92 protein-coding genes and 2 riboswitches are annotated in these 114,686 nt (G+C 40.8%); of the genes, 42 read left to right on the top strand and 50 right to left on the bottom strand.

What is annotated here, in order from left to right:
• Positions 1-90: 90 nt before the first annotated feature.
• Positions 91-1,419: an IS4 family transposase gene (locus PASHI_RS03330; RefSeq protein WP_062564240.1), complete on the top strand. Its 1,329-nt coding sequence runs from the start codon at positions 91-93 to the stop codon at positions 1,417-1,419.
• A 54-nt stretch (positions 1,420-1,473) separates the two neighbouring features.
• On the opposite strand, the gene PASHI_RS03325 is transcribed toward PASHI_RS03330, so the two are convergent.
• The 5 genes from PASHI_RS03325 to PASHI_RS03305 form a co-directional block, all read right to left on the bottom strand.
• Entirely contained in the window at positions 1,474-2,355 is an 882-nt protein-coding gene (locus PASHI_RS03325; RefSeq protein ID WP_062564580.1) for a universal stress protein, read from the bottom strand.
• A gap of 6 nt (positions 2,356-2,361) precedes the next feature.
• Entirely contained in the window at positions 2,362-3,876 is a 1,515-nt protein-coding gene (locus PASHI_RS03320; RefSeq protein WP_062564579.1) for a SpoVR family protein, read from the bottom strand.
• Between the two features lie 20 nt (positions 3,877-3,896).
• On the bottom strand, positions 3,897-5,183 hold the full coding sequence (locus PASHI_RS03315) for a YeaH/YhbH family protein (protein WP_062564578.1): 1,287 nt from the start codon (positions 5,181-5,183) through the stop codon (positions 3,897-3,899).
• Positions 5,184-5,209: 26 nt separating this feature from the next.
• A complete protein-coding gene (locus tag PASHI_RS03310; protein WP_054551538.1) occupies positions 5,210-7,132 on the bottom strand; it encodes a PrkA family serine protein kinase in 1,923 nt (640 codons plus the stop codon).
• 239 nt (positions 7,133-7,371) lie between these two features.
• Complete coding sequence (locus PASHI_RS03305; RefSeq protein WP_062564577.1) at positions 7,372-7,953, bottom strand: superoxide dismutase; 582 nt, start codon at positions 7,951-7,953, stop codon at positions 7,372-7,374.
• A 264-nt stretch (positions 7,954-8,217) separates the two neighbouring features.
• Here PASHI_RS03305 and PASHI_RS03300 point away from each other — a divergent pair, with 264 nt between their 5' ends.
• From PASHI_RS03300 to PASHI_RS03290, 3 genes are all read left to right on the top strand, one after another.
• Positions 8,218-8,556 (top strand): Grx4 family monothiol glutaredoxin, encoded by a 339-nt coding sequence (locus PASHI_RS03300; protein ID WP_054551536.1) that lies wholly within the window; start codon positions 8,218-8,220, stop codon positions 8,554-8,556.
• 116 nt (positions 8,557-8,672) lie between these two features.
• On the top strand, positions 8,673-9,209 hold the full coding sequence (locus PASHI_RS03295; RefSeq protein WP_062564576.1) for a hypothetical protein: 537 nt from the start codon (positions 8,673-8,675) through the stop codon (positions 9,207-9,209).
• On the top strand, positions 9,193-9,567 hold the full coding sequence (locus tag PASHI_RS03290) for a hypothetical protein (protein ID WP_062564575.1): 375 nt from the start codon (positions 9,193-9,195) through the stop codon (positions 9,565-9,567). The genes PASHI_RS03295 and PASHI_RS03290 overlap by 17 nt, the downstream gene beginning before the upstream one ends.
• Positions 9,568-9,624: 57 nt before the next feature.
• Here PASHI_RS03290 and nfi read toward each other — a convergent pair whose 3' ends face one another.
• A complete protein-coding gene (nfi, locus tag PASHI_RS03285) occupies positions 9,625-10,251 on the bottom strand; it encodes a deoxyribonuclease V (RefSeq protein WP_062564574.1) in 627 nt (208 codons plus the stop codon).
• A gap of 103 nt (positions 10,252-10,354) precedes the next feature.
• Between nfi and PASHI_RS03280 the strand changes: the two genes are divergently transcribed.
• The gene (locus PASHI_RS03280; RefSeq protein WP_062564573.1) at positions 10,355-11,284 is read left to right on the top strand and encodes a hypothetical protein; all 930 of its coding nucleotides are present in this window, start codon (positions 10,355-10,357) and stop codon (positions 11,282-11,284) included.
• 115 nt (positions 11,285-11,399) lie between these two features.
• On the opposite strand, the gene PASHI_RS03275 is transcribed toward PASHI_RS03280, so the two are convergent.
• The 6 genes from PASHI_RS03275 to PASHI_RS03250 form a co-directional block, all read right to left on the bottom strand.
• On the bottom strand, positions 11,400-12,689 hold the full coding sequence (locus tag PASHI_RS03275) for a sensor histidine kinase (RefSeq protein ID WP_062564572.1): 1,290 nt from the start codon (positions 12,687-12,689) through the stop codon (positions 11,400-11,402).
• The gene (locus PASHI_RS03270) at positions 12,689-14,017 is read right to left on the bottom strand and encodes a sigma-54-dependent transcriptional regulator (protein WP_062564571.1); all 1,329 of its coding nucleotides are present in this window, start codon (positions 14,015-14,017) and stop codon (positions 12,689-12,691) included. The genes PASHI_RS03275 and PASHI_RS03270 overlap by 1 nt, the downstream gene beginning before the upstream one ends.
• An 81-nt stretch (positions 14,018-14,098) precedes the next feature.
• Positions 14,099-15,304 carry an ABC transporter permease gene (locus PASHI_RS03265; RefSeq protein WP_062564570.1) on the bottom strand — a complete coding sequence of 402 codons (1,206 nt, stop codon included), beginning with the start codon at positions 15,302-15,304 and terminating at the stop codon, positions 14,099-14,101.
• 10 nt (positions 15,305-15,314) lie between these two features.
• The gene (locus PASHI_RS03260; protein WP_062564569.1) at positions 15,315-16,628 is read right to left on the bottom strand and encodes an ABC transporter permease; all 1,314 of its coding nucleotides are present in this window, start codon (positions 16,626-16,628) and stop codon (positions 15,315-15,317) included.
• A 2-nt stretch (positions 16,629-16,630) separates the two neighbouring features.
• Positions 16,631-17,338, bottom strand: a complete 708-nt coding sequence (locus tag PASHI_RS03255; protein ID WP_054551528.1) for an ABC transporter ATP-binding protein — start codon at positions 17,336-17,338, stop codon at positions 16,631-16,633.
• A gap of 21 nt (positions 17,339-17,359) precedes the next feature.
• Positions 17,360-18,613 carry an efflux RND transporter periplasmic adaptor subunit gene (locus PASHI_RS03250; protein ID WP_062564568.1) on the bottom strand — a complete coding sequence of 418 codons (1,254 nt, stop codon included), beginning with the start codon at positions 18,611-18,613 and terminating at the stop codon, positions 17,360-17,362.
• 696 nt (positions 18,614-19,309) lie between these two features.
• Between PASHI_RS03250 and gltB the strand changes: the two genes are divergently transcribed.
• From gltB to PASHI_RS03230, 4 genes are all read left to right on the top strand, one after another.
• Complete coding sequence (gltB, locus tag PASHI_RS03245) at positions 19,310-23,767, top strand: glutamate synthase large subunit (protein WP_062564567.1); 4,458 nt, start codon at positions 19,310-19,312, stop codon at positions 23,765-23,767.
• A gap of 9 nt (positions 23,768-23,776) precedes the next feature.
• Positions 23,777-25,192 carry an FAD-dependent oxidoreductase gene (locus PASHI_RS03240; protein ID WP_062564566.1) on the top strand — a complete coding sequence of 472 codons (1,416 nt, stop codon included), beginning with the start codon at positions 23,777-23,779 and terminating at the stop codon, positions 25,190-25,192.
• A gap of 262 nt (positions 25,193-25,454) precedes the next feature.
• Positions 25,455-25,667 (top strand): hypothetical protein, encoded by a 213-nt coding sequence (locus PASHI_RS03235; RefSeq protein WP_235575464.1) that lies wholly within the window; start codon positions 25,455-25,457, stop codon positions 25,665-25,667.
• 13 nt (positions 25,668-25,680) lie between these two features.
• Positions 25,681-26,373 (top strand): response regulator, encoded by a 693-nt coding sequence (locus PASHI_RS03230; protein ID WP_062564565.1) that lies wholly within the window; start codon positions 25,681-25,683, stop codon positions 26,371-26,373.
• A gap of 22 nt (positions 26,374-26,395) precedes the next feature.
• On the opposite strand, the gene PASHI_RS03225 is transcribed toward PASHI_RS03230, so the two are convergent.
• The 6 genes from PASHI_RS03225 to nadK form a co-directional block, all read right to left on the bottom strand.
• Positions 26,396-26,857, bottom strand: coding sequence for a hypothetical protein (locus tag PASHI_RS03225; protein WP_062564564.1), 462 nt, complete (start codon positions 26,855-26,857; stop codon positions 26,396-26,398).
• Between the two features lie 66 nt (positions 26,858-26,923).
• Entirely contained in the window at positions 26,924-28,966 is a 2,043-nt protein-coding gene (locus tag PASHI_RS03220) for an ATP-binding protein (RefSeq protein ID WP_062564563.1), read from the bottom strand.
• Between the two features lie 66 nt (positions 28,967-29,032).
• A complete protein-coding gene (locus tag PASHI_RS03215; protein WP_062564562.1) occupies positions 29,033-29,431 on the bottom strand; it encodes a hypothetical protein in 399 nt (132 codons plus the stop codon).
• 53 nt (positions 29,432-29,484) lie between these two features.
• The gene (recN, locus tag PASHI_RS03210; protein WP_062564561.1) at positions 29,485-31,158 is read right to left on the bottom strand and encodes a DNA repair protein RecN; all 1,674 of its coding nucleotides are present in this window, start codon (positions 31,156-31,158) and stop codon (positions 29,485-29,487) included.
• A 68-nt stretch (positions 31,159-31,226) separates the two neighbouring features.
• Positions 31,227-31,790 (bottom strand): hypothetical protein, encoded by a 564-nt coding sequence (locus PASHI_RS03205; RefSeq protein ID WP_063527477.1) that lies wholly within the window; start codon positions 31,788-31,790, stop codon positions 31,227-31,229.
• Positions 31,791-31,884: 94 nt separating this feature from the next.
• A complete protein-coding gene (nadK, locus tag PASHI_RS03200) occupies positions 31,885-32,769 on the bottom strand; it encodes an NAD(+) kinase (RefSeq protein WP_062564560.1) in 885 nt (294 codons plus the stop codon).
• Between the two features lie 120 nt (positions 32,770-32,889).
• Here nadK and PASHI_RS03195 point away from each other — a divergent pair, with 120 nt between their 5' ends.
• Both PASHI_RS03195 and grpE read left to right on the top strand, forming a co-directional pair.
• Complete coding sequence (locus tag PASHI_RS03195; RefSeq protein WP_062564559.1) at positions 32,890-33,834, top strand: HrcA family transcriptional regulator; 945 nt, start codon at positions 32,890-32,892, stop codon at positions 33,832-33,834.
• Between the two features lie 58 nt (positions 33,835-33,892).
• On the top strand, positions 33,893-34,501 hold the full coding sequence (grpE, locus tag PASHI_RS03190) for a nucleotide exchange factor GrpE (RefSeq protein WP_054551515.1): 609 nt from the start codon (positions 33,893-33,895) through the stop codon (positions 34,499-34,501).
• A gap of 67 nt (positions 34,502-34,568) precedes the next feature.
• Here grpE and PASHI_RS03185 read toward each other — a convergent pair whose 3' ends face one another.
• A complete protein-coding gene (locus PASHI_RS03185; RefSeq protein WP_055022171.1) occupies positions 34,569-35,759 on the bottom strand; it encodes a Bcr/CflA family efflux MFS transporter in 1,191 nt (396 codons plus the stop codon).
• Positions 35,760-35,951: 192 nt separating this feature from the next.
• Between PASHI_RS03185 and PASHI_RS03180 the strand changes: the two genes are divergently transcribed.
• The gene (locus PASHI_RS03180; RefSeq protein WP_054561706.1) at positions 35,952-36,749 is read left to right on the top strand and encodes a M48 family metallopeptidase; all 798 of its coding nucleotides are present in this window, start codon (positions 35,952-35,954) and stop codon (positions 36,747-36,749) included.
• Positions 36,750-36,859: 110 nt separating this feature from the next.
• Here the strand turns inward: PASHI_RS03180 and PASHI_RS03175 are convergent, their stop codons facing one another.
• Positions 36,860-37,642: a nucleoside-binding protein gene (locus tag PASHI_RS03175; protein ID WP_058585218.1), complete on the bottom strand. Its 783-nt coding sequence runs from the start codon at positions 37,640-37,642 to the stop codon at positions 36,860-36,862.
• A 92-nt stretch (positions 37,643-37,734) separates the two neighbouring features.
• Positions 37,735-39,048, bottom strand: a complete 1,314-nt coding sequence (locus PASHI_RS03170) for a Na+/H+ antiporter NhaC family protein (RefSeq protein ID WP_054561704.1) — start codon at positions 39,046-39,048, stop codon at positions 37,735-37,737.
• 280 nt (positions 39,049-39,328) lie between these two features.
• Here PASHI_RS03170 and dapB point away from each other — a divergent pair, with 280 nt between their 5' ends.
• From dapB to PASHI_RS03145, 5 genes are all read left to right on the top strand, one after another.
• Positions 39,329-40,126: a 4-hydroxy-tetrahydrodipicolinate reductase gene (dapB, locus tag PASHI_RS03165; RefSeq protein ID WP_062564558.1), complete on the top strand. Its 798-nt coding sequence runs from the start codon at positions 39,329-39,331 to the stop codon at positions 40,124-40,126.
• Positions 40,127-40,333: 207 nt separating this feature from the next.
• The gene (carA, locus tag PASHI_RS03160; RefSeq protein ID WP_062564557.1) at positions 40,334-41,470 is read left to right on the top strand and encodes a glutamine-hydrolyzing carbamoyl-phosphate synthase small subunit; all 1,137 of its coding nucleotides are present in this window, start codon (positions 40,334-40,336) and stop codon (positions 41,468-41,470) included.
• Between the two features lie 16 nt (positions 41,471-41,486).
• Positions 41,487-44,705, top strand: a complete 3,219-nt coding sequence (carB, locus tag PASHI_RS03155) for a carbamoyl-phosphate synthase large subunit (RefSeq protein ID WP_054561701.1) — start codon at positions 41,487-41,489, stop codon at positions 44,703-44,705.
• 51 nt (positions 44,706-44,756) lie between these two features.
• A complete protein-coding gene (greA, locus tag PASHI_RS03150; protein ID WP_054551507.1) occupies positions 44,757-45,233 on the top strand; it encodes a transcription elongation factor GreA in 477 nt (158 codons plus the stop codon).
• A gap of 118 nt (positions 45,234-45,351) precedes the next feature.
• Positions 45,352-46,395, top strand: a complete 1,044-nt coding sequence (locus PASHI_RS03145) for a S66 family peptidase (protein WP_062564556.1) — start codon at positions 45,352-45,354, stop codon at positions 46,393-46,395.
• A 36-nt stretch (positions 46,396-46,431) separates the two neighbouring features.
• Here the strand turns inward: PASHI_RS03145 and PASHI_RS03140 are convergent, their stop codons facing one another.
• Entirely contained in the window at positions 46,432-47,088 is a 657-nt protein-coding gene (locus PASHI_RS03140; RefSeq protein ID WP_054562008.1) for a nitroreductase family protein, read from the bottom strand.
• Between the two features lie 102 nt (positions 47,089-47,190).
• Between PASHI_RS03140 and PASHI_RS03135 the strand changes: the two genes are divergently transcribed.
• Positions 47,191-48,129: a LysR family transcriptional regulator gene (locus PASHI_RS03135; protein ID WP_062564555.1), complete on the top strand. Its 939-nt coding sequence runs from the start codon at positions 47,191-47,193 to the stop codon at positions 48,127-48,129.
• 47 nt (positions 48,130-48,176) lie between these two features.
• A riboswitch (FMN riboswitch) is annotated at positions 48,177-48,324 on the top strand.
• 106 nt (positions 48,325-48,430) lie between these two features.
• Positions 48,431-49,084 carry a 3,4-dihydroxy-2-butanone-4-phosphate synthase gene (gene ribB / locus PASHI_RS03130; protein ID WP_105180530.1) on the top strand — a complete coding sequence of 218 codons (654 nt, stop codon included), beginning with the start codon at positions 48,431-48,433 and terminating at the stop codon, positions 49,082-49,084.
• Positions 49,085-49,197: 113 nt separating this feature from the next.
• On the opposite strand, the gene PASHI_RS03125 is transcribed toward ribB, so the two are convergent.
• The 4 genes from PASHI_RS03125 to PASHI_RS03110 all read right to left on the bottom strand — a co-directional run bounded on the left by PASHI_RS03125 (position 49,198) and on the right by PASHI_RS03110 (position 56,172).
• Entirely contained in the window at positions 49,198-50,061 is an 864-nt protein-coding gene (locus PASHI_RS03125; protein ID WP_062564554.1) for a D-Ala-D-Ala carboxypeptidase family metallohydrolase, read from the bottom strand.
• An 8-nt stretch (positions 50,062-50,069) separates the two neighbouring features.
• Positions 50,070-51,686, bottom strand: coding sequence for a L,D-transpeptidase family protein (locus PASHI_RS03120; protein ID WP_062564553.1), 1,617 nt, complete (start codon positions 51,684-51,686; stop codon positions 50,070-50,072).
• A gap of 157 nt (positions 51,687-51,843) precedes the next feature.
• Complete coding sequence (locus PASHI_RS03115; RefSeq protein WP_062564552.1) at positions 51,844-54,996, bottom strand: efflux RND transporter permease subunit; 3,153 nt, start codon at positions 54,994-54,996, stop codon at positions 51,844-51,846.
• 3 nt (positions 54,997-54,999) lie between these two features.
• The gene (locus tag PASHI_RS03110) at positions 55,000-56,172 is read right to left on the bottom strand and encodes an efflux RND transporter periplasmic adaptor subunit (protein WP_062564551.1); all 1,173 of its coding nucleotides are present in this window, start codon (positions 56,170-56,172) and stop codon (positions 55,000-55,002) included.
• Between the two features lie 158 nt (positions 56,173-56,330).
• On the opposite strand from PASHI_RS03110, the gene PASHI_RS03105 reads away from it, so the two are divergent.
• Together PASHI_RS03105 and PASHI_RS03100 are read left to right on the top strand one after the other, a co-directional pair.
• Positions 56,331-56,579 (top strand): YkgJ family cysteine cluster protein, encoded by a 249-nt coding sequence (locus PASHI_RS03105; RefSeq protein ID WP_054551936.1) that lies wholly within the window; start codon positions 56,331-56,333, stop codon positions 56,577-56,579.
• Positions 56,580-56,632: 53 nt separating this feature from the next.
• Positions 56,633-57,316, top strand: a complete 684-nt coding sequence (locus tag PASHI_RS03100; protein ID WP_156426449.1) for an ankyrin repeat domain-containing protein — start codon at positions 56,633-56,635, stop codon at positions 57,314-57,316.
• A gap of 55 nt (positions 57,317-57,371) precedes the next feature.
• Here PASHI_RS03100 and PASHI_RS03095 read toward each other — a convergent pair whose 3' ends face one another.
• From PASHI_RS03095 to PASHI_RS03075, 5 genes are all read right to left on the bottom strand, one after another.
• Positions 57,372-59,210, bottom strand: coding sequence for a TonB-dependent receptor plug domain-containing protein (locus PASHI_RS03095; protein ID WP_062564549.1), 1,839 nt, complete (start codon positions 59,208-59,210; stop codon positions 57,372-57,374).
• A gap of 162 nt (positions 59,211-59,372) precedes the next feature.
• Entirely contained in the window at positions 59,373-59,927 is a 555-nt protein-coding gene (locus tag PASHI_RS03090; protein WP_058585205.1) for a DUF4136 domain-containing protein, read from the bottom strand.
• A gap of 163 nt (positions 59,928-60,090) precedes the next feature.
• Entirely contained in the window at positions 60,091-62,877 is a 2,787-nt protein-coding gene (locus PASHI_RS03085; RefSeq protein ID WP_062564548.1) for an AAA family ATPase, read from the bottom strand.
• A complete protein-coding gene (locus PASHI_RS03080; protein ID WP_062564547.1) occupies positions 62,877-63,422 on the bottom strand; it encodes a condensin complex protein MksE in 546 nt (181 codons plus the stop codon). The genes PASHI_RS03085 and PASHI_RS03080 overlap by 1 nt, the downstream gene beginning before the upstream one ends.
• A 2-nt stretch (positions 63,423-63,424) precedes the next feature.
• Positions 63,425-64,699, bottom strand: a complete 1,275-nt coding sequence (locus PASHI_RS03075) for a hypothetical protein (protein WP_062564546.1) — start codon at positions 64,697-64,699, stop codon at positions 63,425-63,427.
• A gap of 148 nt (positions 64,700-64,847) precedes the next feature.
• Between PASHI_RS03075 and nhaD the strand changes: the two genes are divergently transcribed.
• A complete protein-coding gene (gene nhaD, locus PASHI_RS03070; protein WP_062564545.1) occupies positions 64,848-66,098 on the top strand; it encodes a sodium:proton antiporter NhaD in 1,251 nt (416 codons plus the stop codon).
• Between the two features lie 88 nt (positions 66,099-66,186).
• Positions 66,187-66,359: riboswitch (Lysine riboswitch) on the top strand.
• Between the two features lie 81 nt (positions 66,360-66,440).
• Positions 66,441-67,820: a lysine-sensitive aspartokinase 3 gene (gene lysC, locus PASHI_RS03065; protein ID WP_055020817.1), complete on the top strand. Its 1,380-nt coding sequence runs from the start codon at positions 66,441-66,443 to the stop codon at positions 67,818-67,820.
• Here lysC and PASHI_RS03060 read toward each other — a convergent pair.
• Positions 67,797-68,534: a 4'-phosphopantetheinyl transferase family protein gene (locus PASHI_RS03060; protein ID WP_062564544.1), complete on the bottom strand. Its 738-nt coding sequence runs from the start codon at positions 68,532-68,534 to the stop codon at positions 67,797-67,799. The genes lysC and PASHI_RS03060 overlap by 24 nt on opposite strands.
• 148 nt (positions 68,535-68,682) lie before the next feature.
• On the opposite strand from PASHI_RS03060, the gene PASHI_RS03055 reads away from it, so the two are divergent.
• Positions 68,683-70,008: a sodium-dependent transporter gene (locus PASHI_RS03055; RefSeq protein WP_062564543.1), complete on the top strand. Its 1,326-nt coding sequence runs from the start codon at positions 68,683-68,685 to the stop codon at positions 70,006-70,008.
• 111 nt (positions 70,009-70,119) lie between these two features.
• On the opposite strand, the gene PASHI_RS03050 is transcribed toward PASHI_RS03055, so the two are convergent.
• Positions 70,120-71,103 carry a 2-hydroxyacid dehydrogenase gene (locus tag PASHI_RS03050; protein ID WP_062564592.1) on the bottom strand — a complete coding sequence of 328 codons (984 nt, stop codon included), beginning with the start codon at positions 71,101-71,103 and terminating at the stop codon, positions 70,120-70,122.
• Complete coding sequence (locus PASHI_RS03045) at positions 71,069-71,584, bottom strand: glutathione peroxidase (RefSeq protein ID WP_062564542.1); 516 nt, start codon at positions 71,582-71,584, stop codon at positions 71,069-71,071. Before PASHI_RS03045 ends, PASHI_RS03050 begins: the two co-directional genes overlap by 35 nt.
• 114 nt (positions 71,585-71,698) lie before the next feature.
• Between PASHI_RS03045 and PASHI_RS03040 the strand changes: the two genes are divergently transcribed.
• Positions 71,699-72,580, top strand: coding sequence for an NAD(P)-dependent oxidoreductase (locus PASHI_RS03040; RefSeq protein WP_062564541.1), 882 nt, complete (start codon positions 71,699-71,701; stop codon positions 72,578-72,580).
• A 39-nt stretch (positions 72,581-72,619) separates the two neighbouring features.
• Here PASHI_RS03040 and sbcB read toward each other — a convergent pair whose 3' ends face one another.
• The gene (gene sbcB / locus PASHI_RS03035) at positions 72,620-74,065 is read right to left on the bottom strand and encodes an exodeoxyribonuclease I (protein WP_062564540.1); all 1,446 of its coding nucleotides are present in this window, start codon (positions 74,063-74,065) and stop codon (positions 72,620-72,622) included.
• 265 nt (positions 74,066-74,330) lie between these two features.
• Between sbcB and PASHI_RS03030 the strand changes: the two genes are divergently transcribed.
• The 3 genes from PASHI_RS03030 (at position 74,331) to PASHI_RS03020 (ending at position 75,675) form a co-directional block, all read left to right on the top strand.
• On the top strand, positions 74,331-74,513 hold the full coding sequence (locus PASHI_RS03030; protein WP_062564539.1) for a hypothetical protein: 183 nt from the start codon (positions 74,331-74,333) through the stop codon (positions 74,511-74,513).
• An 83-nt stretch (positions 74,514-74,596) separates the two neighbouring features.
• Positions 74,597-75,181 carry a hypothetical protein gene (locus PASHI_RS03025; protein ID WP_062564538.1) on the top strand — a complete coding sequence of 195 codons (585 nt, stop codon included), beginning with the start codon at positions 74,597-74,599 and terminating at the stop codon, positions 75,179-75,181.
• 113 nt (positions 75,182-75,294) lie between these two features.
• Positions 75,295-75,675 carry a hypothetical protein gene (locus PASHI_RS03020; protein WP_062564537.1) on the top strand — a complete coding sequence of 127 codons (381 nt, stop codon included), beginning with the start codon at positions 75,295-75,297 and terminating at the stop codon, positions 75,673-75,675.
• A gap of 13 nt (positions 75,676-75,688) precedes the next feature.
• Here PASHI_RS03020 and PASHI_RS03015 read toward each other — a convergent pair whose 3' ends face one another.
• Positions 75,689-76,108, bottom strand: a complete 420-nt coding sequence (locus PASHI_RS03015) for a hypothetical protein (protein ID WP_062564536.1) — start codon at positions 76,106-76,108, stop codon at positions 75,689-75,691.
• 83 nt (positions 76,109-76,191) lie between these two features.
• A complete protein-coding gene (locus tag PASHI_RS03010; protein WP_062564535.1) occupies positions 76,192-77,133 on the bottom strand; it encodes a sodium-dependent bicarbonate transport family permease in 942 nt (313 codons plus the stop codon).
• Between the two features lie 109 nt (positions 77,134-77,242).
• Between PASHI_RS03010 and PASHI_RS03005 the strand changes: the two genes are divergently transcribed.
• A complete protein-coding gene (locus PASHI_RS03005) occupies positions 77,243-78,193 on the top strand; it encodes a LysR family transcriptional regulator (RefSeq protein ID WP_054561674.1) in 951 nt (316 codons plus the stop codon).
• A 17-nt stretch (positions 78,194-78,210) separates the two neighbouring features.
• Here PASHI_RS03005 and PASHI_RS03000 read toward each other — a convergent pair whose 3' ends face one another.
• The 3 genes from PASHI_RS03000 to PASHI_RS02990 all read right to left on the bottom strand — a co-directional run bounded on the left by PASHI_RS03000 (position 78,211) and on the right by PASHI_RS02990 (position 81,716).
• Complete coding sequence (locus PASHI_RS03000) at positions 78,211-79,059, bottom strand: GGDEF domain-containing protein (RefSeq protein WP_167542013.1); 849 nt, start codon at positions 79,057-79,059, stop codon at positions 78,211-78,213.
• A gap of 375 nt (positions 79,060-79,434) precedes the next feature.
• Complete coding sequence (locus PASHI_RS02995; protein WP_062564533.1) at positions 79,435-80,328, bottom strand: TIGR01777 family oxidoreductase; 894 nt, start codon at positions 80,326-80,328, stop codon at positions 79,435-79,437.
• An 89-nt stretch (positions 80,329-80,417) separates the two neighbouring features.
• Positions 80,418-81,716 (bottom strand): diguanylate cyclase domain-containing protein, encoded by a 1,299-nt coding sequence (locus PASHI_RS02990; RefSeq protein WP_062564532.1) that lies wholly within the window; start codon positions 81,714-81,716, stop codon positions 80,418-80,420.
• Positions 81,717-81,932: 216 nt separating this feature from the next.
• Between PASHI_RS02990 and PASHI_RS02985 the strand changes: the two genes are divergently transcribed.
• From PASHI_RS02985 to PASHI_RS02975, 3 genes are all read left to right on the top strand, one after another.
• Complete coding sequence (locus PASHI_RS02985) at positions 81,933-83,951, top strand: hybrid sensor histidine kinase/response regulator (protein WP_062564531.1); 2,019 nt, start codon at positions 81,933-81,935, stop codon at positions 83,949-83,951.
• A gap of 122 nt (positions 83,952-84,073) precedes the next feature.
• Positions 84,074-85,342, top strand: a complete 1,269-nt coding sequence (locus tag PASHI_RS02980) for an ABC transporter substrate-binding protein (protein WP_062564530.1) — start codon at positions 84,074-84,076, stop codon at positions 85,340-85,342.
• A gap of 9 nt (positions 85,343-85,351) precedes the next feature.
• The gene (locus PASHI_RS02975; protein ID WP_062564529.1) at positions 85,352-87,625 is read left to right on the top strand and encodes an ATP-binding protein; all 2,274 of its coding nucleotides are present in this window, start codon (positions 85,352-85,354) and stop codon (positions 87,623-87,625) included.
• Positions 87,626-87,901: 276 nt separating this feature from the next.
• On the opposite strand, the gene PASHI_RS02970 is transcribed toward PASHI_RS02975, so the two are convergent.
• Positions 87,902-90,124, bottom strand: coding sequence for an NADP-dependent isocitrate dehydrogenase (locus tag PASHI_RS02970; protein WP_062564528.1), 2,223 nt, complete (start codon positions 90,122-90,124; stop codon positions 87,902-87,904).
• A gap of 432 nt (positions 90,125-90,556) precedes the next feature.
• Positions 90,557-90,772, bottom strand: a complete 216-nt coding sequence (gene cspD / locus PASHI_RS02965; protein WP_036968098.1) for a cold shock domain-containing protein CspD — start codon at positions 90,770-90,772, stop codon at positions 90,557-90,559.
• 209 nt (positions 90,773-90,981) lie between these two features.
• Here cspD and clpS point away from each other — a divergent pair, with 209 nt between their 5' ends.
• Positions 90,982-91,290, top strand: a complete 309-nt coding sequence (gene clpS, locus PASHI_RS02960) for an ATP-dependent Clp protease adapter ClpS (protein ID WP_161804337.1) — start codon at positions 90,982-90,984, stop codon at positions 91,288-91,290.
• Positions 91,291-91,361: 71 nt separating this feature from the next.
• Positions 91,362-93,626: an ATP-dependent Clp protease ATP-binding subunit ClpA gene (gene clpA / locus PASHI_RS02955; protein WP_054561665.1), complete on the top strand. Its 2,265-nt coding sequence runs from the start codon at positions 91,362-91,364 to the stop codon at positions 93,624-93,626.
• Positions 93,627-93,800: 174 nt separating this feature from the next.
• Here clpA and infA read toward each other — a convergent pair whose 3' ends face one another.
• From infA to trxB, 4 genes are all read right to left on the bottom strand, one after another.
• Entirely contained in the window at positions 93,801-94,019 is a 219-nt protein-coding gene (gene infA, locus PASHI_RS02950) for a translation initiation factor IF-1 (RefSeq protein ID WP_002962494.1), read from the bottom strand.
• 90 nt (positions 94,020-94,109) lie between these two features.
• Complete coding sequence (locus PASHI_RS02945; protein ID WP_054551468.1) at positions 94,110-94,814, bottom strand: arginyltransferase; 705 nt, start codon at positions 94,812-94,814, stop codon at positions 94,110-94,112.
• The gene (gene aat, locus PASHI_RS02940; protein WP_062564527.1) at positions 94,807-95,523 is read right to left on the bottom strand and encodes a leucyl/phenylalanyl-tRNA--protein transferase; all 717 of its coding nucleotides are present in this window, start codon (positions 95,521-95,523) and stop codon (positions 94,807-94,809) included. The genes PASHI_RS02945 and aat overlap by 8 nt, the downstream gene beginning before the upstream one ends.
• Before the next feature lie 105 nt (positions 95,524-95,628).
• Positions 95,629-96,579 carry a thioredoxin-disulfide reductase gene (gene trxB, locus PASHI_RS02935; protein ID WP_054551466.1) on the bottom strand — a complete coding sequence of 317 codons (951 nt, stop codon included), beginning with the start codon at positions 96,577-96,579 and terminating at the stop codon, positions 95,629-95,631.
• Positions 96,580-96,867: 288 nt separating this feature from the next.
• On the opposite strand from trxB, the gene pssA reads away from it, so the two are divergent.
• The gene (gene pssA, locus PASHI_RS02930; protein WP_054561662.1) at positions 96,868-98,193 is read left to right on the top strand and encodes a CDP-diacylglycerol--serine O-phosphatidyltransferase; all 1,326 of its coding nucleotides are present in this window, start codon (positions 96,868-96,870) and stop codon (positions 98,191-98,193) included.
• Between the two features lie 59 nt (positions 98,194-98,252).
• On the opposite strand, the gene PASHI_RS02925 is transcribed toward pssA, so the two are convergent.
• Positions 98,253-98,996 carry a YciK family oxidoreductase gene (locus tag PASHI_RS02925; RefSeq protein WP_062564591.1) on the bottom strand — a complete coding sequence of 248 codons (744 nt, stop codon included), beginning with the start codon at positions 98,994-98,996 and terminating at the stop codon, positions 98,253-98,255.
• A gap of 228 nt (positions 98,997-99,224) precedes the next feature.
• Here PASHI_RS02925 and PASHI_RS02920 point away from each other — a divergent pair, with 228 nt between their 5' ends.
• Both PASHI_RS02920 and sohB read left to right on the top strand, forming a co-directional pair.
• Positions 99,225-101,657 carry a VolA/Pla-1 family phospholipase gene (locus PASHI_RS02920; protein ID WP_062564526.1) on the top strand — a complete coding sequence of 811 codons (2,433 nt, stop codon included), beginning with the start codon at positions 99,225-99,227 and terminating at the stop codon, positions 101,655-101,657.
• 115 nt (positions 101,658-101,772) lie between these two features.
• Positions 101,773-102,789, top strand: coding sequence for a protease SohB (gene sohB, locus PASHI_RS02915; protein WP_062564525.1), 1,017 nt, complete (start codon positions 101,773-101,775; stop codon positions 102,787-102,789).
• Between the two features lie 63 nt (positions 102,790-102,852).
• Here the strand turns inward: sohB and PASHI_RS02910 are convergent, their stop codons facing one another.
• Entirely contained in the window at positions 102,853-104,184 is a 1,332-nt protein-coding gene (locus tag PASHI_RS02910; RefSeq protein ID WP_062564524.1) for a dicarboxylate/amino acid:cation symporter, read from the bottom strand.
• Positions 104,185-104,376: 192 nt separating this feature from the next.
• Here PASHI_RS02910 and PASHI_RS02905 point away from each other — a divergent pair, with 192 nt between their 5' ends.
• The 4 genes from PASHI_RS02905 (at position 104,377) to PASHI_RS22315 (ending at position 111,517) form a co-directional block, all read left to right on the top strand.
• Entirely contained in the window at positions 104,377-107,802 is a 3,426-nt protein-coding gene (locus PASHI_RS02905) for a hypothetical protein (protein WP_062564523.1), read from the top strand.
• A 309-nt stretch (positions 107,803-108,111) separates the two neighbouring features.
• A complete protein-coding gene (gene topA / locus PASHI_RS02900; protein ID WP_062564522.1) occupies positions 108,112-110,772 on the top strand; it encodes a type I DNA topoisomerase in 2,661 nt (886 codons plus the stop codon).
• A 145-nt stretch (positions 110,773-110,917) separates the two neighbouring features.
• A complete protein-coding gene (locus PASHI_RS02895; protein ID WP_062564521.1) occupies positions 110,918-111,373 on the top strand; it encodes a carboxymuconolactone decarboxylase family protein in 456 nt (151 codons plus the stop codon).
• Positions 111,374-111,382: 9 nt separating this feature from the next.
• Complete coding sequence (locus PASHI_RS22315) at positions 111,383-111,517, top strand: hypothetical protein (protein WP_276319708.1); 135 nt, start codon at positions 111,383-111,385, stop codon at positions 111,515-111,517.
• Between the two features lie 117 nt (positions 111,518-111,634).
• Here the strand turns inward: PASHI_RS22315 and PASHI_RS02890 are convergent, their stop codons facing one another.
• Positions 111,635-111,877: a hypothetical protein gene (locus tag PASHI_RS02890; RefSeq protein WP_054561654.1), complete on the bottom strand. Its 243-nt coding sequence runs from the start codon at positions 111,875-111,877 to the stop codon at positions 111,635-111,637.
• A gap of 239 nt (positions 111,878-112,116) precedes the next feature.
• On the opposite strand from PASHI_RS02890, the gene PASHI_RS02885 reads away from it, so the two are divergent.
• Positions 112,117-112,665, top strand: a complete 549-nt coding sequence (locus tag PASHI_RS02885) for a TIGR00645 family protein (protein WP_062564520.1) — start codon at positions 112,117-112,119, stop codon at positions 112,663-112,665.
• Positions 112,666-112,727: 62 nt separating this feature from the next.
• On the opposite strand, the gene PASHI_RS02880 is transcribed toward PASHI_RS02885, so the two are convergent.
• Positions 112,728-114,353 carry an alpha-glucosidase family protein gene (locus PASHI_RS02880; RefSeq protein WP_062564519.1) on the bottom strand — a complete coding sequence of 542 codons (1,626 nt, stop codon included), beginning with the start codon at positions 114,351-114,353 and terminating at the stop codon, positions 112,728-112,730.
• Positions 114,354-114,686: the final 333 nt, after the last annotated feature.

Genomic DNA, 114,686 nt, shown 5'->3' with positions numbered 1-114,686 from the left:
CTAATGCTGATCAGTTAAGAAGTTGATCAGTTGACCGATCAGAATGATCATGCACAATCCGTAGTTAGGCAACTAACTACGGATTTTTTTGTGAATATAGAACAAGCTCTTCATTCTGCTTTCGAAGAAAGCACTCGTTATCACACGTTTGAAAAATTATCTGAAATTTTATCTTCTGACCTGATTGAACAAGGCTTTCAACAAGCTGGAGTAGCCACAGTTAGAAAGCGCAGGTTGCCTTTAGAAGCTGTGCTTTGGTCTGTTATTGGCATGGCATTATTTCGTAAAGAATCTGTCTGGAATATTGCGAATAAACTAGACATTATGCTGCCTGGCAAAAATCAGTTAGTCGCCCCGAGTGCCATGGTTCAAGCTCGCCAGCGATTAGGTGATGACCCCGTTAAGCAAGTCTTTAATAAAGCTGCTGATAATATGTACCATACAGAAGAGTTTGACACGTGGGCTGGGTTAAATTTATTAGCGGTTGATGGTGTTGTTTGGCGTACGGCCGATTCAGATGAGAATCGTGAAGCATTCTCATCGGCTAGCAACCAATATGGTGATACAGGATTCCCACAAATTCGCATGGTTTGTCATATGGAACTCACCAGCCACCAACTGATAAGCAGTGAGTTTGATAACTATAAGACGAATGAAATGAAGCTTGCTGAACGACTGATTGAGCGTACACCTAACCACTCGTTGACCATGTTTGATAAAGGGTACTATTCACTGGGCTTGTTAAATCGATGGCACAGCACTGGAGAAGAAAGGCATTGGCTAATACCTGCAAGACCTGATTTACAATACGAAGTCGTTTCTAAGGTTGGTAACAATGACCTGATAATTGAGCTCAAAACCACTAAGCATGCGCAAAAGAATTTCCCCGATGTTCCCGAAGTTATTAAAGCAAGACTGGTTAGTAAAACCATAAAAGGTAAAAATTACCGAATATTAACCTCGATGGTAGATAGACTTCGTTTTCCAAGTAGCGAAATAGTTGATTTATACAGCCATCGCTGGGAAATAGAATTAGGGTATCGAGAAATAAAGCAAACAATGCTAGATAGCACATACCACCTTCGGAGTAAGCGCCCTGATATGGTTAGACAGGAGCTATGGGGGATCCTCCTCGCATACAATTTAATTCGAAGGTTGATGACCCTAGCAGCAAAAGCTGAAGGAATATGGCCTAACCAACTCAGTTTCTCAAGCTGCTCGATGGCAGTTATTCAATACTTTTCATCAATATCAATTATGAGCCCCGGTAATATTCCAATTCACTGGGAGCATCTGTTAGGTACGCTGAGACTATTTAAACTGCCACCTAGAAGAGAAGATAGGCGATACCCAAGAGCGATAAAGCCTAAGCCATCAAAGTACCCACATAAAAAAAGAAATGCCAGTCAGCTTAACTGACTGGCATTGGGCTAATAAGCCCCTTTTTTATAACAATCCGATTAAGTTTGCGGGTTAAACCCCGAGTGGCGGTAGAACAAGAATATCTGTTTTAAGTAGCTTCATGACTTTTTCGGCAGTATTACCAATTAAATGACCTTTAATACCTGTATTACCCACCGACCCCATAATCACTAAGTCTGCATTTAATTTAGCTGCAACACTTGGGATCACTTGCTCAACGACACCGGCTTTGATTTTAAGCTTGTCTTTTAAGTCGTGGGCTTCGATTAAGGTACGCTGTGCTACGGGTAGCTTTTCAAAGGCGTTAATCACTTGCTCATCTGAAAATACAATGCCTAAATCACGTAAAAACGGCGATACATGTACGGTATAACAAGCGTAAAACTCGCTGTCGTAGTCTTTAGCATAGGCTAAGCCTGCTTTGATAATTGCTTCGTTTAAACAGTATTTAGTCGCCTTTTCGCTGCCTAAATCAAGGGCTGCCAGTACATTGGTATTGTTACGCCACTTGTTATCGGCGGCCAAATAAAGCGGTAGTGGACTAAAGCGAATAAGCTGCCAGTCTAGCTCTGTAAATTGCGTTTCTTCGTCGATGTGGCGAGTTTTAATCACCATTTCATAGTCTGACGTATCAAGCTCATTGGCTAGCCACTGTACTGGGCTTTCATGCCACAGGGTTTGCAAAGTATAGCTACCATCATCTAAATGCTCACTGATAAGTGGAGCAAGTGCTGCACGGACTTTAGCGAGCTCTTTGTCTTGAATAGCGAGCGCTTCATCAGGTGGAATAGAGAATAAAATGTTATTGGTGTCTTCGTAGCTAAAAGCAACAATATCAATATGCTTCACGCCTTTGGCTTTTTGCTTTGCATGTAATATAGACGTTTTAGCATCGGCTGTAGAGTCGATGATCACCAGTATTTTTTTATTCATTTTTGGCTACTCTGTTGTGTGTCGGGTATCACTGCTTGGGCATTCACCCAATAATGAAACTTCACCTGTTGCGGTTTCTTGTTCCAGTTTTACCTTAAAGCCCCATAGCCTGTAAAGGTGTTTTAACACTTCATCTTTTGATTTAGCTAACGGAATATTGTTATGCGGTACATAACGCAGAGTAAGTGAACGATCTCCTCTAATATCAACATTATAGACTTGAATATTTGGTTCGTGATTACTTAGATTGTATTGTGCCGATAAGGTTTCACGAACCTGGTGATAGCCCATTTCATCATGGATGGCACCGACATTGAGGGTCGGCTCTTTTTCATGATCAATAATGGTAAACAACTTAAAATCACGAATAATTTTTGGCGATAAAAACTGGCTAATAAAGCTCTCGTCTTTAAAGTTTTGCATTGCAAAATGCAGGGTATCTAACCAATCGCTGCCGGCATACTCCGGAAACCATTTTTTGTCTTCTTCTGTTGGGTTTTCACAAATACGGCGAATATCAACCATCATGTTAAAGCCAAGAGCATAGGGGTTGATCCCTGAATAATAATTGCTGTTGTAGGGCGGTTGATACACCACATTGGTGTGACTTTGTAAAAACTCGAGCATAAAGGCATCGGTGAGCTTACCTTCATCGTACAGGTGGTTCAAAATGGTGTAATGCCAAAACGTAGCCCAGCCCTCATTCATCACTTGAGTTTGTTTTTGTGGGTAAAAATATTGCGAAATTTTACGCACAATTCGAATTATTTCTCGTTGCCATGACTCTAGCAGCGGCGCATTTTTTTCGATGAAGTACAAAATGTTTTCTTGTGGCTCCTCTGGAAAACGGCGCTCACGCTTTTTCGACTCTTGCTGCGAAGTAGGGATTGTGCGCCACAACTCGTTGACTTGTGATTGTAAGTAGTCTTCACGTTCTTGTTGGCGTTTTTGTTCTTCAAAAAGTGAAATACGTTGCGGGCGTTTGTAGCGGTCAACACCATAATTCATTAACGCATGGCATGAATCAATCAGGTTTTCGACCTCGGTAATACCGTATTTCTCTTCGCACTTGGCAATGTAATTTTTGGCAAATAATAAGTAATCGATAATTGAGCTGGCATCAGTCCAGGTTTTAAATAAGTAATTGCCTTTAAAAAATGAGTTGTGACCATAGCAGGCGTGGGCCATTACCAAGGCTTGCATTGGCAGTGTGTTTTCTTCCATTAAATAAGCAATACACGGGTCTGAGTTAATAACAATTTCATAAGCGAGGCCCATTTGCCCTCGCTTATAGTTTTGCTCTGTTTGAATGAATTTTTTACCATACGACCAGTGGCTGTAGCCAATTGGCATTCCCACACTCGAATAGGCATCCATCATTTGTTCAGCAGTGATCACCTCTATTTGATTCGGGTAGGTATCGAGTTTATAAATTTTCGCTACCCGTTCAATTTCAGTTTGATACTCTGCTAATAGATCAAATGTCCAATCAGGACCGTCGCTAATACGTTTATCGGCCATACTTTACCTCACTGGCAAGGCTATGCGGCGCCTTGCTGCTGACGATTCTTTTTAAATAATTCACGGAAAATAGGGTAAATGTCCTCAACGCCACGAATGTGTTGCATGGCAAAATTGTCGTGGGTTTGCACTATTGATTGATACTCTCGCCATAAACTTTGATGAGCACGGGCAGTAATTTCGATATAGGCGTAATAGCGCACCGCCTTTAACAGTTTATTACGTAAAATTTCGCCACAGTTTGGCGAATCATCAGCCCAGTTATCGCCATCAGAGGCTTGCGCTGCGTAAATATTCCACTCTTCTGGGTTATAGCGCTCGGCGATGATTTCGTTCATCAGTTTTAATGCACTTGATACTATGGTGCCACCCGTTTCTTGAGAATAGAAAAACTCTTGCTCATCGACTTCTTTCGCTTGGGTATGATGGCGAATATAAACAACCTCTATATTTTTGTAGCTACGAGTTAAAAATTGATAAAGCAGAATATAAAAGCGTTTTGCCATGTCTTTCGTTGCTTGATCCATCGAGCCAGACACATCCATTAAACAAAACATCACAGCTTTGCTTGTTGGGTGTGGTTGCTTTTCATAATTACGAAAACGTAAGTCGTAATTATCAATAAATGGCACTGCTTTAATGCGGTTTTGCAGCTTCTCAATTTGTCGTTCAAGTAAAGCAATTGCCGCCTTGTCTGGCTGCTCTTCAGCTTGTAGCAGAGCGAGCTGACCCTCAAGCTCTGCAAGGTGACGTTTTTTGCCTGCAGTCATCGCCACTCTTCGAGCAAGCGAGCCTTGTAGTGAGCGAACAATATCAATATTGCTTGGCATGCCGTCGTTACAAAAACCAGCGCGATGGGTTTTCATCTGCACCAGTTTATCGAGCTGGTTTTGCTGCAGGTTAGGCAGTTCAAGATCTTCGAACAGTAAATCTAAGTATTCATCTTTTGAAATAGAAAATACAAAGTCGTCTTGTCCTTCACCAGAGTCACTGGCTTCACCTTCGCCGCTACCACCACCTTGACCGCCTCCTTGCGGGCGCTTGATTTTATCGCCCGTAGAGAATTGGTCATTGCCTGGGTGGATCTGTTCACGGTCGCCACCACGTCCTTGATGAAAAATAGGCTCACTGATATCACGCTGCGGAATAGAGATACTCTCGCCGCTGGTGGTATCGGTTACGCTGCGCTTATTAATGGCATCAGATACCGCTTCTTTAATCTGTTTTTTATAACGCCTGATGAACCGTTGACGATTCAAGGTACTTTTGTTTTTTCCATTCAGGCGTCGGTCAATAAAATGCGCCATAACAACCCCCTTAAAACAAACGTTTTTTACTGCGATTTTCTAACGCGTAAATACCATTCAGAAAGTAAACGTACTTGTTTTTGGGTATAGCCTTTCTCAACCATACGATTGACAAAGTCTTCGTGTTTTTTCTGATCTTCAGCCGAGGTTTTCGCATTGAAGGAAATAACCGGCAGCAGATCTTCGGTATTTGAGAACATTTTCTTCTCAATAACTGTGCGAAGTTTTTCGTAGCTGGTCCAAAGCGGATTCTTGCCTTGGTTGTGGGCACGCGCCCGCAGTACGAAATTAACTATCTCATTACGGAAATCTTTAGGGTTTGAAATACCCGCAGGTTTTTCAATCTTCTCAAGTTCTGCGTTAAGAGCTGCACGGTCAAATAACTGGCCGGTATCTGGGTCACGGTATTCTTGATCTTGGATCCAGAAATCTGCATAAGTAACGTAGCGGTCAAAGATGTTTTGCCCATATTCTGAGTACGATTCTAAATAGGCTGTTTGTAACTCTTTCCCGATAAACTCTACATACTGAGGAATGAGGTATCCTTTTAAGTGGCTTAAGTAACGCTCTTCAACATCGGCGGTAAATTGCTCTCGCTCAATTTGCTGTTCAAGAACATAGAATAAGTGCACTGGGTTGGCTGCCACTTCAGTGGTATCGAAGTTAAATACCCGCGATAGGATCTTGAACGCAAAGCGAGTAGAAAGCCCTGTCATGCCCTCATCAACACCTGCGTAATCGCGGTATTCTTGATACGACTTCGCCTTCGGATCGGTGTCTTTTAAGCTTTCGCCGTCATAGACCCGCATTTTTGAATAGATACTTGAGTTTTCTGGCTCTTTAATACGCGAAAGGGTGGTAAATTGAGCCAGTGTTTTTAATGTGCCCGGTGCGCAAGGGGCATCATGTAATTCACTGTTTTCGAGTAGTTTGTTGTAAATTTTAACTTCTTCAGATACACGTAAACAATAAGGCACTTTGACGATGTAAACACGGTCTAAAAATGCTTCATTGTTTTTGTTGTTCTTAAATGTTTGCCATTCAGATTCATTTGAGTGAGCTAAAATCATGCCATTGAACGGCAGGGCACTAATGCCTTCTGTGCCGTTGTAATTGCCTTCTTGCGTGGCTGTAAGCAGTGGGTGTAGCACCTTGATTGGCGCTTTAAACATTTCCACAAATTCCATTAAGCCTTGGTTTGCTAAACAAAGTGCACCTGAGTAGGCATACGCATCAGGGTCGTTCTGTGCAAAGTGCTCAAGCTGGCGAATATCTACCTTACCAACTAACGCTGAAATGTCTTGATTGTTTTCATCGCCGGGCTCGGTTTTCGCAATCGCGACTTGATTTAAAATAGATGGGAAGCGCTTAACCACTCTAAATTGGCTAATATCACCATTAAATTCACTTAAGCGTTTTGCAGCCCATGGTGACATCACGGTTTTTAAATAACGCGGTTTAATGCCGTATTCTTTTTCTAAAAGCTCTGCGTCTTCATTTGGGTCAAATAACGCTAAAGGGTGGTCGTTAACAGGCGAGCCTTTGATTGAGTAAATAGGTACCTGCTGCATTAAGTATTTTAGCTTTTCAGCAATAGATGATTTACCGCCACCTACTGGGCCAAGTAAATACAGTACTTGCTTACATTCTTCTAAGCCTTGCGCAGCATGTTTTAAATAAGAGACAATTTGTTCAATGGCATCTTCCATACCATAAAAATCGTGAAATGCAGGGTAGCGTGCAACTACGCGATTAGAAAACAGCCTGCTTAAGCGCGCATCGGTTGATGTGTCGATAATCTCCGGCTCACCAATGGCCATCAGTAGCCGTTCAGGTGCGCTGGCATAAGCTGATTTATCCTTCTTACAGATCTCGAGAAATTCCTCAATACTGTATTCTTCTTCTTGCGCTGCTTCGTATCGTGATTGGTAATGCTCAAAAATACTCATAGAGACCTCCGAAAACCCGCTAAAATGACGTGTAATTAGATTAAGAGAAAAGCAAAGGCTAATTAAAGCTTAGTCACGATTTTGAATTTTTGCGCAAGAAAATTAAGAATTTAATTGAAAAAAGCTCATCTTGATTACGCTTTTTGGCTGAGGGCTTGGCTGCGACTTAGAAGGGGCGTGCACTGGCAATAAAAAAGACGCCGAAGCGTCTTTTTTTGATTACTGTGTGTAACAGAAGATTAAGCGAAGTTAGCGTTCGCGAAGTCCCAGTTAACTAAAGCCCAGAAACCTTTTAGGTAATCTGGACGAACGTTACGGTAATCGATGTAGTAAGCGTGTTCCCAAAGATCCACAGTTAGGATTGGAGTAACACCTTCATCAGTTAAAGGCGTTGCAGCATTTGATGTGTTAACGATATCAAGTGTGCCGTCAGCTAGTTTAACTAACCAAGTCCAGCTTGAACCGAAGTTGTTTACTGCTTTGTCGTTTAACGCTTCTTTGAATGCCTCGAAAGAACCCCATTTAGCGTTGATCGCGTCAGCGATTGCGCCTGTAGGCTCGCCACCGCCGTTTGGAGATAGGCTGTTCCAGTAGAACGTGTGGTTCCAGATTTGTGCAGCATTGTTAAATACGCCACCTTCTGAAGAACATACGATTTCTTCTAGAGATTTGTTTTCGAATTCTGTGCCTGGGATCAGACCGTTTAATTTCACAACGTAAGTGTTGTGGTGTTTACCGTGGTGAAACTCTAGAGTCTCTTTTGAAATATGTGGCTCTAATGCATCGATTGCGTATGGTAGTGACGGTAGTTCAAATGCCATTTTTTATCTCCATCTTCTTGGTTGATAGTCCACTCAGTTATAGGTAATAGCAAGGTAAACCGCGTACTTCCCTATACCAAGTGGTATTATAGTGTTACTATAATTGTTGAGTATTTTACTCAAGTTTTAGCAAACAGCAATGCTATTGCTAAAGACTATTTAAAATTGTGGCTACGAATGCCGATTTTAAGTTATATATCTGAGGCCACAGTGAAACTTTTTCAAGGCCAATGTAGTAAGCCAATGTCTTTTTTGAGGTTGTAAATGGAAACCATCGATAAAATTAAACAGCAAATTTCTGAAAATCCTATCCTTCTTTACATGAAAGGATCACCAAAGTTACCTAACTGTGGTTTTTCTTCACAAGCATCACAAGCACTTATGGCGTGTGGTGAGCAGTTTGCTTACGTTGACATTCTACTTAACCCAGATATCCGTGCAGAGTTACCTGCATACGCAAACTGGCCAACTTTCCCACAACTATGGGTAGAAGGCGAGCTTATCGGTGGTTGTGACATTATCATCGAAATGTTTCAACGTGGTGAATTACAGCCACTAATCACTGAAACAGCTGCAAAGTACAAAGAAAAAGACGCTGAATAATTATATTTAGTGTAGAAAGAAGCCGCTGATTGCGGCTTTTTTTGTATCCATTTGCTTAGTTAAGCACAACTTTAAAATAAAATGCATGTTCAAATTTCTGCTGGGTTGGTTATTAAATGAAATGTGAAGCTCCACCACTTGTTGTGTCTGATGCGCTAGAAAAACGGGAAAATACCTACTTTTTCAAAGGAGCGCCCTTTACGGGCGTTGCTATTTATGCTGAAAGTGGGGTTGTTGTTAGCAAAAAGCAATTTTTTAATGGCGAAATATTGGGAGATTACAATTTCCCTTATATCGATATTAAAGGGCTTGAGTTATTAGATAGCATCATTGATGAAGAATGGGATGGAAACTTACAGCTTTTTCATGAAGGTAAGCCTTTTAATGGTGTTGTCTATGAGGTTGCTTACGGCTGGGTGTGTGATGTACGTTGTATTATTGAAGGGTGGGAATTAGATGGTTTGTCTCAACATTTTCAAAAGCATGATTGTTATTCTGAATTAATTTATGGCGCCGGTCCTATTCAGTATGAATATATATGGAATGAGCCTTCAGTGTTGTCTTATTACAAAGTGAAGGTTCAAGCAGAGGATAAAAGAAGTTTAAAGTTATCATTTAATAAAGAGAATAAGCTTCGTGGTATATATCTATAAGAGTATTGACGATATCTTTTCTTTGAATGCTAAGGTTGATGACTCACCGCTAAAAATCACGAGTTTTAGCGATATAAAAAAATTGCTTTCTGATAATGTTATAGAGCTTAGCCTACAAGACGTAACGGATATAACATTTTCAGAATTACTGCCGTCGCTGTTAGAGTTCCCAGTTAATAGGCTTTTAGTTTCAAATATTAGCTGGGGTGTTTTATACGAGCTGAAAAAACATGCTTGGCTGGAGCTAGAAGAGCTAAGCTTTCACCATTTAGTTAATTTAACATTAGATGAGGTCATTTCTTTTAGAAATGATAATTTTAAGAAGGTAAAAATATTATACAAACTTAAGCTTTATTAATGAGTTAAGATTTATGTTTTTCATAAGTCTTTTCTCTATGTTCTTTTAAAGTTTTATTTACCAGTTGATTTGATCAGCTTGACGTGTTGTCTCGGGAAGTCGGTATTTAGGCGTTAGCTTGAGGACCCACCCAACTGCTGTATCTAGTGATACTTTATGGCCAATAGATACATAAACGGGTTTAATGTTATCTTGTGTGCGTAACACTTTGCCAATAACTTCGTCGTTATCTAATAAATCTGCCGTTGCGCCGCGGTGCTCTGCAAGTTCATTAAACTCGCCTAATAACTTGGTTTTTCCGCAACCTATGGTGGGGATATCTAATATGACACCCAAGTGGCAAGCAAGACCAAAACGCCGTGGATGTGCAAGGCCATGGCCATCGCAAACAATTAAATCAGGTGTTATGGTCAGTTTGTTATATGCATTTAAAAGCGGTGGCACTTCACGAAATGAAAATAGCCCTGGTATATAAGGAAAGCTGATGGGCTCAATACTAGTTTGTACTTCAAGTACTTTTAATGTATCAGCATTCAGTACCGTAATTGCGCCAACAACTTCAGATGATTGTTCGTTATAAGCAACATCGACACCAGCAATTGTCTTAACACACTGCTTTTCATCGGATGCTCTTACTTTTTTAGAGAGCGACAGCTGTGCTTCTTTTAAACTATTGATATCCATAACATCTTAAAAATTCTAAGTATAATGTGAGATTTTATCATAATAAAAAATGCTAGTTGTATGAAAAATAAAGTTTATTATTACTCATCAAAAAAGCAGTGACATGTTAATAATGAATAAAAAATTAGAAAAATTTTTACGAAAGCGTAAGCGTGCAATCAAAGGCCCGGAAAAGTATAAAAATATCTTTGAGGATAATATTGTTAGAATTACTCACTATATTGAGCATGGTAAAACCCAGGGAGAAGAGTTTTCTAATGAGCGATTACCTTTTGCTCCTTGGGAAAAGCTTAATATTGAACTGTCAGGCCAATGTAAAATTTACGAAAATATTGCACAAGCTAGTTTAGTTAAGGACAGCGTAATTGATGCAGAGCACTTAAGTTATTATTTAAATTATGGGTACTATGAATTAGCAATTGCGCATATAAAGCAAAAACGCTGTTTTATTCGTTTTGGAGTTGAAAACGAAGGAGTTATTTCACCTGGTAGTGTATTTCAATTAGCTACAGCTGTTTTATTACATCAGTATGATTATGCGCGGCAATTTTATAGATTATTCGAAAACGGTTATATGAAAAACTGGATAAACCGTTCGAAAAGTCATATTGGTGATTTTATTATCTTGCTGTTTGATAGGGCCAAAGGTGACAATACTTTAAAACCGATCGTAGATGATTTTGCTTACCAATCTATTATAGATAACTGGGATAGTACAGACTTAACAAAAGTTACCTCTTATCTAAATCAGTTATGTGACGATCAAGTCGCTCAGGTTGCATCACCACCGAGTAAGATGTTTTTTGAGTTCGATAATATGAACTGGCAATTTACACCTTATGCTGCACTTATGCTGCTAACGCTAAGAGCACAACATGGCCTTGAGAACCCTGATTTTGAGCACCCAGGTTTTGGGAATGTGACTTCTTTACTATTAACACAGCCTGTAGCCCCTCAAAAAGATGAAGTGCTTGAACAACTCGTTGCCAAGTTACATGAGCAAGGTTTCAACGAAAAGGCTTTATTAGCATAGAGGTTTAAATAAGTGGTAATTTAATCAGTATGATACGACTTAGCATTGCAAAAGCTCATATTATGTTACGGGTTTCTTTGTTAATCATGATCCATATCGAATGTGTTAAAGGCTATTAGGGCAGCAAAACATGGACGCTTAATCCACCTTGCTCGCGGTTATGCAAGCTAATTTGCCCGTGGTGTGCTTCAACTATTTCCCTGCAAAGTGCTAGCCCTAAGCCACTGCCTGTTGCTTTGGTTGAGTAAAAGGGAATAAGTGCGTTTGCCATTACAGCTTCACTCATGCCTTTGCCTTTATCACTCACCGTAATGTGTGTGCCACTTGCTTCTTGTTGCACAGTTAAGCTGACATCTTCGGGGTTTGAACCCGATTCATAGGCATTTTTTAATAAGTTTATAAGTAACTGTTCGAGCTGAGTGTGATCAGCATCAGTTGTCACTCGCTCATCAAGTGATACCTTGACCTGCCACTGACTTTTTAATTGCTCAATCAGTGTCGGCCAGTTAATCGTTGATAGTTGAGGGGTGGGTAACTTGGCAAATTTACCATAGCCTTGTACAAACTCATTAAGGTGTTTTATGCGCTCTTCAATGGTGGTAAATACCCGTTTTAAACGTGGTTCATCGACTTCTTTCGTTAATAGTTGCGCGCTATGAAGCATCGACGACATTGGCCCTAGGGAGTTGTTAAGCTCATGGCTAATGATACGAATAACTTTTTTCCATACCTCTACTTCTTGGCGGCTTAGCTCGCGAGTCAGCTGTTTAAAAACATACAGTTGATGAAACTGATTATTAAGTAATAATCGGCCTGTTGCCATATGCCAAGTTTGTGATTCTTGGTCTGCTTTGTCGAGGGTAAATAAACCATCAACGCCTTTGTGAATCGCACGCGTTAATTGCTCGCAGCTTGAATCTAGTAAGTTTTCAAGCTTGGTGCCTTCAAGGGCTGATTTAGCATCGAGTAAGCTGCGGGCACTGTGGTTGCTATAAACAATAAAGCCTTGGTCGTTGGTCAAAAGCACGGCTTGTGGCGAGCTTTGCAGTACTTTGTCGAGCATCAACTCACGCTGATAAATCCATTGTTTTTCTTGGCGAAGCTGTTTTGCGGTTTGGTTATAAAGCCGGCATAAATCACCAAGTTCATCGCTGCCATCATAAGCTAATAATGTAGCCAGCTCACCATCTTTAAAATTAAGCAGCCCGGTTTCGAGTGAGTTCATACCATCAATGAGCGGAGCTGATAATTGCGCGGCAAAGAATCCGCTGATCAAGGTGCAAGCGAGTAGGGCTAATAGGCTGTAAAGCAAGCTGATGCCCGCAAAATAACACACCAACACAAGCGGCAATGCAGATGCTGCAATACATAAGGTTATGATTTTATATCGAAACGAAAAACGCATTAGTATTCAATCTTAAATTTATCAAGTCTGCGATAAAGCGCTTGGCGGCTTAAGCCAAAATGGCGAGCCACTTTAGCAATCACACCTTTGTACTCACGCATGGCAAGTTCGATCTCTTGTTTGTTAGGCTCAACTCTTGTTTGTGTTGGGGTGTTTGTTTCAACTTGTAAGCCAAAATCAGCAAGCTCAATCACCCCTGTGGGTTTTAAAACTGCAGCACGTTTACAGGCATTTTCAAGCTCACGAACATTACCCGGCCAGCTATGGGCGAGCAGGGCTTTTTCTGTACTTAGTGACAGTGTGCGCTCAGGTAAAAAGTGTGCAACCAAAGCTAAAATATCATCGGGGCGATGGGCAAGGCTTGGCAAATTTAACTCAATTACATTTAAGCGGTAGTAAAGGTCTTCACGAAATTGACCTGTTTTAATTGCATGGTTTAAATCTTCATTAGTTGCTGAAATCACCCGCACATTCACTTTACGTGTTTGTGTTGAGCCTAAACGTTCAAATTCACCAGTTTGTAAAATGCGTAATAATTTCATTTGCCCAGAAAGTGGTAAGTTACCAATTTCGTCTAAAAATAGGGTGCCACCATTGGCCGCTTCAAAACGACCAATACGCTGTTTAGTAATACCTGTATATGCGCCCGCTTCGGCACCAAATAATTCAGCCTCAATAAGCTCGCTTGGTAAAGCACCCGCATTAACAGTGATAAAAGGTTTATCTGCTAATAATGAATTGGCCTGTATTATTTGCGCAATGCGCTCTTTACCACTGCCGTTAGGGCCTGTGATCAACACTGAAATATCTGATTTAGCCACTTGAATCGCAAGATTAACAATGTGCTCCATAGCGGTACTTTTATAAACCAAGCCTACTAAATTTGCTTGTTGTACAGATGCGTCACGTTCTTGCTGGTGGCGGTTAAAGGTTTCGTTTTGTTGTTTTGCTTTACCCAGCTCGATTAGGTTATTTACACAAGTAAGTAGCTTGGCGTCGTCCCATGGTTTTGGTAAATAATCAGCAGCCCCAGCTTTGACAAGTTCAACGGCAGTAGAAAGCTCTGTCCATGCGGTGATCAAAATAATCGGTAGGTGAGGATTAATGTCTCTTAAGGCATAAAAAAGTTCTTTGCCCTCTTCGCCTGAAGTGGTGTCGGCGGTGAAATTCATGTCTTGAATAACAAGCGCAATACGTTGGTATTGTACGGCCTGAATTGCCTCGAAAGGGTTACTTGCTGTAACAACATCAAAACCGTGAATTTCGAGTAATAACGACAATGCATCCAAAATGGCTGGGTTATCGTCGACGATAAGTATTTTTTCCATATTTTTGTTTTAGTTATTTTCCTAATAAGGGTGCAAGATGAATGCTACACTGTTAATCCAGTGTAGCATAGGTTGGGAGAACTAAATTGTTCGAGTTGCAATGCTCGGTGAGATATTCGCCGCCCGTTTTGCAGGGGCAAGTACTGCTAATAAACTCATAACGAACACTGCCAGCGCCGTAGCAAGCACGTAGCTAATATCAAGCTGAGCAATTGAAAAGTGCTGCATCAGTAATTGTCCTAAATACACGGCAGCAATCACACCAATCACTAAACCAACTATGCATATCATGGCGTTTTCAACTAAGAAGTAGCTGATAATGGCCGATTTTCTGGCGCCTAAAGCGCGGCGAGTGCCTATTTGTTTAGTACGCTTACTAATATTGAACAGCGTTAGGCCGAAAATACCCAGGGCCGTCACCAACACTAAAATAGTAATAAGTACAATCAGCATGCGCATCATTAATGTATCTTCAGCCATGTATGACTCTTTATCGTCATCTAAGCCACGAATGCGAGAAATAACACGTTTGTTGTAGTTTTTCAGCATGGCTTCTTCAACACGGTTCATGACCGATTGACGTTGACCAGGCTCTGTTCTAACCACAAAGCGTGCATTTGTACCAGGCTTAATAAAAGGCAGCAGTGCTACGTTATCTGGGCGGCTGTCTTTAAGCCATGGGCCCTTCATAAGATCAATTACACCAATTATTTTCATTGGAATATCACCAAAATAGACTGTTTGCCCTAAACCATTGCCGTCAGGGAACAACTCATCGAGTAGAGTTTTAGTGACAACCGTTACTTTTGAAAGCTCATCATAGTTATCGGTGACAATCACTTCATCTTCGGTGTAATTGCGCCCAGCAATGAGTTTTACACCATAGGTATTGATGCCATGCTCATCGATAAACATGTAAGAGCTACGTGCTGATTTACTCTCTTCAGGTGCTGGCTTTAAACTAAAATCTGACGAAGAACCACTGCCCGAAAGCGGTGTGTTACTCGAATAAGCAGCATCGACTACCCCAGGTATTTGACGAAGCATGGCTTCATCAAGCTCATATTGCTGAGACGGCGACACATCTTTGCCAAACATCATGACATTAAAAACAAAAATGTCTTGTTCAGGGTAGCCTGTTTCTTGGCTTAAATAGCTAATTCTGTCTTGAATAATAAACGCCGCGTTACTAACAATTGCAGTGGTGATGGCAATTTGGATCAGTAATAAAATAGCGCCAACTTTTGAGCGGCATAAGGCGTGAAAGATAGGTTTGATTTCTAACATGGTGTCTTCCTTATTGGCTCTTAAGGTAAATAGCAGGGTTGGTTTTACACACCAGCCAAGCAGGATACAGACCCGCTATAACACAGGTGCTAATTGCAATCACAGGTGCGCTGAGTAACATGCTCAAGTCCATTGTGGCTAAGCTTTGGTAGTAGCTATAGCTTTGACGTACGCCTAATAACCCCACTTGCGCCAAAATAATTCCGAAGATGCCACCTAAGAAACCTAACATGGCTACCTCAACAATATGTTGAAAGAATATTTGGCGTTTACTGGCACCTAATGCACGGCGTACACCGACCTCCGGAGCGCGACGTAAAAATTTCGCAAGTAACAAGCCTAAGATGTTGGCAAGGCATACCGCTAAAAACATAAAGCTTAGGCCAACCAGAATTTCGTTGTCTTCGCTGACAACATTGTTGTACTTCATCCACTCATTTACATCACGTAGGGTGGCGGTTAATTTTTCACGGTTAAAACGACCTAGCTTCTGTTGTTCTTGCATATAGGCCATTAAAAAGTCTTGGTAAGCTTGCTTTTCTGCAGGTGTTTTTAGTTCAACCCAAAACTGTAACCACACCATTTCTGAATTGAGCTTGTCATTAAAGGTATTGGTTTTTTCGTGCTTCCAACCATTGGTATTACCCCAGTTTTCAAGCTGGCGTGCTTTCATTAGGCTAAATGGTAAAAACAGTTGTTCGGTCTTATTAAATGCACCGTTGTTCAGATCATAATATTTGGTGGTGATATCCCAATCATCAATCACGCCAATAACTTCGTAACTTGCATCATCAAGGTACACCATTTTGCCTACCGGGTTTTCACCAGCAAAGAGCTTGTCGTTTAATTCTTTATTGATCACTACAACAGGTGCTGCGTCGGCTTCTTGTTGCGCGCTCCAAACCCCACCATAAATAAACGATAGGTTAAACATATCGAAAAAATCAGGGGTGGTTAGACGGGCTTGACCAATAAAAGGTTTAACTTTATCTGAGTCTAAATAAACCGAAAAACCCGTTCTAACCATAGTGACACGTTTGCCACCAGCTTTGGCCTGGTTAAGATTAACCGCATCTTGATAGGTTAATTGCAGTGGCATGTTATCGACTGTCCACCACGTACGGCCTTCATCCATGGTTTGTAACTGCACAGAATAAAGATCGCTACTTTTTTCAGGAATAGGGTCTGCCGACATCATGTGATACACAGATAAACTTGTCATGGTTACGCCAATACCAATGGCAATAGCCAGCACCATTAAAAAGCTTACTAGTGGCGTGCGCTTAAAGCTGCGCCAGCTTAAATCTAAATAATGAAGGAACATGGTTACACTCCAGCCGCTTTAAGGTTTTGGGTGCCTTGATACAAAGTGAAGTCTGCGAGTTGGCCATCAACAACTTGGATATTACGAGGTGCTCTGCGGGCAAGCTCTGGATCATGGGTTACCATGATGATGGTTGCGCCATCACGGTTGATTTGCTCAAGCAGCTCCATTACCTGACGCGCCATTAGGCTATCTAAATTACCAGTTGGCTCATCGGCGAGTAAAAAGCGTGGTTCACCTGCAAGGGCTCTTGCAATGGCCACACGTTGCTGTTGACCACCAGAAAGTTGTTGCGGTAAGTGTTTAGCGCGTGAGGCTAAACCAACTTGCTCAAGGCATTGTTCAATTCGGCGTTTACGCTCAGCAGCTTTGATACCGCGATAACGCAGTGGTACTTCAATATTTTCATACAAGTTCAAATCTGGAATAAGGTTGAAGCCTTGGAAAATAAAACCAATTTTTTGATTACGGAGATCTGCGCGCTGGTTGTCATTTAATTTACCCACATCAATACCGTCTAGCATGTATTGGCCTTCGCTAAACGGCTCCAACATACCGGCAATGTTTAAAAAGGTGGTTTTACCTGAGCCACTCGGACCCGTTACGGCAATAAATTCACCTTCTTCTACTTGTAGGTTGAAGTCGCGAAGGGCGTGCGTTTGTACCATATCTGTTTGATATACTTTGCTGATGTTGTTCATTGTAAGCATGTTGATTATTCCTTTTATTTGTTAGCGTAAAACCAGTGTGGGTGCTTTTTTAAAGCGATCGTAATTCGAGATAATTAACTTATCGCCAGGCTCTACGCCTTCGATAATCTCGACAGCATTGATACTGCTTGCACCGGTTTTTATATCGATTAAATAAGCCATGTCACCGTCAACTTTATAAGCATGGGTGCCACCTTGTTGTAAGAATGCGCCGCGTTTTACCTGCAATACATTGTCGCGATTCTCTAATAAAATACGTGCGGTTAAGCGTTGGTTTTGGCGAATGCCAGAAATCTCATTGTCAAAGCGTACGCGGGTAGTGACCTCGCGATTATTCACTTCAGGCGAAATAGCCGATAGGGTGCCTGTTACATGACGTGCGCCTAAAGTAAGTTCTACTTGCATACCAAGACCTAGCTCGTTGGCGTAGCTTTCTGGTACTTGCAGTTCTGCTTCAAAGTTACTTAAATCGACCAATGTCATTAACGGTTGGCTTTGTGTTACCGCCTCTTTTTGTTGCACTAATAAGTTACCCACAATGCCGCTTACGCTGGCTGTAATGGTGAGTTCATTTACTTGCCTTAGTAAGTCATCAACAATCAATTGCTGACGCGCCAGATCGCGCTCTGCTGCTTTTAGCTCAAATGCGAGGGTATCTTTAGCTAAGCTGACTTCTTGCTCAGCATGCTTATAAGAAAGCTTGGCACGAGCTAAATCATCAACGGCTTTTTCTAAATCTATTTGGCTGATCAAATGTTTCTCGATAGAGATTTTAGCGCGGCGGTTTTCTCTATCTGCGGCATTTAGTTCTACCTGAGCTAAATCGAGTGCTTTGGTAAGGCTCAGCTTTTGCCTGCGCGCTTCAAGTTGCTTGCGTTGTAATTCGCCTTCTAATCGCGCTAATACTGATTGTTGCTGTTTTAATTCGTTGGTTAGCTCAGGGCTGGTAACGGTTGCAATAACTTCATTTACTTCAACGCTATCACCGGCTTTTACTTTTAAATCGACAAAGCCACGTTCAGGGCTGTAAACCTTTGGCGCATTGGCTGCAACGATTTTACCGCTCGCTGCCACATCTCTGGTGAGCGTCTTTTGGCTCACTTCACTAATTTGTAGGCTTGCTGCATCAACCGAAATGCTGCCATCGTTACTGGCAAACAAAGCTTGAAAGCCAAGCGCACCAACAAGTATTACCCCCGCTGCTAACATAAGTGGTTTTTTAATGGTGCTTTTCTTAGCCACGGTAATATCTTGGGCGCTGGTATCCTTAATCATCATAACTCCTTACGATTCTCAAAACACACAATCATGAAGCCAACGGCAAGCATGGTAAGTGGAGAAGCCATAAACAAACTGATAGTGAACATTTTGAAATCCTCAATTTCGCTGATGTTTTATTTATACCAGTAGCGTGCCAAAACTTAATGTATTGATTTTTAATGTATTTTATTTTATTTGATGAGTTACTGCCTGTCCGCGGACAGAAAAAGTGTCCGCAGCGGACACTTTTAAATTGCTGTTTGTTGACGCATAGGTAAAGAAACTCAGTCATTGCGACTAAGGTAGTCTGCTCAGATACATAGTTTGTAACTATGCTAAAGCCAAGAGTAAATAATGATGCAGTTAGGTTAGCCGAGACCCCGTAAAATACTGCATTGATATTCATAATATGAATAATTATTCAAAATAAAGTGCAGTTTACGTTAACGTAAAGAGGCGGGTTTTTAGATTGTTTTTTTACAAGTTGTTAAATTTGACACCAGTGTCATAAAAAAATAACGGGTAAAATGCGACTAAATGTAAAAAAATAGCATAGAATTTAAAAAGTGCCTTAAGTGAGAAATATTCATGAATATGAATATGTATTCAAAACTCTATTGACTCATGAGGTATTTGGCGATAGTTTTGTTCGTCTGCTAGCACTGTCACAAAAGACTGAACCGCTAGTCGTTGTAGCAAGGGGAGGGGTCTATGTTATACGACTCAAAATTAGAAAAAGATAATTGTGGCTTTGGCTTAATAGCCCAGGTCAATGGTCAGGCGAGTCACCGCTTGATTCGAACAGCAATCACTGGCTTAGATCGCATGGAACACCGTGGGGGTATTTCTGCTGATGGTAAAACAGGTGATGGCTGTGGTTTATTAATGCAAAAACCTGATAGTTTCTTTCGCGCTATTGCCAGCGAACATGATTGGCATCTAGGAAAGAACTACGCCGTTGGCATGGTATTTCTAAATGCTGATCCTGTACTTGCGCAAACAGCTAAAGATGTGTTGAGTGAAGAACTCGAAAAAGAAACCTTGAGCATTCAAGGCTGGCGCGTAGTACCGACTGATGCGTCATGTTTAGGGCCAATTGCAAAAAAACAACTACCAGGCTTTGAACAAATTTTTGTAAGCGCACCAGAAGGCTGGCGTCCAAAAGATTTAGAACGTCGTTTATATGTAGCGCGTCGTCGTGCTGAAAAACGCCTCGAAAACGATGAACATTTTTATATTGCCAGCTTATCTGGTTTAGTTACTGTCTATAAAGGCTTAATGATGCCTGTAGACTTACCTAACTTTTATTTAGACCTAGCTGACATTCGCATGACCAGTGCGATTTGTGTATTCCACCAACGTTTCTCTACTAATACACAACCTCGTTGGCCACTGGCGCAACCATTCCGCTATTTAGCGCATAATGGTGAAATTAATACGATTCAAGGTAACCGCCAATGGGCCCGTGCCCGTGCGTATAAGTTTGCCTCACCACTTATTCCTGATTTGCAATCAGCAGCACCATTCGTTAATGAAAGCGGCTCAGACTCTTCTAGCTTAGATAATATGCTTGAATTGTTCTTAGCCGGTGGCATGGATTTATTCCGTGCAATGCGTATGCTTGTGCCGCCAGCATGGCAAAAAAACCGTGCTATGGATGATGACCTTCGTGCATTCTACGACTTTAACTCAATGCATATGGAACCATGGGATGGCCCTGCTGGTATTGTAATGTCTGACGGTCGTTTTGCAGCTTGTAACCTTGACCGTAACGGTTTACGCCCTGCGCGCTATGTAATCACTCAAGATGGTTTTATTACCCTTGCCTCAGAAGTAGGTATTTGGGACTACGCGCCAGACGAAGTGGTTGAGAAAGGCCGTGTTGGCCCTGGTGAGTTATTAGTTATTGATACTCATCAAGGTAAAATTTGGCATTCAGATGAGATTGACCAAGATCTTAAGTCACGCCATCCATATAAAGCATGGCTTGAAGCAAACGTTAAGCGTTTAACGCCATTTGAACAGTTATCTGAAAAAGATGCGGGTAACCGTTCTTTTGATGACGAAACACTGCTTAAGTATCAAAAAATGTTTGGCTACACCAACGAAGAGCTTGATAGCGTGATTCGTGTTATGGGTGAAAATGGTCAAGAAGCAACAGGTTCAATGGGTGATGACACGCCATTTGCGGTACTGTCAGAGGGTCATCGTTCACTGTTCGATTACTTCCGACAGAAATTTGCGCAAGTAACGAACCCACCAATTGATCCGCTTCGTGAAAATCACGTTATGTCACTGGCAACCTGTATTGGTAGTGAGCAAAACGTATTTAACGAAACAACCGGCCATGCTAAGCGTTTACAGTTTGATACGCCGATTTTGATGTATGCTGATATGCAACAGTTGATCAATGCTGACGATGAGCATTACAGCTACTGTAAAATTGATATCACTTACACACTAGAAGAAGGCTTAGAAAACGCAATTACACGTATTTGTGATGAAGCACAAGAAAAAGCAGCGTCAGGCTGTGTCATGCTTATTTTAAGTGATCGTAACTTTAGCGAAACGCATTTGCCGATCCCGGCTGCGATGGCGGTTGGTTCAATTCAAAAGCGTTTAGTCGATAATAATTTACGTTGTGAATCTAATATCATCATCGAATCAGGCAGTGTCCGTGATGCGCATCAATTTGCGGTATTACTTGGTTTTGGTGCAACGGCAATTTATCCGTACCTTGCTTATGAATCATTAGTTGCAATGAGCGACAAAAAGACCCTGAACAAAAGCTATTGCGAAGTAACGCTTGCTTATCGTAATGCGATTAATAAGGGTCTGTATAAAATTATGTCGAAAATGGGTATCAGTACTGTCGCTTCGTACCGCTGCTCAATGTTATTTGAGGCAGTTGGTTTATCAGATGCGGTTGTAGAAACTTGTTTTAACGGTGTAGCTAGTCGTATTAAAGGGGCGTGTTTCACTGATTTTGATGATGATCAACGTAAACTTCATAAGTTGGCATTTAGTAAACGTAAGTTATTAAGCCATGGTGGCTTACTAAAATATGTTCACGGTGGTGAGTACCATGCTTATAACCCAGATGTTATTCAAACACTACAAAAAGCAGTGCGCTCTGGAGATTATAAAGACTATTTGGCTTATGCTGATTTAGTAAATAACCGCCCGATAACCAATTTACGTGACATGCTGGCGGTGAAAATTCCTGATACAGGTGTGAGTGTTGATGACGTAGAGCCAGCAACTGAGCTGTACAAACGTTTTGACTCAGCAGCAATGAGTATTGGTGCATTATCGCCAGAAGCGCATGAAGCACTCGCGATTGCAATGAACCGCTTAGGTGGTTGTTCAAACTCTGGTGAAGGTGGTGAAGACAAGCTTCGCTACGGTACAGAGAAAAACTCACGTATTAAGCAAGTTGCTTCGGGCCGTTTTGGTGTAACGCCACATTACTTACGTAGCGCTGATGTCATTCAAATTAAAGTGGCGCAAGGTGCAAAACCAGGTGAGGGTGGTCAATTACCGGGTGAAAAAGTAACGCCGTATATTGCAAAATTACGTTACTCGGTACCGGGTGTGACCTTGATTTCGCCTCCGCCGCATCACGATATTTACTCAATTGAAGATTTAGCCCAGCTTATTTTCGATTTAAAACAAGTAAACCCAGATGCACTGATCTCGGTGAAACTCGTTTCTGAGCCGGGTGTAGGTACTATCGCAACTGGCGTAGCTAAAGCCTATGCCGATTTAATTACCATTGCTGGTTATGACGGTGGCACAGGTGCAAGCCCGCTTACTTCTGTTAAGTATGCAGGTAGCCCTTGGGAGCTTGGTCTTGCTGAAACCCAGCAAGCGCTGGTAGAAAATGGTTTACGTCACCGTATTCGCTTGCAAACTGATGGTGGTCTTAAAACGGGTTTAGACATCATTAAGGCGGCTATTTTAGGTGCTGAAAGCTTTGGCTTTGGTACTGGCCCTATGGTAGCACTAGGTTGTAAATACTTGCGTATTTGTCACTTAAATAACTGTGCGACCGGTGTTGCAACGCAAGACGATACGCTGCGCCAAAAGCATTATCATGGCCTGCCAGAAATGGCGATGAACTACTTCAAGTTTATAGCCGAAGAAGCACGCCAAATTATGGCAAGCTTAGGTGTTACTCGTTTAACTGATTTAATTGGTCGTTTGGACTTACTTGAAGCAATTGAAGGCAACACAGAAAAACAAAAGAAAGTCGATCTGTCGTCTGTGATTGCTGTGCCTAACAACCCTACGGGTGAAACCTTATATTGTAGTGCGCCAAATAGCTCACACTACTTAGGTCAGCTAAATGAAACCTTGCTTGAAAAAGCCAAGCAAGCAATCGATGAAAAATCGGGTATCTCGCTGGTTAACCGTATTTGTAATACAGACCGCTCAGTGGGCGCTATGTTGTCAGGCTATATCGCCTCTAAACATGGTAACCAAGGTATGGCTGCTGATCCTGTCTCTATTGAGCTTCATGGTACAGCGGGTCAATCATTCGGTGTATGGAATGCTGGTGGCCTTGAAATGACCCTCGTTGGTGATGCTAATGACTATGTTGGTAAAGGCATGGCTGGCGGTAAGCTAGTAATTCGCCCACCGCTGGGTTCATCATTCGAAAGCCACAAAGCAACCATTGCCGGTAATACCTGTTTATATGGTGCAACGGGCGGTAAATTATTTGCTGCAGGCTGCGCTGGTGAGCGTTTTGCAGTGCGTAACTCAGGCGTGCAAGCGGTTGTAGAAGGTGTTGGTGACAACGGCTGTGAATACATGACAGGTGGTGTGGTTTGCGTACTTGGCAAAGTGGGTATCAACTTTGGTGCAGGTATGACAGGGGGGTTTGCTTATATTCTTGATGAAGGCAATGACTTTGAAAAACGCATTAACCCTGAGCTTGTTGAAATTGTTACCCTTGAAGGGTTGGCGTCACACCAAGAACATTTACGTGGACTCATTGCTGAGCATTTAGAGCTTACAGGCTCAAACCGCGCTGAGCAGATTTTAGCTAACTTCGATTTATACATGCCTATGTTTAAATTAGTTAAGCCAAAATCTAGTGATGTAAAAAGTTTACTCGGACACCGAGCGCGCAGCAGCGCAGAGCTTCGTGTTCAGGCTCAGTAAGGGGGTAGTATGAGCGAAAATGTATACCAGTTTATCGATGTACAACGTGTTGATCCGCGTAAAAAGCCAATTTCAGCACGTAAACAATCTTTCGTAGAAATCTACGAGCCATTTTCTGAGACACAAGTTAACTCACAGGCGGATCGCTGTTTAGATTGTGGTAATCCGTACTGTGAATGGAAATGCCCAGTACATAACTATATTCCACAATGGTTAAAGCTCATTCGTACTGGCCGTATTTTAGAAGCGGCAGAGCTGTCTCACCGTACAAATAGCTTACCAGAGGTGTGTGGACGAGTTTGTCCACAAGATCGCTTATGTGAAGGCTCTTGCACACTTGAAGAAGAGTTTGGTGCTGTCACTATCGGTAATATCGAAAAGTACATCACTGATACGGCATTTAAAATGGGCTGGAAACCAGATATGTCGTATGTGGTTTGGTCTGACAAAAAAGTGGCTATCATTGGTGCAGGCCCAGCTGGCTTAGGTTGTGCGGATATCTTAGTACGTAACGGTGTTAAGCCTGTGGTGTTTGACCGTCACCCAGAAATCGGTGGCCTTCTTACGTTTGGTATTCCTTCATTCAAACTTGAAAAAGAAGTAATGCAAAAGCGTCGTGAAATTTTCACTGAAATGGGTGTCGAGTTTCAGCTAAACACTGAAGTTGGCGTTGATATTACGCTTGATGAAATCTTAGCAGAATATGATGCCGTATTCTTAGGTGTTGGTACTTATCAAAGTATGCGTGCAGGCCTTGAAAACGAAGATGCTGATGGTGTGTTTGATGCACTGCCGTTCTTAATTGGTAACACAAACCGTGTTATGGGCTATGCAGAAGATAAGCAAGCTTATATCGATATGGCGAACGAAAAAGTCGTTGTATTAGGTGGTGGTGATACAGCAATGGACTGTGTGAGAACCTCTATTCGACAAGGTGCTGCAAAAGTAACCTGTGCTTATCGTCGTGACGAAGAAAACATGCCAGGCTCAAAACGTGAAGTTAAAAATGCCCGTGAAGAGGGTGTTGAATTTACCTTTAACGTTCAACCTAAAGGTATTGTGGTTGACGAACAAGGCAAAGTTGCAGGCGTAAAAATGGTTAAAACTCAGTTGGGTGAACCAGATGAGAATGGCCGTCGTCGTGCCGAAGAAGTGGCCGGTTCTGAACATGTTATTGAAGCAACTAAAGTGCTAATGGCATTTGGTTTTAAACCTCATAAAATGGATTGGTTGGAGCCGTATGGCGTTGAAATCAATCATTGGGGTGGCATTAATGCTCCTGAGCAAGGAGAATTTACTCACCAAACAACGAACCCTAAAATCTTTGCGGGTGGTGATATAGTTCGCGGTTCAGATTTAGTTGTTACAGCTATTTTCGAAGGCCGAAATGCCGCTGAAGGGATTATGGATTACTTAGACGTTTAATTCTAAAGCGCCATTCAACATTTTTAAAAGCAAGCTACCGAGCTTGCTTTTTTATTGCCTATTTTTTAGCTGTTTTGAGAATCAAATCAAGATTCAGAAAAATAATGAAAAAATAACGCTTATTACCTACAATCTACGAATGAATTTTACAGTTAAATAGAAAAAATTCATTATTTCGTACTAACTCCATATTTGCTCCATATTGTTGCGTTTTAATGTTTATCAGAGGCAGAAGCCCATCTGAATATTTGATGCTAACAACATGGATAAAAAGAAAATGTTTTGCGAACACACAAATAACGAGCAGTTAAGCTTTTTTCAGCCAAGTTCAAAATCTGAAAATGATTTACTCAATGAGGTCATGAATAGTGAAGACCTGCACGATATTCTGACTATGGTTTTACTAGATGAGACCTTATCAGACGCCCTTAAAGCGATGGTGAAGCAACAACTAAAAACAATAAAAAAAATATAAAACGGAAATAAAAATGCCGCAGATATTAGTCGTTGAAGACGACTTAGATATTGCAGAACAAGTGCTGTTGTTCTTCAATGCATCTGGCTTTACTACTCACCACATCACTGATGGCAGTGCTGTGGTGTCGTGGGTTAAAGAAAATAATCCGGATGCAATAATTCTAGATGTAATGTTGCCCAATTTAGATGGCGTGGAATGCATGAAGCAGATCCGCGCTTTTTCTATGGTGCCTATTATTATGGTAACCGCTAAAGTCGAAGAGGCTGATAGGTTGAAAGGGCTAGAACATGGCGCTGATGACTATGTCTGTAAACCTTTTAGCGGTGCAGAGCTGGTGATGCGTGTTAAAGCTATTTTAAGGCGCTGCGCGCCAGTATCTAGTCGCAATGAAATTGTTGAAACGCCAGCTACTATTTGTTTAAACGAAGATGCGCTTGAAGTTGAGATTAAAGGCGTGTCTTTGGGTTTAACTAAAGTGGAATTTGACGTATTTAAGCTTTTGTACAAAGCTCCTAAGCGCGTTTTTTCAAGACAGCAGATACTTGATCATATTCAACCCAATAACTTTGATATTACCGACCGCGTAATTGACAGTCATATCAAAAATATTCGCAAAAAACTAAAGAATTTACAGTTCTCTCCTAAGATAGTCGCTTCCGTTTACGGTGCAGGCTATCGCTATGATGAACGTCAAATCGATTGATTTGGCGTTCATCGCTTTCATATCAATTACACACTGTACGTTCACCTTTTCGAATAGAATGGCTGAACACATACACTGATAATTCTCTTGCTTGAATATCTTGCCAAATGCGTTTGCTAGGACTAGGGCACAACGCATAATGTAAATATTGACTTAACGCCTCACCTTCAAGGGCTATCGCAGTAGGCGTTTGTACATAAACCTGAATCGCATTAGTAGAGTACTTTATTTGATTTAAGCGCCACTGGCCCATTAAGAATTGCTTTGCAAAGAACTGAGAAATACGTTGTTTAGCAGCTTCAGATAGTGGAGGGTACTCTATTGGCTTTTCGTAGCTTGCATAATAGAGTCCTGCACTTAACATTATGCTGGCAAGGGCCGCGTAAATTGGCAGTGGCGACTTTTTGGTTTTTTTAACTTTGCTTTGGCGGTGTTTACGCTCAACAGATTTTGCCCATTGAGCGTGCTTTAATGACTCTGACATGGTTCCATTCCACAGTAGTTTATAGTGCTATTTAAGCAATAAAATGTGGTGGAAAAATGGAGAGGCTTATTTATTGCCTAAAGGCAGTAATATTCTGATACATAAGCCACCTGACTTACCTGGTAACGCGTTAATATTACCTGACATCAACTCAACAAAACTCTGACAAATTGATAACCCTAAACCAGACCCCCCCGATGCACGGCTACGAGACTCTTCAACACGATATAATCGGTCAAAAAGTTTGCCTATATGAGCTTTACCGACACCGGGAGAAGTATCATCGACTTGAATAAACAGCTCTTGCTTGTTGGCCCGAACTTTAAGGCGAACATGGCCTGGGGTGTCTGTGTATAGACACGCATTAGTAAAAATATTGTTGAGGATTTGGTCGAGCTTTTGTTTATCTACCGTGATCTCAACATCATCAGCAATAACAATATCAGCAAAAAATGTGAGCTGATGACTGCAAACATAACGGCGCATGTCTTGCTCGTATTCAGCAAAAATTTGCGCGGCATTATATTGGTGAAGATTCAATGTCAGGGTTTTGTTTTCAGCTTGAGATAACTGGTACACATCTGAAATTAAGTTATTAAGTTGCGCTATCTTGCCATTAATTTTGCTGTAGGCGAGATCGCGGTTCTCTTGAATATCGAGCTCAAGCGCTTCTATATGCAGTTTTAATACACTCAGTGGGGTGCGTAATTCATGAGAGATATCAGCAAGCATTTTGTCTTTTTCAATTAAGTTATATTGATAAAGCTTGGCTTTAAATAACGCTTTTCGATGCTTGAAATAATAGAGTACTAGCGCAAGGGTACTAAACAACAAAACAATACCAGCAGATAACAACCAAATTTGTTTTTCTAGTCGCTGGTTATTCATTTGTGCAGTTGCGAGTTTGTTTTTTTGAATTTCATCATCAATACGTTGCTGTTGCTCGATTGCTGTTAATTGCTTTTTATTTTTTTCGACGGCTTTATTTAAATGTTCTTCAAATAAAGACTCGGCCAGTTTATTTTCAAGCTTTAGCTGCTCAGCTGCAAGCTTGTAATCACCGATAAGTTCAGCATAAATTGCGGTATAGCCGTGCTGTTTTTGATTCAATAAGCGGTTATTGATATCAGTTAATAACTCTTTTGTTCGACTTAAATAGAGACCAATTAGCTCAGGGTTTTTAAGTGCTAAATGTAATTCAATTAAGTTAAAGTAAGAGTAAATTTTACTTAAAGCAGAGCCAGATTTAAGCGCTGCGTTGAGCCCAGACTCTGCACTACTCAATGCCATATGCTGGTTGCCAATTTTCAAATACAATTGCATCAGCGTATGCTTCGCCGTCGCCATATTTTCATAGGCATTGATATCGGCTAAACGGGTATAGGCATTATTTAATAAGGGAAGAGCCTGCTCTAAATCGCCTCGTTTATACACCAGCTTGGCAAGTTGTAAGCTGGTATCTGCAATATTCATTTGGTTGTTGGTTTTAATATCAAACTCGAGTGCTTTTTTATAGAAGTACTCAGATTGCGAGCGATCATCAAGCCTGTGAGCAAGGTTTGCTAAGTTATAAAAGTTAGTGGCAACTAGTTCATAATTATCGCTATTTTCTAATAACGCTTGTGCTTTTACTTGATGATGCATTGATTGTTCAAGATCATTAAGCGTGTCGTATAGTGAACCTAAATTGCTATGGCTTTGTGCTTGTAGGTTTTTGTCTTCAAGCTCATTTGCAAGTGCTAAGGCTGCTATATAATGATTTTTTGCTTCTATTGTTTTTACTTGGCGACGGTAGTTGATCCCTAGCTCTTTTTGAATGTGGTATTGGTCTTTTTTACTCAAACTAGCAAGCTTTTGTAATGGCGATAGCAGTTCTATCGCCTCGTTATAATGACCTTGTTTACGTAAAAGAGGCGCTTGTGCCATAGCAATTTCGGGGGGCGATGTAGCGGTGTTATTATCTTTGTATTGCTCAAGAATAGTGAGTGCTTCACTGAGCTTGCCTTGGTTCTCAAGGTCATTGACTTGATTTAATAGAGAGCTGGGCAGTGAGGTTGCTACACACGAAAAAGACAGTAAACACGTAGCGATAAGTAAAGAGTATTTCATTTGTGGTTAGAATAAGCTTAATGTGTTCTTATACTAACCAGCAAATGTGTGCAAATTATGGAGCGGCTACCAACAGCCTGTCAGAGAGCTTTTAACTCTATTAGTGTGTTGTTTAAGCAATAAATAACTTATACCAACAAGTAATGTATGGCCGATTGCTAATACAATTAACCATGACGAAAAGTCGCGTGTTAATTGATTAACAGCTAGCATGCTAATTAACATTAATACTAAAGATGAATTTAACACAGTTTGTAGTAACTGCTTAAAGCGTAAATGCTTCCAACGACTCCAAACAATCAGTAAAAATGCGGTAGTGGGGAGTATAAATAATATACATTCAATTAACGTAACGAATAACTGAGCGCTTTGAGAAGGCGGAGCAGCTGTTGCACCTTGTGAATGGTTAGAGCTTAAGGCAACCAATCCAAGCACCACAGTGATAAACATATTTTTAATATTCATTCATAAACTCTAAACTAATAAATCTTTAGCAGCTAAACACCCAAGCATTCAAATTAGGCATGCGCGTTTATGAGCTCTTTTGCATTGGCTCTTGCCATTTTACTGATGTTATCGCCAGCGAGTAGTCGGGCAATTTCATCGATACGGCCATCTTTTGAAAGTTTATTCATTTGCGTAAAGGTTTCGCCGTTTGCAATTTCTTTGGCTACAAAAAATTGCTGATGCCCAGAACTTGCAACTTGTGGCAAGTGAGTTACACAAATAACTTGGGTCGATTTACCTAGCTGGCGTAATAGCTTGCCGACTGCAGAAGCAGTAGGGCCTGAAATACCCACATCAACTTCATCGAAAATCAGTGTCGGCGTTGTAACACGCTGAGCAATAATGACCTGAATAGCTAAACTAATGCGAGATAATTCACCACCAGAGGCCACTTTAGACAGTGCTTGCATTGGTTGACCTGGGTTGGTCGATACTAAAAACGACACAGTATCAAAACCCATTGCACTTGGTGCTTTATCGCTAGCTTGTTGAATATCAATAGCAAACTTGCCGTTTTCCATCGATAAATTCGCCATGCTATCACTAATTAACTGATTAAGCGTATCTGCATAACTATGGCGGCTTTCACTTAATAGTTGAGCTGCTTGTTTGTACTGCTCAAGGGCATCGCTGATTTCGCTTTCAAGTGCCACAAGGCGGTCGCTGTTATAACTAATTGATGCTAATTCTTCAGAGATTGACTGGTGAAACTCAACAAGCTCTTCTGGCTTTATGTGATGTTTACGGGCAAGATCCATAGCACCTGTTAAACGAGTTTCAACTTCGTCTAAGCGTGCTGGGTCTAAGTCGGTAACATCAACATAGCTGCGTATCTCGCGGCTTGCTTCTTCAACTTGAACGGCAGCTTCACTCAGTAGTGATGCTATGCTAGATAAGCTCTCATCGTAGCTTGCTAGTTCTGCAAATTGTTGAGCACTATGTTGCAATAATGAACACGCACTTTGCTCATCACTTTCGTATAAGTGTTGTAGCTCACGTTGGCATGACTCTAAAATAGTCTGGCTATGGCTTAGTTTATGATGCTCAGCTTCAATCTCTTCAAATTCACCCGGTTGCAGAGCAAATTCATCAAGTTCGGCTACTTGATACTCAAGTAATTGCTTTTGAGCTGCTTGTTGCAGCTGTTGTTGTTCAAGCTGATTAAATTCTTTGAGTAAGGCTTGATAGGTTTTAAAGTGCTCTTTAACATCAGCTAATAACTGATTGTGGCCGGCATAGGCATCAAGCAGATGTAGCTGGTGTTCAGCTTTTAATAAATGTTGATGGGCATGTTGCCCGTGAATAGAAATTAAGTACTGACCTAACTCTTTTAACTGTGCAGCGGTAACTGAGCTGCCATTAATATAGCTTTTGCTACGGCCATTTTTGCAAATAACACGGCGTAGTAAACATTCGCCTTCGTTGTTTGAAAGTAAATGTTGCTCTAAAAAGTGTTGGGCAAGAGGGAGTTGGCTAATATCAAATTGTGCGCATATTTCTGCACGATCAGTACCAGGGCGAACGGCACCAGCATCAGCGCGTTCACCTAAACATAAAGAGAGGGCATCAATTGCAATTGATTTACCCGCACCTGTTTCACCTGTAATGGCTGTCATACCATTGTGCCACTCAGTACTTAAATTACTTACAATGGCAAAGTTTTTAATTTCTAACCCGATTAACATACTGTTTATCCATCCAGCTAATTAACTGTTAATTTATACAGTGTTTTCGGGTTTTGCAAATTAAATTTTTAAGCTTTGCTTAATTCTGACAATTGATTTTCTGGTGCGGAATCATCTGACGCTTGTGTGCTCTGGGCTGGCGGCTGATCGTCTTGTAAATCGGCTGGAGGCTGATATTTAATTACTTCAATGAGTGATGGAAGGGACTCTTGGTAAAACGCTTTGTTATATTCAATACCATTATAAGGTAATTCAGCCATGAAATACTGTAATCTGTCTGCAAGCTGATCAATCTGTTCTGGGCTTTGTGCTTTACTGGCTTCCATAATGATTGTGTTAAGCAGTAAATCACTAATGTATTCAAGATATGTGAGGTTTTCTTCGTTATGGGCTTGCACAACAAAGTAATTGCTAGTGATCATGCTCAAACGCGAGATGTTCTTCGGACGAATGATTTTACTCTCGCTGAAATCAATTAACTTATCTTTAAAATCATTATTGATTTCTTTTACTCGTTGATTAAAACGTTTTTTTTCAGCTTCAATAGCCTTGCGACGGTTGCTCTCAACCATCCAGTAACAACCTAGCAAGGTGATCAGTAATAACAGAGCAAGAAAAACGATATAGCTCATTTCGCCTTAGAATCCTTAAAATAATACAGCATTAAGTTTGATTATTTTGCGCTATTCAATGTGCCTTGGCAATCAATTGAGATAAAAAAGCCGCTTAAAATAAGCGGCTTCCCCAGTTTAATTTTTTTCTTAATACATTGTAGTAAGAGTATTCTTTAGGGTGGATCAAGCGCAGACGCTTATCTGCTTTTTTTATCACCACTTCATCGCCAGGTAATACAGCTAAAACCACATGGCTGTCACAACTGACTTGCAGGCTATCAGTATTTTCAAGACTGAGCTTTAAACGCACTTCGTTATCAGCATCAACCACAAGAGGGCGGCTTGATAATGTGTGCGGGAACATAGGCACAAGTGAAATCGCATTAAGCTCTGGCGTCAAAATCGGCCCACCACCAGATAATGAATAAGCAGTTGAGCCTGTAGGTGTTGAAACAATTAAACCGTCCGAGCGTTGCGAGAATACAAAATCGTTGTTAATAAAGGCCTCAAACTCAATCATATGAGCAACTTTATCGGCATGAAGTACTGCTTCATTCACTGCCAAGTTTGCACTTTTGAGTTCGGCATGGCGATATACTTCAACTTCAAGCAAGAAGCGTTTTTCTTCGAGGAACTGGCCACTTAATACTTGTTCAAGGCTGGCTTCAAAACCTTCTGGGTTTAAATCAGTTAAAAAGCCTAAATTACCACGGTTTACACCAATTACGGCAACATCAAAACGCGCTAAAACTCGAGCTGCACCAAGCATATTGCCATCACCGCCGACGACTATGGCTAAGTCTGCACGTTCACCTAAATCAACCAATTTAACAAGGTTCTCTCGGGGAAGATCTTCAAGTTGGCGGCCAGTGCGCAGCTCTACTAGCACTTCAAAACCCAAGGCTCGCAAAAATGTGTGCAGGCGAGCAAGTGTGGCAGCTGCCCCGCTGTGATTAGGTTTGCCAATTAAACCTATGGTTTTAAACGGTGAATCCATGTTATTTGCACTTAAACTTTCATATCGCTAGATTACATTAAAAACTAATGCTTTGAAAATAACTTGAAATAAACTTGCTGCGCCCAAATATCCACTGGCAAGTACCAAGATGTATAAATTATGAAATTAAATCCGCGTGACCAACAAATTTTTTCAGCTGTAATGAGCCTTTACTGTAATGGTGAAGGTCAGCCTGTTGCCTCTACCCGTATTGCCAAGCAAAAAGGTATGGCGGTATGTTCAGCTACTGTGCGCAATGCAATGGCACGGCTTGAAAAAGAAGGCTTACTCTATTCGCCACATACTTCTGCTGGCCGCGTACCTACCAATGCCGGGTTTGATTATTGGCTTACTGAGTTTTTTGCTCTGCCTGAAATTGCAACATATTGGCAGCCCGAGCAAGCACAATTAGTTGAGCTCGCCCATGGTTTGAGTCAGCGTTATAAGGTGTGTTGTTGTGTGGGCTTACCTCAAGTCAGTTCACAGCTGGTCTTTCGAGTAGAGGTGCTTGATTTTGATGGTAGCAATTGGCTTATTCTACTCATCGATAGAGCAGGGCAAAGCCATAACATTTGCATTACCAAACCTGAAGATTCATCTGATGCCGTTCGTTACCAGTTTGCTACTTGGCTTAATACGGTGTTTAGCCAGCAAACCTTAATGGAAGGCTTATATCGAATGCAGGCAATGGCAGCCACTGCACCACATAATTGCCATGACTCTTTAACACAATGGACTCGGCAATTAAGTCAAAAACTCGGTTCAGATAACAGTATTGTGGTAGGTGAAAACTACCTTTACCGCCAAGTTGATTGCCAAACCAGTTTAAACATTGGTGTATCGTTTTTAAATTTTGTTGAAGACAAACTCGCATTTAAAAATGGGTTATCGGTGTTAAACACAGAACAATTGCCATTTACAGACTGTAATGAGTTGATGGTGATCAGCGTTCCTTATTTCAATAACCATGAATACCAGAGCCGATTTTGCGTAATTTGTCCAAAATCAGCGCAAATAGAAGCAATCATCCAAGAATTTAAGTTAATCGGCTCATCAGCCTCTTGAATCTTTTAATTCAATCCCCATAATTACCGCAGTTGTAAAGAATTGGAGCATGTAAGCTATGTCTGAGCAGACAAAATCACCAGAGCAAGAAGTTGAACTAAACGAAGAATTTGAACAAATGCAAGCTGAAGTAGAAGCTGCAGAAAAAGCGGCTGAACAAGTTGACGGCGAAGAAATGAGCCCTGAAGCTGAAATCGCACTACTACACAGCGAATTAGAAGCGGCTAAACAAACGATCAACGATCAAAAAGACAGTGTTGTTCGTGCTGCTGCAGATGTTGAGAACATGCGTCGTCGTGCCGCTCAAGATGTAGAAAAAGCGCATAAGTTTGCACTTGAAAAGTTTGCTAACGAATTACTACCTGTTATCGATAACCTAGAGCGTGCGATTGAGTTTTCTGATAAAGAAAATGAGCAGCTTAAGCCTGTGCTTGAAGGTATCGAAATGACTGTTAAGAGCTTTAATGATGCGGTATCAAAATTCGGTGTTGAAATTGTTAACCCACAGGGTGAACAATTTAACCCTGAATTCCATCAAGCAATGTCAATTCAGCCAAGCAATGATGTAGCGCCAAATACTGTTCTTGCAGTAATGCAAAAAGGTTATACATTAAATGGTCGTTTATTACGCCCTGCAATGGTTATGGTATCGAAAGAAGCTGAATAAGCTTTAAAGAGATATAAAAAATGCCTGTTAATTACAGGCATTTTTTTATTACAATTGTGTTCAATATTTAAGTCGATTGGTATCGTTTTCGATGCCAAAGCTGTACAAGTAAGATCAGTATCAGTGCGCTGAACATCATAGCAGAAAATGGAATCGCACTTTGTGGGTGAACAAAAGCAAGGATAGGCCCAACTAAAGCGCCACTGCCGAATCTCAGGGTACCAATAACAGCTGTTGCAGTGCCTGACTTTTCCTCAAATTGCATCAGTATTAATGAGTCTGCATTACTCGCGACAATACCCAAGCTCATCATCAGTGGTGCGATGGTAGCAACGATAAAATACAGCGATAAATGCATCACACTGAATAACAACAATGCCCCGCCAGACACAAAGCCAATACCTAGCCCAATAAATAACAGTTTACGAGAACCTAAGCGCGGCACTAAACGTGTATTCATAAAGTTACCGAACATTAAAGCCAGCACGTTAAAGGCGAATAACACACCGAACAATTGCTCATCTACTTTGAAGAAATCGAGATATACATAAGGTACCGATGTTAAAAAGCAAAAGAATGCAAATGAGGCAAACATTGAGCTGGCAATATCGGCAAGGGCACTACGACGAGAAAATACCGTTTTATAACTATTAAAGAACAGTGCCAAGCCACGTTGCTGACTCTTAAAGATTGGAATATCGATTAAATGAATTTGCACCAAAGCTAAAATGGCAAAACTGTAAGCAGCTAATGCAATGAAAATAACCTGCCATGTTGAAATTCCCATGATTAATGAGCCTAGAGTAGGGGCAATTAACGGGGCAACCATCATAATCATCGAGACATAAGACATGCCTTTGGCGGTGTTCTCTCGGTAAATGTGGCGAATAATACCCGGCACTACGACTGTCGCAGCGGCACCAGTGAATGCTTGCACGGCTCTTAAAGACCAAAATAATTCGATGTTAGTACAAAATGCCAGTGCTAATGAGCTGATGCCAAATAGCGCTAAACCCACCTTTGCGAGTAATCGCCTACCAAGTTCATCGGCTATCGGACCAAAAAACAACATACCCAAGGCATAACCCGCTAAATAAATACTGAGCGAGATTTGCACATTTGGCATGGTAGTTTGCAAGTCGTTGGCAATCACCAACATTGCCGGTAAATATAAATCAATTGCTAAAGGCGTAATCGCGACAATACTTGCCAGTAAAGGTAATAAAATGCGTTTATTTAAAGTCTCAGGGGAAGGCATTGTTTACTCATTCATCAAACATTAGGTCACTATTGTAGCAGTGTGAATCACTGTGGTGAACTTAGTTTGCCTGCTAAGTAAAAGAATTAACTAAATGATAACAACTGAGTGGGTGATTGTTCATTTTCATATAAAATTAAGCAATGCTTTGCTATATTAGCCACAATTACACTAAGTATTTGAAGGACTAGTATGAAAAAGTTAATCATGGCAGTGTTAGCCACCGCTGTTTTAGCTGGCTGTAAAACCTCTCCAACAGGGCGTACACAAATCGCGCTTTATTCAGACCAACAAATGAGCCAAATGGGTCAAGCAAGCTTTGCTGAAATGAAAAAAACACAGCCTGTTAATACCGATCCTGGCGTCAATGCTTATGTGAAGTGTATCGCTGATGATGTTATTGCCGTTTTACCTAACGAGTATGCAAAGCAATCGTGGGAAGTAGTAGTGTTTGAAGAAGATTCAGCAAACGCATTTGCATTACCGGGGGGTTATATTGGCGTTCATACAGGTTTATTAAAAGTTGCTGTAAATCAAGACCAACTGGCAACGGTACTAGGTCACGAGGTTGCACACGTTATTGCTGAGCATTCTAATGAACGTGTATCACAAAATGCATTGTTACAAACAGGTCTGCAAGTTGGTGGTGCAGCACTTGATATGGGGAATGTGCAATATCGCGGCGAAATAATGCAAGCCTTAGGCTTAGGCGCACAGTATGGTGTTGTTTTGCCATTTAGCCGCTCACATGAATCAGAAGCAGATATTGTTGGCTTAGATTTAATGGCAAAAGCAGGGTTTAACCCAGAGCAATCAGTGTCGCTTTGGCAAAATATGAGTGCAGCTGGTAGTAGCGGTACCCCAGAGTTTATGTCGACTCACCCTGCACCAGGTAACCGTATTAAAGAGCTACAAAAGCATATGTCGGATGCATTAAAAGCCCAACAAGCTGCTAAAGCAAAAGGCAAAACCCCACAGTGTAAACTGTAAAGAGTATCTATAGAAATTAAAAAAGCCTGTACTCAGTGATGACTACAGGCTTTAATTTTTTCAGCTTTCAGCTTTCAGCTTTCAGCTTTCAGCTTTCAGCTTTCAGCTTATTAGAACGTCCACTCAACGTGAAGTTGTGGTACTGACTCAGTTGTGTCTGTACCTAGCTTGTTGTGCCAGTATTGCCACTCAAGGCCTAGCAGTAAGGTGTTTTCTTTCATGCTCATTGCGTGACCTAAATCCCACGTAATGATTGGCTGCGCTAAAATCCACGCTTTAACATCTTCGCCAAATTCATTTTCACGCTCTGCAATGTATTCAACATGGCCTGTTACGTTGAACTTTTGTGAGCCAATAGTAAATGGGTAGCCCCAAGCAACATCAATCATCCAGCTGTTTGTTTCAGTTGGTGCACCACCGCGTGCTACGCCTTCACTGTCATCGATGTAAGCGGTAAATAAAGTAGATAAAAAGCTAAAGCCCGGTGCTTGCCAGCTAAGCTTTACACCAGGTAAATACTTAAGAACTTTCGAGTCACCTGCGGCATTAAAACCTGCCGTTAAACCCACATCAGCAATTGCGCCGTATGAGAAATCACTGCCAGAGATTTTTGATAAGCTAAATGTTGAATACCACTCACCGTAAAAGTCTTTATCTTGATAGCCATCTTGACGGTCGTCGTCGCTGTAATCAATAAAAAAGAAGTTGTCGCCATAGTCATATCCAGACGCATGCTGTAGTGATACAACCGTGGTATTTGACTTAGTTAATGAAAACGGGTTTTTGTGTTCACCGTTATTAACGTGTAATTGCGTAGAGCTCCAATTAGCGGCATAGCTCGAAGTACTTACTGCACAAAGCGCAGCAACAGAAAGGATCTTTTTCAAGTTCATATCTCAATATTGATGGTGTAAAGGGGGATACAAAGGTTGGATTATAGCAGATACGCCCATATTTGGGCGTATCTTGAGAAAAATTATTTAAGTTATGCTTTATTTCGGCGTAAGCAAATTACTGCAACGGCAGTAAAGGCAAGAATAAAGCAGTAGTAAGAAGAGGTAGAGACTTCCCATGGGCTAATTTTGAATGTTGCGCCGAGTAGAAGTGCTTGTGCGCCATACGGCAATGAGCCTTGCGTAACACAAGCAAAAATATCAAGTAAGCTTGCTGAACGCTTGCCTGTAATTTCGCCATCATCTGCTAATTTTTTAGCAATTGGGCCTGCAACAATAATAGACACGGTATTATTGGCAATACATAAGTTACTAGTCATCACCAGTGCAGCAATACCTAATTGATCTGCTACTTTACGGTGCCATTTTGCAATGATTTTTGTAATTGCCTGAATTTTGTTAGCAATATAATCAAGACCACCATTAATACGGATAAACTCTGAAAGACCGCCAATAAACATCGATAGCAAGAAAATTTCCTGCATATCAGTAAAGCCTTTATAAACATCTTTTACAAAGCTTGCACCTTCATAGCTGCCAGTAAAGCCCATAAGTGCAGCGAAGATTATACCGCTAAACAGCACCACGAATACGTTAAAGCCCATTACCGCGAGCACTAAGATAAAGGCATAAGGTAATACTAGTAAGATATCGAAGTCTTGTGTTTCTACAGCTTCTGCTGCAGGCGTTAAGAAGAATAACAAGCCGATAGTTAATGCCGCAGCAGGTAAGGCGATTTTTAAGTTCTCACGAAATTTATCTTTCATTTCACAGCCTTGCGTGCGGGTTGCAGCAATAGTTGTGTCAGAGATGATTGATAAGTTATCACCAAACATGGCACCTGATACAATCGTGCCTGCCATCAGAGATGGATCAATGCCTGTTTTTTGGGCGACGGCATAAGCAATCGGGCCAATCGCACCGATAGTACCCATTGAAGTACCCATCGCAGTCGACACTACCGCAGCAATTAAAAATAATCCTGGTAGTAACAGAGCAGGTGGAATAAGTGATAAACCGGCATTAACTACGGCATCAACACCACCGGTCGCACCAGCAACCGCAGAAAACGCACCGGCCAGCAGATAAATCAAACACATAGTGATAATGTTGCTATGGCCAGCACCTTTAATAAAGGTTTCAACACTGTGGTTGATGGTATTTTTATTTAAGATAAACGCCAGCATGATGGCTGGCAAAATTGCCACAGGAGCAGGCAATTGATAGAAGGCGTAATCGACACCTTGAGACTGTAAGTATAAGCCAGCGCCTAAAAATAAGCCGACAAACACCAAAAGCGGCAGCAAAGAAAGTTTTGCTTTTGTTTTATTAAATGATGGCTGCATCATATTCCTCGTTAGATAACCAATAACACAGCCAAACACTTCTTTTAGCTGTATTTAGTTGTGTCTAAAAGACAACAACAGCGCCCGCAAGCCAAAGACCAAATCGGCGCAAAGGAAGAAGTTTAAATGTATAGATGGCTAAATGCAAAGACTATCTGTTATTATTGTTGTTCTATTAATAAATCTAAAATTAGCTCTGTATTTTTTATAAGCTAACCTGACTATTACATGAGTTTTCGATAAAATCCAGCCAGCTAAGAAGAATAGATAAGGTAACTATATGAACCGCATAGGTGTATTTGGCGCAAACGGCCGCATGGGACTTGCACTTTTAGAAGCTGTCTCAAAAAAAGATGACGCAACATTAACGGGCGCGTACGTGCGTGATAACTCGCCACTTTTAGATATTGCGGTTAATCAATTAAACAGCGCTGCATCAGCAGATGTATCATTTAGTAAAGAAACAGACGTAAAAGATGCAGATGTATTGATTGATTTCACTTTACCGGCAGGAATGCGCAACCATTTAAAAACAGCGGTCGAAAAAAATATCGCCATGGTAATTGGTACTACGGGCCTTAACCAAGATGATCTTGATGCGCTTAATGATGCCGCGAAACACATTCCGATTGTTTTTGCCCGCAACTATAGCGTAGGTGTGAATTTACTGCTTAACTTAGTGCAGACTGCGGCTGTGAAGTTTGGCGATGATATGGATATCGAAATATTTGAGGCCCACCATCGTCACAAAATCGATGCGCCATCAGGAACTGCATTGGCAATTGGTGAAGCGATTGCCGAGGCAAAAGGTTGGCAGCATGATGAAGTCGCGCGTTTTGATAGAAGCAATGACGAACACGCTAAATCGCAAAATGAAATCGGTTATTCAGTCATGAGAGGCGGAGATATAGTAGGTGAACACACCGCATATTTCGCAACTTCTGGCGAAAGGCTAGAATTAACTCATAAAGCAAGTTCAAGAATGACCTTCGCATTAGGTGCTGTAAGAGCTGCGGGCTGGTTGAAAAGTAAACCAGCTGGACTTTATGACATGCAAGATGTGCTTGACTTGAAGTAGTTTAGTTTCTTTTTTGGCAGTTTCAGTGAATTTTTAGTTAATAACGCTTATTTTTACTATTTTATTAATTAAGATTAGATCTGAGTGCTAATTTACTGTAGAATAGCGCCAATTTGCCAAAAATTCATAAATGCGTGTTTCCAATCGCTATAAACGGGCAGTAGAGCAAATGACTTTACTCCCGTTTTTTACTGTTAGGAGGTTAACTTGACTAAATCCGCTCTGTTAGTCCTAGAAGACGGCACAGTGTTTCGCGGTACTGCAATCGGCGCTGACGGCATGTCAGTCGGTGAAGTAGTATTCAATACGTCTATGACTGGTTATCAAGAAATTTTGACTGACCCTTCATACGCGGAACAAATCGTAACTTTGACGTACCCACATATCGGTAATACGGGTACTAACAGCGAAGACGAAGAAGCGGGTCAAATCTGGGCTAAAGGCCTAGTGATCCGTGATTTGCCACTGCTAGCAAGTAATTTCCGTAACGAGCAATCGTTAAGTGATTACTTAAAAGAACGCAATATCTTAGGTATTGCTGACATCGACACTCGTAAATTAACACGTATCTTACGTGATAAAGGCGCTCAAAATGGTTGTATCATTGCAGGCGACGAGTTAGATGAGAATAAAGCGCTTGAAGCTGCGCAAGCCTTCCCAGGCTTAAAAGGCATGGATTTAGCAAAAGTTGTCTCAACCAAGGAAAATTTTGAGTGGCGCGAATCAAGCTGGACGTTAGGTTCAGGCTTTAAAACGCTAGAAGCAGCAGACGAGAAGTTCCACGTTGTTGCTTATGACTTCGGTGTTAAACGTAATATCTTACGTATGTTAGTTGACCGCGGTTGTAAATTAACCGTTGTTCCTGCACAAACATCTGCAGAAGACGTACTGGCATTAAACCCAGACGGTATCTTCTTATCAAATGGCCCAGGCGACCCTGAGCCGTGTACTTACGCGATTGAAGCAATTAAAACTTTCCTAGAAACAGACACGCCAATTTTTGGTATCTGTTTAGGTCACCAATTACTTGCACTTGCTTCAGGTGCACAAACGGTGAAAATGAAGTTTGGTCACCACGGTGGTAACCACCCAGTTAAAGACCTTGACCGCAATGTTGTAATGATCACAGCGCAAAACCACGGTTTCGCAGCTGACGAAGCAACATTACCAGCGAATTTACGTGCAACTCACGTTTCTTTATTCGATGGTACGCTACAAGGTATTCACCGCACAGACAAGCCTGCATTTAGCTTCCAAGGTCACCCTGAAGCAAGCCCAGGTCCACATGATGCGGCACCATTATTTGACCACTTCATCGACCTGATGCAAACTCGTTCTAACTAATTTAACCGGAGTAACAATGCCAAAACGTACCGACATAAAAAGCATTCTTATCTTAGGCGCAGGCCCGATCGTAATCGGTCAAGCTTGTGAATTTGACTACTCTGGTGCACAAGCGTGTAAAGCACTACGAGAAGAAGGCTTTCGAGTAATTCTTGTAAACTCGAACCCTGCAACTATCATGACTGACCCTGAAATGGCGGATGCGACGTACATCGAGCCAATTCACTGGGAAGTGGTAGAGAAAATCATTGAAAAAGAAAAGCCAGATGCAGTACTGCCTACTATGGGTGGTCAAACAGCATTAAACTGTGCGCTTGATTTAGATAAGCACGGTGTACTGGCAAAACATGGTGTTGAGCTAATCGGTGCAACTGCTGATGCAATCGATAAAGCTGAAAACCGTGAGCGTTTTGACGTAGCAATGAAGAACATTGGCCTTGAGTGTCCGCGTGCAGAAATCGCTCACTCAATGGAAGAAGCACATGATGTACTTAGCCGCATCGGTTTCCCATGTATCATTCGTCCATCATTCACTATGGGTGGTACCGGTGGTGGTGTTGCATACAACCAAGAAGAATTTGATGAAATTTGTGAGCGTGGTTTAGATTTATCACCAACAAATGAACTTTTAATCGATGAATCATTAATCGGTTGGAAAGAGTACGAAATGGAAGTTGTTCGTGACAAAAACGACAACTGTATCATCGTATGTTCTATCGAAAACTTTGACCCTATGGGTGTTCACACTGGTGACTCAATCACGGTTGCACCAGCGCAAACACTGACTGATAAAGAATACCAAATCATGCGTAATGCATCGATGGCGGTACTTCGTGAAATCGGTGTTGAAACAGGTGGTTCAAACGTACAGTTTGGTGTAAACCCAGTTGATGGCCGTATGGTTATCATCGAGATGAACCCACGTGTATCGCGTTCTTCTGCACTAGCATCAAAAGCAACCGGTTTCCCAATTGCGAAAATCGCTGCAAAACTAGCAGTAGGTTACACCCTTGATGAGCTACAAAACGACATCACTGGCGGTAAAACACCAGCGTCTTTCGAGCCTTCAATCGACTACGTTGTTACTAAGATCCCACGTTTTAACTTCGAAAAATTCGCAGGTTCAAACGACCGTCTTACAACACAGATGAAGTCTGTGGGTGAGGTTATGGCGATTGGCCGTAACCAACAAGAATCACTGCATAAAGCACTACGTGGTCTTGAAGTAGGCGCAACGGGCTTTAATCCAATTGTTGCCCTTGATGATCCGAAAGCAAAAGAAAAAATCATCCGTGAATTACGTGAACCAGGTGCTGAGCGTATTTGGTACGTTGCTGATGCAATGCGTCACGGTATGAGCGTAGAAGACGTATTCGAATTAACTAAGATTGACCCTTGGTACTTAGTTCAAATCGAAGACATCTTAAAAGACGAAGCAACAATCAGCGAAGTAGGTATGGCTGGTTTAAATGCTGAGTTTTTACGCAAGCTTAAGCGTAAAGGTTTTGCTGATGCGCGTATCGCTGAAATTGCCGGTGTTTCTGAAGCAGAAATTCGTAAGAAGCGTCACCAGTTAGATATCGTGCCTGTATATAAGCGCGTTGATACCTGTGCTGCAGAGTTCAGCTCAGACACAGCTTACATGTACTCATCTTATGATGAAGAATGTGAAGCTAATCCATCTGACAAAGATAAAATCATGGTAATCGGTGGTGGTCCTAACCGTATCGGTCAAGGTATCGAATTCGATTACTGTTGTGTTCACGCAGCATTAGCTTTACGTGAAGACGGCTATGAAACAATCATGGTTAACTGTAACCCTGAAACTGTTTCAACTGACTACGACACATCTGATCGTTTATTCTTCGAGCCAATCACGCTAGAAGATGTATTAGAAATCGTACGCGTTGAAAAGCCAAAAGGTGTTATCGTTCAGTACGGTGGTCAAACACCACTGAAACTTGCTCGTGAACTTGAAGCGAATGGCGTGCCAGTTATTGGTACTTCACCAGATGCAATCGACCGTGCAGAAGACCGTGAGCGTTTCCAACAACTTGTTGAGCGTCTAGATCTTCTTCAACCAGAGAATGCAACAGTTACGTCTTTAGAAGAAGCGATTGTTAAGTCTGCTGAAATCGGCTTCCCACTTGTTGTACGTCCTTCATACGTACTAGGTGGTCGCGCAATGGAAGTGGTTTATGATGAAGACGATTTACGTCGTTACATGACTGAAGCTGTATCAGCGTCAAATGAAGCGCCAGTACTACTTGACCACTTCTTAGATAACGCAATCGAAGTTGACGTTGATGCTATCTGTGACGGTGAGCAAGTAATCATCGGTGGTATCATGGAGCACATTGAGCAAGCAGGTGTTCACTCAGGTGACTCAGCGTGTTCATTACCAGCTCACTCACTAACTGCTGAAGTACAAGACGTAATGCGTAAGCAAGTGACTGATATGGCACTAGAGCTTGGCGTAGTAGGTCTGATGAATACTCAGTTTGCTGTGAAAGACGGCAAAGTTTACTTAATCGAAGTAAACCCTCGTGCTGCGCGTACAGTACCGTTTGTTTCTAAAGCGACAGGTATTGCACTTGCTAAAGTAGCGGCACGATGTATGGCGGGTCAGTCGCTAGCAAGCCAAGGTATTACAAAAGAAGTAATCCCTCCTTACTACAGCGTAAAAGAAGTGGTACTGCCATTTGCTAAGTTCCAAGGTGTTGACCCAATCCGTGGCCCAGAAATGCGCTCAACGGGTGAGGTAATGGGTGTTGGTGAAACTTTCGCCGAAGCATTCGCAAAAGCACAATTAGGTGCAAGCAACACTTTACCACGCGGTGGTCGCGCGTTACTATCGGTACGCAACAGTGACAAACCACGTATCGTTGAACTAGCTAAAACCATGACTGATCTTGGTTTCGAGCTAGATGCGACAGGTGGCACTGCAAAAGCACTTGAAGAAGCTGGCATTGCAGTTCGTCGCGTGAATAAAGTATACGAAGGTCGTCCTCATATTCTTGATAGAATTAAAAATGGTGAATACAGCTACATTGTAAACACTACTGAAGGCCGCCAAGCGATTGAAGATTCGAAGGTGTTACGTCGTGGTGCGTTACAGCATAAGACTAACTACACAACGACTCTGAACGCGGCATTTGCTAACTGTACTGCAAACCAAGCAGATGACCGTAGCAAGGTGACGTCAGTTCAGGAACTACATCAGCGAATGAACTAAGGAAATGTGCCAAGGGCGAGGCAATCGCCCTTGGGATTAAGTGAGAATAATATGCAATCAATTCCGATGACAGTTCGTGGTGCAGCATTACTGCGCGAAGAACTTAACGAATTAAAAACAGTTACCCGTCCAAAAATCGTTGCTGATATCGCTGAAGCACGTGAGCACGGTGATTTGAAAGAAAACGCTGAATACCATGCTGCTCGTGAGCAACAAGGTTTCTGCGAAGGCCGTATTCAAGAAATTGAAGCGAAGCTTTCAAATGTGCAAATCATTGATGTAACTAAAATGCCTAACACAGGTAAAGTTATTTTTGGCACAACGGTCACTATCGTTAATGTTGAAACCGATGCTGAAGTAAAATACCAAATCGTAGGCGATGACGAAGCAGATATCAAAAATAACCTGATTTCTGTTAACTCACCAATCGCGCGTGGTTTAATTGGTAAAGAGGTAGATGATGCCGTTATCATTAAAACACCAAACGGTGAAGTAGAGTACGAAATCATTGAAGTTGAGTATATTTAGTAGCTTAACCAAGCATTGAGAAAAACCGCAGTTCATACTGCGGTTTTTTTATGCCTGTTTACAGGCGTGGATTTATTCGGTACGTTGGCTATCATACAGTCGTAATGAAGGAGTAATAATGGCAAAAATTCAGTATCCTAAACCGCTTGAGCAAGGTGATAAAATAGCCATATGTGCTTTTTCATCAGGTGTTGATAAAGTCTTTCATGAACGCTTAGACATAGTACTTAATGGCTTAACCGCCAAAGGTTTTACTGTTGTTGAAGGTGCCTGTTTACGTCAGTCACACAATAGTGCAAAGCAACGTGCTGATGAGCTAATGCAGTATTTAACTGATGATTCAATAGCAGCCATTATGCCGCCATGGGGCGGTGATCTTACCATGGAAATTTTACTTCTTCTGGATTTCAATGCGATAAGTAAAGCAAGGCCTAAATGGTTGGTTGGCTTTTCAGATATCAGCACGTTTGCATGTGCATTAACAACTCGTTGTGGCAGGGCAACCTTGCACGCTGCAAATTTAATGCAAATTCATCCTGACGATCCCGATGTTTATTTAGCAAACATATTCAGTGCTATGTCACTTGAAGAAAAACAGCAATTGCATCAAGTCGCGTCGCCTTTTTATCAGCAAAAGCCTATTGATTATAAAGCTAAGCCTGAGGCTCAATTTGACTATACCGCTCCAAGCCAATGGCGCTGTATTAACTATAAAGATAAACGCCAAATTGAAGTGTCTGGGCGCTTAATTGGCGGCTGTTTAGATACGTTAGGTCTGTTGTTACCCTCAAATTACTATGCATTGCATGAATTTAAAAAGCAGTATGCGCCTGAGGGGTTAATTTTATACCTAGAAAATGCAGAGCTTAGTCCGATGGCCCTTGCACGTTGTTTGTTATCGTTAAAGTTGAATGATGTTTTTACTGATGTAAATGCGGTGGTATTTGGCCGCAGCCCTGCAATTAATAACGACTGCTACTTCGATGAATACCAAGCAATAGAGCTCGCATTTAAAGGTAATTTATTCCCAGTTATCGTTGATGCCGACATTGGCCACGTAGCCCCAAATTTAGCACTAATAAATGGAGCTGTTGCCACAATAACAGCAGATTTGTGTGAAGGTATGGCGAGTAATGTGGTTGTGAAGACTGACCTAAAATAACAATTATGCAGGCAAAGCCTGCATAATCTTTAGGCTTTAAACTACAGTAATCACCGCATCTTTATCTAAACGCGATTTTGGTAATGCAGCATTATAATCTTGCTCTGGCTCGTGATAACCAATAGCGAGTGCCACTTCACATACATAACCATCTAACTCATCAGCAAAAAGCTCACCAAGTAAGTCTTTATCGACACCTTCCATCGGTGTTGAATCTAAACCTAAACGAGCCACTGTGTGCATGGTATTACCTAATGCAATGTAGGTTTGAGCTTTAGTCCAAGCGGCGTTATCACCTTGTTCATCTGTATTTAAATCAACAAAGGCGAAGGCACCAAAGGCCTGCTCTTTGTTTTCAGCTTTTGTACGGCCATTAGCAATATCGGCATCAATTACTTTTTCATAATCAGCACGTTTATAGCTTGGGTTATAAGCAAATAAAATGGTGTGTGATGCCGCTTTTGCATGAACTTGGTTAAACTGAAACTTATTTGCAAAACTATCATGCAGACGCTGTTTACCTTGCTCTGATTCAATTACCACAAATTTCCATGGTTGAGAATTAATAGACGATGGCGACAGGCGTAATGCTTCTAAAATTACAGCTAAGTCTGCTTGGCTAATTTGTTTTGAAGCGTCGTAACGTTTACTTGTATAACGGCGTTGTAAGTCAGAAATGATTGGGTGTGTCATGATTTGCTCCCGCATGTATAACAATTAGGTGCAGTTTACGCCTTGCATACTTTACGATAAAGCGCATAATCGAATAAACATTATCAAAAATTTTTAGTTAATATGTTGGTTGAAGATCTCAAATTAATCCTCAAGGTTGCTGAGTTTCGTAGTATTACAACCGCAGCAGCCAAATTAGACATGCGAGCCGCTACCGCCAGCGCTGCTATTAAGCGTGTTGAAGCAGCGCTGGGTGCGGAGTTATTTGTTCGAACAACTCGTCATTTGCGGTTATCTGCGGCTGGGGAGCGCTTTTTACCTCAGTGTCAGCAAGCAGTGCTCATGCTTGAGCAAGCCACACTTGCGTTAAAAGGTGAGCATGATGAAATCGAAGGCGAGCTCAGGGTTGCACTATCTTCAGACTTAGGCCGCAACATCATTATCCCATGGTTAGATGAGTTACTTGATGAATATCCAAAGCTGAGTATGCGCCCGCATATTAGCGATAGTAATGTCGACTTTTACCGAGACTCCGTTGATTTTGCGCTTAGGTATGGCTCGCCATCCGACTCAAATTTATATGGCTTTAAAATTTGTAATGTTCCGCGGCTGTTATGTGCAACTCCAGAGTACATTGCCGAACATGGCACGCCGACACATCCCGATGAATTAAATCAGCATCAGGGTCTATTTTATCAACTGCAAGATATCATCAATAATGTCTGGGAATTTACCGATGGAACCGAGCGTTTTAAGGTGAAAATGCAAGGCCGTCGAGCATCTAATGATGGTGATTTGGTAAGGCGTTGGTGTGTGGCTGGTAAAGGCCTAGCGGTTAAATCATGTATTGATATCAGTGATGATTTACTAAGTGGGCGGGTAGTGCCAGTAATGCAAAATTACCCTCACTTATGTGCAGAGCTTTGGCTAATATGCCCAAGTAGACAGTCCATTACACCCGCGGTTCGTCTAGTGCGTGATATATGCCGAGAAAAAACCAAGGCGATACTCAATCAACTGATTGAAAAAGGCATATTAGATAAGCGGGTACTCGATAACTAACTATTTTGGGTATAGAATAGCGAGGCTTATTCATCTTATTGATTAAGCAACATTCTCAGGGCGGGGTGAAATTCCCCACCGGCGGTATACTTTAAATTTAAGTGAGCCCGCGAGCGCTTTAACTTTGGTTGAAGGTCAGCAGATCTGGTGAGAGGCCAGAGCCGACGGTGATAGTCCGGATGAAAGAGAATATAGTTTATCTATAAAACAGTAATTGGCTGCCTGCGGGTGGTCTTTTTTGCTGTGCCTTTCAATGTCCTGAATCTTTTCATATTTAATTTAATAGGTATTAAAAATGATGATTCAGTCTTCTTTACTCAGCCAATTTGGCGAACCACTTGAACGCGTTGAACGTGCGATTGCTGCTTTGCAGCAAGGTGAAGGCGTACTTGTGGTAGATGACGAAAACCGTGAAAACGAAGGTGATTTTGTGTACTCAGCACAGCACCTGACCACAGAGCAAATGGCCATGATGATCCGTGAAGGCAGCGGTATTGTGTGTCTTTGCATGGGCGATGAGCGTGTTAAACAGCTTGATTTACCACAAATGGTTGAGCATAACACCAGCCAGAACAAAACAGCTTATACAGTGACTATTGAAGCTAAAACGGGCGTGACAACCGGCGTTTCAGCGGCTGATCGTGTAACCACCATTAAAGCGGCAACAGCAGACAATGCAAAGCCTGAAGATTTATCTCGCCCTGGGCATGTGTTTGGACTGCGAGCACAAACCGGTGGTGTATTAGTTCGTCGTGGTCATACCGAGGCATCGGTTGATTTAATGCAGTTAGCAGGTTTAACACCGTTTGGTGTAATTTGCGAATTAACGAATCCAGATGGTTCAATGGCTCGCTTGCCTGAAGTTAGCAAGTTTGCCAGTGAGCACAACATGCCCGTTGTATCGATTGAAGATTTAGTTGCTTATATCCAAGCAACGCAAAAACAAGCATGTTAAAAGCTTTAAGTTTTGAGCTATAAGCTATAAGTAAAAAGTGAGGCTACCTTGGTAGCTTCATTTTTATATTAACCGGTACAAAATTTCATTACGCATGGCTTGACTGATAAGAATTACCACCTAGCGGTAAATCCACGGTTATCTATGTGAACAAAACCACCGTGGTGGGAGGCGGGTTTATAGCGGCCAATACCGCCATTATAGCGACTGTGTTTTTGGAACTTTTCAAACACTTTATAAAGCACATCAACATCAGCAATCGTTAGTTTACCATCGCCATTTAAATCGTCCATTCGGCCATCACCATCTTCATCTATATAAAGGTCAAAGGCATCGCCATATTGGTGTCGGCTGTGTTTGCCATTACCAATTGAGCGATTGTAATGGGGGGTTCTATAGCCGCTGATAAAGGCAAATTTGCTTACTTTAATCCCTTCATTTTGTACAAACGTGAGCAGCTCTTCGAGCATCATCAAGCCATCGTTGTTGACATAAAGATACTTTGGAAAGCCACTCACTTGCTTACAAATTACATTTTTAACTTGCACATGAGGAGTCAGCTGGCGTGTTAGGTCTTTCTCAAAAATTTCTATAAACCCGTTTGGCGCACTGTATTGTGTATAGCCTTTATAAGGGGCAGGGTAGAGGCCTATTTGATAATTATTCAATCGCTTATTGCTAGCATTGAATGGTTTTTTCACTATAACGAGTAAGCGTTTTCTCGTTTTGTTGTTACTCAGTACTAGGCTATAAAACCCTGCATTTTCTGGGGCATAAACGGCAATGCTATTTGGCCCTAATCGCTCAGTCTCAACATCTGATACTGCAGTTGGAACAAAATCAGCCGTGTTATCAAGTGTTAGCACTTGTTTTGCATCAAGTACAAGGCTGTGCAGCGAATCAGTTAATTCAATGGCAGCAACAGAGCATGTAGTTAACGCTAAGCACACACTAAAAATAATACGGCTGAAATACATAGTGACCTCTAAATTCTATTGTTTGCTAATGGTGTGGTGAGTGCTTTTAATAACGCGCCATCGCGATTATAAACGTCGGTATAAAATTGTAGGCCCTCGTCGTTACCCGCAACGGTCCAATACATTAACAGTACATCCAGCGGTTTTGATAAGCTGACTTTTTTAGTTTCTTTTGCAGCAATGGCGTCATCAATTTCACTACGGCTCCAATTATCTGAGGTTTCTAGTATTTTCTCAGCTAAGGTGAATGGGTCATCAACTCTTACACAGCCGTGGCTAAATGCACGTTGGTCTTGCTGGAATAAACTTTTTGCAGGGGTATCGTGCAAATAGATTGAGTATTTATTTGGGAACATAAACTTGATTTGCCCTAATGAATTATTCTCTGAAGGCTGTTGTACAAACCAATACGGGAAGTTTTTGCGGCTAGCATTCGGCCAATCAATACTCTCGCTATCTACTGGGTTACGGCGACTATCAACCACAACAAAGTCTTTCTCGTTTAAGTAGTTTGGGTTTTCTTTCATTTTTTTGATGATGCCACCTGAAATACTCCTCGGTACTGTCCAGGTTGGGTTCATCACGATATAGCTCATTTGCCCTTTAAATATTGGCGTTTTGGTGTAGTTTCTGCCTACGACTACATTGGTTTGCCATTTTAATTTATTGTCTTCAAATAAATACAGCAGGTAACCTGCGATATTTACCACTAAGAAGCGCTCTGTTAGCGTGTTATCAACCCAACGAATGCGCTCTAGGTTTACTAAAATATCATTAACGTACTCACTGTAATCTTTGTTGAGTAGCTTTAAAGTGGCGTTGCCAATCACACCGTCATCAGCAACTTGATGCGCATTCTGAAAGCGTTTAACTGCTGCGACTAGCTCATCGTTATAATCAGTGGCATCACTGTTACTGCCGTCAAAATACTTTAGTCGTTTTAACTTTTGTCTCAAAAGCGGCACTGCCGGGTCTGATTGCCCGGGTTTTAATACCTTGTTTTGTAGTGCGAAGTCAGGTAACTCGCCAGTGGCATCAAGCTCTCGATAAAACACAAGGGCGTCTTTTAAACGCTTATAATGAGGCAAAACAGGTTTTAGATTTTCAAGTCCCTTATCAAGGCTTTTGGATTTTACATGTTTAAGTAATGAGGCCGCTGCAGCATCTGGGCTGACATCAAACTGTTCATAGTTCCATGTGGCTGCTAGTTGTTTAGGGTTAACTTTTCCGCGAATTAAGTGTTTTGCATAGGTCATCACGGCATCTGTCATCAGAACATCAAACTGGGCTTCTACGGCATCCGCTCCGCGTTTATCTATTTCGCTGGCCAGCGCCATTAATGTATCAAAGTGATAGTCGTTAGGAGATAGCCCTTCAAGTTCTGCTTGCGCAATTAAGTTGAGCGCTTGCTTGGCATATTTTACGTTGTCCCATACTCGTTCAAAACTATTTGCTTTATAGGTGGCAACGGTCATTTCAGGGGAGTGGATTTGTTGTCCTTCTATACTGTGAGACTCACCAATCAGAATAGGCTCAAGCTGTTGTTGTAAGTATTGGTTTTCAGCCAGCACAGGCATACAAATGGATAAACAACTTACCAAAGCTGTGTAGCGTAGAATTTTCATAGCTATGTCCTTATAACGTATTTAGTAATTTCTTGAATTGTTTCTTTTTTGCTCATTTAAGCTTAGCAAAACAATACGATTTATAGGAACATATTTTTAAATAAAAAACGCTTGGCAAATTTATTGCCAAGCGTTCGGTTGGGATCGTGAGAGGGGCTTAATTACTGGTTGTTTGTAATTTTGCTTCTGGCTCTGCTTTTTTACCTCTTAGCTTGCCAATTAAGCGTTTAAAGTCTTCTAACGCGACGTACTGACAAGGGATTAAAATAAGCGTAATGACCGTTGCAAATAAAACCCCGAATGCCAGTGATACAGCCATTGGGATAACGATTTTTGCTTGTAAGCTTGTTTCCATAATGATTGGTAATACACCAATAAAGGTCGTTATTGAGGTCAGTAATATTGCTCTAAAACGACGCGCACCGGCTTGCATTACAGCCTCTTTGGTTGCAACACCTTCAGCGCGAGCTTTATTGACAAAGTCGACCATCACTAGCGAGTCGTTTACGACCACACCTGCAACAGCGATGATACCGAATACCGATAAGCTACTCATTGTCATACCTAAAATCATATGACCGAACATTGCACCAATGACACCGAATGGAATAACCGACATGATGATAAATGGCTGTGAGTACGAACGTAGTGGAATAGCAAGTAACGCAAAGATAATCATCATTGATAAAGCAAAATCACGTACTTGTTCTGCCACACTATCCATTTCTTCTTGAATACGACCTGCCACATTACTTTCTACACCTGGGTAGCTTTTCAGTAGGCTAGGTAAGTATTCGTCACGAATTTCTTTTGCAATGGCAAATGGTTCAGCTTGGTCAGTATTAACCGCAGCCCAAACGTTTACAGTACGTTTAGCATTTTCACGACGAATACGGTTTACACCATCTACAATGTTTACTTTAGCAACCTCAGCAAGCGGTACTTCAACACCCGTTGGTGTAATGATACGTGCATCTGTGATGTCACTTACTGCGTTTCGCGATTCACGAGGGTAGCGGATCATTACTTTGATCTCTTCGCCGTCACGTAAAATACGTTGCGCTTCTAAACCGTAGTAGCTAAAGCTAACTTGTGATGCCACATCTGAAAGGGTTAACCCTAAGCTGTAAGCAAGCGGTTTAAGTTCAAGTTGAACCTCGTCAGTTGCTGATTGTAGTGAGTCATTTACATCACCTACGCCTTGCATGCTATTTAGCTTTTCTTTTAACTTTGCAGCAACTTCTTTGAGTTTATTGATATCTTTGCCTTCTAAGCGAAAGCTAACATCACCGTCATCACGGCCGCCATTCATGATACTGTCTTCAATATTCAGCGTTTTCACACCTGGCAGTGGTGGCATTTGTTCGCGCCACATTGCACTTAATTGGAAGGTATCAATAGGACGTAAGTCCGGTTCGACCAAAATCGCCATAATGCGTGCACTTGTACGACCGCGTAAACTAACCGATAAGTCGCGGATCATCGCTTGACCATATTGCTCTTCAAGTTGTTTATCGACATCTAAAATCAGCTTTTCAATGGTTTGCGCTGTCTCAAGGGTTGCTTGCTCAGACGAAGATAAGTTCATTTCAACTGAGATACGCGGGAAATCATGTGGAATTTTAGGATTCGCAACAAATTTCACTAAACCACCAGCGAACATACCGCCACTAACAATAAGCACACAGATAAAGCCAACAATCACGGTGTAACGGTAATGAATACAGCGACCAATAAATGGTGTGTAGTAATTATCAACAAAGTTCTTGAGGCCTTTATCCATACCTAAACGTAAGCGATGTAATGGATTTTTAGGATTCGCAGGTTTACTTTTCATGGCTGCTAAGTGAGCCGGTAAAATTAGTTTTGACTCAATTAGTGAGAAAATTAAACATAGGATAATTACACCACCAATGGCTTTAGAAAACGCAGAGCCAGGCCCTGTTGCCAGTGTTTGTGGTAAAAATGCGGCAATTGTGGTTAACACCCCAAAGGTTGCAGGAATAGCAACGCGTTTTACGCCGCGCACTACGTTATCTAGGCTGTGACCATGCTTTTCAATTTCAGCACTGGCAGACTCACCGACGACGATAGCATCATCAACGACTATCCCGAGCACCAGTATAAATGCGAATAAAGAAGCTAAGTTAACAGTGATGTCTATAAAGCCCAATGGCATCATTAAAAATGCACCTAGGAATGACACAGGTAAGCCCATCATTACCCAAAATGCTAAGCGTAGTGGTAAAAATAGCGCCAGTACTACCATCACTAAAATACCACCCCAAATCATGTTGTCGATCATCATGTTTAGACGACCTTCAAGGTAGTAAGTTAAATCAACAATCGGTGATAGTTTTACGCCTGCTGGTAACTGTGGTGCTTTATCTGCTAGATATTTTTTTAATACAGCAGCAACTTTAGTGATGTCTTGATCTTTCGACGCATTTACTTCAAAAGTTAGTGAGTTTTTACCGTTGTACTTAGAGTATTGTAAGCCTTCTTCAAAGCCGTCATTAATTGTTGCTACATCACCTAAGAAAACTTGTGCACCATCTGGTAAGTGTAATAAAGGCAGATTTTCGAACTCTTTACCACGATACGCTTGATTTTCAACACGCATCGAAATGTAGCCATTTTCAGAGCGAATTTGACCTGCAGACATATTGGCAGAAAAGCTGCGAACGGCTGTGGCAATATCACGGAAAGTTAAACCATACTCACGTAGTTTATCTGGGCTGATTTCAATGCCAATTTCATAGTTTAAGCCACTGTAAAAGTTGACCAAGTTAATTTGTGGTAAAGCTTGTAGCTCATCTTTTATGTCGTTACCAAGTTCTTTGAGCTGGTAGTTACTCATATCGCCATACAGCGCGAGAATCATAACTTCTTGCTCAAACTTTTCACGGCGAACAATTGGGCGTTCCATCTCCGCAGGGAAGGTATTGATTGAATCAACCTGCATCTTGATTTCATCGAGTACTTCTTGCGGGTCGTACTTTTCTTCGATTTCTATCCAAGCTTGTGAAAAACCACGGTTCGAATAGGTAATTAAACGCTTAATGCCTTCGAGACCCTCTAAAGACTCTTCGACCTTAATGGTGATGCCTTCTTCTACCTCTTGTGGCGCAGCCCCTGGGTAGACAGCTTGAATACTGATCCAGTTACTTTCAAACTGTGGGAACATTTGTTTACGCACCGACATTGCTGTCAATAAGCCGCCCACTAAAATGAAGATCATAAGTAGGTTTGCAGCAACTGGGTTGCGAGCAAACCAGGCAATAAGCCCTTTTTCTCTGTGCGTGGTCATGGCTTATTCCTCTTTTAACGCTAACTGCGTTGTTGGCACACTTAGTTTTGCATTATCTAGCTTGACTGCCATGCCTTCAGTTGGGTATTCAAGAGCAGAGGTAATAAGTTGTTCACCATTAGCAAGGCCATTATCGGCGATTACCATGCCATTTTGTTCGCGCACTATGTTAAGTGTTTTAAAAGTAAGGGTTTCGCCATCTTGTAAAACGGCTACTTTATTGTCTTTAACTAAGTGATGCGGAACAACAATTGCGTTGTCTAATGCACGGCCTTCGATAGTGGCATTAATGTATGAGCCAAAACGTAATGGCTGCTTTTGCTCATAAGGCGTTGCTACTTGTGCTACTAAGTAATTCATGCGGCTACGTTGGTCCACAACTCCTTCGCTACGTACGATAGTTGCTTGCCAGGTTGTTTGTTTACCTGCAAATTCAGCGTTAATTGATACGCTGGCGCCAATTCCTTGGTTATTTAGGTATTGCAGATCTTTATCAGCAACAGGTAAACGAATTTCAGCCAATGACGTTGAGCTCAGGCTACCAAAGCTGTTACCAGGGTTTACTACACTGCCTAAACTAATTAGACGCTCGTCAATAATCGCATCGTATGGTGCTTTAATATATGTACGTTCAAGATTACGTTTAGCTCGTTTTACACTCGCTTGCGCTGCACGGTAACTTGCAAGTTTTTCAGCAAGTTGTGGTTTACGTAAATAAAGCTCAGATGGAATAACTTGGTTTGAGTCACCTTTGATGCGGTCCCACTCAGCTTGCGCAACTGACACCTGTGCACGTTCAATCTCGAGTGCAGAGCTTGCTTGTGCCAAACCGGCTTCAGCTTCAATGAGTGCCGCTTCGTAATCATTTGGGTCAATACGTGCTAGAATGTCGCCTTGCTTAACAAATCCACCTTGTACAAATTGATCTGATAACGACACAACCTGACCACTCACTTGCGCAACAAGTTCAGTTTGGTTTTTAGGTTTAACAATACCGTATGATTTTACATCAAGGGTAATAGCGTCAAAACTTAACGGTTTGATTGATACAAGCGGGCGCAGATCTTGTTCTGGTTTTTCGACTGGCGGTTGCTTCATAGAGGCAAATGCGAATGCCATTCCAAGTCCGCCGACTAATACGGCGATAGGGAGAATGATTTGTTTTTTACTAGCCACGGGATAGTCCCTCACGGTTGACGGTAATTAAAAATAAATTTGATAGGCTAAGCATACGCAATAAAGTGTTTACAAGGCGTTTGAAGATGTAACAAACCATTACACATATTACAAAGGCGCTACAAAGGTTCTATAAGAGGTACTCAATGACAGATAAAATGGCATGTAGATTAGGCTGTGGCGCCTGTTGTATTGCACCCAGTATTAGCTCACCGATCCCAGGAATGCCCAACGGCAAAGCAGCGGGAGAGCGCTGTATTCAACTTGATGATAATAACCTATGTAAATTATTTGGTGATGAATCAAGGCCTAAGGTGTGTAGTGACTTTTCTGCTACCGTTGATGTATGTGGCACCACTAACGAACAAGCACTGTATTTAATTACCGAACTTGAGCAGATGACTTAAAAAAGATTAAACCTTTAACACTTTTTAACGGTTGCTGGGATCAGTTGTGGTTTATGGCTAAAGTTTTCTTCATGTTATTTAAAAATGATAAAGAACGACTTGTCTGTTTTAGAATATTACTTGCGAAATTAACTATGAAAATACATGTAATCATCTATCTGATGTTAGCAAGCTCATTTACTTATGCAATACCACTGAAAGTCAAACTTGATCACAGCTCAGAAACGCAATTGCATACTAATCAACAACTCGTTGCTGCTTTGAAAGCAGGTAATAAAGATCAGTTTTTAAAAGCGTTAGCTGCTGGCGCTGATCCAAATTATCAAATTAATCAATCAAGTAATGTGCTTAGCCTAGCCGCAATTAATCTCGACTCTGACTTTTTAAGTGAGCTACTTCAAATGGGTGGAAATCCCAATAGTTACAGAGTGTCTGCAAAACGAAATTTAATATTTGAAGTATTAGGGCCAGATAGAATAGAGCACCTAAGAACTTTACTTAGGTTTTCTCCAAAACTAGATGTTAAGGATGGTATAGGCTCAACACCAATAATATATGCTGCGATATTGAGTAACTACACTGCGATGAAATTACTAATTGAAAAAGGCGCTGACACGTCACTCAAAAATAATTTTGGCTATGATGCTTTAAAGATCTTAGAAGATAACTCCACTCGAGAATGTCATCAATCTGAGTGCTCGCAACTAAATGAAGTGAAACAGATTATTATGAAATAATTAATCGTTCTCAACGAAAAAATGCCAGTCAATTGACTGGCATTATTGCTTTTGCTTACCACGTATAGGTAGCGCTAAGAGTATATTGTTCGCCGCGGCCTGGGGTACCCGGTACTTCTTCGAAAGATTCATCCCAAATGTTGTCAGCTGCAAAGGTAAAAAACACATTATCAAGCTGAGCTGGGGTGAATTGTAGCGTTAACTGCGTGAAGAAGGCTTCATCATCAGAGCTACGTAGGCGGTTACTGTGTTGCTTACGCCATTCGTTATCGATACGCAGCTCAAGTACATCCATTGGTTGCCATACTGCACCCAGTGTTACACGATGATCAGGGTAGTTAAGCGCATAAAAGCTCGCATCAATATCTGCCGTGCCATAGTCTTCTGACTTTTCTAAAAAGGTGTAGCTGGCAATTAACTCAGTGCTTTCAAACGATTTATTCGCTAAAAACTCAACGCCTAAGGTGTCTATATCAACCGGGTTTGCAAAACGTGCTGAGGTTGCATCAAAGCGATATGTCCAATCCGTAAGGTTTTTATCTTTACGGTAGAAAATAGCTGAATCTAAACGCCATGAAGACTGTTCAATCAGTAAACCTAATTCAAGGTTATCGGTGGTTTCGCGCTCAAGGCTGTAGTTACTTCTGAATAATCCGCCCGTTTCACTGCCGCCGATGGCGGTATAACCGGGAACTTGTGTTGCTTCGGCGTATGACGCATACCAAGTATGTTCACTGCCATTTTGATTAGCTACTTTAAGGCTGGCATCGGCAATAAATGAGGTATCTGAGCTATCACGGTTCGTATCATCAAATGCAGCGCCAACACGTAAAGTAAGCTCTTTGTTTGCTGTAAGGGCTGATTTGTACTCAGGCAAGATACTTAGCTTAGTGTAATTACGTGATGTAAAATTGTTTTCAAGAGATGTTGATTCAATTTCATCAGCAATAAATTGCCCAGCATAATTAATTGCATAGCGGTCATTTAAACGGTGACGTCCAGATAATGCTAATGACTTAACCGTGGTTTCGTGAAACGCTTCAAAAATAGCTGGGTTTTCACGAGACAAAACGTAATGGTCGTTATGTTTACGATAATAACCAGTCACTTCAAGGCTATTGCTCTCACCATACATTTGCTTATGATTGAGCATGAAAAGCTTGGTTTCAAGATCTTCTGTTTCGTTAAAGTTAAATGGCGTATAAAGGTTTGGCCAACCAAAAAACTTCTCTTGGCGTCCGAACATTAAATCAGTTTGTGAGCTAGAGCTTGCAAGTTGAATACGCGCTGAGGCACGTTCAAAGTCGTGGTCGCCATTATCAATTGAGCCATCACTTTTTGAGTGCGAGTATTCACCCTCAAAACCTAATCGCCAATCAGGTTTGCTATCAAGCTTTTGGCTATGAGCAGCATGAATACTTTGTAAATTAAAGCCATTCGTACCTGTGCCAAGTGAAACACTACCGGTACTCGTGATAGGGCGCCAGCCAAATGAAACCGTACCAACCGAGCTATTCATTCCATAAAGGGCATTATCAGCACCTGTAAGTACTGAAGGTCCTGTTAGCATTTGTGGTGCAATTGGAATTTCAGCAAAGTAGTGACCAGATTGAGGGTCAAATAATGTACTGCTGCCGACACGAAAGCCTGTATTTTCAAAGATACCACCGCGAATGGTGACATCAGCTTGTGCTTCAGCCATATTACGCGATTGCAAATCGACACGCGGGTCATATTCTAAATTTGATACCGGCGCATCAAAAGTACCTACAGGTTCTTTATTTGCGGTTGCTGAAACTTCAACGGTGATTTGTTCAATATTGTTGGTGTCTTCTGCTAGTACTGAGCAAGTGACGAATAATGCGGGAAGTGTAAGCTGTACTGCGCGTACCATCTAAAACTCTCTTGATTTTGTTTAATCTGGGGTAGTGGCTAGTTAGGCGCACTGAAAATTGTGGGTATTGTATCTGAATCACTGAGTTATACCACTCCAACCAGATTTCAGCAGGCAATAAAAAACCGCGCTAATTGCGCGGTCTTTTAACTAAAACAGTGTTTAGTTTTGATTAATTGATTGCGGTGGGAAGTTACTTAGAATGTTAGCAACAGTTTCTTTGATAACTTCAGTGCGCTTTTCAGGTGATTGGTTCTTTTGTAAACGACCTTCTTTCGCACCACGCCAAACTAATTGGTTAGAAGCACGGTCTACCACGTCTAGAATTAACGTACCCACTTCGTATTCGCGAGCAGTTGTTTGCGTGTTGTAACCCATACCCCAGTAATTCCAGCGTGCGCCGTAACCCACGTTAAAGGTATCTACATCAATTTTAGTATCGACAGAGGCGTGATAGTTAATTAGTACATCTGCTTGCGCTAAATCAACTAGCTTCATACCGCTTTTTTCAAGTTCAGCATTTACAGCGTCACGAACACGTTTTTCCATTAAAGGGCTAATTTGGTAGTTCGCTACGTTTTTAGTCAAGCTGGCATTAGGTACCCAAGAGAAGGTTTTATAATTACTAAAATCTGCTGATTTGTCGTAATCCCAATCAGGCGTTTTAGCACAAGCTGCTAAAAATAATACAGCCGTCGCGATTAATAAGTTCTTCATATTGTTTGCTCCTTGGCAAAATTTCCACTACTTGATTGATAACATAACACAAATAATACTCAACTGAATGATTATTTAAAAACTATGGCACATTTACAAAAAAGTACTGTAATAGTTTGTAAACATAGTCATCCTTGACTGAATCAATGATTAATTTTTATAATTAAACGGTGTGTTCCACTTCTATCCAGTCTTTTTCATCCACCCAGTTTTGAGCACCATCTTTAACAGTACGAATAGGGATGATGTAATCACAGCTAACTTGTGGTTTAACTGAGGCAAAAATCGGCACAAAGCCAAAGCTAAGAGCGGTTTCGATAATTGCTTTTTGGTTTTGTGGATCGATATCAGCTGCTTCATCGATATAAATCGGAATACGATACAAGTTTTGTTCTTGGTCGCTTAATAAGTAACGAATAAACAGCATGCCACAAAGTAGCTTAATGGTGATACGTGTACCGTTAGAGCCGGCTGAATCAATTTTTTCGAAGTGCTCAGTTTCGCCAGCACGGTTTACTACTTCAAAACGAATATCAAATAAATCGGTCAGAGTTAAACCGGCTTTTTCTGAGGCAAGCTTAATTAAATGATCTTTCGCTTCGTTTACCGCAGATTCGCTATATGGCTCTTGGCTTAATAGGTCTAGGGTATCGCCTTGCTCAAACTGATTTGAGGTACTGATAATAGTATCAATGCTATCAACCAGCATCTTGCGCGGAATAACATTAATTTTGAATGCTTGAAGGTTAGAGATACGGTGCTGACTAATCCCTTTATTAAAGCTGTTCATTTCGCGGCGCAGGCGGTCTAAGTCTTCGCGCAAGCCTTTAATAGTAGCGGCTACTTCGGTTAACGCAACGCGGCCTTGACGTTCAACCGCATCGCGCTCGTTTTCTATGTTATGAAACGCGCTTATAAGCTTTTCGTATTTAGTAAACTCATCGTTTTCGTTATCAAATTTAGTAATACCCGCATTGTAAATATGCATGTAGGTGTTACGTACGTTGATATCAAAGTTACGTAGCTCTTGGCAGTCTTTGTTAAAATGATGAATGAGGTCACTCAAATTATCAAAATCAATACTGATCTCAATCATGTATGGCGTCACTTTGCCTGAGTAAAAATCAAGGGTGTGATCGATACGTTCAGATTTAACTTGGCGTAAACGGTCAGCTTGGCGCGCAAGCAAATCTTTTTTCGACTTGATAATTGAGCGACGGTCGCTGATTGAGCCACTATTTTTTTGAATGTCTTGCAGATAGTCGTCAACTTGCTCGCGTTCTGCATTTAACTGCTCTTTTAGCAGTGTTTGTGCATCGACAGATTGCTGCATCACTTCAAATTGTTCAAAGCGTTTTAATGCTTCTTCTGAAGCCATTAGCTCATCATATAAAGCATCTTTTTCTTTTTGCTTTTCGGCGACATTAGCAGCGACTTCGCGTTGTTGTTTAAACTCTTTTAGTGAGTTTTCTAGGGCAGCGAGTTGCGCGGTTAATTGCTCTTTATTTTCGCCCGTTTGCATTTGCACTGGGCTTAGCTTTTTAAGTTTAATCGTCGCGCCAGGAAGAGTCAGTACACCGCCTTTAACATTTGCCGATAACAGCTCTAAGAACTCACCAAAGGCATCTTCGTCTGTGATCTCAACATCACCATTGCTGGTGGTGGCAAACGATAAGATATCAGGGTTTAGAATACGCGAAATCTCTTCAACTTCTTTTAAAGATAAATCTTCACGCATACGGGTGAATAAATTGAACTCAAGGTTCTTTAACTGCAGTTTTAAGCTCTTAATTTGCTTTTGTGTTTCGCTAATACGGTAATCAAGCGTGTGCAAGCTTTGCCCTTGGGCACTGCTTAATGAATGCGATAGCGATTCATAATCTTGTTTAAGCTGAGTAAGGCTTACTTTTAAAGTGGCTTTATTAACTAGTTCAAACTCAGATTTAAGCGCTCGATAGTCTAAAAACCATTGTTCAATTTGAGTTTGTTTACGTTCAATATCGCGCGATTGCTGAATATACAGCTGCTGCTTTTGGTCGAACTCATGCTTTTCGTGTTCGATATCCTCAAGGGCAATATTGAGCTCAGTGAGTTGCTCTTGTTGATAGGTTTCAAAGTCAATCAGTGCTTGGTCAATTTTTGGCGCATAGGCAGCAAGTTTGCCTTTTAAAACCGTTTGGTTTTCAAGCATAGATTCAAGAGCTGCGATAGGCTCTTGCATTGACTCAAGGGCTTTTAATTCACGTTTAGCGCGATTCACTTTATCGAATGAACGTCGCCACACTTCATAAAAGTCGACCCGAGAGTTTGACATATGGCGCTCAAATACGCGTAACATAAAGCGTTTAACATCAATGGCACCTAACTTATGCAAGTTAAGGATACGGCGGAAAATTTCTTTGTAAATCGCGGAGTCTTGCACGTTATTGAGGGGGATCATCTTTAAGTTGATATCGCCATCAAATGGGGTTGCGCCGCCAGTGAGTAGGGCGTTTAGCTCTTGCGCTTTTAATTCAATTGGATTGAAACCTTGCTCTTTTAAGTGATTAAAAAGCTTGGTGAATTTTACAATGGTTTTGCCTTGAGTGTAGTGTTCAAGGTTCAACTTACCTTGGTAGCAAAAAAACTGATGCGCGTAACCAGCAATTTTACCAAGGCCGGCAACACCAATCACCACAGGGCCATTAGGTAGGTCAGCTTCGAGTAAAATATAGGATTGATCTGACGAAAAGTAGAATTTTCGGGTTTCATCTAAATCGTGGCCATCCCATTCTGTTAAACGCAAATCATTAATCAATGGAAATTGCAGGGCATTAATTACCGAGCTTTTACCGGTATTATTCGGTGCACAAATAGAGCTACTTTTATCCAGTGGGATCACGCATTTTGCATAGCCTGCGGTATTTAAAAGCGCAAGTTTGCTGAGTCCATATAGGCTTTGGCTTTGCATTATTCGTCATCTCCTAGGTAGGTTTCTTCGTTTACTTCCATTAATGCATCGATATAACGATAAATAGGTGCTTGCAGCATAAAGCCATTTTCTACTTCGCGAGCAAGACCTAAACGTACCATACGTAGATAAACGTCTTTACGTAAATCTGAGCCTGAGAAGATTTCTAATTGATCAAACAGGTGCTTGTTGATTTGCACTAAGGTTTGCATTAGTTCAAGGTCGTTTACTTCGTCAAACAAGGCACGCATTGGATCTTTACCAGTATTGGCATAATGCTCAATCAAGATGTAGATAGTCAGTGCGATGGCACGCGAAATTTTACCCATATTTGGGGTGCTTTCATCGCTGCCAAAATAGTAATAGCCACGGCTATCGTGTTGCAGATCATGGCCAAGGGCGTTAAATAACGCGCGATAAGCATCAATGTGTTGGTCAAGCTCTTGCCACATCAGCGTGTCTTGTTCGCTAATGTGGTAGCCTGATGTGAGCTTTTTATTAATAGCTTGCAGATGCGTTAAATCATCTAAATTAATATCTGTCATGGTTATTGCTCTGTTGCTTTATTATCGTCAGCAATCGATGAGTTAAATGGGTAAAGAGAGAAGTGTTGCTGGGCAATTTTTATTTTTACTTTCTCTTGGCTTTGGCTAATCTCAAGGTCGCCATCGCTAATTAATTTTTGATACAAGAACAGCATTTCGTCAGCTTCTAAGTCTGGGTAGCTTTCATCTAAGAAACTAAGCAGCGGCTGAGCTTTTTTGCTGGCTTTTTTAAAGCGTTTTCTAAATTGTGTTTTAACGTCGTTGTAATCAGGAATATGTGGGCTTTGATAGGCGGGCACATCATCTTGTTCTGGTAGTTGATATTCATCGTGCTCAAAGTCAACTAAGCCTGCCATATAGGCCACGATATGACGTTGCTGGCCAAGTGAAAAGCGTTGCGCGTCTGAGACAAAGTTAGGCTGTACTGCACTTAACATGTTATCGACGCCATTTTTACGCACTAAACCAAGCACTTTAGCCGCTTGACGCGTAATTAGGTTGTTGCGTCGTAATTCTTCACGCAGTGGCATCAACATATCGGCGCTTTTACGTAAACTTTCACGACCAACTAAATGCATTTCTAAAATACGGGTACGTAATTGCTCTAGCATGCGTTTGTCTTGGTATGACTTACCAAGGCGGTCAATTTGCTCTATTTGCGCGCTAATTTGTTCTTCGATGGTATTAAAGCAAGCGTGGAAGTCACCACGAATATCCACCATTTCCAGCATAGGCTCGATGTATTCATCGAACGCTTCAATTACAGCCTGATAGCGTTTTTGCAGTGATTGCACCGCGTTGTCTGCTTTTGCTTGCTCAACAATATTTAAAATTGCGTTTTCATTGTGGGCAAACAATTTCATTATTTTGCGTACCCGATCATCCATAATACGGCTGAAGCGGCGAAGCTCGTCGTAATCTTCAATTTCACCGGCTTTAGCAAGGCGATTACCAAGGCGAGCTAAATCATCAACAAGCACACTAATTTCTTGGGCAAGACCTAAGTGTTCTTCTTGTAGCAAGAAAGTCGCAAAATCGGCGATCGCACGGTTGATTTCTAACTGCGATGATTTTGCCAGTGGAATGATAATATCTTGATTCAATAAACGATTTGTTTCTTTATAAATGCGTTCATTTGACCACGAAGGTTGTTTTTGTTTTATCGCATTTTGTACGTCTTTCAAGCTGAAATCAGCCATCTTAAAACGTTTAAATAGCAGTTCTAACACCCCCCAATGTTCAGTAAGGGTATTTAATAACTTTTTAGCTGGGATCATAAGGCTCCAGTAAATTCAGACTTTGGTGTTAGCGATTAGTATTAAATTATGTAATTGAGAATAGTTTTATGCTTTCTATGCTGCTAGAATCCGCGCCGAAACACTCGACTTACAATTTTTACATTATTATAAAGGTTGTTCAAACACCATGGTAACCCCACTTATCCTAACCCTGATAGCGGTGGCATTTTTGCTTATCGTTATAGAGGATATTATCCATGTAAACAAGGCCAAAACGACGCTTTTTTTTGGCACTTTATGCTGGATTATCTTATTTATCTCTCCAATTCATGGGCAAAGCCCAGAAACCATACAACATCAACTGGATCACAACATATTAGAAATCGCGACTTTGTGGCTGTTCTTAATGGCTGCGATGACCTTTGTAGCCTATTTGAACTCTAAAGGCTTTATCCAGAATATTGTTCATAAAATTATGCCAAATCAAATCAGTGAACGAAAGCTGATGTTTCTGATTGGTGGCTTTGCGTTTTTATTTTCATCTATTTCAGACAACATTACGGCAACTTTAATCTCGCTTGCGGTGGTGATGTCACTTAAGTTAGATCCTAAAAAATTAATAAAATATGCAACCTTAATTGTATTTAGTGTTAACTCGGGTGGGGTGTCGTTGATCACGGGTGATGTTACAACCCTGATGATTTTCTTAGACGAAAAAGTCACTATTGCTAATCTACTATTATTAATTGCCCCTGCTCTGACAAGTGTTGCACTGCTCGCGGCGATGTTGTCGGTGGGTATGTCGGGTAATGTTGTGTTTGAAAAGCAAGCAGCCCGTCGTATCGAAAAGACAGATATTACCATTGCGGTTATCTTCTTCTCGACGATTATTGCTACGTTAACTTTGAGTGTGCTTTATAGTGTGCCGCCGTTATTAACCTTTTTATTTGGTTTATCTCTGATGTTTTTGGTTGCGCAATTCTTAATGCGCAAAAAAGACGTTAACAAAAAAATCATCGATTATATTCGTGAAATTGAATACGACACCTTATTGTTCTTCGTTGGTGTGTTATTGCTAGTTGGCGCATTAAAAGAAGTTGGCATGCTTGCTAAATTTACTCACTTATATGAGTTGATGGCACCGGAATATGCCAACTACTTGATGGGGCTATTATCAGCGGCGGTAGATAACGTACCTCTAACTGCAGCACTTTTAAAAGCTGATATTGTGATGAGCCCTCAGCAATGGCTGTCGTTTACTTACGCAACTGGGGTAGGTGGCTCAATGCTTATAATCGGCTCTGCGGCAGGTATTATTGCCATGAGTAAGGTAAAAGCACTAACCTTTATGAGCTATCTTAAAATGTCGGTTTATTTATTAACTGCTTATACCGTTGGTTATTACGGTTCGCACTTAGCGGGCAGTTTAATTTCATAAAACAACTTGACAGCTAGACGTCTAAACGTTAACTTTCGAAGCCTGCTTTTAACAGCAGGCTTTGTTATTTTAACCAGGTGTTAACTTAACATTCAGAAGAGGTGCGATACTTAGGTAATTAATGTGAGGTGACGAACGCCGATGACCATTAATGAGGGAAGTACTCGCCGAGAAAATTAACCGGACGTCACGGTTATTTTTCGGTTTATGGGGCTGAATCCTCAAAACTGTCACCAAACTAGGTGGAGAGCTTCTGGCATGGACTACTCTTTATTTTCAAAGCACCCCCTTGCCGAGTTCTTCTTGAATTACTGTGGATAGTTTTCCACAAAAGGAGACGACATGAATACCCAATTAGCCGCCAACACAAAATCAGATTACGTTGTTGCAAAATTTGGTGGCACCAGTGTAGCTAACTTTGATGCTATGAGCCGCTGCGCTGAAATCATTTGTGCTGATAATCAAGTACGTATTGTTGCTGTGAGTGCCAGTGCAGGCGTGACCAATCATTTAGTTGCATTGTGTAAAGCTGATTTGAGTGCGGCTGAACGTGATGAGCACATTACTGGCGTTGTCGCCATTCAAGAAGCAATCTTGGCAGAGCTGTCACTGGATGCTGATTTAGCACATGGCTTTAATGAAACGCTTAAGGCTTTTCAAAAGCTAGCATCAGACGGGGCTAAGTCAGTAGCAGATCAAGATGAACTACTGAGCTTTGGCGAGCGTTTATCATCGTATTTATTTACTCAAGTATTACGCGGGCAAGGTCTTGATGCGGTGCGTTTTGATGTACGTAAAGTGCTAAAAACAGATAGCCAATTTGCTAAAGCTACCCCAAATGTTGCAGCAACCGCTGCGGCTGCTAAAGAGCATTTAGTGCCATTACTTGATGACCATGTTGTGGTAACTCAAGGTTTTATTGGAAGCAATGAGCACAATCAAACGACCACTTTAGGGCGTGGTGGTTCAGATTACAGTGCTGCATTACTCGCTGAAGCAATTAACGCAAAAAGCGTGCATATTTGGACCGATGTTGTAGGTATTTTCAGTACTGATCCGCGTTTATGCGCTAAAGCAAGCCCAATTGCACGCTTAAGCTTTGATGAAGCGGCAGAAATGGCAACGTTTGGTGCAAAAGTACTGCATCCTGCAACCATTTTACCTGCAAGCCGTAGCCATATTAGTGTGTTTGTTGGTTCAAGCCGTGAACCACAGTTAGGTGGTACATGGATTGAAAAAGAAAAATCTCAGCAACCAGGTATTCGTGCCGTAACACAGCGTAAAAACCAAATTCTGTTAACGGTTAAAAGCCCAGAAATGCTCCTAGCGAGTGGTTTCTTAGCCCGTGTATTCACTATTTTAAGTGAGTTTAATATTTCGGTTGATTTGGTTACTACCTCAGAGATCAGTGTTGCAATCACTTTAGATAACGCACCAAATGCATCACGCCCTGAGCTTGATCAAGCTTGTTTAGATAAGCTTTCTGAGTTTTGTCATGTGTCGGTTGAGAATAACTTAACGCTGGTGGCTTTAATTGGTTCTGAGATTCAATTACGTCAGCAAGAAATGAACTTAATGCAGGTATTGAGTGATTTTAATATTCGTTTAATTTGCCACGGTGCAAGTAAACATAACCTGTGCTTCTTAGTTGAGCAAAGTGAGTCAGATGAAGTCGTGCAGGCTATTCACAGCCGACTATTAGAAAGCCAAGTCGCGGCGTAAGTCATTAAAGTTAATAAAAGAGCACTGCCAGTCAGTGCTTTTTTGTGCCACAACACTTATATCAAAACCTTCAATAGAGTTACTACTCGCGCTGAAATTATGTTTGCTCAATTCTTCAAATACATTAGGGGCAAGTAGTTTCGCAATCGGCTGAGCACTTGCTTTGGCAAGCGCTTCTTTTAACGTCCAAATTCTAAAAAAGCACTGTGCTTGTTCATCGGGAGCGTCAAAACGGCTAATTAGGTCAACTTCATCTTGATGATAAAAATGCTTTGCGAGTTTGATAAAAGGGCGGGGCTTACTGCTTTGTTCAATATCAAAACCAAATAGCTGCTGTTCTGGGTTAAGAGCAGCGCCAATTAAACCATTTGAATGTGATAAACAGGCCCACACAGGCTCTCTGCGTTTTGTATGCAATTTTAGCTTGCTGTCTTTGTCATCAAACTGGCTCGATATTTCATTGAGGGCTAAATCATCATGAGGGTAAGCATTTTGATACAAATACTTTAACGTTAGGCGAGTCGCTAAGTACTCTTGCTTGGCGCAAGGCACTTTGCGTTTTTCAAGTACGCTTAATTCAAACTCACTGAGTAATTTATCAACGGGTAAACTTGCAACATCAATACGTGCTGCATCCATCAGCATAATTTTTTTGGCTGTTGTCTTGCTTTGTTGTCCGATGATAAGGGTGTTCGAAAAGTAGTGACTGCTCATGGTTTAACGCTTACACGAAGGCTCGTATTTAGTTTTGTTTATTTTTACAGCAGATGCACATTTATAGGCATGAACAAACGCAAATAGTTTACGCAGTTGACTGTAATTATGGTTTAATGAGGAAAAATAATAACAGATTTGTAGATGTATGGCACAAGTTCGTGACGGCTTTCAAAGTCGATTAGGTTTCGTTTTAGCAGCTTCTGGTGCGGCGGTAGGTTTAGGTAATATTTGGGGCTTTCCAACACAAGCGGCAAACCATGGCGGCGGTGCATTTTTACTCGTTTACTTCATTGTTATCTTCTTATTAGCGCTTCCGGCTCTGTATACTGAGCTGTATTTAGGTCACCAAGCGCAAGCGAATCCAGTAAAAGCATTATCTAATGCATGGCAAGACACAGCGCCTAAAGTGGGCGCTGCAGCAGGCTATATTGGCCTCTTTGGCGCGGTTGTGATGCTGAGCTTTTATTCGATAGTTGCAGGGTGGATGCTCGCTTATGCGCTTGAGCCACTCGCAAGTTTCTTTGGTTTTACTGAGTTAAGTAACTTTTTACACAGTGACTCGATGGCACGTAATTTTGTGTTTACGCCACTGATGCTTATTCTTACTGCGAGTATTATTTTAAAAGGTGTTAAATCAGGTATCGAGACTTGGTCACGCCGCTTGATGCCATTATTGCTAGTGTTATTAGTGGCGTTAATTGCTTATATCGCGACCCTAGATGGTGCGATGGATGGTTTTGCAGCTTACTTAGTGCCAGATTTTAGTCAAATTCTTGATGCCAACTTAATTATTGCGGCAATGGGACAAGCGTTTTTTTCATTGTCGTTAGGTGTTGGTTGTATGATGGTTTACGGCTCATATTTAAAACCAGATGCCAACCTGCCGAAACTAACTGGAACCGTGGCATTGCTTGATACCGGTGTGGCCTTTTTAGCGGGTTTATTGATTATTCCGGCTATTTTTGTTGCTCAGCATAATGGTGTAGAGGTATTTAGCGGCGGTAAATTGGTCGGTGAAGGGCAGTTAATTTTTGCAATTTTACCTGAACTGTTTAGCACTATGGGCCAAGTGGGCTTACTCGTTGGCTTATTATTCTTTGTATTAATGTCGATTGCCTCAGTAACATCAACCATCTCATCGACTGAAATTCCAGTGGCTTTTTTAGTTGAGAATCACAGTGTAGAGCGTAAAAAAGCAACTTTATTTGTAACGCTAATCGTGTTTATTGCCTCATCACTGATTATCTTAAACTTTGACTGGTTATTTGGTTTAGTCATTATGGTGCTTACACAGTACCAATTACCTTTAATGGGACTGTTCTATTTCATTACTGTTGGCTGGTTATGGCAGCGTGGTAATAAATTGCATCAGGTATCTAGCGGCCCTCATTATTGGTTTGCCCAGTACATTCGCTTTGTCTGTCCGTTATTAATGACGGCGGTTTTTGTGAACGTGGCGTTGTTGAAATAGAAACTTGAGTTGCTAGTTGCTAGTTGCTAGTTGCTAGTTGCTAGGGAAAAGGAAAAAGTAAAAGGCGTGGGGTTTAAACCTCACGCCTTTTTAATTTAAGGTGCGCTTGCTTTAAATAACTTCGTTAGTTAATGGTAAACCTTGGCTTATTTCATTGGCGCTTTGCAATGTAGTGCAGGCTATTTCGCTCAGTGCTTCTTGGGTGAAGAAGCCTTGATGGCCTGTCACTAACACATTCGGAAAGCTAATAAGGCGTGAAAAAATATCGTCTTGCATGATTTCTTCACGGTGATCTTTAAAGAATAACTCTGACTCTTGCTCATACACATCAAGCCCTAAGTGTCCCAGCTTTTTAGACTTAAGCGCTTGAATACAGGCTTGAGTATCGAGAAGTGCACCACGAGAGGTGTTAATCAGCATGACACCGTCTTTCATTTTCTCAAATGCGCTAGCATCAATTAAATGATGGGTATGCTCGTTGAGCGGGCAGTGCAATGAGATGACATCACTTTGTGTGAGTAATGTGTCTAAATCGCACAGGGTATAAGGGCCTTCACCAGCCATTGGGTCACAAACGAGTACCTTAGCTCCAAAGCCATTTAAGATATTAACCAGTGCTAAACCGATTTTGCCACAGCCTATAATCCCAATAGTTTTTTTAAACAGATTAAAACCAAGTAAACCGTTTAAATCAAAGTTGCCTTCACGTACTCGGTTAAAGGCTTTATGGGTTTTTCGGTTGAGCGTTAGCATGAGTGCAATACAATGCTCTGCTACTGCTTCTGGGCTATATGCAGGCACGCGGCAAACCTTGATGTTATGCTCTTTGGCAGCATCAAGGTCTACATTATTGAAGCCTGCACAGCGTAATAAGATTGCCTTTATGCCTAGGGCAGCCATATCGGCAATGACGTGTTTGTCGACTGTATCGTTAACAAACACGCACACAGCATCAAAGCCTTGGCAAAGGGGGGTGGTATTGCTGTTTAAGGATTGCTCAAAATAACTGAGCGAAACAGACTCAGCGTATTCAGTTAGATTCCTTTCAAAAAACGGTTGCTCATACTTTTGCGCACTGAATAAGGCCAGTTTCATCATTTAAATTACTCTCTATCACCATTTTGAGGGTTTCGGGTTTGGTGCGCGGGGCATATCGCGCAACGAGTTGACCCTCTGAGTTTATAAGAAATTTGGTGAAATTCCATTTAATTGCGCGGTTTTGTGCTATTCCACGGGTATGACATTTTAAATAATTAAATAAAGGATGGGCCTCTGGGCCGTTCACTAACACTTTGTTAAAAATGGGAAAGCTAACATCAAAGTGTTGCTGATAAAAGGCTTGTAGCTCATTGCCATCTAGAGGTTCATTGTGGCCAAATTGATTACAGGCAAAACCGAGTACGGTAAATCCTTGCTGTTTATAGTCTTGATAAAGCTTTTCAAGGCTTGCCATTTGCACTGAAAAATTACATTTGCTGGCTATATTGACAATAAGCGCTGTTTTACCTTGTAACGATTCAAGGCTAAAGTTTTCTCCAGATGCAAGCTGGGCATTGAAACGATATATACTATCCATGTTTTACCTGTGTGTTTTTGAACTGTTTAAATGAACTTTTTTTCATTCGCTTTTTAGTTATTCGGTTGAGATAATGAAATTATTACTAATTTATCACTCAAATAGGTCAGTTTTATGTCAATGAAAGTCGCCTTCATCGGATTAGGTGTAATGGGTTACCCAATGGCGGGTCACCTTGCCAACGCAGGTCACACCGTGACAGTTTACAATCGCACAACGGCTAAAGCGCAAAAGTGGGTATCAGAATATCAAGGTGAATACGCTGAAACTCCAAGTGAAGCCGCAAAAGGGGCTGATATCGTTTTCATGTGCGTAGGCAATGATGATGATTTACGTTCAGTTGTTTATGGTGAAAATGGTGTGCTGTCAAGCATGCATGAGGGCAGCTATTTAGTTGACCACACTACAACATCAGCTGAAGTGGCACGTGAAGTGGGTGCTCAAGCGAAATTACAAGGCATCGCATTTTTAGATGCGCCGGTTTCTGGCGGCCAAGCGGGTGCAGAAAATGGTGTATTAACTGTGATGGTTGGTGGCGACGAAGCTGACTTTAATGTTGTTCAACCTGTCATGGCTGCTTTTAGCCGTTTTAGCCAATTATTAGGTGAAGTAGGCTCTGGTCAACTTTGTAAAATGGTAAATCAAATTTGTATTGCTGGTGTGGTTCAAGGCTTGGCTGAGGGGTTACACTTTGCAAAACAAGCTGGCCTTGATGGTGAAAAAGTAATTGAAACCATCTCTAAAGGCGCTGCAGGCTCATGGCAGATGGAAAACCGCTACAAAACAATGTGGGCTGGCGAATACGAATTTGGTTTTGCTGTTGATTGGATGCGTAAAGATTTAGGCATCGCTTTGGATGAGGCAAAGGCAAACGGCGCAACTTTGCCGATGACGGCAACAGTTGATCAATATTACGCCGATGTACAAGCTTTAGGCGGCGGCCGCTTCGACACCTCTAGTTTATTAGCGCGTATCGAAGCGTTACATAAAAAGTAATATTCATAAAAAACGCGACAATTATTGTCGCGTTTTTTATTACATGCTTTGTGCGTAATTGTACAAGGCTTTTAAAATATGCAGGTTCTTCTCGTTATCATCATTTTCATGCGCTAGATTTTCTAGGGTGATCATGAAATCTTGGCCACTGATCGACGGGCTGTCTTCACCATGCATTAGCTTGTTTTGGCAATATTGGCGCCAAGTGGCTAATTCATCTTGGCTAAGGGTGTGTGGCCAGTTTCGAGCACGGTATCTAAATAACAAGGTAGAAAACTTTTTATCATCAAAATCAAGCTGCATTGAAGCTAGTTGCTCAGGGCTTGCATCACGTATCATAGCAAATTTAGCTTTATCTGCATGGCTGGTAAAACCATCATAAAGTTGATAGTCAGGGTTAGTGGTTTCGCCGTAATCACGCTGTTCGTTAAACACTTCGGTGACTTTGTCGCGAAGTTCTGTGTTGGCTTTTAAAATAGCGAGATTTTGTAAGCATTTTTCGCGGTCAATACCTAATCGGGCTGCGTTCTCTGGCAACAAGGTTTTTGCTGGTGCAAGAATAGGGCACTTATTTAAATGCACGAGTTTTAAGCCTACCGGTGCTTCGTCTTCACCAAGGTCGCTGTGTTTTGTGTAAAGACGCGTGCGTAGCTCTTCAACTGATAAATCTAATAAGACTTGCGGATCTTCTGTCAAATTAAAGCAAATAATGGCGTTTTTATTGACTGGGTGAAAGCTCATTGGTGCAATCCAGCTGGTGCAGCCTTGGGTTGCTGGAATTCGTGATGAGGTGTGCACCAATGGTGTCATGTTAAATACATCAACTAAATCAGCCAATGCTTTTTTAGAGCGTAAGCTAAAGAAGAACTGATACAACTTAGGTTGTTTTTCTTTTATTAATTTTGCCAACGCTATGGTTGCCGTTACATCACTTAAAGCATCATGAGCAGCAGCGTGTTCAATGCCATTGGCAACGGTTAAATGCTCGAGCTTAAAGCTCGGCGTACCGTCTTCTTTAAGCGGCCATTCAATGCCTTCTGGGCGCAGTGCATAACATGCTCGGACTAAATCAATAATATCCCAACGGCTATTATTGTTTTTGTATTCACGCTCGTAAGGGTCATAAAAGTTACGATATAAGCTGTAACGTGTAACTTCATCATCAAAGCGGATGCTGTTATACCCCGCAACGCAGGTATTAGGTTGGCTAAATTCAGCATGGATCTTTGCCATAAACTCAGCTTCAACTAAGCCTTTTTGCATCGCAACTTGTGGGGTAATACCCGTTATTAAACACGCCTCAGGATGGGGCAAGTAATCGGCAGCTGGCTTGCAATACTCAATTAACGGCTCACCAATAATATTCAAATCGAGATCGGTACGAATACCTGCAAATTGACTCGGGCGGTCCTTTTGCGGGCTTGCGCCAAATGTTTCGTAGTCGTGCCAATAAATTGTTGGTTGCTGTTGTTCTGGATATGCCATGCATTAAACCTTGCTAAGCGTTGGGCCGCTTTGACTTATTTTTTGAATTAACAGAATTATGGCATAGAGCCTAGCTAGTTTATAGAGCTAAACGGTTTGATGCTGTTCAGCGTACGTTTTGCACACACGGTTAGTATAAAAAATGGCCTAACGGTTTAATTTTATGCTTATATAGGGTCTAGTCGTTAGTTTTTACCCAAATTTGTATTTTAGTGGCTCGGTATTTGCTAACGAAAACTATCTTTAACAATGAAGGAACAAAAAAATGACTTTATCAGCTTTATTACTATCTACTTTAGCATTCGACGCAGCACCAGCTCCTAGCTTTGATACTACAAAACTTCAAGGTACTGGTGGAATTATTATTCTAAACCCTAAAAAGAAAAATCAAGAATTACAGGGAACTGGTGGGATAATCATTCTTAACCCGAAGAAAAAAGAAAATTAATATAAAGTAAAGAAAACCAGCCAAGAGCTGGTTTTTTTTATACTATAAGATTATGATTATGAACATCTTTAGTAGGATGATTCATGCAATATTTAGTCGAATTATACAATGAGTTGCTTGTAGCAACAGCTGTTCATAAAGTGTTTTCAGTGCAAGTTATCATTGCAATAAGTTATGCAGTTGCTTTAGTCCTATCATTTTATAGAGCACTACGAAATAGAGAGCTCTTCAGTGATTTCTTATCAATAGCCGTGGTTGTTTTTAAATATCAACTTACATCTCTACTGATGGAAAAAGTACTGATCTACGTGCAAGAAACCGGTGAAAGTGGAATTGCTCAAAATGTTTATCTGAGTGTGGCTGGGATAAACCTCTTAAGTTTATATATCCTATACAAATTGCATCAGCGATTCAGCTATAAGTATGGAGAGCTGTTTTTAAGTGTATTTAAGCTTACGATCGTAGTGACAATCGCACATTTAATTGTGTGGGTTAAATTTGTTGTCTTAAACATTCAAGAAGAACACGCCTACATACACTACATGTATAGCTTTATAGTGCTCTACATTAGTATTGTACTTGCTGTTGTGATGTTGTTTCCGGGTCTTTTGAAAACAAAATTAAAACTATTACTTAGTCCAAGCTGGCCGTTTAGAACAAAAAATTAACATTAATTATTAGATGATTTTCAGTCTCATACTATCATTTATAATGCTTTTTCCTGATATATTACGGACCAAGTTTGGGTGTATAGTAACATTTAGTTTACCGAGGGAACGTAATGCTTGAACTAATTTACATAGCCATTGCCGTTTTAGCCATCTTGCTGATTGCAAGTACATGGTTGATTGCGCGCAAAAATATTTTTGAAGATCAAATCAGGTCTAAGTCTGTTGAGGTGGTTTGGTGCACGTTACAAGCCGAGCATGAAACAGATATCAGCAAAGCAATTAAACTATTCAATAAAGCTGAACAACTAAAGAGCGAAATTTCAACCTTAATGGGCAATTCACCGCACGCTGCACATTTTAAATTAGCAGAACCGACTGGGCTTGATAGCGATAAAATAAAGGAGTTATCGCTTGGGGAGCTGCAGCGATACTACGATAAGCAAAACAACATATCTGACATTTACGAGAAAATGTACAAAGGTAAGAATTAGTAAAAAAGCCAGGTTATTTAACCTGGCTTTGTATTTTTAGCTCTTTTGCTATTTGTTTTAACTGAATATCTGCAAGTTGGCTAAGTGCTTCTTGCGTTTGGTTTTCACCCTTAATTAACCCCGCCATTGATAGTTTTTTTATACTCTTGATAATACCGTTACTCACTGCTTCTAATACCGGCCCATCGAGTGTAGCTGTGGTTTGGCTATTACCATTAAGTAGTGAATCAAAGCTAACCTCAGAAGCTTTAGCCACTTCATCAATTAACTCATAAGGAACAGTTGCAAGCTCGATACTTTGCTCACAAAAGCCACGTTGTAATGATAAATGTTGCTCTAATTCTAAATTATTTTGCACCCGGCAAAGCGTACATAAGCGCATAAAAATATCACTTACATGCTGTTGCTCAGTGCTAAGCGTTTGATTGAACATAGCATGTCCTTGCACTGCTTTTTTATTTATATTAAACGACTTTTTAAAAAATCTCATGCATAAAGTGATAGTTAGCGAATTTTTTAACTCATATACAATGCTATTTGATGATACAAGCCAATTCCTAGTAATACATTGAAAGGAAAGGTAATACCTAAAGAACATAACATGGCTAAGCCTATATCAGCATCAGGAATCGCTGCTTTAATAGCCGCTGGAGCTGCGATATAAGAGGCACTAGCAACTAGGCTTGCTAATATTACTACCGAGCCCAGTTCGAGTTGAAGGGCAGTACCAACACAGACGCCGATAGCACCCAATAGGTTAGGTGTTATAAGTGCAAATAATGCTAAACGCCAATGATGCCATGGAATAGGGCGCAGTGTTTGTGCGGCCATTAAACCCATTTCGAGCAAGAATAACGCTAATACAACTTTAAAGCTGTTTGTTAACAGGCTAGTTACTTGGCTGCCTTGTTGTGTGCCGTACATCATGCCAATAATTACACCACCTACAAGCAGAATCACGCTTTTGTTAGTCAGTGTTTCATGCCATAGCGCTTTGAGTGATAGGTTTTGCCCAGACCCATTTCCAAGACGGCGGAATAGTAATAAACCAACGATGATTGCAGGTAACTCAAGCATTACTAAGTAAAGCGTGACTTCAGCACCCACATTAAGTGAGTTCGATTCGGCATATGCTAAAGCAACGGCGAATGTACCTGCGCTTACTGAGCCGTAATGCGCGGCAATACTTGCGCTATTAGCAACAGAGAGGTTTAGCAGTTTGTTTAAAACTGGGTAAAGCATTAAAGGTATTAAGCCGCCAAGCAGTAACACAGCGCCCATTTCGGGTAAGAGTTGCCAATGTAAATTGCCATGTAGCACCATGCCGCCTTTTAAGCCAATGGTGAGCATCAACAATAGGCTAAGGGTTTCATAGGTTGCTTGCGGAATTCTTAGGTCAGAGCGAAGTAATCCGGCTGTGAGTCCTAAAACAAAAAACATTACAACAATATCAGGCACTTTGTTCTCCTCTTGGTTAAAAGCGCCGCTATTCTAGATAAAAATTCACATAGTAAATAATTAAATAAGTGATAGTATCCTATAGGTAATCATCTATAGGTTGGGTTTTATGGACTTAAGGCATATTTCTTTTCGCTTACTAGAAGTGTTTATGTGTGTGGTAAAAACGCGCTCTATCAGTGAAACAGCAAGGCAGTTACACTTAACGCAACCAACGGTTTCGCAACAAATTAAACGCTTACAAGAAACAGTTAATGAGCCATTAGTGATGGTAAATCAGCAGCGTATACATGTTACAGAAGCGGGTTTTGCATTGTTTCAAACATGTCAGCAGGTGTTTGGTCATTTTGATGATTATCAAGATTACTTAGCTGAGCTTAGAGGTGGAGAGCGCGGGCGCTGTAAAATAGCCATGGTTAACACTGCACAATATATTTTGCCTAAGTTACTCGGCCCGTATAGTAATTTACATCCGCATGTTGAATTGCCACTAGAAATTGGTAATCGTGCTGAGGTGCTTGCCCGGTTTGAAAGAGGCGAAGACGATATTTATGTATTTAGTCATCCCCCTTCGTTAGAACACGCAAAAGCGGGGCGGTTTTTACAAAATCCTCTTGTATTTATTGCGGCAAATAACCATAAGCTTGCGAGTAAAAGTCATGTAACTTTACATGACTTAGTGAGTGAACGTTTTTTACTTCGCGAGCCAGGTTCAGCTACGCGAATGCTGTTTGAGAGTGAACTGCAAAGCAGAGGTTTTGTCCTTAGCAACACAGTGCAAATGGCGAGTAACGAGGCTATTCGTGTTGCTGTTGGCTCAGGAATGGGGCTGGGGGTGGTTTCGCGCCATGTACTGCCACCTCACGATACGAGTTTTTGCATGCTAAATGTTGAAGATGTGAATTTGGCCAGCCATTGGTATTTTGTGGTGCGCACCGATCGCCATTTATCACATGCGGCGCGCAACTTTTTAAAATTTGCCCAACTGAACTTAGAGCAATGCTTAGATAAACAGTGGGTGACCAATGAGCTAAGCCAGCTAAATGAGAGCTTAAATTAAACTAACAAGTAGTTGCGTTAAAATGCCATGGTCACAACCTGATTACGGCCATTTAATTTTGCTTTGTATAAGCCTTTGTCGGCCTCAGCCAGTAATTCGTTAACATTATTGGTGCCCGACTTATGGGTGATGATACCGATACTGATAGACAGGTTTATTTCATGGTCATTGTGCACAAAGCTATCATTATGAATGGCTAAACGAATTCGCTCTGATAAGATTTCTCCTTGAGCTTGGCTAGTATTGGGTAGTATCACTGCAAACTCTTCACCGCCAATCCTAGCCACTAAATCGTGCTCACGTAGCTGGCTTTTAATCTTTTTAGCAACCCACTTAAGTGCTTCATCACCCGTTTCATGGCCATGCTGATCATTAACTCTTTTGAAGAAATCGATATCTATCATCAAAGCGCAAAGTTTTGTTAGGTTGTTGTTTGCTTGTTCTAAATAATTGTTACTAACGCTAATAAACGCTCGACGATTCAATAAACCGGTTAGCGAATCACGATTAGCAAGGTCACTCAGTACCTGCTCATGCTCTAAGAACATCATTAATGGCCAGATCATGGCGGTTAGTGTGGTAATAACAATATGGCTTATGAGAATAACAGCTAATATTTGTTTCAAGTCTGTTTGCAACAAACCTAGGTAATCACTAAGTAGTAGTGAAAACTGGGTTACCATAATCAAAGCGTGAATGACGAAACACAACTTGAGTAATACTAAATGCATGATGCGTTTAACATGCAACTTCCTTAGCGCGAAAGCTGCATAGCTAAAACATGCTGCAATTAAGGCTGTTGTGATTAACTGGCTAAATGGTGAATCATAAGCAAGGAGTAATATTACTGCAGCTGCAACTAACACATATGCACATTTATTTTGACATTTTTTGTCTGATTGACTGTAAGCATGAATACCTAGTATGGCTGCTAAGGGAGCTGAAATTATCAGTAAATCAGCTAGATAATGTGTAATTAGAGGAAGGTCGATAAAAATACGCAGAGAAGCTGCTATTTGTGCGCCTACAAATATGAGACACGAGCTACCCCAATATAAATAACTTGATTGTTGCCTTAAAAAATACAAAGACAATAAGAACGACCCAATAATCACATTCAATAAAATTGAGATGCTGATTATGGTGGGTAAATGCATCATGACTTTCCCTGAAGAATCACTCGACTAAAATCTATTTAATTATTATGTATTAGTTGGGTATTAGCAACCCGTACATTGTAACTATAATTTAAGGCTTTCTAATGCCGGCTTCAATGTTGGATAGTGGAAGCGGTAATTGTGACTAAGTAGTTTATTCGGAAGCACAAATTGACCATGAAGCAGAAGATCAGACATTTCTCCCATCATCAATTTTAAAACCCAGCTAGGCATACGTAGCATGGCAGGTCGCGAAATCACACTCGCGAGTGTTTGACTAAATTCATTATTATCAACAGGGTTTGGCGCAGTGGCATTGACAGGCCCGTGTATCTCTTGATGTGAAAGCACAAAAAGGATGAGTTGGATCATGTCGTCAATATGGATCCACGACATTCCTTGTTGACCATGGCCTACTGGTCCACCCAAGCCAAATTTAAAAGCAGGCAGCATTTTACCTAAAGCACCACCTTGCTTAGCTAATACGATACCTGTACGAAGTAGGCATACTCGAGTTTGGTCAGATTGTGCTTTCGTCGCTGCATGCTCCCAATCACGGCAAAGAACATGGCTAAATTCAGGATAAATATCATTAAAGCTTTCATCAATTGGCTGGTTTTCTTGGCGGCCATAAAAGCCAATCGCACTGCCAGAAATAAAGGTATGAGGCGGCGATTCACAGCGGCTAATCGCTTTAGATATCTGTAAGGTAAGATTAATTCTGCTATTCAACAAAGTGCGCTTTTGCGACTCGCTCCAGCGCTTGTTGACGATTGGCTCTCCAGCTAGATTAATGACAGCGTCAACCTCTTCAAAGTTGACTTCATCGAGTGACTTAACAGTGTGTACTTGATGAGTCAGTATGACCGCGGCTTGAATAGGGTTGCGTGTTAGTACAGTAACCTTGTGGTGATTCAATAAAAAAGGGCACAAATGTCTACCAATGAGGCCTGTTCCACCTGTTAATAAAATATGCATAGTGCTGCCTTAATTAATATCTGTGTGTATTTTTTATACATAGTGATGATGGTTTTTGCAAATATATACGGATAAAGCAGTAATTTAGATTAGTCTTCTTGATTGTGGTTGTTGTAAATATGATAGCTATTTTTTAACTCATGTTTAGCGTGATACATTGCTTGGTCAGCTAATCTCAGCAATTCTTGGTGATCTAGGCTGTGATCTGGAGCAAGGGCTACCCCAATACTTAATGAAATATTTAATGTGAGCTGTTCAAATACAAATGGGTTATCAAAACGTGCCAATAGATGCGTGATCATGGCATTAATGTGTCTATATTTAGCGATATTATGTGTAATTATGACGAATTCATCTCCCCCATAACGATACACATCATCATCGGCTCTAACTGATGACGTAATCCGTTTTGCGGTTTCAATAAGAACTTGGTCACCAATTAAATGGCCGTATTCATCATTGAGTTGTTTAAATTTATTTATATCTATAAATATAACAGCCAGTTTATTGTCTTCAGAGCTTGTAGTAATGGCTTGCTTCAATGCTGGCTTTAACTCTGTGCGATTTAAAACGCCTGTTAGATGATCATGACTAGCTTGAAAATTTAACTTACTCGTTCGCTCATAAACGATGTCACTCATGCGTGCAAAGCGTTTTAACACATAGCCAATTTCATCATGGCTACTAATCGTCAACGTTTTTGGTTTTTCGCCTTTTTCTAGTTGATCAGTGTTTTGAATTAATAACTTTAGAGGTTTAAAAAGCTTTGCATTGATATAAAAAGCGCAAAAAACTAACAATATGAGCATTAATGGTATTTGCAAAGTTACGAAGTGAGTTATAAATAGTCTGTTTTTTTGGTAGTCAGCATTTTGCTGTTCTAACTTGGCAAGCTCAGTATTTTGAAACAGTAAAATATGCTCGCGGATCTGGTCCATATACTTTTTACCCTCATTCGTTAACACAATCGCTTTAGCTTCTTCGAGGGCATATGGCGTGCCTTGCATTACAAGTGTGACAGTTAATGCTAACTCTGCTAATTTTTTGTCGACCAGCTCATCAATTTCAGCAAGAGTGTCTTGTTGTTCGGGGTTATTTAGCGTTAGCTTATTGATAGTCAAAAAATGTTGTTTAACTTGTTCAAGTGCTGTGTAGTAGGGTTCTAAATAGTTGAGGTCTTGAGTTAATAAATAACCACGTTGCCCAGTTTCTGCGTTCGTTATTTGATTGTAGAGCTTTTCAGATTCATCGAGAACATCATGAGTATGGATCACCGCCTCAAGCTTAGCCTGACCTTGCTTATCTAATACATAGATAATGAAGGTATTGGCTACCACCATTAAAAAAATAGAGGAAAGTAGAAGGATAAATTTAGCTCTCAGCGACATTAAAATAGTAGTAGCCTAAAATTATTAGCTCTTAGTTGAAAAGTATTGACCAATCATCGAACTTTGCCAATTTATCAACAAAAAACGGCTGTTTTAATGCTATTTCATGGTGTTTTTAATGAAATTTGGTTCTTTAGCCTGTTTTAAGTGTACGCTCAGTAATTTATTGATATGCTAACTTGAACTAGATGCAGTTTTAAGTGACAAGGAGTGACTGTGAACTTTCTGCGCCAATTCCACGATATAGTATCTAATCAAGAAATTGATTTTTCAGACAAAGTAATCAAGTTACTAGAATTTGGTTTAGAGGTATTTGATCTCGAATTTGCGATTGTGAGTCAAGTTGATGACAATCTCTATACGGTTATTCATGTGGTGGCGCCTGATAATGCAATCCCGGTTGGTACGCAATTCGATATGGAAGGTACCTATTGTGCTCACACCTTAGAAGCTAATAAAGCGCTTTCATTTCACCATGCCTCAAATAGTCGGATTGCACAGCACCCTTGTTATGTAAATTTTCAACTCGAATCTTACATTGGCGCGCCTATTTTTGTTGGCAAAAAGGTGTTCGGCACAGTTAACTTCTCAGCGCCGAATGTATCAAAACCTTTTAGTGAAGAGTCTCACGATTATGTAGAGTTATTTGCTCAGTGGTTAGGCAACGAAATAGCACGCAATGCTTCTTCAGAACGGTTAATAAAAAAGAACTATATGCTGGCGCAAGTTGAAGAAGTTGCTCGAATAGGTTCTTGGGAGTTCGACTTGCTAGAAAATAAGTTGTACTGGAGCAAGCAAACTAAAGCAATCCATGAAGTGCCCGTTGATTATTCTCCAAACCTTGAAACGGCTATTGAGTTTTATAAAGAAGGTGAAAGTCGTGATGCAATACAACAAGTAGTCCAAGAAGCAATCGAGCATGGTAAAGATTGGAATATTGAAATTCAGCTCATCACAGCGAAAGGTAATCCTGTATGGGTTTCAACGTATGGCGAAGCAGAATTTGAAAACGGGGAGTGCGTTCGTTTAATAGGTACTTTTCAAGATGTAACGAAAGAGGTGTTACTTCGTGAAGAGCTTAAAAAGCAAAAAGCGGATGCAGAGCGTACACTTGAAGACAGAAGTATCTTGCTGGCTAAGATTAGCCATGAACTACGCACGCCGCTAAATGGCATTACAGGCATGCTAACGACTTTACTTTATGAAAAGTCAGGGCAAAAGCGAGAAGAAAAACTCAAAGTTGCCCTTCGCAGCGCAGATATCTTATTAAATATAATCAATGAAGTGCTCGATTTTTCTAAAATAAATCATGGTGAACTGAAATTAGAGCCTAGTCACTTTTTATTAAAAACAATTTTTGTTGATTTAGCGTCTTTGTACTTACCTTTATACCAAGAAAAAAATCTTAATTTTGACGTCGATATTGATATAAGTGAAGAGTGTTGGACTTACTGTGATAACACCCGACTCACTCAAATTGCGTCTAACTTACTGAGTAATGCTTTAAAGTTTACCGAGCAAGGCACTATTAAGTTATACGTATCTGCTAGGGTTCAAAATGACGATGTCATTTTGAATTTAAAAGTTTCAGATACGGGCATAGGCATGACAGAAACCTTTATGAAGTCATTGTTTTCACCATTTACCCAAGAGCTAAATAAGGACCGAAAAAAGGGGGGCACGGGTCTTGGCCTTGCAATAGTGAAGGAGCTTATAGATTATATGGGTGGCACAATAAAGGTCAGTAGCGAATTCCAAAAAGGCAGTTGTTTTGATATTCAACTACCTCTAAAACTAGGACAGCCACAATCACATGATACGCTGCATGCCTCTGATATCGACTTTTCAGCCTTGCCTTTATCGATTCTGGTTGTTGATGACAACCAAATTAACCGATTTGTTTTGAAAGCGCATCTTGAGAAATTAGGCTTAACGGCCGATTATGCCTGCGATGGTATTGATGCGATAAATAAGTGCAAGCAAAACAAATACAATCTGATTTTTATGGATTGCGTAATGCCAGAAATGGATGGCATTGAAGCAACACGTATTTTAAGAGATAAGCAAATTTGCCCAACTGATACAACTTATATTATTGCTTTAACAGCAAATACTTCTGCAGATGATAAAGCAGCTTGCAAACAAGCTGGAATGGATTTATTTGTTTCAAAGCCTGTAAAAAATACGGCTATTGAGCAAGCAATTGTGTCAGCTAAAGAACATTTTTTAATGTAAGAAATAGTAGTTTGTGAATACTCGGCTTAGAAAAATCATTGCTGGCTAAATGAGTAGTTATTTTAGGCAATTTTCAAATTTAACCTATACTTTTAACGGGTTTAATATGTTGGAAATACTAAATGGGCTACTCAGATAACCGCCGAGACTTTTTAAAAACATTAGGTGTTGGTGCTGTGGCTTCAACACTTGCCTTTAAAGCTCCCTATGTATTCGCTAAGAATACTCCCACAATTAGGGTAATGGGCACACATGTTACTTTGCAAGAAGAGCTCAGACAAAAAGCCATGCTTGAGCTGGGTATTAATATTGAATTTACCCCAATGGGCAGTGCCGCAGTGCTGCAAAAAGCTGCGGCTGATCCAAGCAGCTTTGACTTGTACGAGCAATGGTCAGATTCAATTAATATTCTTTGGCAAGCAGGTGCTATTCAACCTATCGAAACAGAGCGGTTAACCTATTGGCATGAAATCAATCCACTTTCCAAAACAGGTAAAATCGTGCCAGATGCCAAGTTAGGTGCTGGCGATTCACCGAACAAACTTCTTTATGTGCAAGCAGATGGTTCGCTTGCAACTACACCAACTAATTCGATTAGTTTCTTGCCTTACGTGCATAATGTCGACTCGTTTGGTTATAACACTCAGTTCATAGAAAAGGGTATTCCTTACCAAACTGAGTCTTGGTCTTGGTTACTCGATGAAAAGAATAAAGGCAAAGTCGCCCTTGTTAATGCACCAACAATTGGTATTTTTGATGCAGCCTTAGCTGCCGAGGCGCAGGGGCTGATGACATTTAAAGATATGGGCAATATGAGCATTAGCGAAATTGACCAGCTATTTGCAATTTTACTGCAAAAGAAAAGGCAAGGTCATTTTGCCGGTTTTTGGACTTCGGTACCGCAGTCTGTCGATTTTATGAAAATGAAACGCGTTACGATTCAAAGTATGTTTTCGCCCGGTGTTAGTGCCTGCAAAGGGCAAGGTATCCCCGTTGTTTATGCTTCACCGAAAGAAGGTTATCGCGCTTGGCATGGAGTAATGTGCTTATCTGCTAATGCACAAGGTCATGTTAAAGATGCTGCTTATGAATACATGAATTGGTGGCTTTCAGGCTATCCAGGCGCGTTTATCGCTAGACAAGGGTATTACATTTCTAATCCTGAGCGGAGTCAGCCTCTCATGTCAAAAGCAGAATGGCAATATTGGTATGAAGGCCAAGAAGCATCCATGGATTTACGTGGAACAGACGGCAAAATATCTGTGCAAGCGGGTCAAGTACGTGATGGAGGTAGCTATATCAAGCGTTTTTCCAATATAGCGGTCTGGAATACGGTAATGCCGAATTATGATTACAGTTTAGATAAATGGTATGAGTTGTTGAACTCATAAGGAGCTACATTGCTAACCATTTTTTCTAGGTCTTTAGCAGCTAAGGTGTTATTGGCATTAACCCTCGTTTTACTTGTAATGGGGGCGAGTTACTTTGTCTTGAACAAGCGATTGCAAAGAATTGAAACATCTTTTAACGATATAAGCCGCATTAGTAATTATGCCGTGGGTATACTTCGTATAAATAAAGATATTGTTGAAATGCAGCGGGATATTTCAGTTTATGGATTCTCAGGTAGTAAAACCGTATTTAGTAAAATAATAGAGAACTTTGAAAGTATAAAAGCACGTTTAGAAAGTGTTGATCTGAAAAGTGATGAACTTGAAAGCCAAGTTTATTTAAATTCAATGTCTCAGCTGATTTCACGGTACGGCGAAAATCTAAACGTGCTTGCCAAGCGTTATGAAATCAAAACAGAGCTCACTGACGTTGAGCTACCGCAAATCTATTTAGCTGCCATTAATGAATTAAACAACCTCAAATTAACTGCGACTAGCAATGACGAGAAGCTGGCTATCACTGAACATCTCAATGTATGGCATGAATTACATCGTGATGCGTCTTTGTTTCTGGCCAAAAAGGATTATTCGAAAAGAGCATCGGTTAATAAGGCGCTGGCTATTTTATCAAATCAGACACAAACCAACACTGAGCTAAGTAATAACCGTGAACATGCTAAAACATATAAGCAGGCATTTTCGAAAGGTGTGCAGGCTAACCGAAATTATTTAAGCTTGGTTAATGTTGTTATGGCTGGCGATGCTATTGAGTTCAGTACCCTTGCAGATAAACTAAGAGAGAAATCTTTAGCAAAATTACAAAAGATTAAAAGTGAAGCGCAAGAAACAGTAATAAAATCAGATCAAACTCTGCGTTTTCTTGCTGTTGGCGTGGTTATCTACATTATAGCGCTTGCCATCTTTTTCCACCTGCATATATCGCGCGCAATCACACGTTTAACTACAAGTTTCCAATACTTCTTAGCGGGTGATTTATCAGCTCCTATTTATGACTTAAAGCGTAACGATGAAATTGGTGTGCTTGCGACTGCGGCAGATAGATTTCGGGTGCTCAGTCAAGATTTAACTCAGGCGAAGAAAACAGCCGAGCATACAACTAAAGTGAAATCAGAGTTCCTAGCAAATATGAGCCATGAAATTAGAACCCCTATGAATGGCATTTTAGGAATGGCGCGGCAGTTGAGCCGTACCAGTTTGTCGCATGAACAAATGAAGATGCTTAATATTATACAATCTTCAGGGGCAGGTTTATTGGTAATCATCAACGACATTTTAGATATAAGTAAGATTGAAGCCTCTAAAATTGAGTTAGAGTCTGTGCCTATACATCTAAATTCGCTACTAGATGAGCTTCAACATTTATTTAAAGAGCAAGCCCAAAGTAAGCATATCAAGTTGAATATTTCTGTTGCTGAAGAATATCAACATTGTGTTTTCTTTGCTGATGAAGCCCGCCTAAAACAAGTGTTGATAAATCTGTTAGGGAATGCAATTAAATTCACCGAGAAAGGCAGTGTGACGCTTAGCGTAAAAATTAATGAGCTAGGCGGCGATGATCTGAGCATCAAATTTGGCGTGATTGATACAGGAATAGGTATCGCAAAAGAAAATCTCGGTAAGCTATTTGAAGCGTTTTCTCAAGCTGATACCTCAATTACGCGGCGCTTCGGTGGTACAGGTCTCGGCCTTGCTATCTCAAGTAAGTTACTAAATTTGATGGATGCCCCTTTAAAAGTTGAGAGTGAAGTTAGGCAGGGGTCTCACTTTTATTTTGAGCTAAAAACAACACAGGTTATTGAGCAATCTGAGTTTGAAGTCGTAAATAGGCAAGAATCTGAAGAGGAACAAGCAGACTTTTCATCATTACATGTGCTTGTAGTAGAAGATAATGACATTAATCAGGTTGTTATCGAAGCGATGTTAAATGAGTTTGGTATAAGCTCAATAAAAATAGCAGGGGATGGCGAGCAAGCTATTGCGCTATGTAAGGAACATAGTGGGGAAAATAATCTGCAAAACAGCTTTGATATTATATTTATGGATATGCAGATGCCTGTACTTGATGGCCCGCAAGCAACAATACGTATAAGAGAAATGCCAGAGTATAGAGCTATCCCTATTATTGCCTTAACAGCCAATGTACTTGAAGCTGATAAGCAGCGATGTTTTGCCGCAGGAATGAATGATTTTGTTGCCAAGCCGATTGACTACCAATGTGTTAAAACGGCTTTACTAAAGTGGTCTAATACCAATCCGCAATAATACTTAGTCATTTTGAGGGATTAAACCTGTCGCTACCCGCGTTAAAAATTTCTGATTTAGAACAACTAAATAACGAAATTTTTGCCTTGTTATCAACGAGGTTTTCTTGCCTCAAAATAGACCACTTAATTAAGCGAATTGGTATAAAGTGAAGTGAGCGCTACAAGTGACTGCTAAAAATTGATTTTAAGTCGCTGAAATAAAAAAGAGTTACCTCTTCGGTGTTAAACACACTGAGGTAACTCTCTTATAGCTAATTGATTAGGTTTAAATGAATTAAACCAGTTTAGCTAGGATGTCATTAAATGTTGAGCTTGGACGCATTGCTTTGAATGCTAACTCATCATTTGGTTGGAAGTAACCGCCAACACTCATTGCTGGACCTTGTGCATCGTTTAATTCAGTAACGATTTGGTCTTTTTGAGACTCAAGATCAGCAGCGATTTGTGTGAACTGCGCTTTTAATTCCGCATCATCATTTTGTGCAGCAAGTTCTTGCGCCCAGAATAATGAAAGGAAGAAGTGCGAACCACGGTTATCAATCTCTTTCACTTTACGTGAAGGTGATTTGTTTTCAGCTAGGAAAGTACCTGTTGCTTTATCAAGTGTATCAGCAAGTACTTGTGCTTTCTTATTACCTGTATTAACCGCTAGGTGCTCTAAAGAAGCCGCTAGTGCTAAGAACTCACCTAATGAATCCCAACGTAAGTGGTTTTCTTTTTCGAACTGTTGAACGTGCTTAGGAGCTGAACCACCTGCACCTGTTTCGAATAAGCCACCACCATTCATAAGTGGTACGATTGAAAGCATTTTAGCACTTGTACCAAGCTCAAGAATTGGGAATAAGTCAGTTAAGTAGTCACGTAAAACGTTACCAGTTACTGAAATAGTGTCTTTACCTTCTTTGATGCGCTCTAATGAGAACTTAGTCGCTTCAATTGGTGCTAAGATGTGGATCTCAAGACCATCAGTATCATGTTGTGGTAAATACGCGTTTACTTTTTTGATTAGCTCAGCATCGTGTGCACGGTTTTCGTCTAACCAGAAAACTGCTGGCGTGTTAGTTGCGCGAGCGCGATTAACAGCAAGTTTAACCCAATCTTGGATTGGTGCGTCTTTCACCTGACACATACGCCAGATATCACCTTGCTCAACAGCATGCTCAAGTAAAGTCGTACCAGCTGTGTCAACTACACGGATTGTACCAGCAGCAGCTACTTCAAACGTTTTGTCGTGTGAGCCGTACTCTTCAGCTTTTTGAGCCATAAGACCAACGTTAGGTACGCTACCCATAGTTGTTGGATCGAATGCACCATTTTCTTTACAGAAATCGATAGTTGCTTGGTAAACACCTGAGTAACAACGATCTGGAATTACAAAGCTAGTGTCTTGTAATTTACCTTCGCTATTCCACATTTGACCGCTAGAACGGATTGCAGCAGGCATTGATGCATCGATGATCACATCACTTGGTACGTGAAGGTTAGTGATACCACGGTCAGAATCAACCATTGCAATAGCAGGGTTGTTGTCATATACCGCTTGGATATCAGCTTCGATTTCAGCTTTTTTAGCTGCATCTAGGCTTTCGATTTTTGAGAATACATCACCAAAGCCGTTGTTTACGTCAACATCTAGTTCTTTAAAAAGATCAGCGTGTTTCGTGAATACGTCTTTGAAGAAAACTTTTACAGCGTGACCGAAGATGATTGGGTCAGACACTTTCATCATAGTTGCTTTCATGTGTAATGAGAACAACACGCCTTTGTCTTTTGCTGCTTGGATTTCTTTTGCAAGGAAAGCTTGAAGCTTAGCAGCACTCATGCGAGACGCGTCAATTACTTCACCCGCTAGTAATGGTGTGCTTGCTTTAAGTACTGTAATGTCACCATTTTCAGCAACATGCTCGATACGCACATCAGTTGCTTCTGCAACAGTGACTGATTGCTCAGAACCGAAGAAGTCGCCTTCTTCCATGCTAGCAACGTATGACTGAGAATCTTTGCTCCATGCACCCATTGAGTGTGGATTGTTACGTGCGTACTCTTTTACTGAACCAGGAGCACGGCGGTCTGAGTTACCTTCACGAAGTACCGGGTTTACAGCAGAACCTTTGATTTTGTCGTAAGTTGCTTTAACTTTCTTTTCTTCATCAGTTTTTGGCTCTGATGGGTAGTCAGGTAGTGCGTAACCTTTTTCTTGTAACTCTTTGATTACTGCACGTAGCTGAGGGATAGAAGCACTGATATTAGGTAGTTTGATAATGTTAGCTTCAGGTGTTTTAGCCATTTCACCTAATTCTGCAAGTGCATCATCAATACGTTGATCTTCAGTTAAGTACTCAGGGAAGTTTGCAATTACACGGCCCGCTAATGAAATATCGCGAGTTTCAACTTCAACACCCGCAGCGTTTGTATACGCTTGGATGATTGGTAACAATGAATACGTCGCAAGAGCTGGCGCTTCATCTGTTTTAGTATAGATAATTTTTGATGTCATCATCATTCCTAGATAGTTGGCGTAATGTTTGGTAATGACTGCTAGCAGTAACCCTTAATTAGCCATATTCAACAATGCAATAGATAGCCTTGAATTACCAAGCTTAAGTGCCTTGATAAAACAACAGCAAGCAGTCTGTTAGCTGTTGCAACTCAATACATAGTATTAAAATAACCACAGCTGACAGACTGTAAAATTCTTATAGCTCAAATAAGCAAATTATGAAATTAGCCAAAAGCCTTACGTCAAAATGACGAAAAAGCTAAATTTAAGCAACAAGAGTGTAACAAGCTTGGCTCTAAAGGGCTAATAACAATTAAACAATTGGGGTAAAGAAATGGAATTTCAAGGGAAGTGAGAGATATATTTAAATGAGAAGAGTAAGCGAGGATCTTAACAAGGTCGCTCGCTTGATACTCGAATAGGTTTTACCTAAGAGATTTCATCGTTAGGCGCAATATTCGTTGCGTGTAACCCTTTTGGACCTTGTTGCAATTCGAATGTTACATCTTGACCAGCTTTAAGTGTTTTATAACCGTCCATTACAATCGTTGAGTAATGAGCGAATATATCAGTCTCGCTGCCGTCTTCTACGATGAAGCCAAAACCTTTGGCATTGTTGAACCATTTGACTTTTCCACAAGCCATACTTCTACATCCTTCTATAAGTTGACTAATTTAGTTATTCTAAACCGTGTAATTTGCTAGACTGACTAATGATTAATCAATCTATATTTGACTGTAGTTTATTTAGCCAGTCAGTCAAGTGTTTTAGACTATTTTTTAACAATTTATTTATTTTTTTATTCAAGTTTGCTTGAGTTCTAAAGACAAGACTATATTTAATTATGAGTGGCATGAAAGATTCTGGTGTTATTGAAACAGTTCGCGACAGTGAAAAGCAAAAATTGCAACCACCGCGAAAATATAAAGTCATTTTAAATAATGATGATTACACGCCTATGGACTTTGTGATAGAAGTACTAATGACGTTTTTTAATATGGATAGCGATAGAGCAACAGATGTGATGCTTCAAGTTCATCATAACGGTAAAGCAATTTGCGGTGTTTACAGCGCCGATGTAGCTCATACCAAAGCTGAACAAGTTAATCGTTACGCACGAGACAACGAGCATCCACTGCTATGTAGTTGTGAGCAGGAATAAATACCAAGGTAGGGTGAACCAATTAGCCCGTCACAACGGTATATAAATATTATCTCAGTAAGGGGTTGCCAATGCTAAACAAAGACTTAGAACTAACCTTGAATGCGGCGTTTCGCGAAGCGAGAACACGCCGTCATGAATTTATGACTGTCGAGCATCTTTTACTTGCACTGCTCGATAACCCTTCTGCTGGAGAAGCGCTAAACGCCTGCGGCGTTGATATGGGCGCATTAAAAGTCGAATTATCAGATTTTATTGATGAAACAACGCCGGTTATTCCTGATCTTGAAGAAGACAGAGAAACGCAACCGACGTTAGGTTTTCAGCGTGTATTGCAGCGCGCTGTATTTCACGTGCAATCATCTGGCAAAAACGAAGTAACTGGCGTTAATGTGCTAGTGGCAATTTTTTCTGAGCAAGAAAGCCAAGCTGTTTATTTACTTAAAAAATCAGATGTTAATCGTTTAGATATTGTTAACTTTATTTCGCATGGCATTTCTAAAACAGATGATGATATCGGCGGTGAAGATCACGATGACATTCATGAAGAAGTGCAAGAAGTGCAAGGTGAAGAGCCGACTAAGCTTGAAAACTTTACGACTAACCTGAATCAGCAAGCGATTGATGGCAATATTGACCCATTAGTGGGTCGCGACAACGAAGTTGAACGCACTGTACAAGTGTTATGTCGTCGTAAGAAAAATAACCCGCTCTTGGTTGGTGAAGCAGGGGTGGGTAAAACAGCCATTGCTGAAGGCTTAGCTTATCGTATTGTAAATAAAGAAGTGCCTGAAGTGATTGCCGATGCTGTTGTCTACTCACTCGATATGGGCGCATTATTAGCGGGTACCAAATACCGTGGCGACTTCGAAAAACGTTTCAAATCGCTGCTTAAAGAGTTACAAGCTAAACCAGGTTCAATTTTATTTATTGATGAAATTCATACCATCATTGGTGCCGGTGCAGCATCGGGTGGCGTAATGGATGCATCGAACCTAATTAAACCGCTACTTTCGAGTGGTAAGCTGCGCTGCATGGGCTCAACGACTTATAACGAGTTCAAGAATATCTTTGAAAAAGACCGTGCGTTAGTACGTCGTTTCCAAAAAATTGATGTGCTTGAGCCAAGTGTGGCTGATACCACGAAAATTCTTAACGGTTTAAAAGAGCGTTACGAAGAGCATCATGGTATTCGTTATACACAAAAGGCATTGAAAGCGGCAGCAGAACTTAGTGCTAAATACATTAATGAACGTCATTTACCAGACAAGGCTATTGATGTTATTGATGAAGCAGGTGCTAATCAGCGTTTACAGCCTGTTTCTAAGCGTAAGAAAACAATTGGCGTGGCTGATATCGAGCTAATTGTATCTAAGATGGCGCGTATTCCTCAGCAAAGCGTTTCATCTAGCGATAAAGAGACGCTTAAAAACCTTGACCGTAACCTGAAAATGCTAGTGTTTGGTCAAGACCAATCAATCGATGCGTTGACTTCAGCAATTCGTTTATCGCGCTCTGGGCTTGCTAACGAAGACAAACCAGTGGGTTCGTTCTTATTTGCAGGCCCAACAGGGGTTGGTAAAACAGAAGTCACTAAGCAGCTTGCTAAGTGTATGGGTGTTGAGTTTATTCGCTTTGATATGTCTGAATACGTTGAACGTCATGCGGTCAGTCGTCTAATTGGTGCACCTCCTGGCTATGTTGGTTTTGAGCAAGGTGGTTTGTTAACTGAAGCGGTAATTAAAAACCCGCATGCAGTTGTACTACTGGACGAAATTGAAAAAGCACATTCAGATATTTACAACATTCTACTGCAAGTAATGGATCACGGTACACTTACTGATAACAACGGCCGTAAAGCCGATTTCAGAAATGTTGTATTGGTGATGACGACGAATGCGGGTGTTCAAGAGACTGTACGTAAGTCGATTGGTTTTACCGAACAAGACCATTCTCATGATGCGATGAGTGAAATCAACAAAGTGTTTTCACCTGAGTTTAGAAACCGCTTAGATAATATCATTTGGTTTAATCACCTTGAGAAAGAGATTATCTTGCAAGTGGTTGATAAGTTCATTGTTGAGTTACAAGCGCAACTTGATAAGAAGTCGGTTAACCTTGAACTTACATCCAAAGCAAGAGAGTGGTTGGCAGATAAAGGCTATGATAAAGCGATGGGTGCACGCCCAATGGCGCGTGTTATTCAAGATGAGCTTAAAAAGCCGCTGGCAAATGCAATCTTGTTTGGTGAGCTAGCCGATGGTGGTTCGGTTAAAGTATCTGTGAAAGATAAGAAAATCCACTTTGACTTTGAAACTAGCCTAGAAACAGCTTAAGTTGTTTTTATCTAAAAACAAAAAGCCCAGCAATTGCTGGGCTTTTTGTTTATTAAATGGAATTAAAACTAAATTAGTTTTAACACCATTTAACAAACGCTTTTAGCTCTTTGTAATAAACACACCTGCTCATTCAAAGCAGCAAAAAGCTAAATCTCTCGTTAACGCACTAACTTAGCGAGCACGGAATACGATGCGACCTTTCGATAAATCGTAAGGAGTCATTTCTACGGTTACTTTGTCGCCAGTTAAGATGCGGATGTAGTTTTTGCGCATTTTACCAGAGATATGAGCCACAACAACGTGACCATTTTCTAGCTCAACTCGGAACATTGTATTTGGTAAAGTATCAAGGACCGTACCTTGCATTTCGATTACGTCTTCTTTCGCCATGTTTAGCGTAACACCTCTTTAATAGTTAAACGCTGCAGATTTTGCCGAAAATACAGCAATAAGTAAAGCTACAGGGCTTAATTTTGTAAATTAAATCGCCAACCACTCGTCGCCAATGTGCTTTTGTGCAGGCAAAAATTGGGTTTTATATTTCATTTTAGTGCATTCGTCGATTTGGTAACCTAAATAGACAAATTGTTTTGCTTGTTGTTTTGCAAATTTAATTTGCTCCATGATCATGATGCTACCAATACTGTATTGCTCATAATCGGGATCAAAAAAGGTATAAATCGCTGATAGGGCATTGGTCATGCAATCGGTTACCGCAACAGCAACTAATTTATCGCCATCTCTTAACTCTATGAACGTAACGGGTAGCCACTGGCAAAACAAAAAGCTTTCGTACTGACTTTGATCAGGCGGAAACATTGAACCATCTTGATGCCTTTGCGTGATGTATTTGCAATATAACGGGTAATATTCTGCGCGTTCGTATTCACTATAACTGACTGTGAAAACCTTATTTGCTTTATTTAATTTGCGCTTTTGTGATTTTGAAGGGGTAAATTGTTGGGCCAAAACGCGCACTGAATTACAGGCATTACAAATAGGGCAATGTGGACGATAGATTTGGTCGCCACTGCGTCTAAAACCCAATGCTAATAACTGTTCAAATTTATCAGGGCAATAACAACTTGGGTCAAGTATAACAAGTAGTTGCTCCTGACGGTCGGGTAAATAACTGCAATCAAATTGCTGGCTTAAACCAAGCCTAGCGGGTAAGTGCTCAGTCATAAATATTAATCAACTCTTGTGGTTGCCACATATCTTTTTTAGGCACATAACTGTGCGCTAATTTAAGTCTAGTTAAAAATTCTCTACGTGGGATAACTTTTGCACCTAAAGTGATTAAATAAGGGTTTTCTAGTTGGCAATCAATAAAATGGGCTTGGTGCTTCTTAAGCCAATTAACTAATGCCCACATCGCCAGCTTTGAGCCATTACTGACTTGATGAAACATTGATTCACCACAAAATATGCCATTTTGCATAATGCCATAGAGACCAGCTACGAGTTCATCTTGGTGCCATATTTCAAGGCTGTGTGCTAGACCCTGGTGGTGCGCTTCAATGTAGGCATGCATCATTTGCTCAGTGATCCATGTACCTTCTGCATCGATACGTTGCTCACGACAGGCATTGATAACGTGGGCAAATGCGTGATTAATAGTGACACGTACAGGAAAACGCCTTAAATGCTTTTTTAAACTGCGACTAACATGAAATTCATTAAGCTCAATAACACCACGCATGCTAGGTGACCACCACATAATAGGCTCATAGTCACTAAACCAAGGGAAAATACCGGTGTTATAGGCATTTTTAATGCGCTCAACTGATAAATCCCCGCCAATTGCTAACAGGCCATCGGGCTCATCAAGGGAGAGTTCTGGGTCTGGAAAATCAACAGTCTCGGGCGAGAGTTGGTATAGTTGCTTGATCATATCAGCGTATCGTTGTTATTTGCTCTGATTTTAACAAAAATTTAGCTATAAAAAAGGGGCTGTTTTACAACAGCCCCTAGTATTTAGTGCTTTAGATCAACTATTTTATAGGTTATCTAAGAAGCGTTCTGCATCAAGTGCAGCCATACAACCAGTACCTGCTGATGTGATTGCTTGGCGATAAATGTGATCAGATACATCACCTGCAGCAAATACACCTGGTACGCTTGTTTGTGTTGCGTTACCGTTTAAACCAGACTGAACGACTAGATAGCCGTCTTTCATTTCTAGCTGACCTTCAAACATGTCAGTGTTTGGCTTATGGCCAATTGCAATGAATACACCGGCAAGATCTAAGTTTTCTGTTTCTTCAGAATCAGTTGCTTTGATACGGATGCCAGTAACGCCCATTTCATCACCAAGCACTTCATCTAATGTACGGTTGTAATGTAAAACAACGTTACCGTTTTCAGCTTTCTCTTTTAAACGATCAGCTAAGATTTTTTCACTACGGAAGCTGTCACGACGGTGGATAACGTGAACTTCATCAGCGATATTTGATAAGTAAAGTGCTTCTTCAACAGCAGTGTTACCACCGCCCACAACCGCTACTTTTTGACCACGGTAGAAGAAACCATCACAGGTTGCACAAGCAGAAACACCACGACCTTGGAAGTTAGTCTCTGATTCTAAACCTAAGTATTTAGCCGACGCGCCTGTTGCGATAATTAATGCATCACACGTATATGTGCCTGAGTCACCAGTTAAAGTGAAAGGGCGCTTTGAAACATCAACTTTATTAATGTGATCAAAAACAATTTCAGTTTCGAAACGTTCAGCATGCTCTTTCATACGGTCCATTAATGCAGGACCTGTTAAACCGTGTGCATCGCCAGGCCAGTTTTCAACTTCAGTGGTTGTCGTTAATTGACCACCTTGCTGAATACCAGTGATAAGAACAGGGTTAAGGTTGGCACGTGCTGCGTATACCGCTGCCGTGTAACCAGCTGGGCCAGAACCTAAGATTAATAGTTTACAGTGTTTTGCGTCACTCATGGTTTTTCCTAAAAACGTTTCAATACGATGTCTATGCGCCCGATTCTAAGAAAAACAAGGCGGATGTAAACAAAAGCCCTGATTATTTTTTTAGTCAAATCGCTAAGCTGTCAAATAATCCTTACTTATTATAATTTAAATAACTCTTTTTGCTCATAAAATAGGCTAATTACAAATTGTTCTGTGATCAAAGTACGGTAATTCATGACCAAGCAATATTTTTTTGGTATGTTTTAGCTAATTTTGATATTAGCTCTTGGTATGAGCTAACTAAACGAACAGGCAATTATGGTATTTTGGCAGGAAAAGCCCGCTTTTGGGCTGACTACAGAAGACGTACAAGTCTTAACCAATGCAAAAGAGTATCGCACTGAACTATTGCGTTTAATTGGTGCAGCGAAAAAAAGAATTTATATTACTGCTTTATATTTGCAAGACGATGAAGCTGGGCGAGAAATATTAACAGCGTTACATGAGGCATCACTTGCTAACCCTGAGTTAGAAGTAAAAGTACTGGTTGATTTTCACCGTGCTCAACGTGGTTTAATTGGTGCGGCTAAGTCTGATGGCAATGCCAGCATGTATTGTGATTTTCAAGAGCAGTATCAATCAAATGTTAAAGTTCATGGTGTTCCAGTAAAAGCCAAAGAGCTTTTCGGGGTACTGCATTTAAAAGGCTTTGTGATTGACGACACATTATTATACAGCGGCGCAAGCTTAAATAATGTATATCTTCAGCAAGACGAACGTTACCGTTTAGACCGCTACTTTTTAGTTCGCCAAGCTGGTTTGTGTAATTCGGTCATCGAATTTATAGAAACACATCTTTTAAGCTCAGCAGCAGTGCCACGTATTGATATGCGTCCACTGGTAAAGTTTAATGATATTAAAGTCGCGCAAAAACAATTGATGCGTGAACTTAAATCGGCAAGTTACGAAAGTGCTGCAGAAGCTAGTGCCGGTGAGTTGGGTGTGCGTTTATTTTTAGGTTTAGGGCGTAGAAGTAATAAGTTGAATCGTTTAATTAAGTCGTTATTCGATACCACAGAGCAAGAACTCGTTCTTTATACCCCTTACTTTAACTTTCCTGCGCCATTAATGCGTTCATTACGCCGTTTATTGAAGCAAGGCAAGCAAGTAACTATTGTGGTAGGGGATAAAACCGCAAACGATTTTTATCTGCCGCCAAGTGAGCCATTTAGTAAAATTGGTGCATTACCTTATTTATATGAAACCATTTTATATAAGTTTTTAAAGTCACAAAAACGCCACATCAGTAATGGTAATTTGAATGTATACCTTTGGAAGCATGAAAGTAATTCTTTTCACTTAAAAGGGATTTGCTCTGATAAGCGCTTACATTTATTAAGTGGGCATAATTTGAATCCACGCGCATGGGGCTTAGATATCGAAAACGGTATTTTAATTGACGACCCTAAGCAGCATATTCTTGAGCAAATAGAAAATGAAAAACAAGCTATTTTGCAGCACTGTCGTCGTTTAACAGGTCCACAGGATTTAGAGACGATGGATGACTATCCTGCACCGGTTAAAAAGCTATTGGGGCAGGCTAAACGTGTAAAAGTTGATTTTATTATCAAACGTTTTATTTAATCGAAAATTAAAAAAGCAGCGAAAGCTGCTTTTTTGTATCTGGATATTAGCAATCTGCTTTATTTTTGCTGAGCATCTAAAGACTGGCCGTTCACCTCTTTAGAGTCGTCGCTCATCAAGTATAAATATGTTGGCATTAAATCTTCAGGTGTTGCTAACTTATCTCTATCTTCACCAGGGTATGCTGATGCACGCATCGATGTGCGGGTAGCACCTGGGTTAATACAGTTCACGCGAATATTGGTTTTACCCACTTCACAAGCCCAAGTTTGCATCATACCTTCAACAGCAAATTTTGAGATTGCATACGCACCCCAGTGTTCACGGCCTTGGCGACCAACACCTGACGAAGTAAAAATAACAGATGCGCTTTCAGATTTGCGAAGCAGAGGGAACATGAATTTAGTGATCATAGCTTGTGCAGTTACATTCACTTTCATGATGTTTTCAAAGGTAGAAACACAGAAATGTTCAAGTGGGCCCAATGAACCTAAAATACCAGCGTTATTGAGTAAACCATCTAACTTACCGAACTGCATTTCGATGGTTGCAGCTAAGTCACGGTAGTTTTGTTTTGTGGCACCTTTTAGATCCATTGGCACAATAGCCGGTTGTGGATAGCCTGCATTTACGATTTCATCATAAACACATTCAAGTTTATTGGTTGTTTTTCCAAGTAAAATAACAGTGGCACCATGCTTAGCATAAGTTAATGCGGCAACACGACCAATGCCGTCACCAGCACCTGTTATTAAAATTACTTTGTCTTTTAGCGCATTCTCTGCGGCTTTATAAGTATGCATAAACGTACCATCGATTAGATTTTTCATCATTTTACCATAGCAAAAAGCCAAGTTATCGAATTTATTGCAAATTAAGGTGGCGAAAATTGAAACTTTACGTTAACTTTAACTGGTCTAATGTCTCATTAATAACCTAATTACATTAAATTAACTTAGAATGAAGGTAGTAGAATAACTACTTTTAACCCTGAACACACAATAACAATAAGATTTGCGCGGAGCGAAATTATGAAAAAACTGCTACTCTCACTAGCCATTGCGTCAGCCATTACTGGCTGTGGTGGAGGAGAAACATTAGAAGATGTAAAAAATGATAATCCTCCTGTTCTCCCAACCGCGACAGTAAAATTTGACCCAGCGAATAGTGTAATCTCAGTACCGAATGATTTACTGATGAGTGGTACCCTTGATGGTACTTTAAACATGCCGGGTGAATTAGACGACAACAATGTCAGTGTTGAACGTGCAGCTTATGCTGATCCTCAGCTTGCACTTGGTGCCCTTGATGGCTGGTCAACACAAACTCCGTTTAAAATCGATTTAACTTTTCCTGCGGGTATTTCTCTTGATATGACTTCTGCTGCTTCACCAGGAGCTGTGCGTATTTTTGAAGTTGTAATGGGGGCAAGCCAAACAGATGAAACTTGCTCGCAAGTTCCAGCGGGTATTGCTTGTAAATTAGTGTCTGAATTAACCTTTGGCGTTGACTTCATTACCCAAGGCTCTGGTGATGCGGTTGCTGTTATCCCACTTAAGCCATTTAAAGCGGGCAGCACTTACATTAATGTTCTGACAACATCATTAATGGACTCAGAAGGGCGTTCAATTGAGCCATCTTCAACTTATGCACTAGTGAGCGAAGAGACAACACTTATCACTGATTCGCAAAAGTCACTTCAAGCGGTTATCAATAGCTACGAAGATGCAGTGACATCGGGTGGTGCCATCACAAAAGATGAAATTATCTATTCTGCTGCCATGACAATGCAATCAGCAGGTCAAGTACTTGGTACCGTAAAACAGCTTCTTGCTGCAAGTTTAACGCAAGATGCACTACCTACGCCGATGGTGCAAATTCCTGAGCAACCTGTTATTACGGTTGAGCAAGTATTCGCATCACAAGGTATTACTGGTTTATCACCTGTTTTTGGCGGTGTACAATATCAAAAAGGTAGCGTGATGTTACCTATGTATTTAGCCACGCCTACAGGCACAACGGTCGATGACTTATCAGCGACTTATTGGCAAGGTTTATGTGATAGTGGTGTTGCTGTGTTAGGTTATGCGGCAGCAGCCGGTGACTCATTCCCAACAGACCCAATTAGTGAAACTGATGGCCTTTGTATGGCGTTAAGTGATGGTAAGTTACGCGACTTAGGTTTAGACCAAACTAAACACTTAACTAAGTACAACACGATTCCAAAAACACAAAGCATTGCGAACGTGCCAGTACAAATTACTAAACCAATTTTACCTGTGATCAATGCAATACGTGGTCAGTTAGGTATGGATGAGTTAGCAATGCCTGAAGGTGGTTGGCCTGTCGTTATCCTTCAGCACGGTATTACTTCTAAAAAAGAAGATATGCTAGCTATTACCGCACAGCTAACAATGCAAGGCTTTGCAACAGCTGCAATCGATCACCCTATGCATGGTGAGCGTGGTGTAGATGTAGACGGCGACGGTACTGACGACTTTAATGCCTCTACAGGTTCTGTATTAAGCTATATGAACTTACAGTCATTATTAGTAGCGCGTGATAGCTTACGTCAATCAGTTGCTGATTTACTTGGCTTACGCTTAGGTCTTAACTTTACCGGTGCTGCTGATTTAAATGCCCAAGATGTATCATTCTTAGGTCATTCATTAGGCTCGGTAGTTGCTCCAGCATTTGTTGCTGTGACTAATGCTCCGCTAGCTGATCAAGTTGATCCAATGTTCAACGTTAAAAGCGTAGCACTTGCCAGTGGTGGCGGTGGTATCGCCAGCTTCTTAATTGAGTCAAATACATTTGGCCCATTTGTACAAGGCTCTGTATTACTTGCAGCTGGTACAGCTGAATCTGCGGAGTTTGGTGCTTATGCTCAAAATGAAGCGCTATCGAACTGTGGTTCACTTGCGTCTAACCAAACTGCTTTCGTTACATGTGCTTATAAAGAGTACGTAAGTTCGTTAACAATGGCGGGCGAAACAGCAAAATTAGCTAACATTCAAAGTGTGATTACTCAGTTTGCTTTTGCTGCGCAAACAGCACTTGATAGTGGTGACCCTTCTAACTACGCAGCATCTGTTGCAGCACTTGGCACGCCAGTATACATGAGCGTTGTAGTGGGTGATGGTGAAAATAACAATGCTGATATGGTTATTCCACCTATGGTAGCGAGTAACCCAATTGCTGGTAGTTTACCTCTTGCTAACCTAATGGGTTTATCAACGGTAGCTGAAACACAAGGTCCAACAGCTGATGCAATGAGTTATGTGGTTAAATTCACTAAAGGCCATCACAGCTCAGTGTTAACACCTGTTGCAACGGCAGATTCAGGTGCAACAGCTGAAGAAAGTGCTGCGGCAACTGCAGAAATGCAATTGCAAATCGCGACTTTCCTAGCAAGCCGTGGTCAGTATCTTCAGGTTACTAATACAGAAGTCGTTACTGAATAATCGAAACCTTACTAATTAAGTAATAACCAATTAAGCAAAAAGCCACATCATGTGGCTTTTTTTTGCTTTAAAGCGTGGTAAATTGTGCCGATGCATTAATAAATGGAGAGTTTGATTGGAATTTTTATATGAATACGGGTTATTTTTTGCAAAGACCCTGACATTTGTCATCGCAATTGCTGTGATTGTTGCCATTATCATGGGCGCTGCAGTGAAACCCAAAGCGAAGAAAGGGGAGATAACAATTGATGATTTGAGTGAGCAACTTGATGATCTAAAACAAAGCTTTATCGAAAATACCCTTTCAAAAAAAGAGCTAAAGGCTCACCAAAAACAGCAAAAAGCTGAGGCTAAAAAACAGCAAAACGACGAGCCTAAATCACGTTTATATGTAATTGACTTTAATGGCAGTGTTGATGCCCACGAAGTAGAAAGCCTACGAGAAGAAATTACCGCTATTTTAACCATTGCCGACAAAGAAAAAGATCGCGTGCTGGTACGCCTTGAAAGTGGTGGTGGTGTGGTGCACGGCTATGGCCTTGCTGCCTCTCAACTACAACGCTTACGTAATGCTGGCATTCATTTAACTGTTGCTATTGATAAAGTAGCAGCAAGTGGTGGCTATATGATGGCCTGTGTGGCCAATGAGATTGTTGCAGCACCTTTTGCAATTGTTGGCTCGATTGGTGTTATTGCGCAAATTCCTAACTTTAATAAAATCTTGAAAAAGAATGATGTTGATTTTGAGCAAATCACCGCAGGTGAATACAAGCGTACGCTAACTATCTTTGGTGAAAATACCGATAAAGGTCGTGAAAAATTCAAAGAAGAGATAGAACAAACCCATGGTTTATTCAAAACTTTTGTGAGTGAGCAGCGTCCATCTCTGGATATTGATACTGTTGCAACCGGTGAGCATTGGTTTGCTACCCAAGCATTCGATAAAGGCTTAGTTGATAAGATTGACACAAGTGATGATATCTTATTGAGCCAAGCGAAAGAACGTCAAATTTATAAAGTTAAATACCGTATTAAGAAGAATTTAAGCGATAAGCTTGCTGTTGGTTTAAGTTCAGGAGTAAGTAAAGCGGGTGTTAGTTTAATGTCACGTCTTAAAGGCTTAAATCCATAACCAAGCACTATCAATAAAAAACCCGCTAACTTAGCGGGTTTTTTATGGGCTGCAGATAAGTAATTACTTAATTGACTTATGATAGTCCTCTAAATCTTTAGCGGCATTTGGGTCGTTAAATACGTCCTCATCAAATTCACCTTCAGATTTTGCAACCACACAGGTAACCATACAGTCACCGGTTACGTTGACAGCGGTACGTGTCATATCGAGTAAACGGTCAACACCAATGATGATAGCAATACCTTCTACAGGTAAGCCTACTTGGTTTAACACCATGGCTAACATAATAAGACCAACACCGGGTACGCCCGCAGTACCCACAGAAGCAAGTGTTGCGGTTAAAATTACCATTAAGTAATCAGAAATTGTTAAATCAACTGAAAATACCTGTGCGATGAACACGGTAGCAACACCTTGCATAATTGCAGTGCCGTCCATGTTAATGGTTGCGCCTAAAGGCACAGTAAACGAAGCAACTGAGTTGTGTGCACCTAACTTCTTGCTCGCAGTTTCAAGGGTAATAGGCATAGTTGCACTTGAGCTAGATGTACTAAACGCAAATAGGCATGCGTTTTTCATCTTCTTTAAAAACGTCACTGGATTTAAACCAGTTAATACTTTTAATAAGATACTATAGTTTATAAAGCCATGAATTAAGAGCGCGAAGACCACCACGCCAAAGTATAAGGCAAGGCTTGTGATGAGTTTAAAGTCTATAGTTGTGAATAACTTAGCCATTAAAAAGAATACACCGTAAGGAGCGATATTCATCAGTAGGGTAACAAGTTTTAAAATAACGGTGTTTAAGTCTTCGAACACGGTTGCAACACGTTTACCTGCTTTACCGCTTAAAGCCATCGCCACACCAAATAACAAAGCAAATACAATAACTTGCAGCATATTGCCATTTGCCATTGCATCAATTGGGTTGGTAGGGAACATTCCAATAATGACTTGTGCAAGGGTAGGTGCTTCTTTAGCACTGTAGGTCGCATCTGATGGTAGGTTAATACCTTCACCAGGATTAACTAATAGCGCTAGTGTTATAGCAACGGTGATCGCTATTGCTGTTGTTACTAGATAGAGTAAGATTGATTTTCCACCTAATCGACCTAGTTTTTTAGGGTCGCTTAAGCTACAAGTACCACAGACTAATGATACAAAAACCAGTGGCACCACAAGCATCTTTAAGCTTGCAATGAAAATTTGACCACCAACATGGAAAATACCATCAACAAAAAATGCTTTAATTGGTAAAGAGAATAACCCTAGTGGAATAAGGAAATCGTCTTCACCCGCTAAAATGGCTTGAAAGATAAAACCAACGATTACACCCAGTACCATACCTACCATGATACGAGATGTAAGGCTTAAAGATCGTACTTTTGACATACACCCAGTCTATTTTTTTATAAATTTTGCCATAGACTACCAGCATGAAGATTTTTATACAGAAAAATTCGATAAATAGTTAAATAATTTCGTTGCCTTTAAAGGAAAAAAATTATGATCTTCGTTTAATTTTTAGGTTAATATTAGGTAAACAATCAAATAAGTAAAAAATAGCTAACTAGGGAGAGGTCGATGCCTTTATTGCGATGGCTAAGTGTTTTAGTTTTCATCTCATTGTTAGCCGCCTGTGGCGGTGGAGGATCATTAGATAGTGATTCATCCGATGGAGATGATGACACAACCGTAGAAACAAACTATGTTGTGTCTGTTCAAGGCTACAACCAATCTACTACAGATGAAGCGAGTGCAGTTACAGCTGACACACCGTTAACCATCTCGGCAACATTGACTAATAATGACGAAGCCGTTGTAGGTGCAGTTATTAATTTCAGTCTAGATGGTGACATAGGTCTATTAGACCCAGTTTCTGGAACAGATTTAACTGATTCTGATGGTGTTGCATCAATTACGTTAACTGCGGGTGATACTGCGGGGGCAGGTATTGTTACTGCTACATATGTAATTGATAGTGAGACATATACTGATACGTTTGGTTTTACATCAGATGGCTCTGAAACAGATGACTCGAGTGTTAGCGGTAGTGTTACGCTAAGCCTTAACATCGTAGATAGCTCAGGTCAGCCATTCTCTCTAGATAACCCAGTAAGTAAAGATAACAAAGGTACGGTTACTGCGACTTTACTTGATGAAGACACGCCACTCGATGGGCAACTTATTTCATTTACTACTAACTACACAGGTAAAATTACACCAGTACTAGGCACAGCCCTTACCGATGAAAATGGTGAGGCATTTGTAACGCTTAGCAGTGGTGACTCAAAAGGTGCAGGTCAAGTCGTTGCAACTTACACAGATGAAAGTGGTAACAGTATCACAAAAATCGCAGGCTTTATTTCAAATGGTGATGATGCCCCGGTTGAAAGTGCTGAAGCTGAGCTTGATATTAAACTACTTCAAGGCTGTGCGACTGATTGGGATGCCAATCGCAGTACAACATCTCTTGAAACTACTTACTTAACGTCAGGGTGTACGGTTGTAAATCAATTCTCATCTGATGAACTTATCGATGTAATGGTAAAAGTGACAGATACAAGCTCGGGCGACGGTATCGACGGTATTATCGCTGAGCTTTCAACAGATCTTGGTGGTTTATTACCAGAATCTGGAAAGGCGCTTACTGACAACTTTGGTTTTGCCATTTTAAAATTACAGCCTGGCGCAAACAGTGGTGCGGGCGAGGTTACTGTAACTGCTAAGTCTGTAACTTCTTCAAAAGCATTTGAAATTGCGACAGCTGAGTTGAGCGTTGAAATTTCAAATGGTCTATATAACAAGCTAGATGACTCAGGCAATGTTATTGATGATGAATTTGTGCCGCTTGCTGCAGGTGCGACAACTGTTATTACGGTAACAATTTACGATGCAGCTGGTGATTTATATGTTTCTCCTCTTGATGTTGAGTTCACTTCAGGGTGTGTTGAGTCAGATTTATCTGTAATGGATGAAACCGCGACGAGTATTAGCGGCATTGCTACAGCAACATACAGAAGCAACGGCTGTAACACTTCACAGGGCGATACAGTAACAGCGACTGTACTAACAGGTGGAACACCAAAAGTGGTATCAGTGAACGTGCCTGTATCAGCTGCTGAAGTAAGCTCAATCGAGTTTGTAGAAGCGACAGAAAATGTGCTTGCTCTAAAAGGGACGGGTGGTGTTTCACGTCAAGAAACAAGTCAACTTACTTTTAAACTTACCGATGCAATTGGTAATGTTGCAAAACAAAAACGTTTAGATTTCCGCTTAAGCTCTACCAATGGTGGAATTTCACTCTCTGAAGTGACAGATGCAAGTGGTTATTCTCATGCCAGCGTGTCAACCGACTCAGAAGGTTTAGCTCGAATTCAGATAAATTCTGGTTTTGTTCCACAAGCAGTGCGTGTACAAGCCTGTTATATTCCTGATGACCAAATCCCAGCAGATCAAAATGATAATGTTACTTGTTGGAAAGAGCTTTATGACGAATGTCTTCTAGATGAAGCAGACCGTGATAGCAGTGTCTCATGTCCTTCTGGTGAGCTTTCGTTGGTTTCATTAGATGAGCAAGTAACAAGCGTATCAGATCTTGTTTCAATCAGCTCAGGCTTACCTGATGGTAATAGCTTTACCGCAGGCCCGGAAATCATCAACATTGAAGCATTAAATTACATTGGTGATACCACAGATATTTCGGTTTATGTTGCAGATCACTTTAATAACCCAGTACCAGATGGGACTTCGGTTTATTTAACGACAGAAGGTGGCGCTGTAGGGACATTAGATGGTGAGGAGTTTAACCCTCAACTTGAATGTAACACGGTTGATGGTGCGTGCGTTGCACAGTGGCGCTCACAAAATCCGATTCCATTTAGCGAAGATAAATGGGGCAATAAAATCAATAGCACTAACCCAAAAACAAGTGCAATTAACTGCGACCTATATTTTGGTGTGGCAGCACCTTGTATGGCGGGTATTTTAAATGCTGCGTTTGATGATGATGGTGTACCTCTCGGTGGTCGCGCAACAGTACTTGTGACTGCAAAAGGTCAAGAGTCATTTATCGACATCAATGGTAATGGACTTTATGACAAAAATGAGTATTACAGTGGTTATGACTTACCTGAAGCGTTTGTCGATCATAATGAAAATGGCGTTTATGACGGTCTAGCTGCAATTTATGACCCAGTTACAGCAGCGGTCACTAAAGCTGCTGAAAACTGTCAAGAAGGTGATGCAAGCGACCCATGTAGTGCAACGAATACTAATGCAGGTCATACAGAAGAAAACTTCGATATTGACTTAAATGAGATGCATACACTTGCTGATGGTAAATACAATGGTCTTGAGTGTTCTGAAGATGCGACAACACCTGATGAAGACGCAACATTTGAGACTTTATGTACCAAAGAGCTTATTGATGTTCGTGACTCATTTGAGATTATTATGTCAGGAAGCTTTGCATACAGTCGTTTTGTAGTAACAAAAGATGAGCTACGTAATCGCTTTGCTGAAGCACTTGCTGAAACAACAGAAGACGATCCAACTGTATTTACAGATAATGCAATGCAACTTGCTGTTGATATTGAGAACTGTAGTACAATTTATCGACAAGCAGATACGCAGTCAGGTGCTATTATTGCTCGTTTAGAAGCCACAGCGAATACTGACTACTGTGATTTAGGCTCAATTAACATTACTACCGCTGATTCAGGTAACCAGTTGTCAGCGCTGAGTTTTGAGCTTTATTTCTCTGATATTTACAACAACCCAATGCCTTCAGGCACCGCGGTTGCAATTAGTGCAGATAATGGTGATTACAGTGGTACATCTGGTTTTGATATAGGTAATACAAGTCAAACAACAGCGACTGGGGTTGCCCTTACGATTAGCCGTGAAGCTGATCCAAATGATAAAACAGATGGTTTCTTAACTGTTGAATTCACAACAGGAAAAGACAATGTATCGACTGCTACAATAGCAATAAGTGACGATGGCTAATTAATTAGTTATTTGTTTAAATTTAAAAAAATGCCAACCAGAAGGTTGGCATTTTTGTTGCTGTTCTATATATTCCCCTTGAAATTACCGCAAAACACCACATTGACTAAATTAGCAACAAAAATTGTTTAATTATTCACTCAATGAAGAAAAGTTTCTATTAAAAGCTTGTAACAATTGGTGTTTGTAGATATACCTATAAATATTCGTGCTCCAATGTTAAAAAATCATACTTATTTGTTTAATGTGATGGATATACATTTATAAGGGCAAAAAACTTTTAAAATACTCGGTCAGAAATAGGCAGCTATGGGCAAATCACTTGTAATTGTAGAGTCTCCAGCAAAGGCAAAAACAATTAATAAATACTTAGGTAACGATTTCATCGTAAAGTCCAGCGTTGGACATGTGCGTGATCTACCAACTTCAGGTTCAGGCAAAACGAAGACTGCAGCGACGAAAACGCCTGCTGAAGTTCGAAAAATGTCACCAGAAGAAAAAGCTGCCTATAAAAAGCAACGCGATTATAAAAATCTTGTTGCTCGCATGGGTATTGATCCTGAAAAAGGCTGGGAACCACATTACGAAGTCTTACCGGGCAAAGAAAAAGTTGTTCAAGAATTAAAAAAACTTGCAGAAAACGCCGATAAAATCTATCTCGCAACCGATTTGGATAGAGAAGGGGAAGCGATTGCATGGCACCTCGAACAGATTATCGGTGGTGAACCTGAAAAATATAAGCGAGTTGTTTTTAACGAAATCACTAAAAATGCGATTCAGCAAGCATTCGAAACACCAGGTGAATTAAACACTGACATGGTTTACGCGCAACAAGCGCGTCGTTTCCTTGACCGTGTAGTGGGCTTTATGGTGTCTCCATTGCTATGGGCTAAAGTGGCCCGTGGTTTATCAGCTGGTCGTGTGCAATCTGTCGCAGTGCGTTTACTTGTTGAACGAGAACGCGAAATCAAAGCATTTATTCCTGAAGAGTTCTGGGATATCCACGCCGATGTTAAAAATACAGAAGCAGCTTTACGCCTAGAAGTGACCAAACACGCTGACAAGCCTTTTAAGCCAGTTAATGAAGAGCAGGCGATGTCTGCCGTTAGTCAACTTGAAAAAGCTGACTACAAGGTCATTAGCGTTGAAGAAAAGCCTAGTAAGAGTAAACCAAGCGCACCATTTATTACTTCAACCATGCAACAGGCAGCAAGTACACGCCTAGGTTATGGTGTTAAGAAGACCATGATGCTGGCTCAACGCTTATATGAAGCAGGTCACATTACTTATATGCGTACCGATTCAACTAACTTATCGAAAGATGCGGTTGAAATGTGTCGTGATTACGTGACAGAGCAGTTTGGTGAGAAGTATTTACCGAAAGCACCGATTAGTTATAGCTCAAAAGGTAATGCTCAAGAGGCGCACGAAGCGATTCGTCCTTCTAGTGTTACTGTGTTGTCTGGTCATTTAGACGGTGTTGAAGCGGACGCTAAAAAACTCTACGAATTAATTTGGCGTCAGTTTGTTGCCTGCCAAATGGTTCCAGCAGAATACGATTTAACAACTTTAACAGTTGGCGCTGGTGATTATCAGTTAAAAGCAAAAGGCCGCGTGCTTCGTTTTGATGGTTGGACTAAAGTTCAGCCAGCTGTTCGTAAAAAGAACGAAGAAGATCAATCACTGCCTGCGGTTAAAGAAGGTGATGTACTGACCCTTGTTGAGTTAGATCCTAAACAACATTTTACAAAGCCACCTGCACGTTTTAGTGAAGCAAGCTTAGTTAAAGAATTAGAAAAACGTGGTATTGGTCGTCCTTCTACGTATGCATCAATTATTTCAACGATTCAAGACCGTGGTTACGTACGTGTTGAAAACCGCCGTTTCTTCGCCGAAAAAATGGGTGAGATTGTTACAGACCGTTTAGTTGAAAACTTCGAAGATCTGATGAACTTTGATTTTACCGCTAAGATGGAAGGTCGTCTGGATGATATCGCAGAAGGTGAGCGTGTTTGGACACAAGTTCTCGATAAATTCTATGCGGACTTTTCAACTCAGCTTGAAATTGCCTCTGGCGACGAAGAGCACGGTGGTATGCGTCAAAACCAAATGGTCGAGACTGATATCGATTGTCCGACTTGTGGTCGTAAGATGGGTATTCGTACCGCATCAACCGGTGTGTTCTTAGGTTGTACAGGTTATAACCTGCCACCAAAAGAACGTTGTACTACAACAATGAATTTAGTGCCAGGCGATGAAGCCATTGCGGCAGATGTGGAAGACGTTGAAACAGAGTCACTAATGCAAATGAAGCGTTGCCCAATCTGTGAAACGGCAATGGATTCATACTTAATCGATGAAACGCGTAAATTGCATGTGTGTGGTAATAACCCAGCATGTAAGGGTTATATCGTTGAACAAGGTACCTTTAAAATTAAAGGTTACGACGGCCCAATTATCGAATGTGATAAATGTGGCTCTGATATGCAGTTAAAATCGGGTCGTTTTGGTAAGTACTTCGGTTGTAGTAATGAAGAGTGTAAAAATACACGTAAGTTACTTAAAAACGGTGAAGCCGCGCCACCAAAAGAAGATCCAGTTCATTTACCTGAACTTGAGTGCGAAAAATCAGAAGCTTACTTTGTACTGCGTGATGGTGCATCGGGTATTTTCTTAGCTGCAAATACCTTCCCTAAATCACGTGAAACACGTGCGCCAAAAGTGGAAGAATTAAAACGTTTTAGAGACCGTATTTCTGAAAAGTTTTATTACCTTGCTGACGCACCTGCAAAAGACCCTGATGGTAATCCTTCAGTCGTTCGATACAGCCGTAAAAATAAAGAGCAGTATGTAATGAGTGAAGTAGATGGTAAAGCCACAGGCTGGACTGCTCATTACCAAAATGGCAAGTGGGTAGAAGAGAGTAAAAAGAAAGCGCCAGCTAAGAAAAAAGCGGCGGCTAAAAAGTAAGTTTACATCTATGTAGATTATAAAAAGGGGTTGCAGTTGCAACCCCTTTTTTATGCTTGTATGGCATCGCTAATGTCGTTTTTTACCAATCTTTGCTTTTAGGCTGTTGTTATTCTGTCATCAACATCAAGACAGGAGATTCAAAATGCAAACACGTTTATCACAACAGCAGGTTTATTCACTCAACCCAGGACTTGTTAAACATTTAACTGGGCTCAGCGGACTGCCAGAAGATACAAACATAACCGCGAAGCTCGCTGATTTAGTAAGACTAAGAGTGTCGCAAATTAATGGCTGTGGGTTTTGTCAGCATATGCACTCAGCAGAGCTGAGAAGCCAAGGTGAGTGTCAACAGCGACTCGATGTACTAGCAGCGTGGCGTGAAGTCCCTGTGTTCTCAGAACAAGAAACTGCAGCACTCGCTTGGGCGGAAGCCTTAACAAATATCATTGATAAACATGTTGAAGACGATGTTTACAACCAAGTGTCTGCTATTTTTAACGAAAAAGACATCGTGGTATTAACGACGGTAGTACTTGAGATAAACAGCTGGAACCGCATAGTTAAAGCGTTTCACTTTATCCCTGATTTAACAGAATAAGGAATGGTTATGAAATTTACACTCGTATCTAAAGTTAATGCGTTGGTGAATATCTTATCAGCATGCGCCTTTTTCTTTGGTAGTGCCTTATTTTTACCAGCATTTATAAAGTACGCCACAGTGGGGTGGTGTTATTCATGGTAGGCTCGTTATTATTTTTATTAAGTGCATTAGCTGATTATTGCAGTCATTAAAAACAAAAAACCGGAGCGAACATCATTGTGTCATTCCGGTTTTTCTATATTCTAAGCAGGCGTAAAATTAGATTTGTACGTCTTTTACTTTTTTATAGCCTTCAGCTTCAAGCTCATCGTTTAAACATTTTAATACGTATGGCTTTAATTCTTCGTTGCTGATGTCATCATCTTTCGCCCAGTTTAAACACATTTCAGTGTATTCTTTGATCATTTCAGCTGATGCTTCAGGTGCTTCGTTAGCGATTGCATTCGTTGCTGACACGCTTAAAACAGGTGCCAAAATTAGTGCTAGCAATGCTTTTTTCATTTAATTATTCCTAATCAACAAAAGTACTTATTACCGGCTCAATTGCACAGTAATGGTGCGCAATGTGAATGTCACTTTGCTTGAGTGAATTTATAAACTAAATTTCAAAAAAAGATAACGAAATATTTTTATCGTAAAGATAAGCAAAAAATAACCACTCTTTTTGCCTCTAATACTGGTAATCGTAAGGTCAAAACACGTATTATCGCGCTAATTTTAAAAGAAAAGTGAACTAAGTTATGTCTGAACAAGGGACTCATTCAAAAATAAAGAAAGTACCAACTAAACTAGAACAAGTTGTAGAGAGTTTTATTTTTCGCTCGCGTTGGTTATTAGCGCCATTCTTTATTGGCTTATTAGTCGCTGTGGTATTACTGCTGCTAAAGTTCTTTAAATATTTATACAGCATGGCCTTAAATACGTTCACTGCGTCAAACCAAGAGCTTTTGGTAGGTATTTTGACTTTAGTTGACACTGCGCTACTAGCAGGGCTTTTGCTTATCATCATTTTCAGTGGCTACGAAAATTTTGTGTCAAAGTTAAATATAGACAACCATGAAGACAGACCTGTGTGGATGGGTAAAGTTGGTTTCTCGGGTCTGAAGATGAAACTGATAAGCGCTATTGTCGCTATATCGGCTGTGGAGCTTTTAAAAGTCTTTATTAGCTCGAACAACCATTCAACAGATGAGCTACTCTGGAAGGTGTTAATACATGTCACGTTTGTGGTGTCGGGGGTGTTGTTTGCGCTCACAGATTACATTAATAGTAAAACCATGAACCACTAACACCACGATTAGGAATAAAAAAGCCCTGCAATTGCAGGGCTTGGTTTTTTAACAACTGATTATTAATTCAGGGTTGCGTAAAAGCAACCGAACCCGGGCAGAGTGACTGTATTATTGTTTAATTCAGCTGTGTGATGAGATATCTCAGTATGCTGCGAAGACACAGTATCAGAGATTGTCAGTTCACTACTTTGTGCGCCTAAGTTGAATGCACAAAGCATTTTAGTGTCGTTAAGCGTTCTATAAAAAGCAAGCACTGGCTCTTGCGTTTCGATAAATTCAATATCGCCTTCTAACAATACGTTCTTATCTTTACGCCATGCCATAAATTCACGATAAGCATTCAAAATTGAATCTTTATCATGATCTTGCGTATTTACGGCGACTGATTTGTGCGCATCGCCCACAGGTAGCCAAGGTTTTACTGTTGAGAAACCTGCTTGCTCAGCATCTGCTGCATCCCATGGCATTGGTGTACGACAACCGTCACGGCCTTTAAAGTTTGGCCAGAATGTAATGCCATATGGGTCTTGTAAGTCTTCAAATGCGACTTCTGCCTCACCTAAACCAAGCTCTTCACCTTGGTACATACATACACTACCACGTAATGAAGCAAGTAGGGCTGTTAGCATCTTACATTGCTGAGGCTCAATTTTTTCACCTTGACTCCAGCGGCTAGCAACACGTTCTACGTCGTGGTTGCTAAATGCCCAACATGGCCAACCTTCAGTCATGCGCTGCTCTAAAGTGCTTACTGTGGTACGAATATATTCCGCGCTATAGTCGTTAGTCAGTAGCTCAAAGCTATAACCCATATGAAGTTTGTCACCACCTGATGTGTACTCTGCCATGGTTGCCAGTGAATCTTCAGATGAGATTTCGCCTAATGCAACTGTACCAGGATACTTGTTTAGTAGGGCACGAATGTCCTGCATAAAACTAAGGTTCTCAGGTTGCGTATTATTGTAGTAGTGATACTGGAACGCATAAGGGTTGTCTTCGCTAAAGCCACGGCCTTGACGTTTCTCTGGTGGCTTAGCTGGATTATCACGTAATTGAGCATCGTGATAGCAAAAGTTAATTGCATCTAAACGGAAACCATCAACGCCTTTCTTCAGCCAAAACTCAACATTATCTAATACTGCTTTGCGCACTTCAGGGTTATGGAAGTTTAAATCTGGCTGCTCAGCAAAGAAATTGTGTAAGTAATATTGACCACGGCGTGGTTCCCATTGCCACGCAGGGCCACCAAAAATTGATAACCAGTTATTTGGTTGTGTGCCGTCCGGTTTAGCATCTGCCCACACGTACCAATCTGATTTGTCGTTGGTTTTATCTTCACGGCTATCAAGGAACCATTGATGTTGATCTGAGGTATGGCTCAATACCTGATCAATAATGATCTTAATATCACGTTGATGAGCTTGTGCAATGAGTTCATCAAAATCGTCAAGGTTACCAAATAATGGGTCGATATCACGATAGTCACTGATGTCATAACCAAAGTCTTTCATTGGTGATTTAAAGAAAGGCGAAACCCAAATAGCATCAACACCTAGGCTTTTAATATAATCAATACGATCAATGATACCTTTGATATCACCAATGCCATCGCCATTGGTGTCTTGGAAACTGCGCGGGTAAACTTGATAAATAACCGCACCTTTATACCACTGCTTTTGAGCCATGTTTTTCTCCATCGTGACACTCAGTGTATGTAAACTGTTAGGCAACCGTTAATGCAATATGTTGCCGGAATGTCAAAAGCATACGTGAAGGGTGAGATACTGTAAAAACTCTGCATACGTATGCACGCCAAATTCATCTTTGTTCTCAGTAAAATTTATTAACTTGATTTAAAAGTAAACAACTCGAATTTCTATCAATAAAATTTACCAATTAGGTTTGTTGGGTTTTAATTATGATCGCGAACGCCAGCTTGGTGCATAATATAGCTGGCTTACACCATAATGGTGCGGGGGTTGTATTGGTAAGACCAATTATCATTGGTATAGACGAGT

The organism is Pseudoalteromonas shioyasakiensis (genome assembly GCF_001550135.1).
GTDB classification, from domain to species: Bacteria; Pseudomonadota; Gammaproteobacteria; order Enterobacterales; family Alteromonadaceae; genus Pseudoalteromonas; species Pseudoalteromonas shioyasakiensis.
The sequence above is the reverse complement of the archived record's forward strand: the minus strand, read 5'-3'. Positions and strand labels throughout refer to the sequence as shown.

What these genes read in the sequence shown, in the direction of transcription:
- PASHI_RS03325 (WP_062564580.1), bottom strand. Translation starts at nt 2,355, where the DNA reads ATGAATAAAAAAATACTGGTGATCATCGACTCTACAGCCGATGCTAAA.
- PASHI_RS03320 (WP_062564579.1), bottom strand. Translation starts at nt 3,876, where the DNA reads ATGGCCGATAAACGTATTAGCGACGGTCCTGATTGGACATTTGATCTA.
- PASHI_RS03315 (WP_062564578.1), bottom strand. Translation starts at nt 5,183, where the DNA reads ATGGCGCATTTTATTGACCGACGCCTGAATGGAAAAAACAAAAGTACC.
- PASHI_RS03310 (WP_054551538.1), bottom strand. Translation starts at nt 7,132, where the DNA reads ATGAGTATTTTTGAGCATTACCAATCACGATACGAAGCAGCGCAAGAA.
- PASHI_RS03305 (WP_062564577.1), bottom strand. Translation starts at nt 7,953, where the DNA reads ATGGCATTTGAACTACCGTCACTACCATACGCAATCGATGCATTAGAG.
- PASHI_RS03300 (WP_054551536.1), top strand. Translation starts at nt 8,218, where the DNA reads ATGGAAACCATCGATAAAATTAAACAGCAAATTTCTGAAAATCCTATC.
- PASHI_RS03295 (WP_062564576.1), top strand. Translation starts at nt 8,673, where the DNA reads ATGAAATGTGAAGCTCCACCACTTGTTGTGTCTGATGCGCTAGAAAAA.
- nfi (WP_062564574.1), bottom strand. Translation starts at nt 10,251, where the DNA reads ATGGATATCAATAGTTTAAAAGAAGCACAGCTGTCGCTCTCTAAAAAA.
- PASHI_RS03280 (WP_062564573.1), top strand. Translation starts at nt 10,355, where the DNA reads ATGTTAATAATGAATAAAAAATTAGAAAAATTTTTACGAAAGCGTAAG.
- PASHI_RS03275 (WP_062564572.1), bottom strand. Translation starts at nt 12,689, where the DNA reads ATGCGTTTTTCGTTTCGATATAAAATCATAACCTTATGTATTGCAGCA.
- PASHI_RS03270 (WP_062564571.1), bottom strand. Translation starts at nt 14,017, where the DNA reads ATGGAAAAAATACTTATCGTCGACGATAACCCAGCCATTTTGGATGCA.
- PASHI_RS03265 (WP_062564570.1), bottom strand. Translation starts at nt 15,304, where the DNA reads ATGTTAGAAATCAAACCTATCTTTCACGCCTTATGCCGCTCAAAAGTT.
- PASHI_RS03260 (WP_062564569.1), bottom strand. Translation starts at nt 16,628, where the DNA reads ATGTTCCTTCATTATTTAGATTTAAGCTGGCGCAGCTTTAAGCGCACG.
- PASHI_RS03255 (WP_054551528.1), bottom strand. Translation starts at nt 17,338, where the DNA reads ATGCTTACAATGAACAACATCAGCAAAGTATATCAAACAGATATGGTA.
- PASHI_RS03250 (WP_062564568.1), bottom strand. Translation starts at nt 18,613, where the DNA reads ATGATTAAGGATACCAGCGCCCAAGATATTACCGTGGCTAAGAAAAGC.
- gltB (WP_062564567.1), top strand. Translation starts at nt 19,310, where the DNA reads ATGTTATACGACTCAAAATTAGAAAAAGATAATTGTGGCTTTGGCTTA.
- PASHI_RS03240 (WP_062564566.1), top strand. Translation starts at nt 23,777, where the DNA reads ATGAGCGAAAATGTATACCAGTTTATCGATGTACAACGTGTTGATCCG.
- PASHI_RS03235 (WP_235575464.1), top strand. Translation starts at nt 25,455, where the DNA reads ATGGATAAAAAGAAAATGTTTTGCGAACACACAAATAACGAGCAGTTA.
- PASHI_RS03230 (WP_062564565.1), top strand. Translation starts at nt 25,681, where the DNA reads ATGCCGCAGATATTAGTCGTTGAAGACGACTTAGATATTGCAGAACAA.
- PASHI_RS03225 (WP_062564564.1), bottom strand. Translation starts at nt 26,857, where the DNA reads ATGTCAGAGTCATTAAAGCACGCTCAATGGGCAAAATCTGTTGAGCGT.
- PASHI_RS03220 (WP_062564563.1), bottom strand. Translation starts at nt 28,966, where the DNA reads ATGAAATACTCTTTACTTATCGCTACGTGTTTACTGTCTTTTTCGTGT.
- PASHI_RS03215 (WP_062564562.1), bottom strand. Translation starts at nt 29,431, where the DNA reads ATGAATATTAAAAATATGTTTATCACTGTGGTGCTTGGATTGGTTGCC.
- recN (WP_062564561.1), bottom strand. Translation starts at nt 31,158, where the DNA reads ATGTTAATCGGGTTAGAAATTAAAAACTTTGCCATTGTAAGTAATTTA.
- PASHI_RS03205 (WP_063527477.1), bottom strand. Translation starts at nt 31,790, where the DNA reads ATGAGCTATATCGTTTTTCTTGCTCTGTTATTACTGATCACCTTGCTA.
- nadK (WP_062564560.1), bottom strand. Translation starts at nt 32,769, where the DNA reads ATGGATTCACCGTTTAAAACCATAGGTTTAATTGGCAAACCTAATCAC.
- PASHI_RS03195 (WP_062564559.1), top strand. Translation starts at nt 32,890, where the DNA reads ATGAAATTAAATCCGCGTGACCAACAAATTTTTTCAGCTGTAATGAGC.
- grpE (WP_054551515.1), top strand. Translation starts at nt 33,893, where the DNA reads ATGTCTGAGCAGACAAAATCACCAGAGCAAGAAGTTGAACTAAACGAA.
- PASHI_RS03185 (WP_055022171.1), bottom strand. Translation starts at nt 35,759, where the DNA reads ATGCCTTCCCCTGAGACTTTAAATAAACGCATTTTATTACCTTTACTG.
- PASHI_RS03180 (WP_054561706.1), top strand. Translation starts at nt 35,952, where the DNA reads ATGAAAAAGTTAATCATGGCAGTGTTAGCCACCGCTGTTTTAGCTGGC.
- PASHI_RS03175 (WP_058585218.1), bottom strand. Translation starts at nt 37,642, where the DNA reads ATGAACTTGAAAAAGATCCTTTCTGTTGCTGCGCTTTGTGCAGTAAGT.
- PASHI_RS03170 (WP_054561704.1), bottom strand. Translation starts at nt 39,048, where the DNA reads ATGCAGCCATCATTTAATAAAACAAAAGCAAAACTTTCTTTGCTGCCG.
- dapB (WP_062564558.1), top strand. Translation starts at nt 39,329, where the DNA reads ATGAACCGCATAGGTGTATTTGGCGCAAACGGCCGCATGGGACTTGCA.
- carB (WP_054561701.1), top strand. Translation starts at nt 41,487, where the DNA reads ATGCCAAAACGTACCGACATAAAAAGCATTCTTATCTTAGGCGCAGGC.
- greA (WP_054551507.1), top strand. Translation starts at nt 44,757, where the DNA reads ATGCAATCAATTCCGATGACAGTTCGTGGTGCAGCATTACTGCGCGAA.
- PASHI_RS03145 (WP_062564556.1), top strand. Translation starts at nt 45,352, where the DNA reads ATGGCAAAAATTCAGTATCCTAAACCGCTTGAGCAAGGTGATAAAATA.
- PASHI_RS03140 (WP_054562008.1), bottom strand. Translation starts at nt 47,088, where the DNA reads ATGACACACCCAATCATTTCTGACTTACAACGCCGTTATACAAGTAAA.
- PASHI_RS03135 (WP_062564555.1), top strand. Translation starts at nt 47,191, where the DNA reads ATGTTGGTTGAAGATCTCAAATTAATCCTCAAGGTTGCTGAGTTTCGT.
- PASHI_RS03125 (WP_062564554.1), bottom strand. Translation starts at nt 50,061, where the DNA reads ATGTATTTCAGCCGTATTATTTTTAGTGTGTGCTTAGCGTTAACTACA.
- PASHI_RS03120 (WP_062564553.1), bottom strand. Translation starts at nt 51,686, where the DNA reads ATGAAAATTCTACGCTACACAGCTTTGGTAAGTTGTTTATCCATTTGT.
- PASHI_RS03115 (WP_062564552.1), bottom strand. Translation starts at nt 54,996, where the DNA reads ATGACCACGCACAGAGAAAAAGGGCTTATTGCCTGGTTTGCTCGCAAC.
- PASHI_RS03105 (WP_054551936.1), top strand. Translation starts at nt 56,331, where the DNA reads ATGGCATGTAGATTAGGCTGTGGCGCCTGTTGTATTGCACCCAGTATT.
- PASHI_RS03100 (WP_156426449.1), top strand. Translation starts at nt 56,633, where the DNA reads ATGGCTAAAGTTTTCTTCATGTTATTTAAAAATGATAAAGAACGACTT.
- PASHI_RS03095 (WP_062564549.1), bottom strand. Translation starts at nt 59,210, where the DNA reads ATGGTACGCGCAGTACAGCTTACACTTCCCGCATTATTCGTCACTTGC.
- PASHI_RS03090 (WP_058585205.1), bottom strand. Translation starts at nt 59,927, where the DNA reads ATGAAGAACTTATTAATCGCGACGGCTGTATTATTTTTAGCAGCTTGT.
- PASHI_RS03085 (WP_062564548.1), bottom strand. Translation starts at nt 62,877, where the DNA reads ATGCAAAGCCAAAGCCTATATGGACTCAGCAAACTTGCGCTTTTAAAT.
- PASHI_RS03080 (WP_062564547.1), bottom strand. Translation starts at nt 63,422, where the DNA reads ATGACAGATATTAATTTAGATGATTTAACGCATCTGCAAGCTATTAAT.
- PASHI_RS03075 (WP_062564546.1), bottom strand. Translation starts at nt 64,699, where the DNA reads ATGATCCCAGCTAAAAAGTTATTAAATACCCTTACTGAACATTGGGGG.
- nhaD (WP_062564545.1), top strand. Translation starts at nt 64,848, where the DNA reads ATGGTAACCCCACTTATCCTAACCCTGATAGCGGTGGCATTTTTGCTT.
- lysC (WP_055020817.1), top strand. Translation starts at nt 66,441, where the DNA reads ATGAATACCCAATTAGCCGCCAACACAAAATCAGATTACGTTGTTGCA.
- PASHI_RS03060 (WP_062564544.1), bottom strand. Translation starts at nt 68,534, where the DNA reads ATGAGCAGTCACTACTTTTCGAACACCCTTATCATCGGACAACAAAGC.
- PASHI_RS03055 (WP_062564543.1), top strand. Translation starts at nt 68,683, where the DNA reads ATGGCACAAGTTCGTGACGGCTTTCAAAGTCGATTAGGTTTCGTTTTA.
- PASHI_RS03050 (WP_062564592.1), bottom strand. Translation starts at nt 71,103, where the DNA reads ATGAAACTGGCCTTATTCAGTGCGCAAAAGTATGAGCAACCGTTTTTT.
- PASHI_RS03045 (WP_062564542.1), bottom strand. Translation starts at nt 71,584, where the DNA reads ATGGATAGTATATATCGTTTCAATGCCCAGCTTGCATCTGGAGAAAAC.
- PASHI_RS03040 (WP_062564541.1), top strand. Translation starts at nt 71,699, where the DNA reads ATGTCAATGAAAGTCGCCTTCATCGGATTAGGTGTAATGGGTTACCCA.
- sbcB (WP_062564540.1), bottom strand. Translation starts at nt 74,065, where the DNA reads ATGGCATATCCAGAACAACAGCAACCAACAATTTATTGGCACGACTAC.
- PASHI_RS03030 (WP_062564539.1), top strand. Translation starts at nt 74,331, where the DNA reads ATGACTTTATCAGCTTTATTACTATCTACTTTAGCATTCGACGCAGCA.
- PASHI_RS03025 (WP_062564538.1), top strand. Translation starts at nt 74,597, where the DNA reads ATGCAATATTTAGTCGAATTATACAATGAGTTGCTTGTAGCAACAGCT.
- PASHI_RS03020 (WP_062564537.1), top strand. Translation starts at nt 75,295, where the DNA reads ATGCTTGAACTAATTTACATAGCCATTGCCGTTTTAGCCATCTTGCTG.
- PASHI_RS03015 (WP_062564536.1), bottom strand. Translation starts at nt 76,108, where the DNA reads ATGTTCAATCAAACGCTTAGCACTGAGCAACAGCATGTAAGTGATATT.
- PASHI_RS03005 (WP_054561674.1), top strand. Translation starts at nt 77,243, where the DNA reads ATGGACTTAAGGCATATTTCTTTTCGCTTACTAGAAGTGTTTATGTGT.
- PASHI_RS02995 (WP_062564533.1), bottom strand. Translation starts at nt 80,328, where the DNA reads ATGCATATTTTATTAACAGGTGGAACAGGCCTCATTGGTAGACATTTG.
- PASHI_RS02990 (WP_062564532.1), bottom strand. Translation starts at nt 81,716, where the DNA reads ATGTCGCTGAGAGCTAAATTTATCCTTCTACTTTCCTCTATTTTTTTA.
- PASHI_RS02980 (WP_062564530.1), top strand. Translation starts at nt 84,074, where the DNA reads ATGGGCTACTCAGATAACCGCCGAGACTTTTTAAAAACATTAGGTGTT.
- PASHI_RS02970 (WP_062564528.1), bottom strand. Translation starts at nt 90,124, where the DNA reads ATGACATCAAAAATTATCTATACTAAAACAGATGAAGCGCCAGCTCTT.
- cspD (WP_036968098.1), bottom strand. Translation starts at nt 90,772, where the DNA reads ATGGCTTGTGGAAAAGTCAAATGGTTCAACAATGCCAAAGGTTTTGGC.
- clpS (WP_161804337.1), top strand. Translation starts at nt 90,982, where the DNA reads ATGAAAGATTCTGGTGTTATTGAAACAGTTCGCGACAGTGAAAAGCAA.
- clpA (WP_054561665.1), top strand. Translation starts at nt 91,362, where the DNA reads ATGCTAAACAAAGACTTAGAACTAACCTTGAATGCGGCGTTTCGCGAA.
- infA (WP_002962494.1), bottom strand. Translation starts at nt 94,019, where the DNA reads ATGGCGAAAGAAGACGTAATCGAAATGCAAGGTACGGTCCTTGATACT.
- PASHI_RS02945 (WP_054551468.1), bottom strand. Translation starts at nt 94,814, where the DNA reads ATGACTGAGCACTTACCCGCTAGGCTTGGTTTAAGCCAGCAATTTGAT.
- aat (WP_062564527.1), bottom strand. Translation starts at nt 95,523, where the DNA reads ATGATCAAGCAACTATACCAACTCTCGCCCGAGACTGTTGATTTTCCA.
- trxB (WP_054551466.1), bottom strand. Translation starts at nt 96,579, where the DNA reads ATGAGTGACGCAAAACACTGTAAACTATTAATCTTAGGTTCTGGCCCA.
- pssA (WP_054561662.1), top strand. Translation starts at nt 96,868, where the DNA reads ATGGTATTTTGGCAGGAAAAGCCCGCTTTTGGGCTGACTACAGAAGAC.
- PASHI_RS02925 (WP_062564591.1), bottom strand. Translation starts at nt 98,996, where the DNA reads ATGCATACTTATAAAGCCGCAGAGAATGCGCTAAAAGACAAAGTAATT.
- PASHI_RS02920 (WP_062564526.1), top strand. Translation starts at nt 99,225, where the DNA reads ATGAAAAAACTGCTACTCTCACTAGCCATTGCGTCAGCCATTACTGGC.
- PASHI_RS02910 (WP_062564524.1), bottom strand. Translation starts at nt 104,184, where the DNA reads ATGTCAAAAGTACGATCTTTAAGCCTTACATCTCGTATCATGGTAGGT.
- PASHI_RS02905 (WP_062564523.1), top strand. Translation starts at nt 104,377, where the DNA reads ATGCCTTTATTGCGATGGCTAAGTGTTTTAGTTTTCATCTCATTGTTA.
- topA (WP_062564522.1), top strand. Translation starts at nt 108,112, where the DNA reads ATGGGCAAATCACTTGTAATTGTAGAGTCTCCAGCAAAGGCAAAAACA.
- PASHI_RS02895 (WP_062564521.1), top strand. Translation starts at nt 110,918, where the DNA reads ATGCAAACACGTTTATCACAACAGCAGGTTTATTCACTCAACCCAGGA.
- PASHI_RS22315 (WP_276319708.1), top strand. Translation starts at nt 111,383, where the DNA reads ATGAAATTTACACTCGTATCTAAAGTTAATGCGTTGGTGAATATCTTA.
- PASHI_RS02890 (WP_054561654.1), bottom strand. Translation starts at nt 111,877, where the DNA reads ATGAAAAAAGCATTGCTAGCACTAATTTTGGCACCTGTTTTAAGCGTG.
- PASHI_RS02885 (WP_062564520.1), top strand. Translation starts at nt 112,117, where the DNA reads ATGTCTGAACAAGGGACTCATTCAAAAATAAAGAAAGTACCAACTAAA.
- PASHI_RS02880 (WP_062564519.1), bottom strand. Translation starts at nt 114,353, where the DNA reads ATGGCTCAAAAGCAGTGGTATAAAGGTGCGGTTATTTATCAAGTTTAC.